Source organism: Kosakonia oryzendophytica (genome assembly GCF_027886705.1).
Taxonomy (GTDB): Bacteria; Pseudomonadota; Gammaproteobacteria; order Enterobacterales; family Enterobacteriaceae; genus Kosakonia; species Kosakonia oryzendophytica.
This window is the reverse complement of the sequence record NZ_CP115659.1, coordinates 57672-173014: the sequence shown is the minus strand read 5'-3', so window position 1 is coordinate 173014 and position 115343 is coordinate 57672. Positions and strand designations below refer to the sequence as shown.

110 protein-coding genes, 1 tRNA gene and 1 pseudogene (2 of these 112 cut by a window edge) are annotated in these 115343 nt (G+C 53.4%); 58 read left to right on the top strand and 54 right to left on the bottom strand.

Annotated elements, in window-relative coordinates; all coding sequences use genetic code 11:
* On the top strand, positions 1 to 717 hold the 3' portion of the coding sequence (avtA, locus tag O9K67_RS00780) for a valine--pyruvate transaminase (RefSeq protein WP_408612841.1). 534 nt of this gene lie to the left of the window's left edge; the window shows 717 of its 1251 coding nt (coding positions 535–1251); its start codon lies off the left edge, out of view; the stop codon is at positions 715 to 717.
* Between the two features lie 54 nt (positions 718 to 771).
* On the opposite strand, the gene O9K67_RS00775 is transcribed toward avtA, so the two are convergent.
* From O9K67_RS00775 to O9K67_RS00755, 5 genes are all read right to left on the bottom strand, one after another.
* Positions 772 to 1257: a 4Fe-4S dicluster domain-containing protein gene (locus O9K67_RS00775; RefSeq protein ID WP_061492538.1), complete on the bottom strand. Its 486-nt coding sequence runs from the start codon at positions 1255 to 1257 to the stop codon at positions 772 to 774.
* Positions 1258 to 1399: 142 nt separating this feature from the next.
* Complete coding sequence (gene exaC, locus O9K67_RS00770) at positions 1400 to 2938, bottom strand: acetaldehyde dehydrogenase ExaC (RefSeq protein WP_061492537.1); 1539 nt, start codon at positions 2936 to 2938, stop codon at positions 1400 to 1402.
* A gap of 86 nt (positions 2939 to 3024) precedes the next feature.
* Positions 3025 to 4875 carry a selenocysteine-specific translation elongation factor gene (gene selB, locus O9K67_RS00765; protein ID WP_061492536.1) on the bottom strand — a complete coding sequence of 617 codons (1851 nt, stop codon included), beginning with the start codon at positions 4873 to 4875 and terminating at the stop codon, positions 3025 to 3027.
* Positions 4872 to 6248 carry an L-seryl-tRNA(Sec) selenium transferase gene (gene selA / locus O9K67_RS00760; protein WP_061492535.1) on the bottom strand — a complete coding sequence of 459 codons (1377 nt, stop codon included), beginning with the start codon at positions 6246 to 6248 and terminating at the stop codon, positions 4872 to 4874. Before selA ends, selB begins: the two co-directional genes overlap by 4 nt.
* Positions 6249 to 6341: 93 nt before the next feature.
* Positions 6342 to 6950, bottom strand: coding sequence for a glutathione S-transferase (locus O9K67_RS00755; RefSeq protein ID WP_061492534.1), 609 nt, complete (start codon positions 6948 to 6950; stop codon positions 6342 to 6344).
* Positions 6951 to 7466: 516 nt separating this feature from the next.
* Here O9K67_RS00755 and O9K67_RS00750 point away from each other — a divergent pair.
* The 8 genes from O9K67_RS00750 (at position 7467) to trmL (ending at position 16469) form a co-directional block, all read left to right on the top strand.
* Positions 7467 to 9377, top strand: coding sequence for a PTS mannitol transporter subunit IICBA (locus O9K67_RS00750; RefSeq protein ID WP_061492533.1), 1911 nt, complete (start codon positions 7467 to 7469; stop codon positions 9375 to 9377).
* Between the two features lie 117 nt (positions 9378 to 9494).
* Positions 9495 to 10643 (top strand): mannitol-1-phosphate 5-dehydrogenase, encoded by a 1149-nt coding sequence (gene mtlD, locus O9K67_RS00745; RefSeq protein ID WP_456298814.1) that lies wholly within the window; start codon positions 9495 to 9497, stop codon positions 10641 to 10643.
* Between the two features lie 8 nt (positions 10644 to 10651).
* Complete coding sequence (gene mtlR, locus O9K67_RS00740; RefSeq protein ID WP_088238270.1) at positions 10652 to 11230, top strand: mannitol operon repressor MtlR; 579 nt, start codon at positions 10652 to 10654, stop codon at positions 11228 to 11230.
* Between the two features lie 56 nt (positions 11231 to 11286).
* Positions 11287 to 11649 carry a YibL family ribosome-associated protein gene (locus tag O9K67_RS00735; protein WP_061492530.1) on the top strand — a complete coding sequence of 121 codons (363 nt, stop codon included), beginning with the start codon at positions 11287 to 11289 and terminating at the stop codon, positions 11647 to 11649.
* A 267-nt stretch (positions 11650 to 11916) separates the two neighbouring features.
* Complete coding sequence (lldP, locus tag O9K67_RS00730; protein ID WP_061492529.1) at positions 11917 to 13572, top strand: L-lactate permease; 1656 nt, start codon at positions 11917 to 11919, stop codon at positions 13570 to 13572.
* On the top strand, positions 13569 to 14345 hold the full coding sequence (gene lldR / locus O9K67_RS00725) for a transcriptional regulator LldR (protein WP_061492528.1): 777 nt from the start codon (positions 13569 to 13571) through the stop codon (positions 14343 to 14345). The genes lldP and lldR overlap by 4 nt, the downstream gene beginning before the upstream one ends.
* Positions 14342 to 15529, top strand: a complete 1188-nt coding sequence (lldD, locus tag O9K67_RS00720) for an FMN-dependent L-lactate dehydrogenase LldD (protein WP_061492527.1) — start codon at positions 14342 to 14344, stop codon at positions 15527 to 15529. Before lldR ends, lldD begins: the two co-directional genes overlap by 4 nt.
* 466 nt (positions 15530 to 15995) lie before the next feature.
* Positions 15996 to 16469 carry a tRNA (uridine(34)/cytosine(34)/5-carboxymethylaminomethyluridine(34)-2'-O)-methyltransferase TrmL gene (gene trmL / locus O9K67_RS00715; protein ID WP_061492525.1) on the top strand — a complete coding sequence of 158 codons (474 nt, stop codon included), beginning with the start codon at positions 15996 to 15998 and terminating at the stop codon, positions 16467 to 16469.
* Between the two features lie 176 nt (positions 16470 to 16645).
* Here trmL and cysE read toward each other — a convergent pair whose 3' ends face one another.
* The 5 genes from cysE to O9K67_RS00690 all read right to left on the bottom strand — a co-directional run bounded on the left by cysE (position 16646) and on the right by O9K67_RS00690 (position 19876).
* Positions 16646 to 17467: a serine O-acetyltransferase gene (gene cysE / locus O9K67_RS00710; RefSeq protein ID WP_061492524.1), complete on the bottom strand. Its 822-nt coding sequence runs from the start codon at positions 17465 to 17467 to the stop codon at positions 16646 to 16648.
* Between the two features lie 153 nt (positions 17468 to 17620).
* Positions 17621 to 18640, bottom strand: coding sequence for an NAD(P)H-dependent glycerol-3-phosphate dehydrogenase (gene gpsA, locus O9K67_RS00705; protein ID WP_061492523.1), 1020 nt, complete (start codon positions 18638 to 18640; stop codon positions 17621 to 17623).
* Complete coding sequence (gene secB, locus O9K67_RS00700) at positions 18640 to 19107, bottom strand: protein-export chaperone SecB (RefSeq protein WP_017458193.1); 468 nt, start codon at positions 19105 to 19107, stop codon at positions 18640 to 18642. The genes gpsA and secB overlap by 1 nt, the downstream gene beginning before the upstream one ends.
* Before the next feature lie 38 nt (positions 19108 to 19145).
* The gene (gene grxC, locus O9K67_RS00695; protein WP_061492522.1) at positions 19146 to 19397 is read right to left on the bottom strand and encodes a glutaredoxin 3; all 252 of its coding nucleotides are present in this window, start codon (positions 19395 to 19397) and stop codon (positions 19146 to 19148) included.
* A gap of 47 nt (positions 19398 to 19444) precedes the next feature.
* Positions 19445 to 19876, bottom strand: a complete 432-nt coding sequence (locus O9K67_RS00690) for a rhodanese-like domain-containing protein (RefSeq protein WP_061492521.1) — start codon at positions 19874 to 19876, stop codon at positions 19445 to 19447.
* A gap of 248 nt (positions 19877 to 20124) precedes the next feature.
* On the opposite strand from O9K67_RS00690, the gene gpmM reads away from it, so the two are divergent.
* From gpmM to O9K67_RS00675, 3 genes are read left to right on the top strand one after another with little or no spacing between them, the layout of a single operon-like run.
* Positions 20125 to 21672: a 2,3-bisphosphoglycerate-independent phosphoglycerate mutase gene (gene gpmM, locus O9K67_RS00685; protein ID WP_061499682.1), complete on the top strand. Its 1548-nt coding sequence runs from the start codon at positions 20125 to 20127 to the stop codon at positions 21670 to 21672.
* Between the two features lie 9 nt (positions 21673 to 21681).
* Positions 21682 to 22947 (top strand): murein hydrolase activator EnvC, encoded by a 1266-nt coding sequence (envC, locus tag O9K67_RS00680; RefSeq protein WP_061492520.1) that lies wholly within the window; start codon positions 21682 to 21684, stop codon positions 22945 to 22947.
* A 3-nt stretch (positions 22948 to 22950) separates the two neighbouring features.
* The gene (locus tag O9K67_RS00675; protein ID WP_061492519.1) at positions 22951 to 23880 is read left to right on the top strand and encodes a divergent polysaccharide deacetylase family protein; all 930 of its coding nucleotides are present in this window, start codon (positions 22951 to 22953) and stop codon (positions 23878 to 23880) included.
* Here O9K67_RS00675 and O9K67_RS00670 read toward each other — a convergent pair.
* The 3 genes from O9K67_RS00670 to kbl all read right to left on the bottom strand — a co-directional run bounded on the left by O9K67_RS00670 (position 23877) and on the right by kbl (position 27059).
* Positions 23877 to 24674, bottom strand: a complete 798-nt coding sequence (locus O9K67_RS00670; protein ID WP_061492518.1) for a glycosyltransferase family 2 protein — start codon at positions 24672 to 24674, stop codon at positions 23877 to 23879. The genes O9K67_RS00675 and O9K67_RS00670 overlap by 4 nt on opposite strands.
* Positions 24675 to 24828: 154 nt before the next feature.
* Positions 24829 to 25854 (bottom strand): L-threonine 3-dehydrogenase, encoded by a 1026-nt coding sequence (gene tdh, locus O9K67_RS00665; RefSeq protein ID WP_061492517.1) that lies wholly within the window; start codon positions 25852 to 25854, stop codon positions 24829 to 24831.
* A gap of 8 nt (positions 25855 to 25862) precedes the next feature.
* Positions 25863 to 27059, bottom strand: coding sequence for a glycine C-acetyltransferase (gene kbl, locus O9K67_RS00660; protein ID WP_061492516.1), 1197 nt, complete (start codon positions 27057 to 27059; stop codon positions 25863 to 25865).
* A 214-nt stretch (positions 27060 to 27273) separates the two neighbouring features.
* Between kbl and rfaD the strand changes: the two genes are divergently transcribed.
* From rfaD to O9K67_RS00635, 5 genes are read left to right on the top strand one after another with little or no spacing between them, the layout of a single operon-like run.
* Complete coding sequence (rfaD, locus tag O9K67_RS00655; protein WP_061492515.1) at positions 27274 to 28206, top strand: ADP-glyceromanno-heptose 6-epimerase; 933 nt, start codon at positions 27274 to 27276, stop codon at positions 28204 to 28206.
* 2 nt (positions 28207 to 28208) lie between these two features.
* Entirely contained in the window at positions 28209 to 29255 is a 1047-nt protein-coding gene (gene rfaF / locus O9K67_RS00650) for an ADP-heptose--LPS heptosyltransferase RfaF (RefSeq protein WP_061492514.1), read from the top strand.
* 3 nt (positions 29256 to 29258) lie between these two features.
* Entirely contained in the window at positions 29259 to 30227 is a 969-nt protein-coding gene (gene rfaC, locus O9K67_RS00645; RefSeq protein ID WP_061492513.1) for a lipopolysaccharide heptosyltransferase RfaC, read from the top strand.
* Positions 30227 to 31132: a hypothetical protein gene (locus O9K67_RS00640; protein WP_061492512.1), complete on the top strand. Its 906-nt coding sequence runs from the start codon at positions 30227 to 30229 to the stop codon at positions 31130 to 31132. The genes rfaC and O9K67_RS00640 overlap by 1 nt, the downstream gene beginning before the upstream one ends.
* Positions 31113 to 32282, top strand: a complete 1170-nt coding sequence (locus O9K67_RS00635; protein ID WP_061492511.1) for an O-antigen ligase family protein — start codon at positions 31113 to 31115, stop codon at positions 32280 to 32282. The genes O9K67_RS00640 and O9K67_RS00635 overlap by 20 nt, the downstream gene beginning before the upstream one ends.
* Before the next feature lie 22 nt (positions 32283 to 32304).
* On the opposite strand, the gene O9K67_RS00630 is transcribed toward O9K67_RS00635, so the two are convergent.
* Positions 32305 to 33369 carry a glycosyltransferase family 9 protein gene (locus O9K67_RS00630; protein WP_061492510.1) on the bottom strand — a complete coding sequence of 355 codons (1065 nt, stop codon included), beginning with the start codon at positions 33367 to 33369 and terminating at the stop codon, positions 32305 to 32307.
* 24 nt (positions 33370 to 33393) lie between these two features.
* Entirely contained in the window at positions 33394 to 34356 is a 963-nt protein-coding gene (locus tag O9K67_RS00625) for a polysaccharide deacetylase family protein (protein WP_061492509.1), read from the bottom strand.
* 111 nt (positions 34357 to 34467) lie between these two features.
* Between O9K67_RS00625 and rfaQ the strand changes: the two genes are divergently transcribed.
* The 7 genes from rfaQ (at position 34468) to coaD (ending at position 41409) form a co-directional block, all read left to right on the top strand.
* Positions 34468 to 35544 carry a putative lipopolysaccharide heptosyltransferase III gene (rfaQ, locus tag O9K67_RS00620; protein ID WP_061492508.1) on the top strand — a complete coding sequence of 359 codons (1077 nt, stop codon included), beginning with the start codon at positions 34468 to 34470 and terminating at the stop codon, positions 35542 to 35544.
* The gene (locus O9K67_RS00615; RefSeq protein WP_061492507.1) at positions 35541 to 36668 is read left to right on the top strand and encodes a glycosyltransferase family 4 protein; all 1128 of its coding nucleotides are present in this window, start codon (positions 35541 to 35543) and stop codon (positions 36666 to 36668) included. The genes rfaQ and O9K67_RS00615 overlap by 4 nt, the downstream gene beginning before the upstream one ends.
* A gap of 2 nt (positions 36669 to 36670) precedes the next feature.
* Positions 36671 to 37765: a glycosyltransferase gene (locus tag O9K67_RS00610; protein WP_061492506.1), complete on the top strand. Its 1095-nt coding sequence runs from the start codon at positions 36671 to 36673 to the stop codon at positions 37763 to 37765.
* Between the two features lie 37 nt (positions 37766 to 37802).
* A complete protein-coding gene (locus O9K67_RS00605) occupies positions 37803 to 38789 on the top strand; it encodes a glycosyltransferase (RefSeq protein ID WP_061492505.1) in 987 nt (328 codons plus the stop codon).
* 92 nt (positions 38790 to 38881) lie between these two features.
* Complete coding sequence (gene waaA / locus O9K67_RS00600; RefSeq protein ID WP_061492504.1) at positions 38882 to 40156, top strand: lipid IV(A) 3-deoxy-D-manno-octulosonic acid transferase; 1275 nt, start codon at positions 38882 to 38884, stop codon at positions 40154 to 40156.
* The gene (locus O9K67_RS00595) at positions 40156 to 40926 is read left to right on the top strand and encodes a glycosyltransferase family 2 protein (RefSeq protein ID WP_061492503.1); all 771 of its coding nucleotides are present in this window, start codon (positions 40156 to 40158) and stop codon (positions 40924 to 40926) included. Before waaA ends, O9K67_RS00595 begins: the two co-directional genes overlap by 1 nt.
* Before the next feature lie 3 nt (positions 40927 to 40929).
* Positions 40930 to 41409, top strand: a complete 480-nt coding sequence (coaD, locus tag O9K67_RS00590; RefSeq protein ID WP_061492502.1) for a pantetheine-phosphate adenylyltransferase — start codon at positions 40930 to 40932, stop codon at positions 41407 to 41409.
* A gap of 75 nt (positions 41410 to 41484) precedes the next feature.
* Here the strand turns inward: coaD and mutM are convergent, their stop codons facing one another.
* The 4 genes from mutM to radC form a co-directional block, all read right to left on the bottom strand.
* Complete coding sequence (gene mutM / locus O9K67_RS00585; protein WP_061492501.1) at positions 41485 to 42294, bottom strand: bifunctional DNA-formamidopyrimidine glycosylase/DNA-(apurinic or apyrimidinic site) lyase; 810 nt, start codon at positions 42292 to 42294, stop codon at positions 41485 to 41487.
* Between the two features lie 75 nt (positions 42295 to 42369).
* Positions 42370 to 42537: a 50S ribosomal protein L33 gene (rpmG, locus tag O9K67_RS00580; RefSeq protein WP_003024094.1), complete on the bottom strand. Its 168-nt coding sequence runs from the start codon at positions 42535 to 42537 to the stop codon at positions 42370 to 42372.
* A gap of 20 nt (positions 42538 to 42557) precedes the next feature.
* On the bottom strand, positions 42558 to 42794 hold the full coding sequence (gene rpmB, locus O9K67_RS00575) for a 50S ribosomal protein L28 (RefSeq protein ID WP_002436699.1): 237 nt from the start codon (positions 42792 to 42794) through the stop codon (positions 42558 to 42560).
* 216 nt (positions 42795 to 43010) lie between these two features.
* Positions 43011 to 43679 carry a RadC family protein gene (radC, locus tag O9K67_RS00570; protein WP_061492500.1) on the bottom strand — a complete coding sequence of 223 codons (669 nt, stop codon included), beginning with the start codon at positions 43677 to 43679 and terminating at the stop codon, positions 43011 to 43013.
* Between the two features lie 174 nt (positions 43680 to 43853).
* Between radC and coaBC the strand changes: the two genes are divergently transcribed.
* From coaBC to O9K67_RS00550, 4 genes are all read left to right on the top strand, one after another.
* Positions 43854 to 45065, top strand: coding sequence for a bifunctional phosphopantothenoylcysteine decarboxylase/phosphopantothenate--cysteine ligase CoaBC (coaBC, locus tag O9K67_RS00565; protein ID WP_148654730.1), 1212 nt, complete (start codon positions 43854 to 43856; stop codon positions 45063 to 45065).
* A complete protein-coding gene (gene dut, locus O9K67_RS00560) occupies positions 45043 to 45501 on the top strand; it encodes a dUTP diphosphatase (RefSeq protein ID WP_061492498.1) in 459 nt (152 codons plus the stop codon). The genes coaBC and dut overlap by 23 nt, the downstream gene beginning before the upstream one ends.
* Before the next feature lie 124 nt (positions 45502 to 45625).
* Positions 45626 to 46222: a nucleoid occlusion factor SlmA gene (gene slmA / locus O9K67_RS00555; protein ID WP_061492497.1), complete on the top strand. Its 597-nt coding sequence runs from the start codon at positions 45626 to 45628 to the stop codon at positions 46220 to 46222.
* A gap of 181 nt (positions 46223 to 46403) precedes the next feature.
* Complete coding sequence (locus O9K67_RS00550; protein ID WP_082794118.1) at positions 46404 to 47420, top strand: SMP-30/gluconolactonase/LRE family protein; 1017 nt, start codon at positions 46404 to 46406, stop codon at positions 47418 to 47420.
* 34 nt (positions 47421 to 47454) lie between these two features.
* On the opposite strand, the gene pyrE is transcribed toward O9K67_RS00550, so the two are convergent.
* Together pyrE and rph are read right to left on the bottom strand one after the other, a co-directional pair.
* Positions 47455 to 48096: an orotate phosphoribosyltransferase gene (gene pyrE / locus O9K67_RS00545; RefSeq protein ID WP_061492496.1), complete on the bottom strand. Its 642-nt coding sequence runs from the start codon at positions 48094 to 48096 to the stop codon at positions 47455 to 47457.
* Between the two features lie 64 nt (positions 48097 to 48160).
* A complete protein-coding gene (gene rph / locus O9K67_RS00540; RefSeq protein ID WP_061492495.1) occupies positions 48161 to 48877 on the bottom strand; it encodes a ribonuclease PH in 717 nt (238 codons plus the stop codon).
* Between the two features lie 122 nt (positions 48878 to 48999).
* Here rph and O9K67_RS00535 point away from each other — a divergent pair, with 122 nt between their 5' ends.
* The 5 genes and pseudogenes from O9K67_RS00535 to O9K67_RS00515 all read left to right on the top strand — a co-directional run bounded on the left by O9K67_RS00535 (position 49000) and on the right by O9K67_RS00515 (position 52785).
* Complete coding sequence (locus tag O9K67_RS00535; protein WP_061492494.1) at positions 49000 to 49863, top strand: YicC/YloC family endoribonuclease; 864 nt, start codon at positions 49000 to 49002, stop codon at positions 49861 to 49863.
* A gap of 219 nt (positions 49864 to 50082) precedes the next feature.
* Positions 50083 to 50247 (top strand): annotated as a pseudogene (locus O9K67_RS00530) (tyrosine-type recombinase/integrase); the annotation flags it as partial.
* Between the two features lie 222 nt (positions 50248 to 50469).
* Complete coding sequence (locus tag O9K67_RS00525) at positions 50470 to 51273, top strand: DUF3289 family protein (RefSeq protein ID WP_071889824.1); 804 nt, start codon at positions 50470 to 50472, stop codon at positions 51271 to 51273.
* A complete protein-coding gene (locus O9K67_RS00520) occupies positions 51266 to 51712 on the top strand; it encodes a DUF943 family protein (RefSeq protein WP_061492493.1) in 447 nt (148 codons plus the stop codon). The genes O9K67_RS00525 and O9K67_RS00520 overlap by 8 nt, the downstream gene beginning before the upstream one ends.
* 455 nt (positions 51713 to 52167) lie before the next feature.
* On the top strand, positions 52168 to 52785 hold the full coding sequence (locus O9K67_RS00515) for a trimeric intracellular cation channel family protein (RefSeq protein WP_061492492.1): 618 nt from the start codon (positions 52168 to 52170) through the stop codon (positions 52783 to 52785).
* Here O9K67_RS00515 and ligB read toward each other — a convergent pair.
* On the bottom strand, positions 52779 to 54458 hold the full coding sequence (gene ligB / locus O9K67_RS00510; protein ID WP_148654729.1) for an NAD-dependent DNA ligase LigB: 1680 nt from the start codon (positions 54456 to 54458) through the stop codon (positions 52779 to 52781). The genes O9K67_RS00515 and ligB overlap by 7 nt on opposite strands.
* A 258-nt stretch (positions 54459 to 54716) precedes the next feature.
* Between ligB and gmk the strand changes: the two genes are divergently transcribed.
* The 7 genes from gmk (at position 54717) to O9K67_RS00475 (ending at position 63965) form a co-directional block, all read left to right on the top strand.
* Entirely contained in the window at positions 54717 to 55340 is a 624-nt protein-coding gene (gene gmk / locus O9K67_RS00505) for a guanylate kinase (RefSeq protein ID WP_061492490.1), read from the top strand.
* 54 nt (positions 55341 to 55394) lie between these two features.
* Entirely contained in the window at positions 55395 to 55670 is a 276-nt protein-coding gene (gene rpoZ / locus O9K67_RS00500) for a DNA-directed RNA polymerase subunit omega (RefSeq protein ID WP_000135058.1), read from the top strand.
* A 22-nt stretch (positions 55671 to 55692) separates the two neighbouring features.
* Positions 55693 to 57816, top strand: a complete 2124-nt coding sequence (gene spoT, locus O9K67_RS00495; protein ID WP_061492489.1) for a bifunctional GTP diphosphokinase/guanosine-3',5'-bis pyrophosphate 3'-pyrophosphohydrolase — start codon at positions 55693 to 55695, stop codon at positions 57814 to 57816.
* A 4-nt stretch (positions 57817 to 57820) separates the two neighbouring features.
* Positions 57821 to 58510, top strand: coding sequence for a tRNA (guanosine(18)-2'-O)-methyltransferase TrmH (trmH, locus tag O9K67_RS00490; protein ID WP_061492488.1), 690 nt, complete (start codon positions 57821 to 57823; stop codon positions 58508 to 58510).
* Positions 58511 to 58514: 4 nt separating this feature from the next.
* Complete coding sequence (gene recG / locus O9K67_RS00485) at positions 58515 to 60596, top strand: ATP-dependent DNA helicase RecG (RefSeq protein ID WP_061492487.1); 2082 nt, start codon at positions 58515 to 58517, stop codon at positions 60594 to 60596.
* 125 nt (positions 60597 to 60721) lie between these two features.
* Positions 60722 to 62107, top strand: a complete 1386-nt coding sequence (locus tag O9K67_RS00480; protein WP_061492486.1) for a nucleobase:cation symporter-2 family protein — start codon at positions 60722 to 60724, stop codon at positions 62105 to 62107.
* 121 nt (positions 62108 to 62228) lie between these two features.
* The gene (locus O9K67_RS00475; RefSeq protein ID WP_061492485.1) at positions 62229 to 63965 is read left to right on the top strand and encodes an AsmA family protein; all 1737 of its coding nucleotides are present in this window, start codon (positions 62229 to 62231) and stop codon (positions 63963 to 63965) included.
* A gap of 483 nt (positions 63966 to 64448) precedes the next feature.
* Here O9K67_RS00475 and yicI read toward each other — a convergent pair whose 3' ends face one another.
* Both yicI and O9K67_RS00465 read right to left on the bottom strand, forming a co-directional pair.
* Positions 64449 to 66767: an alpha-xylosidase gene (yicI, locus tag O9K67_RS00470; protein WP_061492484.1), complete on the bottom strand. Its 2319-nt coding sequence runs from the start codon at positions 66765 to 66767 to the stop codon at positions 64449 to 64451.
* 10 nt (positions 66768 to 66777) lie between these two features.
* Complete coding sequence (locus O9K67_RS00465; protein WP_061492483.1) at positions 66778 to 68169, bottom strand: glycoside-pentoside-hexuronide family transporter; 1392 nt, start codon at positions 68167 to 68169, stop codon at positions 66778 to 66780.
* A gap of 288 nt (positions 68170 to 68457) precedes the next feature.
* Here O9K67_RS00465 and O9K67_RS00460 point away from each other — a divergent pair.
* The 10 genes from O9K67_RS00460 to O9K67_RS00415 all read left to right on the top strand — a co-directional run bounded on the left by O9K67_RS00460 (position 68458) and on the right by O9K67_RS00415 (position 76231).
* A tRNA-Sec gene (locus O9K67_RS00460) sits at positions 68458 to 68552 on the top strand.
* A 254-nt stretch (positions 68553 to 68806) separates the two neighbouring features.
* Entirely contained in the window at positions 68807 to 69349 is a 543-nt protein-coding gene (locus O9K67_RS00455; RefSeq protein WP_061492482.1) for an RNA 2'-phosphotransferase, read from the top strand.
* 803 nt (positions 69350 to 70152) lie between these two features.
* Positions 70153 to 71106 carry a sugar-binding transcriptional regulator gene (locus tag O9K67_RS00450; protein ID WP_061492481.1) on the top strand — a complete coding sequence of 318 codons (954 nt, stop codon included), beginning with the start codon at positions 70153 to 70155 and terminating at the stop codon, positions 71104 to 71106.
* 68 nt (positions 71107 to 71174) lie between these two features.
* Entirely contained in the window at positions 71175 to 71981 is an 807-nt protein-coding gene (locus O9K67_RS00445) for an SDR family oxidoreductase (RefSeq protein WP_061492480.1), read from the top strand.
* A gap of 9 nt (positions 71982 to 71990) precedes the next feature.
* The gene (locus O9K67_RS00440) at positions 71991 to 72398 is read left to right on the top strand and encodes a mannose/fructose/sorbose PTS transporter subunit IIA (protein ID WP_061492479.1); all 408 of its coding nucleotides are present in this window, start codon (positions 71991 to 71993) and stop codon (positions 72396 to 72398) included.
* Positions 72398 to 72892, top strand: coding sequence for a PTS system mannose/fructose/N-acetylgalactosamine-transporter subunit IIB (locus tag O9K67_RS00435; RefSeq protein ID WP_061492478.1), 495 nt, complete (start codon positions 72398 to 72400; stop codon positions 72890 to 72892). The genes O9K67_RS00440 and O9K67_RS00435 overlap by 1 nt, the downstream gene beginning before the upstream one ends.
* 64 nt (positions 72893 to 72956) lie before the next feature.
* On the top strand, positions 72957 to 73757 hold the full coding sequence (locus tag O9K67_RS00430; RefSeq protein WP_061492477.1) for a PTS mannose/fructose/sorbose transporter subunit IIC: 801 nt from the start codon (positions 72957 to 72959) through the stop codon (positions 73755 to 73757).
* Between the two features lie 11 nt (positions 73758 to 73768).
* Complete coding sequence (locus O9K67_RS00425; protein ID WP_061492476.1) at positions 73769 to 74593, top strand: PTS system mannose/fructose/sorbose family transporter subunit IID; 825 nt, start codon at positions 73769 to 73771, stop codon at positions 74591 to 74593.
* Positions 74594 to 74647: 54 nt separating this feature from the next.
* Entirely contained in the window at positions 74648 to 75865 is a 1218-nt protein-coding gene (gene sorE, locus O9K67_RS00420; RefSeq protein WP_061492475.1) for an L-sorbose 1-phosphate reductase, read from the top strand.
* Positions 75866 to 75949: 84 nt separating this feature from the next.
* The gene (locus tag O9K67_RS00415) at positions 75950 to 76231 is read left to right on the top strand and encodes a hypothetical protein (protein ID WP_061492474.1); all 282 of its coding nucleotides are present in this window, start codon (positions 75950 to 75952) and stop codon (positions 76229 to 76231) included.
* A 103-nt stretch (positions 76232 to 76334) separates the two neighbouring features.
* Here the strand turns inward: O9K67_RS00415 and O9K67_RS00410 are convergent, their stop codons facing one another.
* The 17 genes from O9K67_RS00410 to O9K67_RS00330 all read right to left on the bottom strand — a co-directional run bounded on the left by O9K67_RS00410 (position 76335) and on the right by O9K67_RS00330 (position 95893).
* Entirely contained in the window at positions 76335 to 76706 is a 372-nt protein-coding gene (locus O9K67_RS00410; protein ID WP_061492473.1) for a LuxR C-terminal-related transcriptional regulator, read from the bottom strand.
* A gap of 3 nt (positions 76707 to 76709) precedes the next feature.
* Positions 76710 to 76946, bottom strand: a complete 237-nt coding sequence (locus O9K67_RS00405) for a hypothetical protein (RefSeq protein ID WP_061492472.1) — start codon at positions 76944 to 76946, stop codon at positions 76710 to 76712.
* Between the two features lie 149 nt (positions 76947 to 77095).
* Positions 77096 to 79144, bottom strand: a complete 2049-nt coding sequence (locus tag O9K67_RS00400) for an ATP-binding protein (RefSeq protein WP_061492471.1) — start codon at positions 79142 to 79144, stop codon at positions 77096 to 77098.
* On the bottom strand, positions 79141 to 81045 hold the full coding sequence (locus O9K67_RS00395) for a contractile injection system tape measure protein (protein WP_061492470.1): 1905 nt from the start codon (positions 81043 to 81045) through the stop codon (positions 79141 to 79143). The genes O9K67_RS00400 and O9K67_RS00395 overlap by 4 nt, the downstream gene beginning before the upstream one ends.
* A gap of 38 nt (positions 81046 to 81083) precedes the next feature.
* Positions 81084 to 82232 (bottom strand): tail fiber protein, encoded by a 1149-nt coding sequence (locus tag O9K67_RS00390; protein ID WP_061492469.1) that lies wholly within the window; start codon positions 82230 to 82232, stop codon positions 81084 to 81086.
* 22 nt (positions 82233 to 82254) lie between these two features.
* Complete coding sequence (locus O9K67_RS00385; protein ID WP_061492468.1) at positions 82255 to 85179, bottom strand: hypothetical protein; 2925 nt, start codon at positions 85177 to 85179, stop codon at positions 82255 to 82257.
* 12 nt (positions 85180 to 85191) lie between these two features.
* The gene (locus O9K67_RS00380; protein ID WP_061492467.1) at positions 85192 to 87825 is read right to left on the bottom strand and encodes a hypothetical protein; all 2634 of its coding nucleotides are present in this window, start codon (positions 87823 to 87825) and stop codon (positions 85192 to 85194) included.
* Positions 87826 to 87900: 75 nt separating this feature from the next.
* The gene (locus O9K67_RS00375) at positions 87901 to 88317 is read right to left on the bottom strand and encodes a hypothetical protein (RefSeq protein ID WP_061492466.1); all 417 of its coding nucleotides are present in this window, start codon (positions 88315 to 88317) and stop codon (positions 87901 to 87903) included.
* Positions 88314 to 88736, bottom strand: a complete 423-nt coding sequence (locus O9K67_RS00370; RefSeq protein WP_061492465.1) for a GPW/gp25 family protein — start codon at positions 88734 to 88736, stop codon at positions 88314 to 88316. The genes O9K67_RS00375 and O9K67_RS00370 overlap by 4 nt, the downstream gene beginning before the upstream one ends.
* 23 nt (positions 88737 to 88759) lie before the next feature.
* On the bottom strand, positions 88760 to 90379 hold the full coding sequence (locus O9K67_RS00365; RefSeq protein ID WP_061492464.1) for a phage baseplate assembly protein V: 1620 nt from the start codon (positions 90377 to 90379) through the stop codon (positions 88760 to 88762).
* Positions 90372 to 91064: a CIS tube protein gene (locus tag O9K67_RS00360; RefSeq protein ID WP_061492463.1), complete on the bottom strand. Its 693-nt coding sequence runs from the start codon at positions 91062 to 91064 to the stop codon at positions 90372 to 90374. The genes O9K67_RS00365 and O9K67_RS00360 overlap by 8 nt, the downstream gene beginning before the upstream one ends.
* Positions 91061 to 91228 carry a DUF5908 family protein gene (locus O9K67_RS00355; RefSeq protein WP_271044630.1) on the bottom strand — a complete coding sequence of 56 codons (168 nt, stop codon included), beginning with the start codon at positions 91226 to 91228 and terminating at the stop codon, positions 91061 to 91063. The genes O9K67_RS00360 and O9K67_RS00355 overlap by 4 nt, the downstream gene beginning before the upstream one ends.
* The gene (locus O9K67_RS00350) at positions 91225 to 91680 is read right to left on the bottom strand and encodes a phage tail protein (protein WP_061492462.1); all 456 of its coding nucleotides are present in this window, start codon (positions 91678 to 91680) and stop codon (positions 91225 to 91227) included. Before O9K67_RS00350 ends, O9K67_RS00355 begins: the two co-directional genes overlap by 4 nt.
* Entirely contained in the window at positions 91680 to 92888 is a 1209-nt protein-coding gene (locus O9K67_RS00345) for a phage tail sheath C-terminal domain-containing protein (RefSeq protein WP_061492461.1), read from the bottom strand. The genes O9K67_RS00350 and O9K67_RS00345 overlap by 1 nt, the downstream gene beginning before the upstream one ends.
* 45 nt (positions 92889 to 92933) lie before the next feature.
* Entirely contained in the window at positions 92934 to 94334 is a 1401-nt protein-coding gene (locus tag O9K67_RS00340) for a phage tail sheath family protein (RefSeq protein WP_061492460.1), read from the bottom strand.
* A 17-nt stretch (positions 94335 to 94351) separates the two neighbouring features.
* Positions 94352 to 95425, bottom strand: coding sequence for a phage tail sheath family protein (locus tag O9K67_RS00335; RefSeq protein ID WP_061492459.1), 1074 nt, complete (start codon positions 95423 to 95425; stop codon positions 94352 to 94354).
* A gap of 15 nt (positions 95426 to 95440) precedes the next feature.
* A complete protein-coding gene (locus O9K67_RS00330; protein ID WP_061492458.1) occupies positions 95441 to 95893 on the bottom strand; it encodes a phage tail protein in 453 nt (150 codons plus the stop codon).
* A gap of 876 nt (positions 95894 to 96769) precedes the next feature.
* Here O9K67_RS00330 and O9K67_RS00325 point away from each other — a divergent pair.
* Positions 96770 to 97828: an AbrB family transcriptional regulator gene (locus O9K67_RS00325; protein ID WP_061492457.1), complete on the top strand. Its 1059-nt coding sequence runs from the start codon at positions 96770 to 96772 to the stop codon at positions 97826 to 97828.
* A 5-nt stretch (positions 97829 to 97833) separates the two neighbouring features.
* Here the strand turns inward: O9K67_RS00325 and vapC are convergent, their stop codons facing one another.
* The 4 genes from vapC to O9K67_RS00305 form a co-directional block, all read right to left on the bottom strand.
* On the bottom strand, positions 97834 to 98238 hold the full coding sequence (gene vapC / locus O9K67_RS00320) for a type II toxin-antitoxin system tRNA(fMet)-specific endonuclease VapC (RefSeq protein ID WP_061492456.1): 405 nt from the start codon (positions 98236 to 98238) through the stop codon (positions 97834 to 97836).
* On the bottom strand, positions 98238 to 98468 hold the full coding sequence (gene vapB / locus O9K67_RS00315; RefSeq protein WP_061492455.1) for a type II toxin-antitoxin system VapB family antitoxin: 231 nt from the start codon (positions 98466 to 98468) through the stop codon (positions 98238 to 98240). The genes vapC and vapB overlap by 1 nt, the downstream gene beginning before the upstream one ends.
* Before the next feature lie 101 nt (positions 98469 to 98569).
* Positions 98570 to 99451, bottom strand: a complete 882-nt coding sequence (locus O9K67_RS00310; protein WP_061492454.1) for a dihydrodipicolinate synthase family protein — start codon at positions 99449 to 99451, stop codon at positions 98570 to 98572.
* 13 nt (positions 99452 to 99464) lie between these two features.
* Complete coding sequence (locus O9K67_RS00305; protein WP_061492453.1) at positions 99465 to 100157, bottom strand: B3/B4 domain-containing protein; 693 nt, start codon at positions 100155 to 100157, stop codon at positions 99465 to 99467.
* Positions 100158 to 100202: 45 nt separating this feature from the next.
* On the opposite strand from O9K67_RS00305, the gene O9K67_RS00300 reads away from it, so the two are divergent.
* Both O9K67_RS00300 and O9K67_RS00295 read left to right on the top strand, forming a co-directional pair.
* On the top strand, positions 100203 to 100805 hold the full coding sequence (locus O9K67_RS00300) for an XRE family transcriptional regulator (RefSeq protein WP_061492452.1): 603 nt from the start codon (positions 100203 to 100205) through the stop codon (positions 100803 to 100805).
* A 346-nt stretch (positions 100806 to 101151) separates the two neighbouring features.
* Positions 101152 to 101550, top strand: a complete 399-nt coding sequence (locus O9K67_RS00295; RefSeq protein ID WP_061492451.1) for a (R)-mandelonitrile lyase — start codon at positions 101152 to 101154, stop codon at positions 101548 to 101550.
* 27 nt (positions 101551 to 101577) lie between these two features.
* Here the strand turns inward: O9K67_RS00295 and O9K67_RS00290 are convergent, their stop codons facing one another.
* The 8 genes from O9K67_RS00290 to O9K67_RS00255 form a co-directional block, all read right to left on the bottom strand.
* A complete protein-coding gene (locus tag O9K67_RS00290) occupies positions 101578 to 102480 on the bottom strand; it encodes a helix-turn-helix transcriptional regulator (protein WP_061492450.1) in 903 nt (300 codons plus the stop codon).
* 361 nt (positions 102481 to 102841) lie between these two features.
* On the bottom strand, positions 102842 to 104164 hold the full coding sequence (locus tag O9K67_RS00285; protein WP_061492449.1) for a PTS sugar transporter subunit IIC: 1323 nt from the start codon (positions 104162 to 104164) through the stop codon (positions 102842 to 102844).
* A gap of 107 nt (positions 104165 to 104271) precedes the next feature.
* Positions 104272 to 104583: a PTS sugar transporter subunit IIB gene (locus tag O9K67_RS00280; protein ID WP_061492448.1), complete on the bottom strand. Its 312-nt coding sequence runs from the start codon at positions 104581 to 104583 to the stop codon at positions 104272 to 104274.
* A gap of 188 nt (positions 104584 to 104771) precedes the next feature.
* Positions 104772 to 105965 (bottom strand): MFS transporter, encoded by a 1194-nt coding sequence (locus O9K67_RS00275; RefSeq protein WP_061492447.1) that lies wholly within the window; start codon positions 105963 to 105965, stop codon positions 104772 to 104774.
* Positions 105966 to 105977: 12 nt separating this feature from the next.
* Positions 105978 to 106580, bottom strand: coding sequence for a DUF1349 domain-containing protein (locus O9K67_RS00270; protein ID WP_061492446.1), 603 nt, complete (start codon positions 106578 to 106580; stop codon positions 105978 to 105980).
* 28 nt (positions 106581 to 106608) lie between these two features.
* A complete protein-coding gene (locus tag O9K67_RS00265; RefSeq protein WP_061492445.1) occupies positions 106609 to 107274 on the bottom strand; it encodes a dihydrofolate reductase family protein in 666 nt (221 codons plus the stop codon).
* A gap of 38 nt (positions 107275 to 107312) precedes the next feature.
* Positions 107313 to 108332 carry a zinc-dependent alcohol dehydrogenase gene (locus O9K67_RS00260; protein ID WP_061492444.1) on the bottom strand — a complete coding sequence of 340 codons (1020 nt, stop codon included), beginning with the start codon at positions 108330 to 108332 and terminating at the stop codon, positions 107313 to 107315.
* A 511-nt stretch (positions 108333 to 108843) separates the two neighbouring features.
* Positions 108844 to 109779 carry a LysR family transcriptional regulator gene (locus O9K67_RS00255; RefSeq protein ID WP_061499674.1) on the bottom strand — a complete coding sequence of 312 codons (936 nt, stop codon included), beginning with the start codon at positions 109777 to 109779 and terminating at the stop codon, positions 108844 to 108846.
* Between the two features lie 186 nt (positions 109780 to 109965).
* On the opposite strand from O9K67_RS00255, the gene nfsB reads away from it, so the two are divergent.
* From nfsB to O9K67_RS00230, 5 genes are all read left to right on the top strand, one after another.
* The gene (nfsB, locus tag O9K67_RS00250) at positions 109966 to 110619 is read left to right on the top strand and encodes an oxygen-insensitive NAD(P)H nitroreductase (protein WP_061492443.1); all 654 of its coding nucleotides are present in this window, start codon (positions 109966 to 109968) and stop codon (positions 110617 to 110619) included.
* 332 nt (positions 110620 to 110951) lie between these two features.
* Positions 110952 to 112247 (top strand): MFS transporter, encoded by a 1296-nt coding sequence (locus O9K67_RS00245; RefSeq protein WP_061492442.1) that lies wholly within the window; start codon positions 110952 to 110954, stop codon positions 112245 to 112247.
* A 20-nt stretch (positions 112248 to 112267) separates the two neighbouring features.
* Entirely contained in the window at positions 112268 to 113167 is a 900-nt protein-coding gene (gene ttdA / locus O9K67_RS00240) for a L(+)-tartrate dehydratase subunit alpha (RefSeq protein WP_271044629.1), read from the top strand.
* A complete protein-coding gene (gene ttdB, locus O9K67_RS00235) occupies positions 113164 to 113772 on the top strand; it encodes a L(+)-tartrate dehydratase subunit beta (protein WP_061492441.1) in 609 nt (202 codons plus the stop codon). Before ttdA ends, ttdB begins: the two co-directional genes overlap by 4 nt.
* Positions 113773 to 113798: 26 nt before the next feature.
* Positions 113799 to 114656 carry a fumarylacetoacetate hydrolase family protein gene (locus tag O9K67_RS00230; protein ID WP_061492440.1) on the top strand — a complete coding sequence of 286 codons (858 nt, stop codon included), beginning with the start codon at positions 113799 to 113801 and terminating at the stop codon, positions 114654 to 114656.
* A gap of 355 nt (positions 114657 to 115011) precedes the next feature.
* On the opposite strand, the gene O9K67_RS00225 is transcribed toward O9K67_RS00230, so the two are convergent.
* On the bottom strand, positions 115012 to 115343 hold the 3' end of the coding sequence (locus O9K67_RS00225; RefSeq protein WP_061492439.1) for a LysR family transcriptional regulator. The gene runs 583 nt beyond the window's last position; only the last 332 of its 915 coding nucleotides appear in the window; the start codon falls outside the window, past its right edge; it ends in the stop codon at positions 115012 to 115014.

Here is a 115343-nt window from a genome sequence, read left to right as displayed (position 1 = left end):
GAGACAGGCATGATCTGTGTCTCGCGTCCGACCAATCCGACCGGCAACGTCATTACTGATGAAGAGCTGATGAAACTGGATGTGCTGGCTAATCAGCACAACATTCCACTGGTGATCGATAACGCTTACGGCGTGCCTTTTCCGGGGATCATCTTTAGCGAAGCGCGCCCGCTGTGGAACCCGAATATTATCCTGTGCATGAGTCTGTCGAAGCTGGGCCTGCCAGGCAGCCGCTGCGGCATTATTATCGCCAATGACAAAGTGATCTCGGCAATCCGCAACATGAACGGCATCATCAGTCTGGCACCAGGCGGTATCGGTCCGGCAATGATGTGCGAAATGATCAAACGCAAAGACCTGCTGCGCCTGTCCGAAGAGGTGATAAAACCTTTTTACTACCAGCGGGTGCAGGAAACCATCGCCACGCTGCGCCGTTATTTACCTGAAGAGCGCTGCCTGATCCACAAGCCGGAGGGGGCGATATTCCTCTGGCTGTGGTTTAAGGATCTGCCCATCAGCACGGAGCTGCTGTATCAGCGGTTAAAAAAACGCGGTGTCCTGATGGTGCCCGGAGATTATTTCTTCCCGGGGTTGGATAAGCCCTGGCCGCATACTCATCAGTGCATGCGTATGAACTATGTGCCGGAACCCTCGCTGATCGAAGAGGGTGTGAAAGTTCTCGCCGAAGAAGTTGAAAAAGCCTGGCAGGAAAACTGAAGCCGGACAACCGCATAATACGCCCCCTTACCGGGGGCTTTTTTACGCGCGTAATCAGGCAACACACCCGGCTAACTGACCACGCAGGCGATTTTCCCGCAGCGTTGACGGGTTGAGGCAGCTTAGCGCACCGGTCGGGCAGGCTTCCACGCAGGCAGGGCCATTCTCACGGTGCTGGCACAAATCGCACTTCAGCGCCTGCGCCCGGTTATTGAGCACGGTGACCTGCATGGCGCCAAACGGGCAGGCAATCATGCAACTCTTACAGCCGATACAGCGGGACTGTTCCACGCACACCGCCCCCTCAACACGGCTTATCGCCCCGACCGGGCAAACATTGGCGCAAGGCGCATCTTCGCAGTGATGGCAGGTCACTGCCGTAGAGAACGTACCGGTCTTTACCACGCGAATGCGTGCGGAAAACGTGGTGGGTTTGACGACCGAGCAATCCTGGTTGTCCTCGTGCGACACCACACAGGCCACTTCACAGGTGCGGCAGCCAATGCACTTACCCGGATCGGCGATAATAAAACGGTTCATTCTCCACTCCGCCTGACACAAAAAAACAAGGGTGCCAGAAAACGTCATGGCGGCGCTTTGATCGCGGCAGGGAAAGTCGCCAGATTTGTCATCTGCATGAACATGTCTGGCGCTTTGCCTTAACGATGTGTTAACGCGCGGGTCAGAACAGCCCTTGTGGCTTGTCGGAGTAACTCACTAACAGGCATTTGGTTTGCTGGTAGTGCTCCAGCATCATCTTGTGGGTTTCACGCCCAATCCCCGACTGCTTGTAGCCGCCAAACGCTGCATGTGCAGGATAGGCATGATAGCAGTTGGTCCATACGCGTCCGGCCTGGATGCCACGCCCCATTCGGTAGGCCAATGACCCGTTACGGCTCCAGACGCCTGCGCCGAGGCCATAGAGCGTATCGTTGGCCAGTGCCAGGGCTTCATCCTCCGTTTTGAAGGTTGTGACTGCCAGCACCGGGCCGAAAATCTCCTCCTGAAAGACGCACATCGCGTTCTGACCAAACAGGATTGTCGGCTCCAGGTAGTAACCTGTTTGCAGATCCCCCGCCAGCACTTTACGCCGCCCGCCGGTGAGAATGTCCGCTCCCTCCTGCTGGCCTATGGCGATATAATTGAGAATGGTCTCCATCTGCCCTTGTGAAACCTGCGCCCCCATTTGCGTGGTGTTGTCTAACGGGTTACCGCTACGAATGCTTTCAACCCGGCGAATCGCGCGTTCCATAAAGCGCTCGTAGATGGATTCCTGCACCAGCGCCCGACTCGGACAGGTGCACACCTCACCCTGGTTGAAGGCGAACAGGGCAAACCCTTCCAGGGCCTTATCGAAGTAGGCGTCTTCTTCATCCATCACATCGGCGAAGAAAATATTCGGTGATTTTCCACCCAGCTCCAGCGTCACCGGAATAATGTTTTGTGTGGCGTACTGCATAATTTGTCGGCCCACGTCTGTCGAACCGGTAAACGCCACCTTGGCGATGCGTTTTGAAGTGGCGAGATATTCGCCAATCTCGCCTCCTGCGCCGTTTACCACATTGATGACCCCCGGCGGCAGCAGATCGCCGATAATCTCCATCAGCAACAGTACCGAGAGCGGTGTCAGACGCGCGGGTTTCAGCACAATACAGTTTCCAGCCGCCAGCGCAGGGGCCATTTTCCAGCACGCCATCAACAGCGGAAAATTCCACGGAATGATCTGCCCGACTACCCCGAGCGGTTCATGAAAATGGTACGCCACCGTATCGTTATCAAGTTCACTGATCCCGCCTTCCTGCGCACGTATGCAGCCCGCGAAATAACGGAAATGATCGATCGCCAGCGGCACGTCTGCGCCTTGCGTTTCGCGGATCGGTTTACCGTTGTCCCAGGTTTCCGCTGTCGCCAGCAGTTCGAGGTTTTGCTCCATGCGATCGGCGATTTTTAGCAATATTGCCGCCCGTGCCTGGACGGACATTGCTCCCCATGCCGCTCTGGCTTTGTGGGCGGCATCCAGTGCGAGGTCAATATCCTGCGGGCCAGAGCTGGCAACCTCGCACAACGGTTGACCGGTCACTGGCGTAAGATTCGGGTAATACTCGCCCGCCACGGGGGCGACCCAATCGCCACCGATAAAGTTGTCATAGCGGGCTTTTAACGTCAGGGGAAAACCGTATTTCCCGGGCTGGATAGAGGGCGTTGAGAGGGAGGTGGTCATCGGCGTCTCCTTGCGACAGTTATCCTTACAAGGGTAGACGCGACTGGCGAAATATTCGCCAGCCCGCAATAACTTAAAACAAATCTTCAGTCGTTTTCTTTGGTAAACAATGCCTTGTCGCGCAGGATATGATCGTTGCCGCGACGGCGGGTAAAACCGATGCGGTCAAAATACTCGAGGATCTGGATAGCCAGCTTACGCCCGACGTTAAGCCGGTCGCGGAAGTCCGCCGCACTGGTAGTGCCGCGCGCCTGATCCAGCTCGCGGATCATCGTGGCGAACGTCACAATCCGATCGTTGCGGTAATAACGATCTTTCACGATCGCCGTAATCAGCCCCTGCTGCGCGGCTTGCCGCAATACGGTACGCATCACCTGTTCATCGGCCGCGACTTCGCGTGCCACATCCCGCACCCACCAGGGTTCATCGCCAAATAGCGGCGCGGCTTTCTGCCATAATTGCGCCTGTTCATCGGTAAAACCTGCTTTATGGTAAGGCAAATGCAACCAGCCGTGATGACTGTGGATCTCACCGCTTTCGCGCATACGCTCAATCAGAGTTAATACCAGCGCTTCGTCTTCCATTGGCAGTGCCATGCGTCGTAGACGCTCGCGCCCCGGTCCCGGCTCTTCGCGATGCTGCTCGTGATAGGTCGCCAGCGTTTCCAGCAGTTTTCGCTGCCAGCGCGCCGCCACCGGTGCATCGAGCAGATTATCTCCGGCGCGGATAAATCCCGGCTGGTTCAGTAATCTCTCCAGCCCGTCCGGACTGAGCTGGCGTGCCCAGCCAAAGGCCGTAAGTTCGACAGCGCCGCGTGACAGATGCACCGACAACGCCTGTGCATCATCGGTCGCCTGCGCCAACGCGGTGATCCAGTTCAGATAGTCCGTTTTACGTTTTCCCCGGCGCGGCGAATTCAGCGCCACTACCCGCGCTCCCGCCAGCGTGCTGCGCGCGGAGATATCCCGCAGCACCAATCGATCGTTATCCGCCAGCCACAGCGGCGTATCCAACACCAGCTCCGCCAGGTCATTCTCCAGCAGCGACACGCGGCCAGTAACGTGGCTGGCGGCATGATGGATGTGCAGAGATTGCCACTGCGTCAGCGGCGTATGTGTTTGCAGGGCGACAATCAGCCGCTCCGTGGGCTCGGGAGGTTGCTGCGACAGCAGCCAGTTACCACGACTCAGCGCCTCTTTTTCCGCATCGCCAGCAATATTCAGGGCGATACGTTGCCCGGCGTGCGCCCGCTCAACGGGCTGATTTTGCGCATGCAGACCACGCACGCGCATCGGTTTATTCACCCCGGTCAGCCATAGCGTATCGCCGATGCGGACATCGCCGGATAGCGCCGTACCGGTCACCACCAGCCCTGCCCCTTTGACGGTAAACGCGCGATCCAGCGCCAGGCGAAAGCGTTGGTGTTCCGGGTGCGCCCGCTCCGGCAGTTGCAGCAGATGCGCGCGTAATTCATCAATCCCCTGCTGCCTCGTAGCCGCCGTGACGAACAGGGTCGCCTGCGGGTAACCGAAAGCACGTAAGGTGTTTTGCACCTCCTCGCGCACGTCGGCAATACGCGCCTCATCCACACGATCGGCTTTCGTCAGCGCCACCGTCAGTGCCGGGTTACCGGTTAACTGCAAAATCGCCAGATGTTCGCGTGTCTGCGCCATCACCCCATCGTCACAGGCCACCACCAGCAAGGCATGATCGATGCCGCCAACGCCCGCCAGCATATTCGATAAAAATTTTTCATGCCCCGGAACATCGATAAAACCCGGCACCCGCCCATCTGGCTGCGGCCAGTAGGCATAGCCGAGATCGATGGTCATACCGCGTTTTTTTTCCTCCGGCAAACGGTCAGCGTTCACGCCGGTAATGGCTTCAATCAGGGTGGTCTTGCCGTGGTCTACGTGCCCGGCAGTGGCAATAATCATTTCAGCAACATCTCCAGCAAGCGGGATTCATTTTCAAGACAGCGGCAGTCCAGCCACAGGCGGCCATCATAGATACGGCCAATCACCGGCTGCGGCAGTGACCGCCACTGCATCGCCAGCGCTTCCAGTCGACGGCCGCTACCGTCGTGGGGAGTAAACGTCAGCGCCGCACCTGGCAGCCTGTCCACCGGTAACGAACCGCTGCCAATCTGCGACTGACAAGCCTCGACCCGAATAGCAAACTCACGATAGCGCGACGTCAGCGCAGCACACAGACGCTGCGCTTGCTCGCGGATCTCCGGTTCCGGGCGTGTTAAATAGCGCAGGGTCGGGAGGTTTTGCCGGAGCTTCTCCGGGTGCAGATAAAGACGCAGCGTGGCTTCCAGCGCGGCCAGCGTCATTTTATCCGCACGCAGGGCGCGTTTCAGCGGATGTTGCTGCAACTGCGCAATCAGCGCTTTTTTACCAACGATAATCCCGGCTTGCGGGCCGCCCAGCAGTTTATCGCCGGAGAAACTCACCAGACTCACGCCTGCGGCGATCAGCGCTTGCGGCATGGGTTCCTGCGGCAACCCATAAAGACTTAAATCCACCAGCGAACCGCTGCCAAGATCGACAATCACCGGTAACCCGGACGCCTGCGCCAGCGTAACCAGTTCGGCCTCGCTCACCGCTTTGGTAAACCCTTCGACATGGTAATTGCTGGTGTGTACCTTCATCAGCAGTGCAGTATTGTCATTAATGGCCTGCTGATAATCTTTTGCGTGGGTGCGATTGGTCGTGCCGACTTCATGCAATACGCAGCCAGCCTGACGCATCACATCCGGAATGCGAAATGCGCCGCCAATCTCCACCAGTTCGCCGCGCGACACAACCACTTCCCGGCCTGCCGCCGTGGCGGCCAGCATCAGCAGCACTGCCGCCGCATTGTTATTTACAATACAGGCATCTTCCGCACCGGTCAGTTGACACAAAAGATCGGCCAGCGCCCGATCGCGATGACCCCGTCCGGCACCATCGAGATCGTACTCCAGTGTTACCGGTGACCCCATCGCCTGAGCGACCGCATCGATCGCCGCCTGCGGCTGTATCGCTCGGCCTAAATTGGTATGCAGCACCGTCCCGCTGAGATTAAATACCGGGCGCAACGCACTGGTTTCGCTGCATTCCAGTCGCCGTTGTGTTTCCGTCGCCCAATTTTCGCACCAGTCGGGTAGTGTCTGCGCAGTGCGGATCTGCTCACGCGCTTCATCCTGTAATTGGCGCAACGCCTGGGCCACGCGCTGGTGACCAAACGTCGCTAACAGAGAAGTGAACGCCTCGTCACGTAACAGGCGATCGGTAGAAGGGATCTGGCTGTAAAGAGTAGTCATGAAAAGGCCTGGCTGTTGGTTGCCCCTCCCGTCAGGGGCAATTTGACGTGAGGGGATTGTACAGCGACTTTGTTCAGGCGGACATCATGGTTATCACGCCTTTGGCGGCGCAGTGCGGGCGAAGCTCTCACGCAGGAACAAGTTTTCCACCAGTTTGACCAGCAGCGGGCGATTAACACACCAGCCGGGCGCAACGTGGCGGAAGTTGATGTAATCGATGGCGCAGGCTATCGCGATGGTCGCCAGATTGAGGCTATCAACATGCAGTGTTCCGTCACGCAAATAGCTTTCCAGCGCATCCAGCCCGCGGTTCACTTTTTCCCGCTGGCGGAGCAGTTCGGTTTCAGACTGCTGCTCCACCGGGCGCGCCAGCTCACGCACCGACACCAGCGCAGCGTCCATAATGCCGTCTGCCAGTGCTTCAAGCTGGCGAATTTTTAGCGCGGCTTTCGCATCCGCTGGCAACATCGCCGGTGCAATACCTAATAAATCAATGTACTGCGCGATAATCGGCGAGTCATACCACACTTCGCCGTCATCGGTCACCAACGCCGGGACTTTGCCAAGGGGGTTAAATTGCCCCACGCCGTTAACGGCGTTATACGGCTGTTCGTTGATGAATTCGAATGTGATCCCTTTTTCCAACAGGATCACCGAAATTTTGCGTACAAAAGGGCTGGTGTAGCTGCCAATCAGTTTCATTGCCTGGTCCTTTTTTCGCCAACTAAGAAATTAAGTATGCACCAACGGAATCAGACCGTTTCACCAATATGCAAACTTTACCGCCCAGATTAGCACCACAGCCGCAAATGAAAGGGAGTTACAAATCGAACTGGTTGAAAAATACACAATTTGCGATCGATCACACTCAGAAAAGTCCTGGCGAAAATATCTTGTGATCAATATCACAAATAAATAACAAAGTACCCGAGAGAAAATGCGAAGTTAGTCACATTTAATGCCTTGTTTAGCCTGTTTTTTATTCTTTGTTCTTTTTTTACACACGATTTTTGTGACCGTGATCACCATAAAGACCCGATATCCCCCTGTATTAATGTGATTTTGATCACACAAAGAAGCACCATCTGGACAGTACGCCCATTCGGTGCGAGATTTCGCATCACTGATAACCCAGGTCCGGCTACCTCTGCCGCCACATTAACAAACAAACCTCGGGCTTCCGGCCTGTGCGATAGCAAACATAAGAAGGGGTGTTTTATGTCATCCGATATCAAGATCAAGGTGCAGAGCTTTGGTCGCTTCCTTAGCAATATGGTGATGCCTAACATCGGCGCGTTTATCGCGTGGGGTATCATCACCGCATTGTTTATTCCTACAGGGTGGTTACCAAACGAGACGCTGGCGAAACTCGTTGGTCCAATGATTACTTACCTGCTGCCGCTGCTCATCGGTTTCACCGGTGGTCGTCTGGTTGGCGGCGATCGCGGCGGCGTTGTTGGCGCGATCACCACCATGGGCGTGATCGTCGGTGCAGACATGCCGATGTTCCTCGGTGCCATGATTGCCGGCCCGCTGGGCGGTTTCTGCATTAAGAAATTTGACGCCGCTGTAGACGGCAAGATCAAATCCGGTTTTGAAATGCTGGTGAATAACTTCTCCGCTGGCATCATCGGTATGATCCTCGCTATCCTGGCATTCCTCGGCATTGGCCCTGCGGTTGAAGTCCTGTCCAAAGTTCTGTCGGCAGGCGTTAACTTCATGGTTGTGCATGACATGCTGCCGTTGGCGTCTATCTTTGTTGAACCGGCGAAAATCCTGTTCCTCAACAACGCCATCAACCACGGTATCTTCTCACCGCTGGGTATTCAGCAGTCGCATGACATCGGCAAGTCTATCTTCTTCCTGATCGAAGCAAACCCGGGTCCGGGGATGGGCGTTCTGCTGGCGTACATGTTCTTTGGCCGCGGCAGCGCTAAACAGTCTGCTGGCGGTGCGGCTATCATCCACTTCCTGGGTGGTATCCACGAAATTTACTTCCCGTATGTGCTGATGAACCCGCGTCTGCTGTTGGCCGTTATTCTTGGCGGTATGACTGGCGTGTTCACCCTGAGCGTGCTGAACGGCGGTCTGGTGTCTCCGGCTTCTCCGGGTTCCATCCTGGCCGTGCTGGCGATGACGCCAAAAGGTGCGTACTTCGCTAACCTGACAGCCATCTTCGCAGCGCTGATCGTCTCCTTCGTGATCGCCTCCATTCTGCTGAAAACCAGCAAAGTGAAAGAAGAGGACGAAGATATCGAAGCGGCTACCCGTCGTATGCAGGACATGAAAGCACAGTCTAAAGGCGCAACGCCGCTGGCGGCTGGCGACGTGACCAACGACCTGAGCCACGTACGTAAAATCATCGTTGCCTGTGATGCCGGTATGGGCTCCAGCGCCATGGGTGCAGGCGTACTGCGTAAGAAAGTGCAGGATGCAGGCCTCACCAATATTTCGGTGACCAACAGCGCGATTAACAGCCTGCCCTCTGACGTTGATCTGGTGATTACGCACCGCGATCTGACCGAGCGCGCTATGCGCCAGGCACCGCAGGCGCAGCATATCTCCCTGACCAACTTCCTGGACAGCGGCCTGTACACCGGTCTGACTGAACGTCTGGTGGCTGCACAGCGCCACAACGACAACCAGACCAAAGTGAACAGCAGCCTGCAGGACAGCTTCGATGCCTCCAACAGCAATCTGTTCAAGCTGGGTGCGGAGAACATCTTCCTTGGTCGCAAAGCGAGCAACAAAGAAGAAGCCATCCGTTTTGCCGGTGAACAACTGGTAAAAGGCGGCTACGTTCAGCCGGAATATGTAGATGCCATGCTGGAGCGCGAAAAACTGACCCCGACGTATCTGGGTGAATCTATCGCGGTTCCGCACGGCACCGTGGAAGCCAAAGATCGCGTACTGAAAACGGGTGTGGTGTTCTGCCAGTATCCGGAAGGCGTTCGCTTTGGCGAGGGTGAAGAAGACATCGCCCGCCTGGTCATCGGGATTGCTGCGCGCAACAACGAGCACATCCAGGTGATCACCAGCCTGACCAACGCACTGGATGACGAGACGGTCATTGAACGTCTGGCGCATACTACCAGCGTTGAAGAAGTCCTGGCGCTGATCGGTAAATAACAGACCGGCGCTAACCTCTTCCCTCTCCCCTTTGGGGAGAGGGCTAGGGTGAGGAGAAATTTTCGTGGTTCCTCACCCCAGCCCTCTCGGGTAAAAACATTGATGAAGGTTAACACTATGAAAGCATTGCATTTTGGCGCAGGAAATATCGGACGTGGTTTCATCGGCAAATTACTGGCCGACGCGGGGATTGAACTGACATTCGCCGATGTGAATCAGGTGGTTCTCGACGCCCTTAATGCCCGTCATAGCTATCAGGTGCATGTGGTTGGTGAAAATGAGCAGGTGGATACGGTTTCCGGTGTCAACGCCGTCAGCAGTATCGGTGATGAGGTTGTCGAACTGATCGCTTCCGTGGATCTGGTGACCACCGCTGTTGGCCCGGTCGTTCTGGAACGCATTGCGCCGGCTATCGCCAAAGGGCTGGAGAAACGTAAAGCACAGGGCATTACCACACCGCTGAATATCATCGCGTGCGAAAATATGGTGCGCGGCACCACGCAACTGAAAGGCCATGTCATTGCCGCGCTGGCGGATGCAGATAAAGCCTGGGTTGATCAGCACGTCGGCTTCGTCGATTCCGCCGTTGACCGTATCGTTCCGCCTTCTGAATCGGCCACCCATGATCCGCTGGAAGTGACAGTGGAAACATTCAGTGAGTGGATTGTGGATAAAACCCAGTTTAAAGGCGCGCTACCGAACATCCCCGGGATGGAATTAACTGATAACCTGATGGCATTTGTTGAACGTAAGCTCTTCACGCTGAATACCGGGCATGCTATAACCGCGTACCTTGGAAAACAGACCGGCCTTCAAACCATTCGCGACGCTATCCTGGATGCCAACATCCGTGCCGTTGTGAAAGGCGCGATGGAAGAGAGCGGTGCGGTACTGATCAAGCGTTATGGCTTTGATGCCGATAAGCACGCCGCGTACATTCAGAAAATCCTGGGTCGTTTTGAAAACCCCTATCTGAAAGACGATGTTGAGCGCGTAGGACGTCAGCCGCTGCGTAAACTGAGCGCTGGCGATCGTCTGATCAAACCGCTGCTCGGCACGCTGGAGTACAACCTGCCGCATGCGAACCTGGTGAAAGGCATTGCCGCCGCCATGCATTACCGCAGCGAACAGGATCCGCAAGCACAAGAGCTGGCAGCGCTTATCGACGAGAAAGGCCCGCAGGCTGCGCTGGCGCAGATTTCTGGTCTGGACGCCAACAGCCCGGTCGTTAACGAAGCCGTCAACGCCTATAACGCAAAGGCATGATGCCGACTATGGCGCGGGATTCCCCGCGCCTGTTAACGAAATTGTCAGATATGCAGGCAATAATGGAAAAAACGCAGGCCTTCGAAAACCGTGTACTCGAGCGTCTGAATGCTGGCAAAACCGTGCGAAGTTTTTTGATTGCCGCCGTTGAGTTGCTCAATGAGGCGATCAATATTCTGGTGCTGCAGGTATTCCGCAAAGACGACTATGCGGTGAAATATGCAGTTGAGCCGCTACTTGACGGAGATGGACCGCTGGGCAATTTGTCTGTGCGTTTGAAGCTGATTTACGGTCTTGGGGTCATTTCCCGCCCGGAGTATGAAGATGCGGAACTGCTGATGGCGCTACGCGAGGAACTGAACCACGACGGCACGGAATATTCCTTTACCGATGATGAAATCCTCGGGCCTTTTGGCGAGTTGCACTGCGTTGCCGCCCTGCCGCCAACACCGCTGTTCGATACCAGCGATCCTGACCTTTTTGCGATGCAAAAACAGCGCTACCAGCAGGTGGTGCGTTCCACGATGGTGCTGTCCCTCACCGAGTTGATTTCCCGTATCAGCTTAAAAAAGGCATTCCAGAAGTAAACTCCGTTATAAATGCTGTATCCTTATCTTTTTATTCCCCAACAAAACCGGGCACCATGAAAGAAGTCGAAAAAAACGAAATTAAGCGTCTGAGCGACCGCCTCGACGCCATTCGCCACCAGCAAGCCGATCTCTCGTTAGTTGACGCGGCGGACAAATACGCTGAGCTGGAAAAAGAGAAAACTACGCTGGAAGCGGAAATCCTCCGTCTGCGCGAGCAATACACCCAGAAGCTGAGCAAAGAAGCGCAAAAGCTGATGAAAATGCCGTTCAGCCGGGCCATCACCAAAAAAGAGCAGGCGGATCTCGGCAAATTGAAAAAAAGCGTCCGTGGTCTGATAGTCGTACACCCGATGACAGCGCTGGGGCGTGAAATGGGTCTCGACGCCATGACTGGCTTTGCCAAAAGCGCCTTCTGACCTTCCTGTTCACAGCACTTGCTTTCTGTATCGGAGCAAGTGCTGCCAAAATTGGCCCTACCAATCACCCTCTGATTTTCTCTGCTGTTCACAATTCCATAAAATCACGTCACATCCCAATTGCCAGATAGCAACATTTGGATAACCATTCGTTATCACAAACCCTACACACAACCACTGGCAGGACCACTTTTACAAAACATGTGATGCAGAGATAAGCACAGACTTACCGCTCACCTGTTTTACGGTGGTTCTCAGGAGACCTGCATGAATCTCTGGCAACAGAATTACGACCCGGCCGGTAATATCTGGCTATCCAGTCTGATCGCTTCACTGCCGATCCTGTTTTTCTTTTTTGCGCTCATCAAACTCAAATTAAAAGGCTATATCGCTGCGAGCTGGACCGTGGCAATCGCACTGGCAGTCGCGTTGCTGTTCTACGATATGCCGCTGGATCATGCCCTCGCCTCTGTGGTGTATGGTTTCTTCTACGGCCTGTGGCCAATCGCCTGGATCATTATCGCTGCGGTATTTGTCTATAAAATCTCGGTAAAAACCGGGCAGTTCGACATTATCCGTTCGTCGATTCTTTCAATCACCCCGGACCAGCGCCTGCAAATGCTGATTGTCGGCTTCTCGTTCGGTGCGTTTCTCGAAGGGGCGGCCGGGTTCGGCGCACCGGTGGCAATCACGGCTGCACTGCTGGTCGGGCTCGGTTTTAACCCATTGTATGCCGCCGGTTTGTGTTTGATCGTCAATACTGCACCGGTCGCTTTCGGCGCTATGGGCATTCCGATTCTGGTTGCTGGACAAGTCACCGGATTGGACAGTTTTGAAATTGGCCAGATGGTAGGTCGTCAGTTGCCGTTCCTGACCATCATTGTGCTGTTCTGGATCATGGCGATTATGGACGGCTGGCGCGGCGTGAAAGAGACCTGGCCTGCGGTGATCGTGGCCGGTGGTTCGTTTGCCATTGCGCAGTATTTGAGTTCAAACTTTATCGGCCCGGAGCTGCCGGACATTATCTCGTCGCTGGTGTCACTGGTCTGTCTGACGCTGTTCCTCAAGCGCTGGAAACCGGTACGTATTTTCCGTTTTGGCGATATGGGCGCATCGCAGGTCGATCTCAATCTGCAACGCACCCACTACAGCGGCGGACAGATCCTGCGCGCCTGGTCACCGTTCCTGTTTCTGACCGCCACCGTCACGTTGTGGAGCGTCCCACCGTTCAAGGCTATGTTCGCCCCTGGCGGTGCGCTGTATGACTGGGTGTTCACTGTTTCCGTACCGCACCTGGATAAGCTGGTCGCCCGTATGCCGCCGGTGGTGAGCGCAGCCACGCCTTACGCAGCTATCTATAAATTTGACTGGTTCTCAGCGACCGGCACGGCCATTTTGTTTGCCGCTATCCTGTCGATTATCTGGCTGCGCATGAAGCCAAAAGATGCAGTCAGCACCTTTACCAGCACCTTGCGCGATCTGGCATTGCCGATTTACTCCATCGGAATGGTGCTGGCCTTTGCCTTTATTTCCAACTACTCCGGGCTCTCTTCAACGCTGGCATTAGCGCTGGCGCATACCGGCAACGCCTTTACCTTCTTCTCGCCCTTCCTTGGCTGGTTGGGGGTATTTCTTACCGGTTCGGATACCTCGTCGAATGCGCTGTTTGCCGCCTTGCAGGCCACTGCCGCTCAACAGATTGGCGTTTCAGATGTGCTGATGGTGGCAGCGAACACTACCGGCGGCGTTACCGGAAAAATGATTTCACCGCAATCCATCGCCATTGCCTGTGCGGCCGTTGGCCTGGTGGGGAAAGAGTCAGATCTGTTCCGCTTTACCGTTAAACACAGCCTGATTTTCACCTGTATGGTCGGTCTTATTACGACACTTCAGGCCTATGTGCTGACCTGGATGATCCCATGAAAGTGTTACCCAGACGCCTGACAGACGACGTTGTTGACCGTGTGCGGGCGTTGATTGCAGAGCAGCGACTGGAAGCGGGCATGAAATTGCCCGCTGAGCGCCAGCTTGCCGTACAGCTTGGCGTGTCGCGCAACTCATTACGTGAAGCATTGTCGCGACTGGTGAGCGAAGGCGTGTTGCTGAGTCGTCGCGGCGGCGGCACCTTTGTGCGCTGGCAGCACGATGAGTGGTCCGAACAAAACATTGTGCAGCCGTTAAAGACACTGCTGAATGACGATCCGGATTACAGCTTCGATATCCTTGAAGCGCGCCACGCCATCGAAGCGAGCACGGCCTGGCATGCGGCCATGCGCGCAACGGATGCAGACAAAGAGAAAATTGTCCTCTGTTTTGACGCCACACAATCCGATGATCCGGACCTGGCGTCACAAGCGGATGTGCGCTTCCACCTTGCCATCGCGGAAGCGTCGCACAACGTGGTGCTGCTCCAGACGATGCGGGGTTTTTTCGACCTGCTGCAATCCTCCGTGAAGCAGAGCCGCCAGCGTATGTACCTGGTTCCCCCCGTATTTTCACAGCTTACCGAACAGCACCAGGCAGTGATGAACGCCATTCTTGCCGGAGACGCCGAGGGCGCGCGTCAGGCGATGATGGCCCATCTTGGCTTCGTGCACACCACCATTCGCCAATTCGATGAAGATCAGGCCCGACAGGCGCGGATCACCCGTCTGCCGGACGAACAGCATATTCACTCCAGGGAGAAAAAAGCATGATTATTTCCGCAGCCAGCGACTACCGCGCGGCAGCACAGCGCATTCTGCCGCCGTTTCTGTTTCACTATATCGATGGCGGCGCGTATGCCGAATATACCCTGCGCCGCAACGTTGAAGATTTATCCCAGGTCGCGCTGCGCCAGCGGGTGCTGAAAAATATGTCTGACCTCCGTCTCGACACCACGCTGTTTAACGAAAAACTCTCGATGCCTGTGGCGCTGGCACCGGTCGGATTATGCGGCATGTATGCGCGACGTGGCGAAGTACAGGCCGCAGGTGCAGCCGATGCGAAAGGCATTCCTTTTACCCTGTCAACGGTGTCCGTCTGCCCGATTGAAGAAGTTGCGCCTACCCTGAAACGGCCAATGTGGTTCCAGCTTTATGTCCTGCGCGATCGCGGCTTTATGCGTAATGCGCTGGAGCGCGCCAAAGCGGCAGGCTGCTCCACGCTGGTCTTTACCGTCGATATGCCAACACCCGGTGCACGTTACCGTGATGCACACTCCGGCATGAGTGGCCCGAATGCCGCCCTGCGCCGTTACTGGCAGGCCGTAACACACCCGCAATGGGCGTGGGATGTCGGCATGAACGGGCGTCCTCATGATTTGGGCAACATCTCAACGTATCTTGGCAAACCAACAGGCCTGGAAGACTACATTGGCTGGTTGGCGAAAAACTTCGATCCCTCGATTTCATGGAAAGACCTGGAGTGGATCCGCGAATTCTGGGATGGCCCGATGGTGATCAAAGGGATCCTGGATGCAGAAGATGCTCGCGACGCGGTGCGCTTTGGCGCAGATGGTATTGTGGTCTCCAACCACGGCGGCCGACAGCTCGACGGCGTACTCTCATCCGCGCGTGCGTTACCGGCTATCGCCGATGCGGTCAAAGGGGATATTGCTATTCTCGCCGACAGCGGTATCCGCAACGGTCTGGATGTCGTGCGTATGATTGCACTCGGTGCTGACACTGTCTTGCTGGGCCGCGCGTATCTCTACGCACTGGCAACGCACGGACGCCAGGGGGTGGCAAATCTGCTGGATTTAATTGAGAAAGAGATGAAGGTGGCGATGACGTTAACCGGCGCGAGATCGATTAGTGAAATCAGCAAAGATTCGCTGGTGCAGGAGTTGCGTCAGTTGCCCGCCGCATTGGCACCGCTGGCACATGGGGATGCGGCATAACCCTCACCCCGGCCCTCTCCCTGGAAGGGAGAGGGGGAAAACCAGTGCCAGTTGGTCCCCTCTGCCCTTTGGGGAGCGAAAGTGAAAATCCTCACCAACCTGTCCCCTCTGCCCTTTGGGGAGCGAAAGTGAAAAACCGCTCCTGCCTGTCCCCTCTCCCCTTTGGGGAGCAAAAGTGAAAAACCGCTCCAGCCTGTCCCCTCTCCCCTTTGGGGAGCGAAAGTGAAAATTCTCACCAACCTGTCTCCTCTCCCCTCTGGGGAGCGAAAGTGAAAAACCGCTCCAGTCTGTCCCCTCTCCCCTTTGGGGAGCGAAAGTGAAAAACCGCTCCAGCCTGTCCCCTCTCCCTTTTGAGGAGCGAAAGTGAAAAAACGCTCCAGCCTGTCCCCTCTCCCCTCTGGGGAGAGGGTTAGGGTGAGGGGAAAAATCTGCTATTCTGCCCGGCGTTATCATCAGGGGCAGCATTATGTTAAACATTGTTTTATTCGAACCAGAAATCCCGCCTAACACCGGGAACATCATCCGCCTGTGCGCGAATACCGGCTTTAACCTGCATATTATCGAACCGATGGGATTTACCTGGGATGATAAGCGCCTGCGCCGCGCCGGGCTGGATTACCATGAGTTCGCCGCCGTGAAACGCCACCATGATTACGCCGCTTTTGTTGCCGCAGAGCAGCCGCAGCGTTTGTTCGCGCTGACCACCAAAGGTACGCCAGCACACAGCGCAGTGAGTTATCAGGACGGGGATTTTCTGATGTTTGGTCCGGAAACCCGCGGACTGCCGGCAACCATTCTTGATGTGCTGCCTGCTGAGCAGAAAATCCGCATACCGATGATGCCGGACAGCCGCAGTATGAACCTGTCAAACGCCGTATCGGTGGTGGTCTATGAGGCCTGGCGCCAGTTAGGTTACCCTGGCGCGGTACTGCGAAGCTGAGAAGTTAACGTGTCGGGTGGCGGGTATTAATCGGAAACGTGGGTAACACTTTTCTGGCGTTATTAGCGAAGGCAAATTGCACACGGACAGCGCGAAAAAAACCGGAGCGTACACACAGTACGTGAGGATTTTAAGCACTGCCCGGGGTCAGGCTGGCGAGTAAAATAGCCAGAAAATTAAATTCCGTCGCCGTATTCAAACCCGTGGTTAATACCGTTGAAATGCTGATCCATATCCATCGACGGCTTATCACTCTCCGGTTTGCCCACAATGCGCGCCGGAACGCCTGCGGCGGTGGTGTGCGGCGGTACGGGCTGTAACACCACGGAACCTGCGCCGATTTTCGCACCGCGACCGACTTCGATATTGCCCAGGATTTTCGCGCCTGCACCAATCATCACACCTTCGCGGATCTTCGGATGACGGTCTCCCGACGTTTTCCCGGTCCCGCCAAGGGTTACCGATTGCAGAATCGACACATCATCTTCGATAACAGCGGTTTCCCCCACCACAATGCCGGTTGCATGGTCGAGCATAATGCCGCGACCGATTTTCGCCGCCGGGTGAATGTCCACCTGGAAGCTCACCGACACCTGGTTTTGCAGGAAAATCGCCAGTGCACGACGCCCCTGTAACCACAGCCAGTGTCCAATCCGATACGCCTGCAGCGCGTGAAAACCTTTCAAATAAAGTAGCGGCGTGGAGTACTTATCTACCGCCGGATCGCGGGTCCGCACAGCCTGAATATCGCAAGCGGCGGAAGCAATCATTTCTGGATCCGCTGCATAGGCTTCTTCCACCACTTCGCGAATAGCGATAGCTGGCATAATCGGCGAGGCCAGCTTGTTTGCCAGCATATAACTCAGCGCGCTGCCCAGATTTTCATGTTTGAGCAGCGTGGCATGGTAAAAACTGGCCAGCATGGGCTCGCAATCCGCCAGCGCACGGGCTTCGGCTTTGATATTGTTCCAGACCAGATCCAGTTCTTCACACGCCATTGCTTACTCCAGAATATCTGCGTTTCAATACGCAACATCAGCCAGACTGCCTCGGGACAGCAAATCTGAGCAGCCCCGGCGGCTTACGCAAGTAAGCGACTGGGGATGCGCAGGCGCAACCAACAAGGAAGCAGCCTGAAAGATAATGTGTATTTAGTGATTGCTGCGCTCGTCTTTACGCGCACGACCTAATAGCGTCAATGCTGCCTCGCGCGCATTTTTTCCGCAATACAATACCTGATAAATTTCCTCGGTTATTGGCATTTCAACGCCAAACCGGTGCGCCAGCGCGCGCACTTCTTTGGTATTGCGGTAACCTTCGACCACCTGACCAATTTTGTCCTGGGCGCTTTGCACGTCCATTCCCTGGCCAAGCATCATGCCAAAACGGCGGTTACGTGACTGGTTATCGGTGCAGGTCAGCACCAGATCGCCCAAACCAGCCATGCCCATAAAGGTTGCCGGATCGGCACCCAGCGCAGCGCCCAGGCGTGACATTTCCGTCAGGCCGCGGGTAATCAGCGCAGTACGGGCATTCGCACCAAAGCCAATGCCATCAGACATGCCCGCGCCGATCGCAATCACGTTTTTCACTGCACCGCCAAGCTGCACACCAATGAAGTCAGGATTGCTGTAAACGCGAAAACTTTTGCCGCAGTGCAAAAGCTGCTGCAGATCGTCGGCGAACTGCGGGTCGGTCGATGCCAGCGAAATCGCCGTAGGCAAACCTGCCGCCAGCTCTTTCGCAAAGGTCGGGCCGGAGATCACCGCCAGCGGAATATCCGGACCCAAGACTTCGCGTGCGACATCTTCTAACAGACGCCCCGTTTCCGCCTCCAGGCCTTTTGTTGCCCAGACAATGCGCGCGTCCTGGCGCATCAGCGGTTTGATCTGCGCCAGCACCTCGCCAAAGACATGGCTTGGCACCACCACCAGAATATTGCGGCTGGCAGCGAGCGCACGCGTAAGGTCGCTTTCTAATTGCAGGGTGTCAGGGAAAGGCACATCGGGGAGAAACGCCGCATTGCAGCGATCATGCTGCAGGGTCGCGATATGTTTAGGGTCATGGCCCCAGAGCACAACCTGGTGGCCGTTTCTTGCCAGGGTGATGGCAAGAGCGGTGCCGTAAGAGCCGGCACCGATCACAGTCATTGCAGCATTAAGTGCGTTCATCAGGCATCCTGATGTTGTTCAGCACCTTCGCCAGTCTGCTGTTGCAGGTAGTTCATGAACAGCGCATCAAAGTTAACTGGCGCAAGGTTCAGTTGCGGGAAAGTACCGCGGGACACGAGGCTGGTGATGCACTCACGCGCATACGGGAACAGGATGTTCGGGCAGTATGCACCAAGGCAATGCGCCATCTGGGTACCTTCGATACCGTCGATGGAGAAGATACCGCCCTGTTGCACTTCGCACAGGAAGCCAGTCTCTTCGCCCAGGGAAGCGGTTACGGTAACGCGCAGAACCACTTCATAAACGCCTTCCGCCAGTTGAGTAGAGGCGGTGTCGAGGTCCAGTTTCACTTCCGGCTGCCACTCTTTCTGGAAGATGTGCGGCGCGTTCGGCGCTTCGAAAGAGATATCTTTCGTATAAATACGCTGAATCTGGAAAGTCATTTCGGTGTTGTTTTGTTCGGACATGAGTGAATAACCCTTTAGTGTTGTAGTGCTTTAAAGCATTAACGCAACAGCGGATCCAGCCCGCCACGCGCGTCCAGCGCATATAAATCGTCACAGCCGCCAATGTGCTGCGCATCGATAAAAATCTGCGGAACCGTTGTACGGCCACTACGTTGAATCATCTCTTCACGTTTTACCGCGTCGCCGTCAATCGGCAACTCAGCAAAAGTCACGCCTTTGCTGTTCAGAAGCGCTTTCGCACGGTGGCAAAACGGGCAGGTTGCTTTCGTGTAGATCTCAATATTGGCCATAACTCTTCTCCAGATTTGACCCCGCGGGAGATCTCCCGCCGGGCAAATTATTTACCGCGAACTAACGGCAGGTTCTCTCCGATCCAACCGGAGATACCGTCTTTCAGTACGTAGACTTTTTCGAAGCCCGCGTTCGTCAGTGCATTTGCCGGCGCCTGCGCCTGCATGCCAGTGCCATCAACCACGATAACCGGCGCGCTTTTATGTTTCTCAAGCTCACCTACATTATTGGCTTTGATCTCGTTTGGCAGCAAATTCACGGAACCTGCAATGTGACCTTTACGGAAATCATCACGCTGGCGCAGATCCACCACCACGGCATCTTCTTTGTTGATAAGACGCGTGGCTTCGCCGCGAGAAATCACTTTCACTTTAGACGCGATGCCTTTGAAAGTGGTGAACAGCACGGCCCCGAGTAACGCGACCCAGGCGATACACAGTATGGGGTTGCGGCTGATAAATTGCATAATTTCTTGCATCTGGGGTAACGACTCCCGACTGAGTGATAAAAAAACCAGGAAAGGAGTATACCTGCGCAGTGTGGCAAATACAGCCAGCGAGCGCGATGGAATGCATTTTCTGCGGAGTGTTACGAAAAAAATGATTAAAGGCGGTGAAAACAGGCGTCAGCGCAGGCGCTTTTTTTGATCTTCTGAGGCTATTTGATCGATTCAGCTGTAGTAAAATTACGCAAAATTTTTTTGTCTTTGAGCATGAGGTTGTCGCAATGTCGGTTTCTAAAAAACCTATGGTACTGGTGATTCTGGATGGCTACGGCTACCGTGAAGACCAACAGGATAACGCTATTTTCAACGCAAAGACCCCGGTGATGGACCAACTGTGGGCAAACCGTCCTCATACCCTGATTGACGCATCCGGTCTCGAAGTAGGCCTGCCGGATCGCCAGATGGGCAACTCCGAAGTCGGCCACGTTAACCTGGGCGCCGGTCGTATTGTTTACCAGGACCTGACCCGCCTGGACGTGGAAATCAAAGAACGCACGTTCTTCAGCAACCCGGTGCTGTCCGGCGCGGTGGACAAAGCCGTTGCCGCTGGCAAAGCAGTGCACATCATGGGCCTGCTCTCTGCGGGTGGCGTGCACAGCCATGAAGACCATATCATGGCGATGGTGGAACTGGCGGCGGAACGCGGCGCAGAAAAAATCTACCTGCACGCTTTCCTCGACGGACGTGATACCCCGCCGCGCAGCGCTGAATCTTCACTGAAAAAATTCGAAGACAAATTCGCCGCGCTCGGTAAGGGCCGCGTTGCCTCTATTATCGGTCGTTATTTCGCCATGGACCGCGATAACCGCTGGGATCGCGTTGAGCAAGCTTACGACCTGATGACGCAAGCCAACGGCGAGTTCACTTTCGATAGCGCCGTTGCCGGTTTGCAGGCGGCCTATGCGCGCGATGAAAACGACGAATTCGTGAAAGCCACCGTAATCCGCGCAGCAGGTCAACCGGACGCCGCCATGCAAGATGGCGATGCGCTGATTTTCATGAACTTCCGCGCTGACCGTGCGCGCGAAATTACCCGTGCGTTCGTTAATGCGGACTTTGACGGCTTTGCGCGTAAGAAAGTGGTTAAGCTGGGCGATTTCGTCATGCTGACTGAATATGCTGCCGATATCAAAACAGCGGTCGCTTACCCGCCAGCCTCTCTGGCGAATACGTTCGGCGAATGGATGGCGAAGAAAAACAGAACCCAGTTGCGTATTTCCGAAACGGAAAAATACGCGCACGTGACGTTCTTCTTTAACGGTGGCGTAGAAGAGCCGTTCCCGGGCGAAGATCGCATTCTGATCAACTCTCCGAAAGTGGCGACTTACGATCTGCAGCCTGAAATGAGCTCTGCAGAATTGACTGAAAAACTGGTCGCCGCCATCACCAGCGGCAAATACGACACCATTATTTGTAACTACCCGAATGGCGATATGGTCGGTCATACCGGTGTGTTTGAAGCCGCGGTTGCCGCCGTTGAAGCGCTGGATCACTGCGTTGAGCAGGTCGTCAAAGCGGTTGAATCTGTGGGGGGACAGTTACTGATCACCGCAGACCACGGCAATGCTGAACAGATGCGTGACCCCTCAACCGGTCAGGCGCACACCGCGCACACTAACCTGCCAGTGCCGCTGATCTACGTTGGCGACAAAGCCGTGAACGCCATCGCAGGCGGCAAACTCTCTGATATCGCGCCGACCATGCTGACGCTGATGGGAGAGGAAATCCCGCAAGAGATGACTGGTAAGCCGCTGTTCATCGTGGAATAATCCCTCCCCATGAGGGGAAAGGCGATTTTTTCAATTACATGGGGCGGACTCCGTCCCCTGCTCTGCGCCAGCGCACTCTGCGCTGGCGCATTGCTGTGCGCCGTATCCGCCCATGCGGATGACCGCGATCAGCTCAAATCCATTCAGGCCGATATTGCCGAGAAAGAGCGTGCAGTACGCCAGCAACAGCAGCAACGTTCCGGCCTTCTCGCCCAGTTAAAGGCGCAAGAACAGGCGATTTCCGCCGCCGCACGTCAGTTACACGAAACGCAAAGCACCCTCGCCCAGTTGAATAAACAAATTGATGAGATGAATGCGTCAATCGCCAAACTGGAACGCCAGCGCGCGACCCAGGAGCGTAATCTTGCCGCACAGCTCGATGCCGCCTTCCGTCAGGGCGAACACTCCGGCATTCAACTGATCTTAAGCGGTGAAGAGGGCCAGCGCGGTCAGCGTTTGCAGGCCTATTTCGGCTATCTCAACCAGGCGCGACAGGAAACCATCGCCCAGTTGAAGCAAACCCGTGAAGAGGTGGCCGCGCAAAAAGCCGAACTGGAAGAAAAACAGAGCCAGCAACAGACACTGCTGTATGAGCAAAAAGCCCAGCAGGCGAAGCTGGAGCAAGCGCGCAGTGAGCGGCAAAAAACCCTGAATGGCCTTGAATCCTCTATTCAGGAAGGTCAGCAGCAACTGAGCGAAATGCGCGCCAACGAATCACGTTTGCGTGATCGCCTTGCCCGTGCGGAAGCGGCAGCAAAAGCACGCGCGGAGCGCGAAGCCCGCGAAGCGCAGGCCGTACGGGACCGTCAGAAAGACGCCAGCCGCAAAGGCACAACCTACAAACCCACCGAAAGCGAGCGCTCGCTGATGTCCCGCACTGGTGGGCTTGGCTCACCATCTGGCCAGGCCGTCTGGCCTGTTCGCGGCCCATTACTGCATCGCTATGGCGAACAGTTGCAGGGTGAGCTACGTTGGAAAGGGATTGTTATCGGTGCGTCTGAAGGCAGCGAAGTCAAAGCGGTTGCCGATGGCCGCGTTATTCTTGCCGACTGGCTGCAAGGCTATGGTCTGGTGGTGGTGGTTGAGCACGGGAAGGGCGATATGAGCCTGTACGGCTACAACCAGAGTGCACTGGTCAGCGTGGGAACGCAGGTGCGCGCAGGCCAACCGATAGCACTCGTTGGCAGCAGTGGCGGTCAGGGCCGGCCATCACTCTATTTCGAAATTCGCCGTCAGGGTCAGGCGGTCAATCCACAACCGTGGTTGGGAAGATAAGTTTTGCTTCAATTTCGTCGTCTTTTTCTCGCGCTTACCAGCGTGCTGGCATTTTCTTCACCGGTTATGGCCGGAAAACTGGCCATCGTTATTGACGATTTTGGCTATCGCCCGCAGACGGAAAACCAGGTGCTGGCTATGCCGTCCGCCGTCTCTGTCGCGGTTCTACCCAATGCAACGTATGCCCGGGAAATGGCCACTAAAGCCCATAATAGCGGCCATGAAGTGTTGATCCATCTGCCCATGGCACCTCTCAGTAAGCAACCGCTGGAAAAAGACACACTGCGCCCCGACATGAGCAGTGCGGAAATAGAACGCATCATCAGCGATGCGGTCAGCAAAGTCCCTTACGCCGTCGGGTTGAATAACCATATGGGCAGTGCGATGACCTCCAGTCTGTTCGGCATGCAAAAGGTGATGCAGGCGCTGGAGCGTTATAACCTCTATTTTCTTGACAGCATGACTATCGGTAACAGTCAGGCGGTACGCGCAGCGGCCGGTACCGGTGTTAAAGTGATTAAGCGCAAGGTGTTCCTCGACGATACGCAAAACGAGGGCGATATCCGCCGTCAGTTTGAAAGGGCCGTCGAACTGGCGCGCCGCAACGGTTCTGCTATCGCGATTGGGCATCCGCACCCGGCTACCGTTCGCGTATTACAGCAGGTCATTTATAACCTGCCTGCGGATATCACCCTGGTGCGCCCGGGCACCCTGCTGAACGAACCGCAAACAGAGACCTCAACACCCGGCGGCGTGATACCTCAGCCGCCGCGTAACCCCTTCCGTGGTGTGAAACTCTGTAAAGCGAAGCAGAAACCTGCGCCGGTTTACGCCACCCGCTTCTTTAACGTAGTGAGTGAAAGTGTTGGTGAGAATACGCTGGTTCGTTATTTCAGGAACCAGTGGCAAGGCTGGAAGACGCCCCAAGCTTAAACCACCCGTTTGTTATGTTCTTTTGTCCTCGCGGAGGATTTTTCCTCCGCATGGGCATACCAAGCTTTAAAATATTTCATGAAGCTATAGAGCGTGGCATATAACCCAGTCGCGGCACCAACCTTACCCTCGCGCCACGCCCCACTGAACACATACCATTTAAAAAACGCGCCAATAGCACTAATGATCCCACGGGTGATGGATGGTCTGACAGGATTGTATTTCACCAGCCGTGTCGTGTAGCCATTGAGCTTATTAAACATCTCATGCAGGGTATAAAACGTATCGTGACGAACCCGGCCGGGCATTTTCGCGCAGGTGAGCGCGCCGACCACCTGATCATCCACCGGGCGATCGTTAAACCGCGCACACTGGCGGTTAAATAAGCGCACCGGGAAATCGGGTGAAGAGATGGGATACAGGGTACGAACTTCCTGCCCCAACACGTACCAGTAGCGTGGTAAACGCCAGGCATGATCGCGCAACGGCTCATGGCCTGCTTTAAGCTTCAGAATAAAATCTACCACCCGATCATCGAGGATCTCATCGCTGTCCATACATAGCACCCAGTCGTGAGCCGCAAGTTGGATAGCATAATTCATCTGCTGACCATGCATGTCATAGGGACGCTGATGGACGTTAACACCATAATCCCGGCAAATATCGAGCGTCGCGTCCGTACTGCCGGAATCAACCACCACGAAATCATCCGCCACAATAATGAGCGGCGGTAACACTTCCCGTAATAGTCGCGCTGAATTGTATGTCAGCAGACATACCGATACTTTGAACATAAGGAAGACCACACATCAAAGTTAAACCGTTGCTCAACAGGTTAATCGCCTTGATGCAAACGGGTAGGGAAATTGTGCGATTAAACGAAATAAAAATTGGGGAATGTGAGGAGAGTTGTAAAAAAAGGGCGCCTGCCAGCGCCCTTCTGTTTTGTTAGTCCCAGCTCAGGATGACCTTGCCGGAATGCCCTGAGCGCATCGCGTCAAAGCCCTGCTGGAAGTCATCAACGCTGAAACGGTGGGTGATGATCGGTGAGAGATCCAGACCAGACTGGATCAATGCCGCCATCTTATACCAGGTTTCGAACATCTCACGGCCATAAATACCTTTAATAAACAGCCCCTTGAAGATGACTTTATTCCAGTCGATGGACATATCCGACGGGGGAATACCCAACATGGCAATGCGACCACCGTGGTTCATGGTGTCGAGCATCGTACGGAATGCCGGCGGCGCACCGGACATCTCAAGCCCCACATCGAAGCCTTCCGTCATGCCCAGTTCCGCCATCACATCCGCCAGGCTCTCTTTGGCAACGTTTACCGCACGGGTCACACCCATTTTCTTTGCCAGTTCAAGGCGATACTCGTTCACGTCGGTGATCACCACATGGCGCGCCCCTACGTGTTTTGCCACTGCCGCAGCCATAATGCCGATCGGCCCTGCGCCGGAAACCAGGACATCTTCGCCCACCAGATCGAAGGAGAGCGCCGTGTGCACCGCATTGCCGAACGGGTCGAAAATCGACGCCAGATCGTCAGAGATATTGTCCGGGATTTTGAACGCGTTAAACGCCGGGATCACCAGATATTCTGCGAAACACCCCGGACGGTTAACGCCAACGCCGACGGTATTGCGGCACAGGTGCGTACGCCCCGCGCGGCAGTTACGGCAGTGCCCACACGTAATATGGCCTTCTCCGGAAACGCGATCGCCAATGTTGAAACCTTTTACTTCCTGGCCGATGCCGACCACTTCCCCCACGTATTCATGGCCGACAACCATCGGGACCGGAATGGTTTTTTTCGACCAGTCGTCCCAGTTGTAGATATGCACGTCGGTTCCACAAATCGCGGTTTTGCGAATTTTAATCAGCAGATCGTTATGCCCGACTTCCGGTTCCGGTACGTCGGTCATCCAGATGCCTTCTTCCGCTTTCAGTTTGGATAACGCTTTCATCGTGGTCCTCAGGCAATCACGCCCAGTTGTTTACCAATGCGGATAAACGCAGCCACCGCACGCTCAATTTGCTCATGGCTATGCGCCGCAGACATCTGCGTACGGATACGCGCCTGACCTTTCGGCACCACCGGGTAGAAGAAACCCGTGACGTAAATCCCCTCTTTTTGCAGCTCACGGGCAAAGTTCTGCGCCACCACGGCATCGCCCAGCATCACCGGAATAATGGCGTGATCGGCACCCGCCAGTGTAAAACCTGCGGCGGTCATTTTTTCGCGGAACAGACGTGCGTTAGACCACAGGCGATCGCGCAATTCCGCGCCAGAAGCCAGCATCTCCAGCACTTTAATGGACGCAGCGACAATCGCTGGCGCCAACGAGTTGGAGAACAGATAAGGACGCGAACGTTGGCGCAACCACTCCACCACTTCTTTACGCGCCGCGGTATAACCGCCGGATGCGCCACCCAGCGCCTTGCCCAGCGTACCGGTAATAATGTCGACACGACCCATCACGTCGCAATACTCATGCGTACCGCGCCCATTCGCGCCAACAAAGCCCACCGCGTGAGAATCATCCACCATCACCAGCGCATTGTATTTATCCGCCAGATCGCACACGCCTTTCAGGTTGGCAATCACGCCATCCATTGAGAACACGCCATCGGTAGCAATCAGCACATGACGTGCGCCCGCTTCGCGTGCTTCTTTCAGACGCGCTTCCAGCTCTTGCATATCGTTATTGGCATAACGGTAGCGTTTAGCCTTGCACAGACGCACGCCGTCAATGATTGAAGCATGGTTCAGGGCGTCAGAGATAATGGCGTCTTCCGCGCCGAGCAGGGTTTCAAACAACCCGCCATTGGCATCGAAACAGGAGGAGTACAGGATGGCATCTTCCATACCGAGGAACTCGGCCAGCTTCTGCTCCAGCACTTTGTGACTATCCTGAGTGCCGCAAATAAAACGTACCGAGGCCATACCAAAACCGTGGCTGTCCATACCAGCTTTCGCCGCGGCAATCAGATCGGGGTGGTTAGCCAGGCCAAGGTAGTTATTGGCGCAGAAGTTAATGACATGGCTACCATTCGCCACAGTGATGTCGGCCTGCTGTGCCGACGTGATAATGCGTTCTTCTTTAAACAGACCTTCCGCCCGTGCGGTTTCCAGGTCGTTCGTTAACTGCTGATAAAAATCCCCACGCATCGCAATTCTCCAGACAGGGCAAATTTCGGCACATATTACCCAAAGCTATACGGTGATACGAGATGACACATCATCCATTATCGATTTTGTAGCATAAATCACGCATAGCCGCGTAGTTATCCGGTGAATGGCTGAAGGGTCGACAATGTGATGGTATGATAAGTACTATTCGTGTCTGGGATTGTCTCAGCGCTTCATTTTCAAAGGTACAGTTATGATCATCGTTACCGGCGGCGCGGGTTTTATCGGCAGCAATATCGTCAAAGCCCTGAATGATAAAGGCATCACTGATATTCTGGTGGTGGATAACCTGAAAGACGGCACCAAATTCGTCAATCTCGTTGACCTGCACATTGCCGACTACATGGATAAAGAAGACTTTCTGATCCAGATTATGTCTGGCGAAGAGTTTGGCGATATTGAAGCGGTGTTCCACGAAGGTGCATGTTCCTCCACCACGGAGTGGGACGGTAAGTACATGATGGATAACAACTATCAGTACTCCAAAGAACTGCTGCACTACTGCCTGGAGCGCGAAATTCCGTTCCTGTACGCGTCTTCCGCTGCGACTTACGGCGGCCGTACATCTGACTTTATCGAATCCCGTGAATATGAGAAGCCACTCAACGTCTACGGCTATTCAAAACTGCTGTTCGATGAGTACGTGCGCGCCATCCTGCCCGAAGCGAACTCACAAATCGTCGGCTTCCGCTACTTCAACGTCTACGGCCCGCGTGAAGGCCACAAAGGCAGCATGGCGAGTGTCGCGTTCCACCTCAATACCCAACTGAACAATGGTGAAAGCCCGAAACTGTTTGAAGGTAGCGATAACTTTAAACGTGACTTCGTCTACGTGGGCGATGTCGCAGCAGTGAACCTGTGGTTTTTGGAAAATGGCGTTTCCGGCATTTTCAACCTCGGCACCGGGCGTGCGGAGTCCTTCCAGGCTGTTGCCGACGCCACGCTGGCCTTCCACAAAAAAGGCAGCATCGAATACATTCCATTCCCTGACAAACTGAAAGGCCGCTACCAGGCGTTTACTCAGGCTGACCTGAGCAACCTGCGCGCAGCAGGCTACGATAAGCCGTTCAAAACCGTCGCCGAAGGCGTAACCGAATATATGGAATGGCTGAACCGCGACGCGTAAGTATGAAAATTCTGGTGATTGGCCCGTCATGGGTGGGCGACATGATGATGTCGCAGAGTCTCTATCGCACGCTCAAAGCGCGCTTTCCCCAGGCAGTAATTGACGTGATGGCACCCGCGTGGTGCCGTCCGCTTTTATCGCGTATGCCGGAAGTGAATGAAGCAATCCCTATGCCGTTGGGGCATGGCGCGCTGGAAATTGGCGCCCGTCGTAAGCTCGGTCATAGCCTGCGCGAGCGTCGCTACGATCGCGCTTACGTATTGCCGAATTCGTTTAAATCTGCGCTGGTGCCCTTTTTTGCCGCGATCCCGCACCGCACCGGCTGGCGCGGTGAAATGCGTTACGGCCTGCTCAACGATGCCCGCGTACTGGACAAGCAAGCCTGGCCGCTGATGGTGGAACGGTATGTTGCGCTGGCCTACGACAAAGGGGTGATGCGCTCGGCAAAAGATTTGCCGCAACCGCTGCTGTGGCCGCAGTTGCAGGTCAACGACGGTGAGAAGTCGCAAGTCTGTGCGGTCTTCGACATTTCCTCTGAACGCCCAATCATTGGTTTTTGCCCCGGCGCTGAGTTTGGCCCCGCCAAACGCTGGCCGCATTATCACTATGCTGAACTGGCGAAACAGCTGATTGATGAAGGCTATCAGGTCGTCCTGTTCGGTTCGGCAAAAGATCACGAGGCCGGCAATGAGATCCTCGCCACCCTGAGTACGGAACAGCAGGCGTGGTGCCGTAATCTGGCAGGAGAAACCCAGCTGGAACAAGCGGTTGTGCTGATTGCTGCCTGTAAAGCAGTGGTCAGTAACGACTCCGGCCTGATGCATGTCGCCGCCGCGCTCAATCGCCCGCTGGTGGCGCTATACGGCCCAAGCAGTCCGGATTTCACACCGCCGCTGTCGCACAAAGCGCGGGTGATCCGCCTGATTTCTGGCTATCACAAGGTACGTAAAGGCGATACCGCTGAAGGTTATCACCAGAGCCTTATCGATATTACGCCAGAGCGCGTACTGGAAGAGTTAAATAGCCTGTTGCTGGACGCGGAAGGATAACCAATGCGGGTACTGATCGTTAAAACCTCCTCAATGGGAGATGTGCTGCATACTTTGCCCGCGCTGACCGATGCTATGCAGGCGATACCCGGCATTCGTTTTGATTGGGTGGTGGAAGAGGGGTTTGCTCAAATTCCGACCTGGCATACCGCCGTTGAACGGGTGATCCCCGTGGCGATTCGCCGCTGGCGCAAAGCCTGGTTTTCCGCACCGGTCAAATCGGAGCGCAAAGCGTTCCGTGAGGCCGTGCAACAGCAACACTATGATGCGATCATCGATGCCCAGGGGCTGGTAAAAAGCGCCGCACTGGTCACAAGGCTGGCGCGGGGCATCAAACACGGCATGGACTGGCAAACCGCGCGTGAGCCGTTGGCAAGCCTGTTCTACAATCGTCGCCACCATATTGCCAGGCAACAGCACGCGGTGGAGCGCACCCGTGAGCTGTTTGCGAAAAGCCTCGGTTACGCCAAACCGCAGACGCAGGGCGATTACGCGATTGCGCAGCATTTTGCCGTCGGGAACGCCGCACGATCGCCTTACGCTGTCTTTTTACACGCTACAACCCGCGACGATAAACACTGGCCGGAAACCCACTGGCGTACCCTGCTCTCTCTGCTGGCTGACAGCGGATTGCACATCAAATTACCCTGGGGGGCTCCCCATGAGGAAGAAAGGGCCAAACGGCTGGCCGAGGGGTTAGACTTTGTTGAAGTCCTGCCGCGCATGAGCCTTGAAAATGTTGCGAGAGAACTCGCAGGAGCACGGTTTGTGGTATCAGTGGATACAGGGTTAAGCCATCTTACGGCGGCTCTGGGTCGGCCCAACCTGACACTGTACGGCCCTACTGACCCGGGGTTGATTGGCGGTTATGGTAAAAACCAACATACTGTTTTGCCTGACAGCGGGAACGCGATGGAGAACATTCCGCCAGAGAAAGTTTTCGCCTTGATTAAGACACAGGTATCAGATTAATGGGTTCACTCTTTAAACAAATATACCGATACACGCGTCCACGTACCTTCCGGCATAACGAAAGTCTCTGGCCATATACTCAAATTGAAAGAGCGGACACCGGTGAAATCGCACGTTTGCGCTACAAAGGGCGCGAGGTGGCTATTGTGAACCTCAGCGCGCTTAAAGACAGCGCCGAAGGCACAGTGTTGCTCACGGCAACCGGACCTTCAACTCAGTCTATCGATTTCAGCAAACTGCCGCGTACCATCCCTGTTATGGGAGTCAATGGCGCCTGGTTCCTTTCTGGTAAGGTCACATTTTCACTGTATGTGATTGTGGATATGGAGTTTTTTGACCGCCGACAGGATGTCATCCGCTCAGTCATTGCTGATCCCAACATCCTCTTATTCACCACCATGCATGGGATTGCGAAAATACTGGATCGCCATGCAGCAGATTTGCGCTGCCGTTTAGCCTTAATTGAGGATGCCTGCTACAAAATCTATCAGCCGAAGGTGGCCGATGCGTTGAAATGGGAAACGTACAAATCTGTTCCCACCGCATCTTTTTGCGAAACCCGCCAGGATATCTGTTTCAGTACCGATATTCGCCACGGGATATTCGACGCAGGTACGGTAGCGTATTGGGCGTTACAAATTCTCTTCTATCTTGGGTTTAACAGGATTGTTATCACGGGTCTGGATATGAGTAATTTTAACCAGCCGAGATTTTATGAAACATCAGACAGCAAGCTTCCTTCCTATCTCGAGGAAAAGGTTGATAACGTTGTAATGCCATCCTTTGCACATGCGGCAACGGTGATGAAAAAGAACCACATAGAAATTGTAAATCTTTCTCCGGAAAGTGCTATTCCTGACACAATATTCCACAAGGTTGCGTTTGATGAATATTTTGACCTTTAGTGAGACATCGCGCAAAGCATATGCTTTCGTGTTTCCACTGTTTTTATTTTTTAGCGCTATTTTCTGTATGTCCACCAGGACGAATAATCTCTTCCATATCTCTTTCGCGCTGTTTATTTTTTCACTGTTCTACAAAGAGAATTTTCTTCAATTTGTTGAAAAAACGAAAAAAAAGCGACTAACCTTCATTTTGGTCGCATTGATGGGAGTGTATTATGCTGCAACCAATATTTGGGGTAACACGCTTTACAACCTGGGATCAGTGCTGACGCATACTCTCTATATTGTGGTCTACCTACTGCTCCTGACGACGCTGCTGGAAGAACCGAAAACCCGGCATATTGCACTGGCCAGCATTGTTGCCGGTGTTACCGTATTGTCGGTTTATACGCTGGCGACGGATTATTCGTTAGTGGCGAACTTACGCCAGGTTTCGCTTTCCAATCCGGGCCCGCAGAATGTTATTGATTTAGCGGGTTATTGCGGTATTGGGATCTTGCTCTCCTGCATGTTGCTGAAAGAAAAAGGGCAGCAATTTTATTATATCCCTATCATCATCATGCTTATTATGATGATCATCACCCAAAGCCGTGGCCCTATTCTGGCCCTGCTTATTGCGTTTATTTTTACGCTGCACCGAAGTGTATTAACGCGCAGAAATATCACTATCAGTCTTATTATTGCTCTTATTTTATTAGCAATGGCGGTGTTAACACCGGTAGGCGCCATGCTAATGGAACGGTTTGAAGTGTTGGGAACGCAAAGCGGTTTACGTCTGAGTATCTGGCACCATACCCTGGAAGAGCTTTCTGGCCATCCCTGGTTGGGACGCGGCTTCGATTACCAGCTTGATTTCATCAACTACAGTGGTGAGCACATCACAACCACCCACAGTATTTATCTGGGAGCATTGTTAAAAGGCGGTATTGTTGGATTTACGCTGCTTATGGCAGTGATCTGCTCAGGCATGTGGCGGGCACTGAAAAAATTCCGCGAAAATAATCGCTATGATGTCGCCCTGTTTATTTATGCGCTGATTTTTATGTCTTCACAGGGAATGTTCATTATCAACAACCCGCGCGAATCCTGGGTGCTCTTCTGGTTGCCCCTCGGCCTTGTCATCAGCAGAAGTTTGAAAAAACAATCATAAAAAAGGCCCATCAGGGCTTTTTTTATTGCAAGTCAGACAGCCGCTGCTTCACCGCCTTAACTAAATCGTTAACAGGCATCGCAGAGATAAAATCCGTGTCACAGATGATCTGCTGGGCCTTTGCGTAGTTGGGTGCCCAAATTTTATAGCCTGGCAAACCGGTGTCTTTCAGCTTCCGTTTGTTATAAACCGCAATCAGCGGCTTATCCAGAGCGCGGGAAATATGCACAATGGAGGTATCCGGCGTGATCACCAAATCGCTACAGCGAACGATCTCCACAGCGGAGTTAATGGTACTGTTCTCCACCACGATCACATTTTCCAGCGCCAGGCTGGCTATTTTCGCGCTCTGCCCAATCATGATGACGGTTACAGGAAAAGGCAGCGAATGTAGCGCGTCAATGAGTTCCACCACCTGCTCGCGACTGAAATCTTTATCTTCCGATCCGGTGAAGGGATTGATCGCGACGTAGCGGGTATCGTCTGTTTTATCCCCCAACAAACGTCGCAACTTATCGTGTTCCTGTTGATTAAACGGAACATGGTAGTGGTAGTGCGCATCGGCGATACCAAACAGGTTGAGTACGGCTTTGTAACGCTCGGTCACATGTTTGTTTTCGTCGAAAAAAGGGATCGACTGGTCAAACAGCTTATAGCTATCTTTGTTAAAACCAATGACACACGGCACACCGAGATCGGCATGCAGTTTAAAACGCTCATAGGACACCACATCGTCAAAATCGATAACCGCATCAAACTGCACAGATTTCAATTCATCAAGCGCCATGCGCGGGCGATGAAGGTGAATATTCTCCAGGTACTCAGAGCCACTCAGGATCTGTTTGCACAACGGGCCAGTGAGCACCGAAACCCGGTACCCCTTTTCGGCCAGCGCCTTGGCGCATCCGGTGGTGATGACCATATCGCCAATTTTGTCATCCAGCCTCAGGAGCAATACGTTCTTGATGCGATGAGGCTGAAAGGCCTCCCGCGCGGCTTTATGGCGGTAGCGCCGATTGATTAAATGGAGCTTGATAGAGCGAAAAAAAGCGTTCTTCCGGCGCGTCAACTTTTTAATCATGTTCATTGTGCATAACTCATCGATAAACGCTTATTTCTCGGCGACTTTATATTGATAATATTCCGCAAGCGTCATGCCCTGCGTTTTAGGTGCCAGCCAGGCGAAGAACGCGTCCAGATCCTCATATAAACGCTCAATATCGTGCTCGTTTTTAAAAGTGGGACTGCCGCCAGGCATATACTCGGACGAGTGCAGCATATACTCAACATAATCATTACCCTGCGACAGCGTCTGCTCAACCACACGCTTCATGGTGTCGTTATTGCCACCCATAGGGCGCAGCCAGTGTACTGACGGGCTACGCACCTTCCCGCGCAGGCGATCGTAACCCTGCTTGATGCTATTCATCAGCGCCGAATGCTTATGCTGGATGCTCATTGGCACTTCCAGCAGAGAAGAGTTCCCTTCACGGCGGATATCGTTCTCATCCAGAAAATAGGCGCGTTGAGGGAAATCGCGATAATCGGTACCACCCATACCATGTGGCGCGCCTTTCGCCGGTTGCCAGTTCACTTTCGGTGTCACCGAGCAATCCACCTGATAGCCATGCTCCAACAATAAGCGCGCATAACGCTCATCAAATGCCCAACGTCCCGCACGGTGACTGACCATTTTCGTCTGGAAGGTCTCTTCCAGCAGTTGCGTCATATAGCTGACTTTGTCGCGCATTACCGCATCAGAATACTCAATCAGGTAAGGCTTATAACGCCAGTCATCATCGGTTAACGGTGCCGTCGGCGGGCTGTTCCACGCATGAAGATGCATACCGATTTCCGCCGTTCCTCTGGCAATCACATCTTTTGCAAATTCAATGTAGGCAGGGTCAATGGCCATCTCATAGTTGGTGAGATATACGGGTTTGAAACCATATTTTTCACAAAGCTGCTGAAAACGCGGCAAGTACTTCGCATTTTCAGTCGTGATACTGTCGTGCTTCTGCCAGAGGTTATCTCCCTCAGTATCGATGGTGATAAGAAATGCAGGTTTGTGCACAGTGTTTTCCTCAGGACAGGTATGTGGCGCCATGGTAGAGCAATACAATGCTTCTCTCAATCAGTCTGATAACCTAGAATCACAAGCCTGTAATGTGATGAAGAAGACTTTATGACGTCCGACACCCGACTTCCTGAGCCTACTGCGCCCGCGCGAATACTGGTTATAAAACTGCGCCATCATGGCGATATGTTATTAACCACCCCGCTGATTCTGGCTCTCAGGCAACGCTTTCCGACCGCGCAGATCGATGTTCTGCTCTATGAAGAGACACGGGAAATGCTGTCCGCCAATCCGGATATTCACAGTATTTATGGCATCGATCGCAAATGGAAAAAGCAGGGGGTGCTTCATCAACTCAAAATGGAAGCCGGGCTACTTTGCACGCTGCGCAAGCAGAAGTACGACTTAGTGCTAAACCTCGCCGATCAATGGCGCAGCGCCATCTGTACGCGCCTTACCGGCGCCAGAAAGCGCGTTGGTTTTGCGTTCCCTAAACGTCGTCATCCTTTCTGGGCATTCTGTCACACTGATTTGGCCTCCACTCAGGCTCACAACACACAGCACACCGTTGAGCAGAATCTTTCCATCCTGAGCGCCATCGGCGAGGCCGTCCATGACGTCCCGGCGAAAATGAGTTACACCGATCAGGACTGGCAAGTATGCCGGTCGCTTTTGCCGCCAGATTTTCAGGAAAGTTATGTGGTTATCCAACCCACTTCACGCTGGTTCTATAAATGCTGGCGTGAGGGCAATATCAGCGCAGTCATGGATGCGCTCTCCGCTGCGGGTCACAAAATCGTGCTGACGTCCGGCCCCGATGCAAAAGAGAAAAAAATGGTCGAAACCATTATTGCCGGCTGTCCCGATGCACAATTCCACTCTCTGGCCGGGCAACTCACATTACGCCAGCTTGCAGCATTGATCGACCATGCGCGGTTGTTTATCGGTGTGGATTCCGTACCCATGCATATGGCTGCGGCGCTTGGTACGCCGCTTGTGGCGCTGTTCGGCCCTTCGAAACTGGTTTTCTGGCGTCCCTGGCAGGCGAAAGGTGAAGTCATTTGGGCTGGAGATTACGGCCCGCTCCCCGATCCGGACGATATCGACACGCACACCGACGAGCGTTATCTGGACGCGATCCCCGTAGATGCAGTGATTAGCGCAGCGAAAAGGTTACTGGCATGAGTACGTTCCGACTGGCGCTGGTCAGGCAAAAATACCGCCCCGATGGCGGCGCTGAACGCTTTGTATCCCGCGCGCTGGAAGCGCTGGATAACAGCAACCTTGAGCTCAACGTCATTACTCGCGAATGGCAAGGCCCGGTCAAACCGGACTGGCGCATTCACATTTGCGATCCGAAAAAATGGGGACGGATCAGCCGCGAGCGCGGTTTCGCTCTCGCCGCTCGCGATTTATGGCAACGCGAACACTTTGACTTAGTACAGAGTCACGAACGCATTGCCGGCTGTGACTTATACCGGGCAGGAGACGGGGTGCACCGCCGCTGGCTGTTACAACGGTCGCGCATAATCCCTGGCTGGAAAAAGCGCTTTCTGTTTGCCGACCGCTATCACCGCTATGTGATGCAGGCAGAAAAAGAGATGTATCAGCATCCCAGTCTGCGTGCCGTCATCTGCAACGCAGAAATGGTGAAACAAGAGATCATCGAAGATTTCGCCTTCCCGGCGGACAAGATCCATGTGATTTATAATGCTGTCGATCACCGCCATTTCACCCCACCGGATGCCAACACCCTTATACAGCTACGTGAGCAATGGCGAATTCCGGTTGAGGCCACCTGCTTTGTTTATGTCGGTTCCGGGTTTGAGCGAAAAGGGCTGGATGCGGCAATCCGTGCGGTTGCGCCCACAACCTGCCATCTTTTGGTCGTTGGTAAAGATAAAGATCAGAAACGCTATCAGATGCTGGCACAAACGCTGAAGTGCGCCGAGCGCGTGCACTTTTTTGGTATGCAACCGGAGACGCTGCCCTTTTACCAAATGGCCGATGGCTTACTGCTGCCCACGCTGTACGATCCTTTTCCGAATGTGATTCTTGAAGCAATGGCCTGCGGGCTACCGGTGATCACCACATACGGTTGCGGCGGTGCGGAATTTATTGAGCAAGGGCGAAACGGATACGTCTGCGATGCGCTGGATATCCGTCGTTTGCAGGACGCCGTAATGGCCTTACCCACGCGCGCGCTCAACTCAGCCGAAGGCGAAAACGCCCGGTCGCGTATTATGCAGTGCACCAACGAAAACTTATCCGCACAACTGCTTTCCCTCTATCAACACCTGGTGAAATAATCATGCGCATTCTATTTATTATTGATGGACTGCCTGGCGGCGGCGCAGAGAAAGTGGTGCTTACGCTGGCGGAACAGTTATTGCGCGAGGGCGAACATGTTTCGCTCTTTTCGCTACGCGATGTCTGTGAATACCCGCTTCCGGAGGGATTACATTACCAGGTTATTACCGATCATTGTCGTAAACCCTGGCGTAAATTAACGGAATTGAGCCGCCGGGCACGGCAATTGGATAAGACCATTCATCTTGCCGAAAAAACGGGGCATTTTGATCTGGTACTGTCGAATCTACATAAAACCGATCGGATAGTTTCCCGTAGCCAGGCGTTGAAAAATCATAACCTGTGGTTCTGCCTGCATGGCATGTTTTCGACATCCTACCTCGGCCATCGCACCGGTTTTGACCGCTGGCTTAAACAGCAGAAAATTAAACGGGTGTACCAGAACCGTAATATCGTTGCTGTTTCAGAAGCCGTGGGTAAGGATCTGGTCGGGCAGTTTGCGCTGACACCAGCCCAACTGAAAACCATATATAACCCATTCGATATTGCCGCACTACGGGCAGGAGCAGAAGCGCCATGCGAAATGGCGGGCACGGACTATATCATTCACGTTGGGCGTTTCCATCCGGCCAAACGGCACGATCGCCTGATTGAGGCGTATGCACAAAGCGGCATCCAGGCGCCGTTGGTGTTGCTGGGGCAGGGTACTCCGCAGCAAGAGCAGCGGTTACGTCAGTTAGCCGCTGCATCGGGCGTTGGTAACAGGGTAATATTTAAAGGCTTTCAGCCCAACCCGCTTCCCTGGATCAAGCACGCAAAAATGCTGGTGCTCAGCTCAGACAGCGAGGGTTTCGGCAATGTCATTGTAGAAGCATTATTGCTCAACACACCGGTCGTCAGCACTCGCTGCCCGGGCGGCGTGAGCGAGATCCTCACCGGTGCGCTGGCGGCGGGTCTGGCGGAGCTGAACAGCAGAGCGCTGGCTCAAACAATGCAAAGCATTTACCATAACCCGCCTGTAATAGAAGCATCCGCGCTGGAAAAATTCGGCGTAGAAACTATTTGCCAGCAGTATCGTCAGTTGCGCAGCGCCTGACGCACAATGAACACCAGGACACGATAGCGGACCATCTATGAGTCAGTCTCCTTTACTTAGCATCGTCGTTGCCGTTTATAACGGCGAAAAATTCCTCGATCAGTTTTTTGAAAGCATTGAGCAGCAGCAACTAAACAGTTATGAACTCATTCTGGTGAATGACGGCTCCACCGACGGGAGCCTGGCCGTGATTGATAACTGGAAAGAGAGATTGCAAAACGTCCAGCTTATTCAACAGACTAATCAGGGCGTATCCGTGGCGCGCAACAGCGGATTGGCTGTCGCCACCGGTAAATATCTGACGTTTCCGGATATTGACGACAAAATTTACCCCGGCATGTACAACACACTGCTCAATATGGCGGAAACGGGAAACCTGGACGTCGCAACCTGTAATGGCCGCTACGTCTATGAAAAAAGAAAAGATGTGCACCCAATTTTTCCACCGGAGCGACTCGCCTCAACAGGCGTCATTGCGGGCCATATCTGGCTTAAACAGGCGCTTGATTCACGTAAATTCCTGCATGTTACCTGGCTGAATATATATCGTCGTGCGTTTATCCAGCAGCATGCCTTTCATTTCGAACCGGGTCTACGTCACCAGGACATTCCCTGGACCACGGAAGTCCTGCTGGCAGCTGAGCGCGTGCAATACACCAGCGAGCAGTTCTACGATTATTACATTCACTCTGAATCAGTGTCGCACAAACCCGATAATGACGACACGTTAATGCGCTCAGCGCGCCATTATATGAAAATTCTCGAAATGCTTGAGGCAATCAATCAGCGCTATGCGGCTAAAGCAAAACAGATTTCTGCCTGCCGCTGGCAAATCGCTAAAGAAGGTCTTGGCATTATCCATACCTTTGATTGCATGAAAGATGAAGAGAAGAAGCGCATAATTATTAACGAGTTTTTCGATCGCGGTATCTGGCGGCTGATCTGGAAGAATGCCTGTACACTGCGTTTACGCTGGCGCCTGGGCCGACGTTATTTCCGCCTCAAGCCTTATCGCCATGCCTGATAGCTTCTCTTGCAGGCACGCCAAAGGTATAGCTTTAACGTGCCTAAATGCTTAGAATTTGCCCGCCGAATCTCAAAAAAACGGATAGTCGCTTGGAATTGTTGTATACCACCCTGCTCTACGTCATTCAGCCTCTGGTGTGGTTGCGATTATTACTTCGCAGCCGCAAGGCCCCTGCTTACCGTAAACGCTGGGCCGAGCGTTATGGATTCTGTCGTAACAAAGTGAAGCCGGACGGTATTTTGTTGCATTCTGTATCCGTTGGCGAAACGCTGGCGGCGATCCCGCTGGTGCGAGCCTTGCGTCATCGCTATCCTTCACTGCCCATCACTGTCACCACCATGACGCCAACCGGTTCAGAACGCGTGATGTCGGCGTTTGGTAAAGATGTTCATCACGTCTATTTGCCCTATGACCTGCCCTGCGCCATGAACCGTTTCTTTAACACCGTTCGCCCGAAGCTGGTGATCGTGATGGAGACGGAACTGTGGCCGAATATGATTTCCGCGCTCAACACCCGGAAAATCCCGCTGGTGATCGCCAATGCGCGCCTGTCGGAGCGGTCAGCGAAAGGGTATGGGAAACTGGGGAAATTTATGCGCCGCCTGCTGAGCAAAATCACGCTCATTGCCGCGCAAAATCAGGAAGATGGCGATCGTTTTCTGCAACTCGGGCTGAAACGCAATCAACTGACGGTGACCGGCAGTTTGAAATTCGATATTTCGGTAACGCCGGAACTTGCCGCGCGCGCGGTTACCCTGCGTCGCCAGTGGGCGCCGCGCCGTAAAGTGTGGATTGCCACCAGCACACACGATGGCGAAGAGGCCATTATTTTACAGGCACACCGCAAGCTTCTGGAGAGTTTCCCGGATTTGCTGCTGATTCTGGTTCCGCGTCATCCGGAACGTTTCCCGGACGCCCGCAATATGACGCAAAAAGCCGGGTTCAGTTACACCTTGCGCAGTACGGGCGAAATCCCTTCCGGCAGTACCCAAGTGGTGATTGGCGATACCATGGGTGAATTGATGCTGCTGTACGGCATTGCCGACCTGGCCTTTGTTGGCGGCAGTCTGGTGGAGCGCGGTGGCCATAACCCACTGGAGCCCGCAGCGCATGCTATTCCGGTGCTGATGGGGCCGCACACCTTTAATTTCAAAGATATCTGCGCGCGTTTGCAGGAAGCGGAAGGGCTGATTACCGTCACCGATGCGGATTCGCTGGTGAAAGAGGTGTCGACGCTGCTAACTGATGAAGACTATCGTTTATGGTACGGGCGCCATGCAGTGGAAGTGCTGCACCAGAACCAGGGGGCACTGGCGCGCCTGCTGCAACTCCTGCAACCGTATTTGCCTCAGCGGAGCCATTAATGTCCAGACGTTTGTCGGTGGTGATGATCGCCAAAAACGCGGCGGATCTGCTGCCGGATTGCCTGGCGTCCGTCGCCTGGGCAGATGAAATTGTAGTACTGGATTCCGGTAGTGAGGATGACACCATCGGCATTGCCACCCGCGCCGGTGCAAAAGTCTTTAGCAGTGCTGAATGGCCCGGTTATGGCATTCAGCGCCAGCGGGCACAGCGCTATGCCAACGGCGATTATATCCTGATGATCGACACCGATGAGCGCGTCACACCGGAACTGGCGCAGACTCTGCGTGCCGTGCTTGATGCACCGCAACCGGGCGCGGTTTACAGCATCGCCCGTCGAAACTATTTTCTCGGTCGCTTTATGCGCCACAGCGGCTGGTATCCCGATCGCGTAACGCGTTTGTATGAGCGCGAGCGCTACCAGTACAACGATAATCTTGTGCATGAGTCGCTGGAAGCGCCAAAGGCGCAGGTGATTGCGCTGAGTGGGGATTTGCTGCATCTGACCTGCCGGGATTTCTTCAGTTTCCAGCGCAAACAGCTCAATTACGCGGCTGCGTGGGCGCAGGAGCGCCATCAACGCGGAAAAAAAACCTCGCTTCCGGGAATTTTCGCCCATACTTTGGGCGCCTTTTGCAAAACCCTGCTGTTACGCGGTGGCGTGTTTGATGGCAAACAAGGCTGGCTGCTGGCGGTGGTTAACGCGCAGTATACTTTCAATAAATACACCGGGCTGTGGGCACTGAACCACGGTTATTCAGAGAAAGAATAAGCGATGAGCACAAAAGCGATTTATCCCGGCACCTTTGATCCTATTACCAACGGGCATATTGATATTGTTGCCCGCGCCGCCGTGATGTTTGACGAGGTGGTATTAGCGATTGCCGCCAGCCCGAGCAAAAAACCGATGTTTAACCTGGATGAGCGTGTGGCACTGGCGCAGTCAGCCACGGCGCATCTGCCAAATGTTAAGGTTGTCGGATTCAGCGATTTAATGGCGAATTTTGCCCGCACTCAGCAGGCTAATATTTTGATTCGCGGTCTGCGCGCGGTGGCGGATTTTGAATATGAGATGCAGCTTGCGCATATGAATCGCCACCTAATGCCGGAGCTGGAGAGCGTGTTTTTGATGCCGTCGAAAGAGTGGTCATTTATCTCCTCGACACTGGTCAAAGAAGTGGCACGCCACCATGGCGATGTCACGCACTTCCTGCCAACCAATGTGCATCAGGCGCTGCTGGAAAAGCTGAAGTAAGCGGCCTACCTGTCCGGCCTGCGGAAATTGCAGGCCCGGTAAGCGTGCCGTCATCAGGCGCAAAAAATGCCGGATTTATTTCTGGCAACGACGACAGTAAAACGTTGAACGCTGTGCGTGCTTAGTCGCAACGATTGGCGTACCGCATACGCGACAAGGCTCACCTTCCCGCCCGTACACCTGCAATTCTTGCGCAAAATAGCCCGGTTTCCCGTCGCTTTGCAAAAAGTCTTTCAGCGTGGTTCCACCCTGCTCAATGGATCGCAGCAAAACGGCTTTGATCACGCGCACCAGGATTTCACACTCCTGCGCCGAAAGTGATGAAGCAAGGCGATCGGGGTGGATCCCTGCGGCAAACAGCGATTCGCTGGCGTAGATGTTGCCAACACCCACCACCAGCTTGTTATCCATTAGCCAGGGTTTGATAGCGGTTTTTTTCTTCGCACATCTCTGTTGAAGATAGTTGGCGTTAAACGCCTCACTTAACGGCTCCGGCCCGAGATGCGCCAGTACGTTGTGGCCCTCAAGCTCTTTCGTCCACAGCCACGCGCCAAAACGGCGAGGATCGGTGTAACGCAGTACTTTGCCATTACTCATCACCAAATCGACATGGTCGTGTTTTTCTGCCGGTAATTCGTAGGGAAGAATGCGCAGGCTACCGGACATACCAAGATGGATGATGATCCAGCCGTCCGGTAGCTCCAGCAGCACATATTTGGCGCGGCGCTGAACGCTGAGCACACGTTTATCGCTCAGGCTGTGGATCTCTTCAGAAACCGGCCAGCGTAATCGCCCGTTGCGTACCACCGCATGAAGAATGGTTTCACCTACCAAATGCGGTTCTATGCCACGACGGCTGGTTTCGACTTCGGGTAATTCAGGCATCTCGTCTCCGGCTTGCGGGTTATCAGAAATGCAAAAACCCCGACAATGCGGGGTTTTTGTTCAAGAAAACTAAAATTATTTAATTTTAGCTTCTTTGTACAGCACGTGCTGGCGGACAACTGGATCGAATTTTTTCAGTTCCAGTTTTTCCGGCTTAGTACGTTTGTTCTTCGTGGTGGTGTAGAAGTGACCAGTACCAGCGGAAGAAACCAGCTTGATTTTCTCACGAATACCTTTAGCCATGATTTATATCCTCTAAGTACTTAGTACTTTTCGCCACGGGCACGCAGTTCAGACAGAACTGTATCGATGCCTTTCTTATCAATTACACGCATACCTTTAGCAGATACGCGCAGGGTGACAAAACGCTTCTCGCTCTCAACCCAGAAACGGTGAGAGTGCAGGTTCGGCAGGAAACGGCGTTTAGTCGCGTTCAGTGCGTGGGAACGGTTGTTACCGGTCACCGGACGCTTGCCAGTAACTTGGCAGACTCGGGACATGTCTATTCTCCAAAAATCAAATTAGCTCGAGCTTCGTATGGGGTATCGGCGCCTCGTCAGGCTTTACAGCCCGGTCATCGCAGTTCAATGTGAACTCTCGATTGCCAGGCCCAAATGCCAAACCCGAGATTCTCAAAGGTGGCGTAGTATACGCTGAGTCGGCGGTGTGCTCAAGTCCCGAACAGACAAAGATCCCGATGGATCGCGCAAAGTGGTCTAAATCCAGCCACGCTCTGCAAACGAAACGCTCTCTCCACGCCCGATAACAAGGTGATCAAGCACTCGTATGCCCATGAACTGGCAGCATTTTACCACGCGTTCGGTGATCTGCTTATCCGCTTTACTTGGCTCAGCATTACCTGAGGGGTGATTATGCGCGAGGATCACGCCCGCTGCATTCACTTTTAACGCTTCGCGGACAATTTCTCGCGGGTGTACCTCTACGTTATTGATGGTACCGCTGAACAAACGACTGTGCTTCAGTATCCGGTTTTGGTTATCCAGAAAGATCACCATGAAGATCTCGCGCTCTTCGCTCATCAACTGGCTTTGCAGGAACTCCCGCGCCATTTCCGGGCTTAAGAGCGAACTCTCCTCCAACAAACGCGCATTGTAATAGCGCCGGGCCAGCTCGCCGATCCCTCTCAACTGCGCATACTTGGCAAGGCCAATACCTTGTATATCCTTAAAATCCTCAAGGCTGGAGGAGAGCAGCGCATACAGCGAGCCAAAATGCGTTAGCATTTCCCGGGCGATGGTGAGTACGCACTTTTCTGGCGTACCGGTACGTAAAAACAGCGCTAATAACTCAATATCTGTCAGCGACTCAATGCCGTATTTCAGCATTTTTTCCCGCGGTTTCAGGGGGGTAAAAACAATATCCATGTACATTCCTCCATCTCTCGCGCTCATGCTGCCATACTGCATTCCACCACATCGACTGCGGATTGCTTACCCTGCGTAGCGCCTCGCAAAGTGGTTGGCGGGCAAAAGCACGACAACATCAGGATTGTGATAAAATGCCCAGCTTCTGGTGAAATCCAACAGGAAAGAATCATGATGAGTCTGGCGGGTAAAAAAATTGTCCTCGGCGTAAGCGGCGGCATCGCAGCCTATAAAGCGCCTGAGCTGGTGCGCCGTTTGCGCGATCGCGGCGCGGAAGTCCGCGTCGCAATGACCGAGGCCGCCAAAGCCTTTATTACGCCAATGAGCCTGCAGGCCGTGTCCGGGCACCCGGTTTCCGACAGCCTGTTGGATCCTGCGGCAGAAGCGGCAATGGGCCATATTGAACTGGGGAAATGGGCTGATTTGGTGATCCTGGCACCCGCGACCGCCGACTTACTCGCCCGCGTTGCCGCCGGGATGGCCAACGACCTGGTCTCTACTATTTGCCTTGCTACGCCATCGCCCGTCGCGGTGGTGCCAGCCATGAACCAGCAGATGTATCGCGCCGCCGCTACTCAGCATAATTTGCAAGTGCTTGCCTCGCGCGGGCTACTGTTGTGGGGACCAGACAGCGGCAGTCAGGCCTGCGGAGATGTTGGCCCCGGCCGGATGCTGGATCCGCTGACGATTGTCGATCTGGCGGCCGCACATTTCTCGCCTGTCAAAGATCTGCAACATCTGAACATCATGATTACCGCCGGTCCAACGCGTGAACCGCTGGATCCAGTGCGCTATATCACCAATCTCAGCTCCGGGAAGATGGGCTTCGCCATCGCCGCTGCCGCCGCCAGCCGTGGCGCGAAGGTGACGCTGGTTTCCGGCCCGGTTTCATTGCCTACACCGGCTTTCGTACAACGTGTGGATGTCACCACCGCGCTGGAGATGGAAGCCGCTGTGCAAAAAGGCGTGCAACAGCAGCATATTTTTATCGGCTGCGCCGCCGTTGCGGATTATCGTGCCGCGAGCATTGCTGAAGAAAAGATCAAAAAGCAAGGCGATGAAATCACGATAAAAATGATAAAAAACCCGGATATTGTAGCGGGTGTCGCCGCGCTCTCCACCAACCGGCCTTATGTCGTTGGGTTTGCCGCCGAAACAAATAATGTGGAAGAATATGCCCGGCAAAAACGCGCCCGCAAAAACCTCGATTTAATTTGCGCTAACGATGTTTCGCAATCCGATCAAGGCTTTAATAGCGACAGCAACGCATTACACCTTTTCTGGCAGGAGGGCGACAAACGCTTACCGCTGGAACGCAAGGAACTTCTGGGACACCTATTACTGGACGAGATCGTTACCCGTTATGATGAAAAAAATCGACGTTAAGATTCTGGACCCGCGCGTTGGCAACGAATTCCCGCTGCCGACATACGCCACCTCCGGTTCCGCCGGACTTGACCTGCGCGCCTGTCTCGACGCCGCAATTGAGCTGGCTCCGGGCGCGACAACGTTGCTGCCGACTGGTCTGGCAATCCATATTGCCGACCCGGCGCTGGCTGCAGTTATCCTGCCACGTTCAGGACTGGGTCATAAACATGGCGTAGTGCTGGGCAACCTGGTCGGGCTGATCGACTCGGATTATCAGGGCCAGTTGATGGTTTCCGTATGGAACCGCGGACACGACAGCTTTACTATCGTCCCCGGCGAACGTATTGCGCAGATGGTATTTGTACCCGTGGTGCAGGCGGAATTTAACCTGGTGGAAGACTTCGATGCGACCGAGCGCGGCGAAGGCGGCTTCGGCCATTCTGGCCGCCAGTAACGGTCTTTTTTAACGCATCACACTGCGAAATAACGCGATAACATCACCGCAAACGCGCAACGTTTGCGGTCGCTGTGTGGCTGCTCGCCTGACGAGTGCTTATTTTTCAGGGGTATTTTAGAACATGGCAGAAAAACAAACTGCGAAAAGGAATCGTCGCGAAGAAATACTTCAGTCTCTGGCGCTGATGCTGGAATCCAGCGATGGAAGCCAACGCATCACCACAGCGAAACTGGCGGCGTCCGTCGGCGTTTCTGAAGCCGCGCTGTATCGTCATTTTCCCAGTAAAACGCGCATGTTCGATAGTCTGATTGAGTTTATCGAAGATAGCCTGATTACTCGCATCAACCTGATTTTGAAGGATGAGAAAGACACAACGGCGCGCCTGCGTTTGATCGTGCTGCTGATTCTGGGGTTCGGCGAGCGCAATCCAGGTCTGACGCGCATCATGACCGGTCACGCGCTGATGTTTGAACAGGACCGTCTGCAAGGGCGTATCAACCAGCTGTTTGAGCGCATTGAAGCGCAGTTACGCCAGGTTCTGCGCGAGCGCAAAATGCGTGAAGGCGAAGGGTTCACTCACGATGAAACCCTGCTGGCGAGCCAGCTACTGGCCTTTTGCGAAGGCATGCTATCGCGCTATGTGCGTAGCGAATTTAAATACAGTCCGACCGATGACTTTGAGACCCGCTGGCCGTTGTTAGCCGCGCAATTGCAATAATCTCTCCATGCAGCCCCGTGTGGCTGCATTCTCATTTCCCCACTCTCTGTGAAAAAGCCCAACGGAATTCGTTGAGATGCCAGATGTCGCCGCATCTAACATTTCCTAACCTCCCTCTGGCAAGACAATTCCACTTAACGCAAATCATCTTAAAAATACCCTACAAATAAGGAGAGACCGGATGGCAACATCTCGTCGGGAACTGCTAAAACTCAGTGGTATCGCCACCGCGTCGTTACTACTCAGCCACAAAAGCCTCGCAGCCTGGGCCCCCTCCCCCCGCTACCCGGATCCCAGCATCGTCGCGCTGGACGACAGCTTCCGCGACTATATGGTCTCCAGTGCCAAAGTCGAGCAACTCGCTACCGGCTGCCGCTGGGCGGAAGGCCCCGTCTGGTTCGGCGATACCCGTATGTTGCTGTGGAGCGATATTCCTAACAACGCGGTGATGCGCTGGGACGAAGCAACCGGCGAGACCAGCCTCTTTCGCAAGCCCGCAAATAACGCCAACGGACACGCCCGCGACAGGCAAGGCAGGCTAATCAGCTGTGAACATGATACCCGCCGCATCACGCGAACCGAGTACGACGGCACAATCACTGTGCTGGCAGACAATTTTGAAGGAAAACCGCTGAACTCCCCCAACGATATCGCCGTGAAGTCAGATGGTTCCATCTGGTTTACCGATCCGCCATTCGGCATTGCCGGGTTCTATGAAGGGCATAAAGCCGAGTCGCAACTGCCGCAGAATGTTTATCGTCTCGATCCGGAGACACGCAAGCTGGAAGTTGTGCTGGGAGATGTCAAAGGCCCGAACGGGATCTGCTTCTCTGCCGACCAAAAAACGCTGTATGTAGTGGAGAGCCGCGCCACGCCTAATCGTTTAATTCTGGCATGGGATGTGGTGGGTAATCAGCTAAAAAATAAACGGGTGCATATCGACTGCGACAACGGAACAGCGGACGGTATCGCCATTGATGTACATGGCAACTTGTGGTGCGGCTGGGGTATGGGCACGGAAGAGCTGGACGGCGTACGCATCTTCAACCCGCAAGGCAAGGCGATTGGCATGATCCATCTGCCGGAACGCTGCGCAAATCTCTGTTTTGGTGGCGAACAACGTAACCGCCTGTTTATGGCCGCCAGCACCTCGATCTATTCACTGTATGTAAATACGCAAGGCGCGAAGCTGCTGTAACACTGACCCGGCAGGCAACCTGCCGGGCAGAGATTTAAACGCCGTACTGCTCGCGATAAGCGCGAACAGCAGCCAGGTGATCGGCCATTTCCGGCTTCTCTTCCAGATAGGCAATCAACTCTTTCAGCGTGATGATGGCGATCACTTTGCAGCCATAGTCCCGTTCAACTTCCTGGATCGCGGAGATATCCGCGCGGCCACGCTCCTGACGATCCAGCGAAATCAGCACGCCCGCCAGCGTCGCCCCGTTAGCCTGGATAATTTCCATCGACTCACGAATAGCGGTGCCTGCGGTGATCACGTCGTCCACCAGCATGACACGCCCCTGCAACGCGCTGCCAACCAGATTACCGCCTTCGCCGTGATCTTTGGCCTCTTTGCGGTTAAAGCAGTAAGGTACATCGCGCTCATGATGTTCCGCCAGCGCGACAGCGGTAGTGGTGGCGATTGGGATCCCTTTGTAAGCCGGGCCAAACAACAGGTCGAAATCAATGCCGGAATCCACCAGCGCTTCGGCGTAAAAACGCCCTAACAACGCCAGATCGCGCCCGGTATTAAATAGCCCGGCGTTGAAGAAATAGGGGCTTTTACGCCCGGATTTCAGCGTAAATTCGCCAAACTTGAGTACCTGTTTGTTAAGCGCAAATTCAATAAACTGACGCTGGTACGCTTTCATGGATCCGCTCCTCATCTCACTTTTCTACAGACAAAAAAAAGGGCGACATCGTCGCCCTTAGTAACTAGTTTGCCAGCGCCGCTTTCTGCGTCGCGATAATCGATTCGATTCCCCCTCTGGCCAATGCCAGCAGGGTAAGTAACTCTTCGTGGGAGAAGGGCTCGCCTTCTGCCGTACCCTGAACCTCAATCATGCGGCCATCTTCGGTCATCACCACATTCATATCGGTTTCGGCTGCGGAGTCTTCTACGTATTCAAGGTCACACACCGCTTCACCGTTCACGATGCCCACAGAAACTGCGGCAACCATGCCCTTCAGCGGGTTGGTTTTCAGCTTCCCGGCAGCAACCAGTTTGTTCAGCGCATCAGCCAGCGCAACACACGCACCGGTAATTGACGCGGTACGGGTACCACCATCAGCCTGAATAACATCGCAGTCGAGGGTAATAGTGAATTCGCCGAGCGCGTTTAAATCGACCGCAGCGCGCAGCGCGCGGGCAATCAGGCGCTGAATTTCCATCGTGCGGCCGCCCTGTTTACCCTTTGCCGCTTCACGCGCATTACGGGTATGAGTGGAACGCGGCAACATGCCATATTCAGCTGTGATCCAGCCCTGGCCCTGACCTTTCAGAAAACGCGGAACGCCTTCTTCAATAGAGGCGGTGCACAGCACTTTGGTATCACCAAATTCAACCAGCACGGAGCCTTCTGCGTGTTTTGTGTAATTACGGGTCAGGGTAACGGGACGCACCTGAGTGGCGCTACGGCCTGCTGGACGCATGATGATTTCTCCGGCTATTCGAATGTGGCTGCGCATTATACTGGCTTACCGTGGTTATTCCTATCCTGATAAGGCCACGAAAGCTATAATCCCCGCATCTCTCTTTAAAAACGGGAACGTCTATGATCCGCAGTATGACCGCCTACGCCCGGCGTGAAATCAAGGGTGAATGGGGCTCTGCCTCCTGGGAACTGCGCTCGGTTAACCAGCGTTATCTGGAAACTTACTTCCGTCTGCCAGAGCAATTCCGCAGCCTTGAGCCGGTTGTGCGCGAACGTCTCCGTACCCGCCTGACGCGCGGAAAAGTTGAATGCAATCTGCGTTTTGAGCCAGACGCCAGCGCGCAAGGCGAGTTGATCCTTAATGAGAAACTGGCTAAGCAACTGGTTAACGCAGCGAACTGGGTCAAAATGCAGAGCGACGAAGGGGAAATCAATCCGGTTGATATTCTGCGCTGGCCTGGCGTAATGGCGGCTCAGGAACAGGATCTGGACGCTATCGCCGCACAAATTCTCGCTGCGCTGGATAGCGCGCTGGATGATTTCATTGTCGCCCGCGAAACCGAAGGCCAGGCATTGAAGTTGCTGATCGAACAACGCCTTGAAGGTGTGAGCGCCGAAGTCACCAAAGTCCGCGGGCATATGCCGGAAATCCTGCAATGGCAGCGCGAGCGCCTGGTCTCCAAACTGGAAGAAGCGCAGGTGCAGCTTGAGAATAACCGTCTTGAGCAGGAACTGGTGCTGATGGCGCAACGTATCGACGTGGCCGAAGAGCTGGATCGTCTCGACGCTCACGTCAAAGAGACCTACAACATTCTGAAGAAGAAAGAAGCTGTTGGCCGTCGACTCGACTTTATGATGCAGGAGTTCAACCGTGAGTCGAACACCCTGGCGTCCAAGTCTATTAACGCAGACGTCACCAATTCAGCCATCGAGCTGAAAGTGCTGATCGAACAGATGCGCGAGCAGATTCAGAACATCGAGTAAATTCTCTCAAAGTCCATATCAATCCATAAGCCCATGTTAAATGGGCTTTTTGCTCTACTCGTCTCATCTGGCAGTTTATAACCCTATCCTCCACACCGATTCTTCATCAGGATAGGGTAACTCACTGTCAGGACGGTTCAGGCTTTCATCAAAGCAGGAGAACCGGGGAAATTTGGAAATGGGCGTGGCTTGTATCTGAAAGTCCAACCAAAGTGTGAGCCTTACTGGATGCTTCGATACACAATCCACTCTACAAGACGAGATCTGCTTGCTTCACTGTCAGTTCCTCTGCACGTAGCAGGGCGGTGTTTCAACCACAAACTGAAAGGTGTAGAAGGGATCTATAACAGGCATGATTACTTTGATGAAAGAAAGAAGCCTTAAAAAGGGTTGCTACGAGAATGATATTTATTAATGAGCGTTACGATTAATCTCCCTTCTCTTTTAGCAGTTGCTTACTTTGACATGCGTCGCAACATAGATCGCATCCTGATAAAGAATCCAGCCTAAACGCTCAGACAAAAAATGTTAAGAAAAGTACTGATTGCAGTATTAAAATATAACTGTATAGTAGTTGTACATTTGACTGAAAGGGATTTGTTTCAAATGAATGGAATCGATAGTAAATTGATAATCTTCACCACAAAAAAAAGATTTAATGACATAAATGCCGATGATATGCAGAGCGGCGATATTGATGCTGATACACTAAAAAAGCATTATCATCTCGGACAAGTATCAACACTTATAGACTGGACAACTTTTTGTCCTTCCTATAAACATCCCTCACTAAGCTCAATACCTGCCGTAAGTAGAGAAAAAGCCATTGCCATGTTATATGATGAGTTAAGATCTCAATCCCATGTATTTTCTTTCCAGGGTCCATACCAGGGTTTGATCAAAGATCTGTTCAATCATATGCAACGGAATAATGGAAGAGATTACCAACATCCAGCAATGAATAATGCGTACAAAAATCTCATTTTGACTGACAACTCCCCTAATAGTACTTTAGCCATCATTAAAAAAGCTATCGAGCAATTTGATTTTAGAAAATCAAAACTGATAAAAGAGCATTTTTCAAACGATTTATATAATAGTTTTTTACCAAAATACACAAGATGGAAAGATTGGGTCAATGGAATGGGCATAGCCGTTCATGGTATAAACAGTACAGAAATTTCCATTGAAAGTCTCATCCTTCAAGGAAATAGGTATACTGCGGTTGTAAAATACAGAGCACAAGATCATTTTGGGTTAGACAGAGAAGATATATTGAAACCCCAATTCAATTCGATTGCTTTTTTTAGGATATGGTTTGTCCTTCAGCGGGCAAAACATTTAGCTCAAAAACCATTTTTCACAAATTTTGAAGCCACTATAACATTGACAGGAGAAAACAATGTTTAATTATAAAAGGATTGGAGCAATTACAATTATTTTAATCATTGCATACTGCATATGGATTGCCGTCAGACCAACAAAAATAGTCAGGGTGAATAATGGTGTAGTTTTTGTAGAACATTTACCAATGACAACAGAAGGAAAATTAAAATGGTGGATAAAAAATAAGGACTTCCTTCAGAAGGAGTATCACGTTATCAATACACCATATAACTTCACAGTTACCATCATGAGCTTCGATGGTTATGAACAATTACCCAAAGGAACAAGGGATGGTTCTCTCGATGATTATACTTGCTTTGATGATACGAATGGCAAACATGAAAAATGTGTGTATAACAATATAGCAATAGTTGTTCGAGGCAATCTTAATAGTAAACAATTCATAAATATAAACGGTGAAACTTATATCCAGACACAAGATGGTAAAGTAGTTTTAGAATAAAATCTTTAGTCATTATGTTGTTATGCATTTAATTATAAAAAATAATCTGTCGTATAAAATACAGATTATTTAAAATTATATCATCCAGATTGGCTCTAAAAACAATAAACATTTCCGTTTGTAAGATGAGTTGAAATCCAGAGGCTGCGACTCCCCTATTTGCCTTCCCAAATCGACGTGGATATGCTGCTGTAAACGTTACCGCAGGTGATGGCTCCCGAGGAGTAGAACTGACGTTTATTAGCATAATTACTTTTGTCAGGCTAAAAACCACAAACCCGGCCACACCCCCTCTATAGATAAAAGAAATTTATCTTTAAAATCATTTAATTAAATAAATTCCATTTTTACATTCGCATTAGTAAAAGTTATCCAACACGCCATATGTGAGAAAATCTCAATCGTCGTCTTCCATACGAGCCGCTACCCTGCCGCCTCTGAATCACGGAGGCGATATGCTGTTACACACTCTTTATCTTATTGGCATTACCGCCGAAGCCATGACAGGTGCACTGGCGGCAGGCCGCCGCCGGATGGATACCTTTGGCGTTATTATTATTGCCACCGCCACTGCACTTGGCGGCGGCTCGGTCCGCGATATCCTGCTTGGCCATTATCCGCTTGGCTGGGTTAAGCATCCCGAATATGTCATTATTGTCGCCGTTGCCGCAGTTCTGACCACCATTTTTGCTCCGGTAATGCCGCATCTTCGTCGCCTGTTTCTGATCCTTGATGCTCTCGGATTGGTGGTGTTCTCCATCATCGGAGCACAAATCGCACTGGATATGGGCGAAGGTCCGGTGATTGCAACTATTGCGGCCGTGGTTACTGGCGTATTTGGTGGTGTATTACGCGATATGTTCTGTAAACGTATTCCCCTGGTATTTCAAAAAGAACTTTATGCCGGAATCGCCTTTGCCTCAGCCGTGCTCTATCTCGCCCTTGGCCATTATATTTCCAACCATGATACGGTCGTGATCACCACACTCCTGTTCGGCTTCACCGCCCGCCTACTGGCAATCCGCTGGAAATTGGGACTGCCGGTATTCCATTACAAACACAACGCTCACTGAAACGCCTTCACGCCTTGCTTGCCCAGCCATAACGTCAATTGTTCAACCACTGGCGTCCGAACAAAGGTGATAAGCTGCCGGGCTTTTTGTGCACCAATGGCGGGTAACTGCTGCCATGCAAGTTCATCACGTGCGCGTACTTGCCGCCAGTGTGTGTCACTCGTCGCTTTTAACGCCGCCTGCGGCAACGGCGTGCCGAGCGCATTCAGCCAGCGAGTAAACGGCCTGTCGCGCGCTAACGAAAACCGATGCCAGAGTTGCAGGCCTCGCGCAGCAGAGAAACCCGGCGTCGCCTGCAATTGCGCCTTCGTCAGCGCCAGCCAGGAAAATATGTGCTCGAAACGATGTGCCTGATGCAATGCACGCCAGCCTTCTTCTCCCACGCCGTCAATGCCGAGCGCTTTTGGCGACCCAAGCCAAACCAGTCGGGCAATAAATTGCTCGTAGCACTCAGGTGAGGCATAAAAACAGGTAAGTGGCGTAAATCGTGCATCCGGCGGCGTGGGCTTTTCCCGTTCCACTCCACGCCAGACCACGCGATTGATCCGCGGGATACCCTGTCCGGCAAGGCTGACAGAAACCTGATCTCCCGGAGCGATATCCAACACCTGCCATTTTCGGATGGAGCCAATATTCACTCGCCGAACACGTTTATCATCCAGTTGCACCGGCTCAAGCTGCGCCACCACCGAAATCTTACCGGTACGGCCTGTAGTGAACTGGATCGCGTTGACCCCGGTAACCTGCTCAACCGGCTCGTATTTCCAGGCCGCAACCCAGTGCCCGTCTCCGGGCAACCACGTGTTTCCTGTCGGTTCCATCGCCGTACGGACTACGACGCCATCGGTTACAAACGGCAACGGTGATGTGTACCAACTGGCGCGTAAACGCTCCACATCCTGCACATTATCTACCGCCACGCTGTAACGCTGTACCCATTCAAACCCCGCTTTGCTAAGTAACTCAACCTTTCGGGAAAATGTTGCCGGGCCATCCGGCCAGGCCCAAACGAAAAACGCCAGCTCAGACAGAAGAGGCGTGTCGCGGCGGCTCATCATCGCCCCTGCCACCTTTGCCCTGGCGTTGAGCCCTCCCATACGTTTTTGAATGTGATCATCGCGGCGTAGAAACAACTCCCCTTGCAAAATACTATTCGCCAACAAACCGGTTACCGTTTTGGGAATCGACGGAATAGCACGCACTTTTTCTGTCCAGTCCTCTCCTGCCAGGCCATCACCACGGCTGATGGCTTGCACCAGCTTGCCATGCCGGTATACCAGCGTGACCGCCACACCATCCACTTTCGGCTGAACCCAGAGATCCTTCTTTCCTGCCATCCATTGCTGTAGCGCATGTTTATCGGCCAGTTTGCGCACCCCGGTATGCGCCACCGGATGTTTCACATTACCGCCAGGCAATGTCGATACACTGCCTACGGCATGCAGATCAAAGCAACGCTGCCATTGCGTTAAGCGCATGCTGAGCCGGTCATACACATCATCACTCACGCCGCTCTCGCCCTGCGCCCAATAGTCGTTGTTCCACTGAGCAAGTTGTTGTTGCAGTCGGCTGACCTCTTCTTGCGCCCGCACTGGCGACCAGACCGGGCAGGTCGCCTGAGTGAACACACTCCACAGCAACAGACACATTGCGGCTCCGGCTTTTCTCCACATCATGATTTCTCCCTTGTGATAGCGCAGCCGTTATAGCGTTGCCGGGATGGCTCTTTCGAGCAGGAAAAAGGGAGATTGCGAGGACGGTTCAGGGAATTCATCGTGACAATGAAAATTTGCAGACAAATCAGGAAAGCAGTATGGAAAACGTCAAACTCAGCGGGAAAAAGTGTGACAAAAGCTACGTCACATAGCAGCGATGTGTATAATAGGCACGTATGTAAGTTTCCTTTCGCAATTCACATACAAAAGACTCTCATGGCTCAAGGCACGCTCTATATTGTTTCCGCCCCCAGCGGCGCGGGTAAATCAAGCCTCATCCAGGCTTTGTTGAAAACCCAACCGTTATACGACACGCAAGTTTCTGTTTCGCATACGACGCGCGCGCCGCGCCCGGGCGAAGTGCACGGTGAACACTATTTCTTTGTTAATCATGACGAGTTTAAGGCCATGATTAATGACGACGCGTTTCTTGAGCATGCCGAGGTGTTTGGCAATTACTACGGCACCTCCCGCGCGACCATTGAGCAAGTGCTGTCCACCGGCGTGGATGTGTTTCTCGATATCGACTGGCAGGGCGCGCAACAAATTCGCACCCGAATGCCGCAGGCACGTAGCATCTTTATTCTACCGCCGTCGAAAGTGGAGCTGGATCGTCGCCTGCGTGGGCGTGGTCAGGACAGCGAAGAGGTAATCGCGAAACGTATGGCGCTGGCAGTTGCGGAAATGAGTCATTACGCAGAATATGATTACCTTATTGTGAATGATGATTTCGATACCGCCTTGGGCGATTTGAAAACCATTATTCGCGCTGAACGTCTGCGCATGAGCCGCCAGAAGCAGCGACATGACGCTTTAATCAGCAAACTATTGGCAGACTGAGCCTGGTTTAAGTATCATGCCCAGTCATTTCTTCACCTGTGGAGCATTTTAAGTATGGCACGCGTAACTGTTCAGGACGCTGTAGAGAAAATTGGTAACCGTTTTGACCTGGTGCTGGTCGCCGCGCGTCGCGCTCGTCAGATGCAGGTTGGCGGCAAAGATCCGCTGGTACCGGAAGAAAACGATAAAACTACCGTTATCGCGCTGCGCGAAATCGAAGAAGGTCTGATCAACAACCAGATCCTCGACGTACGTGAGCGCCAGGAGCAGCAAGAGCAGGAAGCCGCAGAACTGCAGGCCGTCACCGCCATTGCTGAAGGTCGCCGTTAATTAATCCTGCAGCAGGTCACCCTTGTATCTGTTTGAAAGCCTGAATCAGCTGATTCAAAACTATCTGCCTGAAGACCAAATCAAACGTCTCAGGCAGGCGTATCTCGTTGCACGTGACGCTCACGAGGGCCAGACACGTTCAAGCGGTGAACCTTATATCACGCACCCGGTAGCGGTAGCCTGTATTCTGGCTGAGATGAAACTCGACCACGAAACACTCATGGCCGCGCTACTGCATGATGTGATTGAAGATACCCCAGCCACTTACCAGGATATGGAACAGCTGTTTGGCAAAAGCGTTGCCGAACTGGTGGAAGGGGTATCCAAACTTGATAAGCTCAAGTTTCAGGATAAGAAAGAAGCGCAGGCCGAAAACTTTCGTAAGATGATCATGGCGATGGTGCAGGACATCCGCGTCATTCTGATCAAACTTGCCGACCGCACGCACAACATGCGCACGCTGGGTTCACTTCGCCCGGATAAACGTCGCCGCATTGCCCGTGAAACCCTCGAAATCTACAGTCCGCTGGCACACCGTTTAGGTATTCATCACATTAAGACCGAGCTTGAAGAGCTGGGTTTTGAAGCGTTGTACCCAAACCGTTACCGTGTCATCAAAGAAGTGGTGAAAGCCGCGCGCGGCAACCGCAAAGAGATGATTCAAAAAATCCTCTCAGAAATCGAAGGGCGTTTACAGGAAGCGGGCATTCCCTGCCGCGTGAGCGGGCGTGAAAAACACCTTTACTCCATCTACTGCAAGATGGTGCTGAAAGAGCAGCGTTTTCACTCCATCATGGATATCTACGCGTTTCGCGTCATCGTTCATGATCTGGATACCTGCTATCGCGTACTCGGTCAGATGCACAGCTTGTATAAGCCGCGCCCGGGCCGCGTTAAAGACTACATCGCCATTCCAAAGGCAAACGGCTATCAGTCGCTGCACACCTCGATGATTGGTCCGCACGGCGTACCGGTTGAGGTGCAGATCCGCACGGAAGATATGGATCAGATGGCAGAGATGGGGGTCGCCGCACACTGGGCATATAAAGAGCACGGTGAAAGCAGCACCACGGCGCAAATTCGCGCCCAGCGTTGGATGCAAAGCCTGCTGGAGCTACAGCAGAGCGCCGGTAGCTCGTTTGAATTTATCGAGAGCGTTAAATCTGATCTCTTCCCCGATGAGATTTATGTTTTCACCCCGGAAGGCCGCATCGTTGAACTGCCCGCGGGCGCTACGCCAGTGGACTTTGCCTATGCCGTGCATACCGATATCGGCCATGCCTGCGTGGGTGCGCGTGTCGACCGCCAGCCTTACCCGCTGTCGCAGTCGCTCTCCAGCGGCCAGACGGTAGAAATTATCACCGCACCGGGTGCCCGCCCGAACGCCGCATGGCTGAACTTTGTCGTCAGCTCGAAAGCGCGAGCCAAAATCCGCCAGATGTTGAAAAACCTCAAGCGCGATGATTCCGTCAGTCTCGGTCGTCGTCTGCTCAACCATGCATTAGGCGGAAGCCGCAAACTGGCGGAAATCCCACCGGAGCATATTCAGCGCGAGCTGGACCGCATGAAGCTGGCGGCGCTGGACGATCTGCTGGCGGAAATCGGTCTCGGCAACGCCATGAGCGTCGTGGTGGCGAAAAACCTGCAGCAAGGGGAAGCAGTGCAAGCCGTACAAACCCCTGCCGGTACGGGCAACAATGGCGGCCATCTGCCGATTAAAGGCGCCGATGGTGTGCTGATCACCTTCGCCAAATGCTGTCGCCCGATCCCTGGCGACCCGATTGTCGCTCACGTCAGCCCCGGTAAAGGGCTGGTTATCCACCATGAGTCCTGCCGTAATATTCGGGGTTATCAAAAAGAAGCCGAGAAATTTATGGCCGTGGAGTGGGACAAAGAGACCGCCCAGGAATTTATCACCGAGATCAAGGTGGATATGTTCAACCATCAGGGAGCACTGGCTAACCTGACGGCCGCCATCAATACGGCCTCTTCCAATATTCAGAGCCTGAATACGGAAGAGAAAGATGGTCGTGTATACAGTGCTTTCATCCGTCTCACGGCGCGCGATCGCGTCCACCTGGCGAATATCATGCGTAAGATCCGCGTGATGCCAGACGTGATTAAAGTCACCCGTAACCGAAACTGATTTTATGAATTCTCAGCGTTATGCGCGTATCCGCGAGATGCTTGCCAGGCGTCAGCCTGATCTGACCGTCTGCATGGAGCAGGTTCACAAACCTCATAACGTCTCCGCAATTATCCGCACGGCGGACGCCGTCGGTGTGCATGAAGTTCACGCCGTCTGGCCGGGCAATCGCATGCGCACCATGGCCTCTTCCGCTGCGGGCAGTAATAGCTGGGTAGAAGTGAAAACGCACCGCACCATCAGCGACGCCGTGGGCGAACTGAAAGCACGCGGTATGCAGATCCTCGCCACTCATCTGTCTGACAACGCTGTCGACTTTCGCGAGATCGATTACACCCGCCCGACCTGCATTCTGATGGGGCAGGAAAAAACCGGGATCACCCAGCAAGCGCTGGATCTGGCGGATCGGGACATTATCATCCCGATGATCGGTATGGTGCAGTCGTTGAACGTCTCCGTGGCTTCTGCATTGATTTTGTACGAAGCTCAACGCCAGCGGCAAAACGCGGGCATGTACCAGCGTGAAAACAGTATGCTGCCGGATGCAGAGCAGCAGCGCCTGCTGTTCGAGGGGGGTTACCCGGTGCTGGCGAAAGTCGCAAAACGCAAAGGCCTGCCTTACCCTCACGTCAATACCGAAGGGCAAATCGAAGCCGACCCGACATGGTGGGCCACCATGCAGGCTGCAGGGTAACCGCATGAAAGGCCGCCTGCTCGACGCTATTCCGCTCAACACGCTGGCCGGCGTTGGCGCAGCGCAGAGCAGCAAACTGGCAAAAATCGGCCTGCACACCGTGCAGGATCTCCTGCTTCACCTGCCGTTGCGCTATGAAGATCGCACCCACCTTTACCCCATTGCCGACCTGCTGCCGGGCGTTTACGCCACGGTGGAAGGCGAAGTGTTGAATTGCAACATCACCTTTGGCGGGCGTCGGATGATGACCTGCCAAATCAGCGACGGCTCCGGCATCCTCACCATGCGCTTTTTTAACTTCAACGCGGCGATGAAAAACAGCCTCGCCACCGGCCGTCGTGTGCTGGCCTACGGTGAAGCGAAACGCGGGAAGTACGGCGCCGAGATGATCCATCCGGAGTACCGCATTCAGGGCGATCTCAGCACACCGGATTTACAGGAAACCCTGACACCGGTGTATCCGACCACCGAAGGTGTGAAACAGGCAACCTTGCGCAAATTGACCGATCAGGCGCTGGACCTCCTGGCGACCTGTGCCATCAGCGAACTGCTGCCGCCAGAGCTGGCGCAGGGCATGATGAGCCTGCCGGACGCCCTGCGCACGCTGCACCGCCCGCCGCCAACCCTTCAGCTAAGCGACCTCGAAAGCGGGCAGCACCCGGCGCAAAAACGTTTAATTCTCGAAGAGTTGCTGGCTCACAACCTGAGCATGCTGGCGCTACGAGCCGGAGCACAGCGCTACCATGCGCAACCGCTCATCGCCAACGATGCGCTAAAACAGCGTCTGCTGGCATCATTACCGTTTAAACCCACTGGCGCACAGGATCGCGTCGTGGCGGAAATCGAGCGCGACATGGCGCAGGATATACCTATGATGCGCCTTGTGCAGGGCGATGTCGGCTCCGGTAAAACATTGGTTGCCGCGCTCGCGGCCTTACGCGCCATCGCCAATGGAAAACAAGTGGCGATGATGGCCCCGACCGAACTGCTGGCTGAGCAGCACGCGAATAACTTCCGCAACTGGTTTGCCCCACTCGGCGTGGAAGTGGGCTGGTTGGCGGGCAAACAGAAAGGCAAAGCGCGGCAAGCACAGCAGGAGGCGATTGCCAGCGGTCAGGTGCAGATGATTGTCGGTACCCACGCTATTTTCCAGGAGCAGGTGCAGTTTAACGGCCTTGCGCTGGTGATCATTGATGAACAACACCGCTTTGGCGTTCATCAGCGTCTGGCGCTGTGGGAGAAGGGTCAACAACAGGGTTTTCACCCGCATCAGTTGATCATGACCGCCACGCCCATTCCGCGAACGCTGGCAATGACAGCCTATGCCGATCTGGATACCTCCGTCATCGACGAATTACCGCCGGGGCGTACGCCGGTCACCACCGTCGCCATTCCGGATACCCGCCGTAACGACATTATCGATCGCGTGCGCAACGCCTGCACCGATGAAGGTCGCCAGGCGTACTGGGTCTGTACACTGATTGAAGAGTCTGATCTACTGGAAGCGCAAGCGGCGGAAGCCACCTGGGAAGAACTGAAACTGGCGCTACCGGAGCTGCATGTGGGCCTAGTGCACGGGCGAATGAAGCCCGCCGAAAAACAGGCCGTTATGCAGGCCTTCAAGCAAGGCGAACTGCATTTGCTGGTCGCCACCACGGTGATTGAAGTGGGTGTGGACGTGCCCAACTCCAGCCTGATGATCATTGAAAACCCGGAGCGTCTCGGCCTTGCGCAACTCCACCAGTTGCGTGGCCGCGTCGGGCGTGGTGCGGTGGCCTCGCACTGTGTGCTGCTGTATAAATCCCCGCTGTCCAAAACCGCGCAAAAACGCCTGCAGGTATTACGTGACAGCAACGACGGCTTTGTGATTGCGCAAAAAGATCTGGAAATTCGCGGCCCCGGCGAGCTGCTTGGCACCCGCCAGACCGGCAATGCCGAATTCAAAGTCGCCGATCTGCTGCGTGACCAGGCGATGATCCCTGAAGTGCAACGTACTGCCCGCCATATTCATGAGCGCTACCCGCAGCTGGCGGAAGCCCTGATCGACCGTTGGATGCCGGAAACAGAACGCTACTCCAACGCCTGAGTTTTAGAACCTTATCCCGTAAAAAGAACACCCCTTAGAAAAGTATGTTTTTAGCAAAGCAACCGTTTGCTTTTACCAAACAGTCCGATAAAATCACCGCTTTTCCATCCAGGGGATTGCTTGAGATGTCCGTAAACACCATCGAGTCAGAAAGTGCGCAACCGGTTGCGCAGACTCAACCCAGCGAACTGATCTACCGCCTTGAAGACCGCCCTCCGCTGGCGCAGACGCTGTTTGCCGCGCTGCAGCATTTGCTGGCGATGTTTGTCGGCGTTATCACGCCCGCGCTGCTTATCTGCCAGGCGCTGGGTTTACCGGCTCAGGACACTCAGCACATCATCAGCATGTCGCTGTTCGCCTCTGGCGTGGCTTCCATTATCCAGATCAAAGCCTGGGGGCCGGTGGGTTCTGGCCTGTTGTCGATTCAGGGCACCAGCTTTAACTTTGTGGCGCCGCTGATTATGGGGGGTACCGCACTGAAAACCGGTGGTGCGGATGTGCCGACGATGATGGCTGCACTGTTCGGCACTCTAATGCTGGCAAGCTGCACCGAAATGGTTATCTCCCGAATTCTGCCGCTGGCGCGCCGTATTATCACCCCGCTGGTCTCCGGTGTGGTGGTGATGATTATCGGCCTGTCGCTGATTCAGGTTGGTTTGACCTCCGTGGGCGGCGGTTTTGCCGCAATGGGCAACCACACCTTCGGCGCACCGAAGAACCTGCTGCTGGCCGGCGTGGTGCTGGCAATCATTATTCTGCTAAACCGCCAGCGTAATCCTTACCTGCGTATCGCCTCTCTGGTGATTGCTATGGCGGTCGGTTACGTGCTGGCGATGTTTATGGGTATGCTGCCAGCCTACAATGCCCCGGCGGACGCCTTTATGGTGCCAACACCGCTCTACTACGGCCTGAGCATTGACTGGAATCTGCTGCTGCCGCTGATGTTGGTGTTTATGATCACCTCGCTGGAAACCATCGGCGATATCACCGCCACGTCCGACGTTTCTGAGCAGCCGGTTGCCGGCCCGGTCTATATGAAGCGCCTGAAAGGCGGCGTCCTGGCTAACGGCCTCAACTCCTTCGTCTCGGCGGTGTTTAACACCTTCCCGAACTCCTGTTTCGGTCAGAACAACGGCGTGATCCAGTTGACCGGCGTCGCCAGCCGCTACATCGGCTTCTTTGTCGCGCTGATGCTGATTGTGCTGGGTCTGTTCCCGGCGGTGAGTGCGTTTGTGCAGCAACTGCCTGAGCCGGTCCTCGGTGGCGCAACGCTGGTGATGTTCGGAACCATTGCGGCGTCTGGCGTGCGTATTGTCTCCCGCGAACCGCTGAACCGCCGTGCGATCATGATAATTGCGCTGTCACTGGCAGTCGGCCTTGGCGTCTCCCAACAGCCGCAGATCCTGCAATTTGCGCCGGATTGGCTGAAAAACCTGCTCTCTTCCGGCATCGCCGCAGGGGGTATCACGGCGATTGTATTGAATCTGATTTTTCCGCCAGAGAAAAACTGATGCATGCTGCGGCAACGGGGCCAAACCGTTGCCGCAGTCACTTCCTTTCATCATTCCGCCCTTGAGCATTGCGCATAAATCGTGCATAACTGCCTGACTGACACGTTGGGGATGGAAGATGATGAAATTTCTTGGAAAGCTGCTCCTTGTTGTCGCTATCGTCTTGTTACTGGCGATGCTGGCTGTCTATTTCTTGTTGCAAACCCGCTGGGGCGCAACACAGGTTAGCCAGTGGGTCAGCAACAACAGCGACTATCATCTGACGTTCGATGTGATGGATCATCGCTTCTCTTCCCCGTCCCATGTGCTGCTGAAAAACGTTAACTTTGGTCACAAAGGCAAACCCGCCACGCTGGTCGCTAAAACCGTCGATATCGATCTCAGTAGCCGCCAGCTTACCGATCCGCTGCATGTAGACACCATTCTGTTGCAGGACGGCACGCTTAATCTCTTCCCCGCTGCCGCGCCGTTGCCTTTCCAGGCCGATCGTCTGCAACTGAGCAATATGGCGTTTAACAGCCCGGCCACTGGCTGGGATCTGAGTGCGCAACGGGTCACCGGCGGTGTTGCGCCGTGGCAACCGGTCGCAGGCAATGTGCTCGGCAGCAAAACGCAGATCCAGATGAGCGCCGGATCATTGATGTTAAACGGCGTTCCCGCCAGCAACGTTCTCATTCAGGGCAGTATTGATAAAGATGTGGTCACGCTGACCACCATTGGCGCGGATATGGCGCGCGGTTCGCTGACGGGTGATGCGCAACGCAATGCCGACGGCAGTTGGGTAGTGAATAACCTGCGGCTGAACGATATCCGCCTGCAAAGCGACAAATCCCTGCTCGATTTCTTTAATCCGCTGACCACGCTGCCGTCACTGAAAATTGGCCGCGTTGAGGTGACGGATGCGCGCCTGCAAGGGCCGGAATGGGCGGTTACCGACCTCGATCTGAGCTTGCGCAACCTGACGCTGGAAGGCGGCGACTGGAAAAGCGAAGACGGCAGACTGTCGATGAACGCCACCGAGTTTATTTACGGTTCGCTGCATCTGTTCGATCCGATCCTTAACGCCACTTTCTCGCCGCAGGGCATTGCGCTGCAGCAGTTCACCTCACGCTGGGAAAACGGCATGGTGCGCACCTCCGGTAACTGGTATCGCGCCGGGCACGCACTGGTGCTGGACGACGCCGCCTTTGCCGGGCTGGAATACACCTTGCCGGCAAACTGGAAACAGGTCTGGATGGATGAATTGCCAACATGGCTGAACAGCGTGACGTTGAAGAAATTCAGCGCCAGCCGCAATCTGGTGATTGATATCGACCCGGGCTTCCCGTGGCAACTCACTGCGCTGGATGGCTATGGGGATAACCTGCAACTGGCGCGCGAACGCAAATGGGGAGTCTGGGGTGGCAGCGCAAAACTGAACGCCGCCGCCGCAACGTTTAATCGCGTTGATGTGCGCCGCCCGTCGCTGGCGTTAAACGCGAACAGCAGCACGGTGAATATCAGCGAACTTAGCGCTTTTACCGGCCAGGGCTTACTGGAAGCCACCGCCGTGGTTTCGCAAACGCCGGAACGCAGCGTCAACCTCAGTCTGCGCGGGCGCGGCGTGCCGGTGAATGTGTTGCAGGAGTGGGGCTGGCCAGCGCTGCCGATAAATGGTGATGGTAACCTGCAACTGACCGCCAGCGGCAACGTCAACGCAAATGCGCCGCTGAAACCGACGGTGAATGGCGAGTTGCAGGTGATAAATGTCCAGAAACAGCAGCTAAAACAAAGTATGCATGGCGGTGTCGTTTCCGGTGGTGTGGTTGCCCCTCCAACTGAGTCTGCGCCATCACCCTCACCCCAGCCCTCTCCCTGAAAGGGAGAGGGAGAAAACCCGCACTGACTTTATCCCCCAGGTCCCTTTGGGGAGAGGATCTGAGAGAGGAAAACCGCACCAGTCTTCTCCCCTCCCCCCTTTGAGGAGAGCGTCAGGGGGAGGGGAAAACCGTACCAGTCTTCTCCCCTCACTCCTTTGGGGAGAGGGTCAGGGGGAGGGGGAGGGGAAAACTGCACCGGCCTTATCCCCTCGCCCCTCTGGGGAGAGGGTCAGGGTGAGGGGAAAACCGCACCAGTCTTATCCCCTCACTCCTTTGGGGAGAGGGTCAGGGGGAGGGGGTCAGGGGGAGAGGAAAACCGCACCAGTCTTCTCCCCTCGCCCCTCTGGGGAGAGGGTCAGGGTGAGGGGAAAAACGCACCGGCCTTATCTCTTCGCCCCTTTAGGAAGAGGGTCTGAGAGCGGAAAACCGCACCAGCCTTATCCCCTCGCCCCTCTGGGGAGAGGGTCAGGGTGAGGGGGAACTCACAGCGTAATCCGAATCTCCTCACTCTGCGGCGCTATCACCACACCTTGTTCGCTGCCCGACTGCGTAGCCCCCTGCACCCCGGCAATGTGTGTGATATTGCGCAGGCACAGCGTCCAGTTGCGGGCTTCGCCTTCAGCCTGCACGCTAATCACGCCGTTTTCACGTTTCGCCCGCAGGCGGAAAATCACCGCGCCGCTCGCATCCGGTACTTCGCACAGCGCTTCACGCCCCTCATCCAGCGCAAACAGCTGGAAGGCGGTGTTTTCATGCCAGGCGTAATCCGGGCGCTGATCGTTGCTGCCCAGCGCCAGTAGGGTATTGTCACGCACATAGACCGGCAGGCTCATCACGTCGTGGCGCTGTTGATGCCAGCGACTGCCGTTCAGGACATCGTTATGCCACAGGTGCGTCCAGCGCCCTTCCGGCAGATAAAACTGCACATCTCCCGCTTCGCTGAACACCGGTGCCACCAGCAGCGCCTCGCCCAACATGTACTGGCGGTCGAGGTAATCGCAGGCGGGATCGGTCGGGAACGAAAGCATCATGGCACGCATCATCGGTGTACCGCATTCATGCGCCAGCGCCGCCTGACGGTAAAGGTACGGCATCAGGCGGCATTTCAGTTGCGTAAAGTGGCGCACCACATCGCAGGACTCTTCATCGTAAGCCCACGGCACGCGGTAAGATTTGCTGCCATGCAAGCGACTGTGGCTGGAGAGCAGACCGAACGCGCACCAGCGTTTGTAGACATGCGCAGGTGCGGTATTTTCGAAGCCGCCAATGTCGTGGCTCCAGAAACCAAAACCAGACAGACCAATAGAGAGCCCACCACGCAGGCTTTCCGCCATCGATTCATAGTTGGCGTAACAGTCGCCGCCCCAGTGCACCGGGAACTGCTGCGCGCCAACGGAGGCCGAACGGGCAAACAGTACCAATTCCCGCTCGCCCACCGTCTCTTTCATCGCCTTCCACACCAGTTCGTTGTAAATATAGGCGTAGTGGTTGTGCATCTTCTCTGGGCACGCGCCGTTATGCCACACCACATCGGTCGGGATGCGCTCGCCAAAGTCGGTCTTGAAACAGTCGACCCCCATCGCCATCAGGCCTTTGAGTTTATCGGCGTACCACTGGCAGGCTTCCGGGTTGGTGAAGTCGTAAATGGCCAGCCCCGGTTGCCATTTGTCCCACTGCCATAGCGAACCATCGGCGCGTTTCAGCAAGTAGCCTTTCTCTTTCAGCTCACGGAACACCGGGGACTTCTGGCCGATATAGGGGTTGATCCAGACGCAGATTTTCAGCCCGCGCGCTTTCAGGCGTTTGATCATGCCTTCCGGGTCCGGGAAGGTCACCGGATCCCATTCAAAATCGCACCACTGGAACGCCTTCATCCAGAAGCAGTCGAAATGGAACACATGCAGCGGCAACTGGCGCTCCGCCATGCCATCGATAAAACGATTGACCGTCGCTTCGTCATAATTGGTAGTAAACGAAGTGGTCAGCCACAGGCCGAAAGACCAGGCCGGGGGCAGCGCCGGGCGGCCGGTAAATTGCGTATAGCGGTTCAGCACCGCCTGCGGCGTCGGGCCATCAATGACAAAGTACTCGAGATACTCCCCTTCCACGCTGAACTGCACTTTGGAGACCTTCTCGGAGCCGACTTCAAACTCCACGGCCTGCGGGTGATTCACCAGCACGCCGTAGCCCCGGTTCGTCAGGTAGAACGGGATATTCTTATAGGACTGTTCGGTGCTGGTACCGCCATCGCGGTTCCAGGTTTCCACCGTCTGGCCGTTACGCACCAGCGCGGTAAAACGCTCACCGAGACCATACACCGTCTCGCCAACACCAAGGTCCAGCCGCTCGAACATGTAATTACGCCCGCGGTTGTTATCCTGCACATAGCCGTTGTTCTTCACCTGGCTGCCGGTAATGCGCACGCCGTCACGCAGAAAGTCGAGCGCCCAGTTGTCACCTTTCCCCACCCGCACGCTCAGCGCGCCGCTTTGTAGCTCTGCAAAATCGCCGGTGTTGCGCAGCGCAACATCCACATGCAGCGATGGGTTCAGCGGGAAGTGCGGGCCGTTATCCACCGCGCCCTGAAAGTGCTCAATGCGTACGCCAATAATGCCTTCCTGCGGCGAGAAAAAGCGCAGCGTAAACAGCGGTGTGTCCAGTTGCCATGTGCGTTCGCGCACATCGCGCGGCGCGGCATACACCACCATCTCATTGCCCTGCTGTTCAACGTCGAACACCTGAATGGGCTGGATTAATGTCAGACCCGGCTGGATCAGCCAGTTGCCATCACTGATTTTCATGCATGACTCCTTACAGTAATTCTTCCCGGGGAGAGGCGTTGCCATGGCCTTGTGGATCGCGGCGTTCGCCACGCGCCAGTTGCGCCATAATCGATGTCAGGAATGGCGTTTTGAGGGTGTAGAAGCGTTTGGCAATAAAGGCGCTCAATAAGTAGCAGAGCGCCGGAACCAGCGTGAACAGCGCAATGATGATGCTAATCGTGGCATTGTTCTGGCTCTGCGCTGCCGCGTTGTAACCGCCGCCCGCCAGCGCCCAGCCGATCAATGCGCCGCCCAGCGCCAACCCAAGTTTCAGCACAAACAGCGTGCCCGCAAAACTGATGCCGGTAAGCCGTTTGCCGTTGCACCATTCGCCATAATCCACGGTGTCGGACATCATCACCCATTGGATGGGAGTGACCAGTTGGTGAAGCACGCCGATAACGAAGATGAAGATAAACATGGTGACGCTGGCTTCGATCGGCACGAAGAACATGGCGACGCTGAGCACGGTGAGCGCGGCGTTGGTCCACCAGAAGATGGTGACTTTGCATTTCCAGTCGGTGAGCGGCTTGGCCAGCGCGCTGCCAATCAGGTTGCCGACACAGTAAGTGGTGAGGAAGGCGGTGAAGATGGCGGCATCGCCCATGATCCAGGTGACGTAATACATCATTGCCCCACCGCGCACGCACACGGCCAGGATGTTGAGGATGGTGAGCAAACCGACGATGCGCCACTGGTCGTTTTGCCAGATGTCGCGCAAATCTTCTCGCATGGAGGTGGTGCTCGGCGGTGCCTGGATACGCTCTTTGGTGGTGAAGAAGCAGAATGCCAGCATCATAAAGGCGACCACCGAGAGCACCGCAATACCGCCCTGGAAGCCGAAGACTTTATCTTCCCCGCCAATCAGTTTGACCAATGGCATCATCAGCACGGTGGAGAGCATGCCGCCCGCAGTTGCCAGCACAAAGCGCCAGGATTGCAGCGAAATACGCTGTTGCGGGTCGTTAGTGATGACTCCGCCCAATGCGCAGTACGGAATGTTTACCACGGTGTAAAGCAGGGTGAGTAACGTATAGGTTACAGCGGCATATATCATCTTGCCGCTGACGCTGAGATCCGGTGTGCTGTATGCCAATACGCAGACCACGCCGAACGGCAGTGCGCCGAAGAGGATCCACGGGCGAAACTTACCCCAGCGGCTGCGCGTGCGGTCGGCAATCAACCCCATACAGGGATCGGAAATGGCGTCCAGCGCGCGCGCCAGCAGGAACATGGTGCCAACGAAACCGGCGGGAATACCGAAGATATCGGTATAGAAAAACATCATGTACAGCATCACGTTATCAAAAACGATATGGCTGGCGGCATCGCCCATCCCGTAGCCAATCTTTTCTTTCACAGAAATAATCTGACTGTCCATTTTTGTTTCCTTAACGCCTGAAAAGTAAGCGGAGAGCGGTCTCAGTGGTTGTAAACGATCGTTTTTCAGGCGGGTATTCCGTTTTCTGGTTATCAGATTACGTTTATTCTTTTCTGTGATCGTGGTTACTTTCGCAGCAAGAAAAAGCTAACCATCGGAAAATGTGAGGTTTTATCTGAAACGTGGATTTGAAGCGGCAGCACAACGAGAAAATTTATGGCCAGGGTATGTGGTAAATGCATGAAAGTAGCTATAATGCGCCCCGCCTCCATGTAGCAATGCAGGCGCGGAAGGTCGTCATCTCCGGTGAGGTGGCTGGACTTCAAATCCAGTTGGGGCCGCCAGCGGTCCCGGGCAGGTTCGACTCCTGTGATCTTCCGCCAAAATGTCTGCCATCACGCCTTCTGAATAAATCTAAAAACGCTTTCTTTTCAAATCCTACACTCGTAATAGTCTTATAACCCGATTCAATGTCGGCCATAACCCGCGCACCGCGACGGCAAAAAAGCAAGTGCCGGAATGCTGGTGAAGAAGAATTGAACACCAGAACGGGTGCTGTCGCTGTTGGAAGGGTGAGCCGGAGAAGAGGGATAATTAATTTCTCACCGCAGGATGCGGTTAATGTAAGACAACGACCATGAGCCAAAAACATATCGAAATCAGTAAATTTCTGAGTTACCTGTTACGTCACCATCCGGAAGCAGCAGGCTTATCATTAGATAAAGCGGGCTGGGCACCGATCGCAGAACTGATCCGTTGCGTCAACAATTCGGGTTATGAGCTCAACCATGAACTGCTCCAGACTATCGTTGCCGGGAGCGACAAAAAACGTTTCACGATCTCTGAAGACGGGTTATTGATTCGCGCGGCGCAAGGTCATTCAACACCAGACGTGAAAATTGCTTACCAGGAAAAAACGCCGCCTGATGTTCTGTTTCATGGCACGGCCAGCCGATTTTTATCGTCCATCAGAGAACAGGGCATTATTTCAAAAGACCGTCAGCACGTTCATTTATCTCAGGATGCGGCAACAGCCATACAGGTGGGCCAGCGTCACGGGAAACCCGTTGTCCTCACAATCAATGCCCGCGCCATGTTCGAACAAGGCTTTACGTTCTATCAGGCCGATAATGGCGTCTGGCTGTCGAACACAATTCCGTGGGAATTTATTCAGGAATGAGGAAAGCGGATCGGCACCTCCAACCAGCTTAAGTTTCTTACGACGATTACCCCATGGTTTATTGACTTTTATCCAGGCACTGGCCTGCCCCACACAGCCTATTTTCATAGGCGTACCGATTTAACTTTCTTGCACCAGTCGAGGGTAGTTTGTTGTTTTTCAATGCATCTGCTGCCCCATCATAGAAGGTCTTATCTGGGGATGCCTCAACCCTGTTTGATGTCGACCAAACCCTACACTCCTCCTGAGCTCAAACTATAGGGAAGGTTCATCTACCGGAGTGGAGCAGTTCAATTACCAGCCACGGTAGTCAATGAAACCTGTCGGTACTTCCCCCCATGTTAAATCTGATTAAATACATCCAAATATTACCAATAAAATCAATCAGTTATTAATTGTCGCACTAATGTAATGCCGTGTGCGGAGTGGCATACTGCATCTGTGCTTCAGTGTGAGCACGCAGGCACCAGAGGGCCTAACCCTCTGTTTATTCTGCTATCAGGAGGTGAAAACGTGCAGGCGCTGGCAGCGGTAATAAATGTGATCTGCGGCAGCTTTCAACACAAAAGTGCCTGTGGCTTCGCGATGCCACATTACCGGAGAAAAACGCCAGCAATCAGTGAGTTATTTTGCATTGCACAGATGTGCGAGTATTCGAAAAGTCTAAAAACAAATGTGCAATACAAAACGGGGTTTTTGTCGCCGAAAAGGGCAGTAAATCGTTTTGCCGCAGGCCGCAGACAAGGTTATATCGAAGGACCAAACCTGATTCGTTGTTAGCACAAATGTGCAGGAGGCGAAGGATGCCAAATGAAAACAGTGATGATGTTCGCCTGATCGTAAAAATCGCGCAGCTTTATTACGAACAGGAAATGACGCAGGCGCAAATTGCCCGTGAATTGAGCATTTACCGCACCACCATCAGCCGCCTGCTGAAACGCGGTCGCCAGCAGGGCATCGTCACCATTGCCATTAATTACGACTACAACGAAAACCTGTGGCGTGAGCAACAACTCAAAGAGAAATATGGCCTGAAAGAAGCCGTGGTGGTCGCATGCGACAGCGAACAGGAGGAGGTACAACTCGATCTGATGGGCATCTGCGGCGCGCAGTTACTGGAGCGTTTGCTGGAACCTGGCGACATTGTCGGTTTTTCCTGGGGGCGCGCTGTACGGGCGCTAGTGGAGAGGTTATCCCCGGCCAGCCAGTCACGCCAGCTTATCTGCGTGCCTGTTGTCGGCGGCCCTTCCGGCAAGCTGGAAAGCCGCTATCACGTCAACACGCTGACCTACAGCGCTGCCGCAAGATTGAAAGGGGAATCGCACCTCGCCGACTTTCCGGCGCTGCTGGACAATGCCTTGATCCGTAACGGCATTATGCAATCTCAGCACTTTAGAACCATCTCGGCTTACTGGGACAATCTCGATATTGCGGTGGTGGGCATCGGTTCCCTGGCTATCCGTAACGGCGCGAACTGGCACGCGTTTTACGCCAGCGAAGAGAGCGACGATCTGTACGCCCGCCAGGTAGCTGGTGATATCTGTTCGCGCTTTTATGACATCCACGGTGCGACGGTAGAAACCCGGATGAGTGAAAAAACACTCTCTATTGAAACGCATCAATTGAAGAAGGCGCGTTATGTCATCGGCATTGCAATGGGTGAAGAGAAATATAACGGAATTGTAGGCGCATTGAAGGGAGAACATATTAACTGTTTAGTGACTAACCAAGAAACAGCCGATTTATTACTGAAGTAATTCAGGTTATTACGCTTTTACATAATTCATTTTATGGGGCTACTTTTGGCCAACATCAGGAGAAATATATGCAAAACTGGTTAAATCTGCAGGACAAAATCATTGTTGTTACGGGCGGTGCATCTGGAATCGGGCTCGCTATTGTCGACGAGTTATTAGCGCAAGGCGCGAAAGCACAAATGGTGGACATTCACCCTGGCGACGGAAAATATAATAACCACCCGAATTATCGCTTCTGGCAAACGGATATTTCCAGCGCGCAGGCTGTGAATCTGTCTATTAATGGCATGATTCAACACTTCGGGCATATTGACGGTCTGGTCAATAACGCCGGAATTAACTACCCGCGTCTGCTGGTCGATGAAAAAGCCCCGGATGGCAAGTATGAATTAAACGAAGCCGCCTTTGAAAAAATGGTCAACATCAACCAGAAAGGGGGGTTTTTAATGTCGCAAGCGGTAGCGCGCCAGATGGTGAAACAGCGTGGCGGCGTAATTGTGAATGTCTCCTCGGAAAGCGGGTTAGAAGGCTCAGAAGGCCAGAGTTGTTATGCCGCCACCAAAGCCGCGCTGAACAGCTTTACGCGCTCCTGGGCCAAAGAACTGGGTAAACATGGCATCCGCGTGGTGGGCGTCGCGCCGGGAATCCTCGAAAAGACCGGGCTACGCACGCCGGAGTATGAAGAAGCGCTGGCCTGGACCCGCAATATCACCGTTGAGCAGTTGCGTGAAGGCTACAGCAAAAACGCCATTCCGCTTGGGCGTTCCGGGCGGTTGTGCGAAGTCGCCGATTTTGTCTGCTACCTGCTGTCAGAACGCGCCAGCTACCTTACCGGCGTCACCACCAACATTGCCGGCGGTAAAACGCGCGGCTAGGGAGGCCCGATGGTTAACGCTCTTTTTTGTGCCCACGGCTCGCTGGCCTGCGCCATGCGGGATTCCGTACAGATGGTCTACGGCGATGTCAGCGTCGATGCGCTGGAGTTTGTCCCCGGCGAAAACACCCACGACATCATCGCCAAAATGGCATCGCGCATCAACGCCCACCCGGATGAAGCGTGGCTGATTGCGGTCGATTTGCAGTTTGGCAGCCCGTGGAACGCCGCCGCGACACTGGCCATGAGCAACGCAGGTATCCGCGTTATCAGCGGGCTCTCCTTGCCGATGGCGCTGGAACTGGTTGATAACCAGGACAATATGGACGTGGATGCACTCTGCGAACACCTGACGACCATCGCCCGGCAGGCCTGTGCTGTCTGGCAGGCCCCGCAAACAACCGAGGAGGATTTCTGATGAAGATTACCCTTGCACGCATCGATGACCGTTTGATCCACGGCCAGGTCACTACCGTCTGGTCAAAGGTGGCGAATGCGCAGCGGATCATTATCTGTAATGACGATGTCTTTAACGATGAGGTTCGCCGCACATTATTACGCCAGGCTGCCCCACCGGGAATCAAAGTGAATGTCGTCAATATCGAAAAGGCGGTGGCGGTTTACCACAACCCGCAATATAAAGATGAAACTGTCTTCTATTTATTTACCCGGCCGCAGGATGCACTGGCGATGGTTAAAAAAGGTGTACAGATAGAAACCTTAAATATTGGTGGCATGGCCTGGCAACCGGGTAAGAAACAATTAACCAAAACCGTCTCGTTAGACCAATCCGATATTAATGCATTTCGTGAGCTGGATAAGCTAGGTATTCATCTTGATTTACGCGTCGTGGCTTCCGACCCGTCGATGAATATTCTCGAAAAAATTGAAGAGTTGTCGATAGCTGAATAAATAAAAGCACCCGTTTATTTATGCCTTTACTGGCAGGGATAACGACACCCAAAGGACATCAATTATGGAAATAAGTACCTTACAAATCATAGCGATATTTCTTTTTTCTTGTATTGCAGGCATCGGCAGCGTGCTGGATGAATTCCAGACTCACCGCCCGCTGATTGCCTGTACGGTTATCGGTTTTATCCTGGGCGATCTCAAAACCGGGATTATTCTCGGCGGTACGCTGGAACTGATCGCCCTCGGCTGGATGAACGTGGGCGCAGCACAGTCACCGGATTCAGCGCTCGCCAGTATTATCTCCGCCATTCTGGTGATTGTCGGGCAACAGAGCATCGCCACCGGTATTGCCATCGCCCTGCCGGTGGCCGCCGCAGGCCAGGTGCTGACGGTGTTTGCCCGCACCATCACCGTGGTGTTCCAGCACGCTGCGGATAAAGCCGCAGAAGAGGCGCGCTTTCGCACGATCGATCTGCTCCACATTTCAGCTTTAGGCGTTCAGGCGCTGCGTGTGGCAATCCCGGCATTGATCGTTTCGTTGTTCGTCAGCGCCGACATGGTCAGCACTATGTTGAACGCTATCCCGGAATTCGTCACCCGCGGTCTGCAAATCGCTGGCGGTTTTATCGTGGTAGTCGGTTATGCCATGGTGCTTCGCATGATGGGCGTGAAATACCTGATGCCCTTCTTCTTCCTCGGCTTTATTGCCGGTGGCTATCTCGACTTCAGTCTACTGGCCTTCGGTGGCGTCGGCGTGATCATCGCCCTGCTCTACATCCAGCTTAATCCGCAGTGGCGCGATACCAGGCAGCAAACCTCCGCGGCCCACGCCCCTACCTCTCTTGACCAGCTTGACGATTAAAGGAGCCCATCATGGCAGAGAAAAAACTGACCAAATCCGACCTGTTTAGCATGTTTGTCCGCTCCAATCTGCAACAGGCCTCGTTCAACTTCGAACGCATACACGGGCTGGGCTTTTGTTACGACATGATCCCCGCCATCAAACGGCTGTACCCGTTAAAAGAGGATCAAGTTGCGGCGCTGAAACGGCACCTGGTGTTCTTTAACACCACACCCGCGGTTTGTGGCCCAGTGATTGGCGTGACCGCCGCGATGGAAGAAGCGCGCGCCAACGGTGCGGAAATCGATGATGGCGCCATCAACGGCATCAAAGTGGGGCTAATGGGGCCGCTGGCAGGCGTCGGCGATCCGCTGGTCTGGGGCACGCTGCGACCGATCACCGCCGCGCTCGGCGCGTCTTTGGCCCTGTCGGGCAATCTTCTTGGTCCGCTGTTGTTCTTCATTATTTTCAATGCCATACGCCTGGCGCTGAAGTGGTACGGCCTGCATTACGGTTTTCGTAAGGGAGTACGCATTGTCAGCGATATGGGTGGCAACCTACTGCAAAAACTGACCGAGGGAGCGTCGATTCTCGGCCTGTTTGTGATGGGGGTACTGGTGACCAAATGGACCCACATCAGCGTGCCTTGGGTGGTCTCTCAAACCCCTGGGGCCGATGGCGGCACGGTAACCATGACGGTGCAGGACATTCTTGATCAGCTTTGCCCTGGCTTGCTGGCACTGGGGCTAACGCTACTGATGGTGCATCTGCTGAATAAAAAAGTGAACCCGGTATGGCTGATCTTCGCCCTTTTTGGCCTGGGCATTATCGGTAGTGAACTGGGCTTCCTCTCCTGATCCCTCGCCCCGTCAGCACGGGCGGGGCAACTGTCAACCTGTGAGGTATTGAGTATGCAAACCACCGCTTTACGACTGTATGGAAAACGCGATCTGCGCCTGGAAACCTTTGAACTCCCGGAGATGCAGGATGATGAAATTCTGGCAACGGTTGTCACAGACAGCCTGTGCCTCTCCTCCTGGAAGGAGGCGAATCAGGGGGAAGATCATAAGAAGGTGCCCAATGACGTGGCGATGAACCCGATCATCATCGGTCATGAATTTTGCGGCGATATCATTGCTGTCGGAAAAAAGTGGCAGCACAAGTTTCAGCCCGGCCAGCGCTATGTCATCCAGGCGAATCTGCAACTGCCGGATCGCCCGGACTGCCCCGGTTACTCCTTTCCCTGGGTGGGCGGCGGCGCAACGCATGTGCTGATCCCTAATGAAGTTATGGAACAGGACTGCCTGCTGAGCTATGACGGGGAAACGTACTTTGAGGGGTCACTGGTTGAGCCGCTCTCCTGTGTCATTGGCGCGTTTAACGCCAACTATCATCTCCAGGAGGGAACGTACCGTCATCAGATGGGCATCCGCCCGCAGGGGCGCACGTTAATTCTTGGTGGCACCGGGCCAATGGGGTTACTGGCTATTGATTACGCTCTGCATGGTCCGGTGAATCCGTCATTACTGGTGGTCACCGACATCAATGAAGACAAATTGCAATATGCCCGCCAGCATTACCCTTCTGAAGGGCAAACGCAGACTTACTATCTTCATGTACAGAATGCCAGCCAGGACGCCTTAATGGCGCTGAGCGAGGGGCATGGCTTTGACGATATCTTTGTTTTTGTCGCCGACGACCAACTGGTGACAATGGCTTCCGCACTGCTTGCGCCCGATGGTTGCATGAACTTTTTTGCCGGTCCGCAGGATAAGCAGTTCAGTGCGGCCGTTAACTTTTACGATGTACACTACGCTTTCACGCACTATGTCGGTACGTCCGGCGGCAACACCGACGACATGCGCGCGGCGGTCAAACTGATCGAAGAGAAGCGAGTCCAGCCAGCAAAAGTGGTGACGCATATTCTGGGGCTGGATGCCGCAGCGGAAACCACGCTAAGGCTGCCGGAGGTGGGAGGGGGTAAAAAGCTGGTTTATACCGGGAAAAAAATGCCGTTGACCGCACTAACCGGGTTCGGCGACCCGCAGCTTCAGCAGATTCTGCAACGCCATCAGGGACTCTGGTCCGGCGAAGCCGAGCACTATTTATTATCGACACCCACGACATAAGCACGCATAACACAAAGTCTGTCTGTACAAACCGAACCTGTAAGTCTACCTTACAGGTTTTTAAAGACTGACAGACAACCACACATGAAGCGCGCTTTTTTGATTTTCACCACAGCATTTCTTATTAACACCAGCTATGCCGCAGAAACCCTGCCGAAAGATGTCCAGACTTTTCGCGACCTTGCCGAACAGTGCGAGCATTTTGCCGGAGAGCAAGACGCCGATCTTGATGAGCAACGACAAAAAGAGCTGGACGCCAAACTGGAAGCCACCTGCGGCAAAGCCGCCGGGCAGCTCAAAACATTACGGGAGAAGTACAAGAATGACGCAGCATCAATGAAAGTCATTAATGCCTACGATTTCTGACACGACGTCTTCTCTGTGTGAAAGGGAGTACTTGCTCCCTTTCACAGAAATAACAGGGAATAAAATCAGAACAGCATCGTCAATGCTCTGCAAGTCATTCTGTTTACGCCACCGGCTGGCACACACCGCCCTGGTTTATCGCGCCATATCTGATCATTTTCAACTCGTTCGTCTCTTCATGCGGCACTAACGTGATATCGGGCATGACGATGCCATCGGTACTGCAAAAACAGGCATTCCAGTTTTGATAAATATGAATAAGTTCCGCCATGCTTTTTAAACTTAGCTTGCGCAGAATGGCGTTCTTATAATTACTCACGACTTTACGATCAAGATTAAGCGCCTCCATAATATAGCTATTCGGACGGCCATCCAGAATCATCGTCATGATATTGTACTCCACCACGCTCAGATGCACTTTGCGAATACGCTCCTCCTGCTCTTTACTCTTAAGGAAAGCTATTATTTTACGCACTTCTTAATCCATAAAGCTCATAGGGGAACACTTATCCAGCTTGATAAATTTTGTACAGATAAAGGTATGGAAATTTTTCTGTTCCGCAAGGATAAGAAGTAATGAATGCATACTGAAAAATACTATTTTTCCATCGCCACGATCGAAAACAATAAGGGTATGTGCTGTTGATGGGTTAATGTTTTTAAGTAATTTATCCATTCCGCTTACAAAATAGCTATCCTGAGAGATGATATACATATCTAACCTCCAGACAATATTATTTTACAAATATGAGCAAGCCCTTAACTGGCTAAGACCACGCTGTTGCTTACTGTTTCCAGAACGAAAATAGCAATCACAAAAAAGTAGAAAACCACCTGGTTTATCCGCACTTATTTACCGGTAGATTAAAAACGTAATACCCGGCCAACCTTCGCCAGCTCACGTTTTATCGCGCGCTCAAGATGGTGGAGTTGAACCTGATTATCCCCCTCTTCTGCCGCCAGCCAGCTGGCGAGTAATGCCGCATTGCGAATATTCGCGCCCGTCATTTCTGCACGCTGCGCCAGCAGGCGAAAATTAATCTCCTTCGCAAGAGAGACATTGGCAGGCCAAATGACCCGCCACATACGTTCCCGCAATGCCGCATCCGGGAACGGAAAACGTAAAATAAAGGTCAGGCGGCGGGTAAACGCAGCGTCCAGATGATTACGATTGTTGGTCGCCAGAATAACCAACCCAGGGTAACCTTCCAGCCGTTGCAATAGATAGGCAACTTCAATATTGGCATTGCGATCTTTCGCATCTGTCACTTCACTGCGCTTACCAAACAACGCATCCGCCTCATCAAAAAAGAGCACGCCTGCGTCCTGTTCTGCGATGTCAAAGATACGGGCGAGGTTCTTCTCCGTTTCGCCAATGTACTTATTCACCACCGCCGAGAGATCAATCTTAATTAAATCAACGCCAAGTGCACCGGCCAGCACTTCCGCCACCATGGTTTTGCCGGTTCCCGAATCGCCAAAGAATAATGTACTGATCCCGGTACCGTATGCCACTTTCCGGGCAAATCCTTGTTTCAGCACGTTATCGCGCTGGCGGACAGCCGCCAGTACCTCCTGAAGATGCTGCTGCGTGGCCTCATCGATCACCACATCATCAAATGTTCGTACCGGCGTATAACGCTGCGCCAGCTTGCCGTAGGACTGTTGAGTATGTAATTGAAATGCATGGCGTAAATCGTCTGTCTCTATCACTGCGTCAACGTCATCTTCTTCTGTGCGCAGCCGCTGGTACAGTATCGCTTCCCGGATAAGCTGCGGGATTGACTGGCTGTCCGGGTTAAACCGATTAAGCAGCACAGCGATATCCAGCGCCGGTTCAACACGCACACCGGACAACTGGCGCTCCCACAATCCGAACGTGTCATCCGCCGTAATCGCTGGCATAGCAATCACCACCTGGCTAAACCCCACCAGCCGGGGAAGCGTCACGGAAGCGTGCGTCAGTAACACCACCGGCCCGGCCAGACAGTGCAGTTGATGCGCCAGCCAGTCCCATAGCACCGAAAAGTGCTCAACGATGTTCTCTGGCGCACATATCGCCAGACATCCCTGGTAGAGCCGCGTCTCCCGTATCGCCAGTTGCAACATTTTCTGCACCGCTGCGACGGTCAGAGCGCCAGTCAGATGCGCCAGATCGAGGCAAAGCACCGAACGGCTTCGCTTCTCCATCGCTCTGCCGACAACCGCCAGTTGTTCCTGTAGGCGGCAGCCCCGCAAAATGGTCGCCACCGGCGCGTGTTCGCTTTCAATGCAGCACTGCACCAGTTGTTCGGCTAACTGCGGCATGATCTCCGGTTGTACGGAAACCGGCAGCCAGTGCGCGTAGAGTGCCAGTTCAGAGGGAAGCGTATCGTAGCCGAGCAGCCACCCGTAAAGCGCGCTATCCACCCCCGGCACGGCCGCAGATAAGCTGTCATTCTCTTTGTGCTGGAGCGTTAACAGCCCCGTCCGCAGCAAACGTCCACCCGGCAACAGGCAGGCCTGCACCGTTGCCTGTGCTGTTCCGTCACGACATAAAATCCCCATGATGATGGCGACCGAGGGGCGTGTGCTCCGGTTTGTTGGATGAATGCTGGCGAAGAGCTGACCGTAGTGGATGTCATATTCCGGCAGTAGCGTCAGTAATAAAATATCCCGTTCGAGGGCGCTAAGCTGAAAACGGCTTACCAGCCGTTCAAGCCGACTGCCAGCGGGAAGCTCCACCTCGTCGTTTTGCCATGACGCATCAGCATTGAACGCCACGGGAAGCGGGTCTGAAAAGTGAAAATGGGCGGTTTCTTCGCGCTGCGCCCATGCCGATGCGGCTTTTCCCAGCCGTTGAAGCTGCGCCTGCAAGATGGCGGCATCTTCATTTTCATCCGGTTCCGCAAACGTGCGCAGCGGTAGACTCATGGCAGCATTCCTCCGGGGTCGCCGGGTAACCATTCAAGCAACAGTGGCGCGTCGAACCAGGGGAAAAAAGCCAGGTTCAATGGCCACGACCATTTCGTCAGCAGAATATCGAACACTTCCGGCTGGATATGCAGCACCGCCGGGGTCACGTCGGAAAAGAGTTCGCCCGGTCGCTGCAAAAAGAGCTGGCGGATATCGGTCAGCCCCATTTTTTCAAAGGCAGCGATCTGCGAAAAGACGCTGGCTGCCCACTCAGAGGTGATTTGCTGCTGCTGTGCACTCAACGGCTCCGGCATGGCAGGTGGCTCCTCCAGCGGCAGACCGCACAAAAACTGATTGACTACCACACGCTGCGCCTGCGGCTGTTCCGCTTCCCACACCAGCCAGTCAATGGCGGCAACCGCCTGCCAGCGTGCATCGTCGCTGATAAACTGCTTCTCCGCCACCAGCCCCAGCGCGGTAAACCACTGCGGTAATAGCGGCCAGAGTAACACCACCCCGGCATTGCTGACCGGCAGCCCCACTTCCGGGAATTCATCACCCGCGCGATGGGCAAGCCGCCGCCGGGCGGGTGTAGTGTTACGGCTTTGCTGCGATTGCCGGAGAGCGAATGCGTCTCTGCTTTGCGGCGTTTTCCGGGCGATAAATGTGTCTGTGCGCTGTTGCGCCTGCCTGCCGGTTAACGTTTCTCCGTTCTGTTGCGCCTGGCGGGTTGTGAAAGCCTCTGCACCCGGTTGTCTCTGTTGAGCGGCGAATGTTTCTCCGTCCGGTCGTGTCTGATGGGCTGTGAAAATATCTGCGCCCGATTGTCTCTGCTGAGCGGTTAAGGCTTCTCTGCTTTGCCGTACCTGTCCGTATGCTGAGTGATTACCGTCTGAACTGGTGGCCCTCTCTGCCCAATGGGAACGCACAGCGGCAAGGGTTTCTGGCAGTAAAGAAGCCAGATAATCATCAATTTGCTGTTGCACTGCTTTCCCGGCGTGCAGATGTACCGTTCTTGCCACCCCGGCATCACGCCATAACGGTATCACCCAGCGCCCGGCAATGGCCCGCGCCTGCACGATGGGTATGGGTTCAAGTAACTCAATCAGTTGCAGGAACTGCGCGTGCGGGATTTCCTGCTGCACCAACGCTGCGGCCCAGGCATCACGCTGCGCATGGGTCATGCTGTGCTGGCTTAGCCAGTGGCGGCCTTCGGCAACCGTGAGTAAATAGCTCAACGCCTGATGCGCCAGCCGCAACGGCGTCAGACGCGTTGGTGCGGTAGGGCTGTTATCCCGCCACTCGTCCAGGGAAGTTGCTTTCGGGTGAGCAGATGTTATTGCCGTGTAAGACGGAGACCCCACACTTGCAGCAAAATAGTCGTTAGCGTCCCTTGCGAACGCGTAATAAAGCGCCTCTGCAGGCGTTGCCCGGTAACGGGAATGCCTGCCATAACGCACATCGGCAGATAATGTGCGTTGTGGAAAACGGGGGGCATCCGTCCGGGAAGGCGAATGCCAGAACGCCGTTTTTGCTCCCCCACTTTGCAGGCAGGCGATAGCCTCCGTCACAAGCTGCCCGTCTCGTACCGGAGCATTTCCGGTTATCGCATCGCGCCGCGATAACGGCGCATTACGCGCATGGCTGGCTAACTGTGTAAACAGTTGCACCAGCGCCGCCTGTAAACGTTGATAGAAATAAATAGAGAAGTGCTGGCGCGGAATAACACCCAACTTCACTACCACTTTATCAATGATAATATCGCTGTTTATCGCTACGTTATTTTTCGCCGTTTGCAAAACAGCGCTCAACTGTTCTTTATTAATACTGTGATATTCGATTTTTCTTTGCTGCTTTAACACGGGATCAATAAATAACGTAACCCGCAGTGTAGTAATACACAAATCAGATTTAGTCATGGAGAGTATCCAGAATATCTTCAGCGAAAAATTAACCTTTATAATTTCATAATAAAAGCCAGTGCAAAATATTGCGGCTCGTTATTCTGATAATATACGTTACCATTAAATGAACCGGTGTGATTATGGCCTTTCCCTCCCCCGGTGTTCTCCAACCAGCCAGACCAAAATGCACCTATATATGATAAATTTTCAGCAGGGCCTTGTTCCGCATAGGGAGTAAAGTATCCATTACCATAGTTCCCCGAGGTCTTTTGGATAAGACGGTGTGAGTGGGATGGCATCTCTGCAACGGTCAAAGTATGCTCATCAATCGTGATGGTCCCGGTTGGCGTATAGGAATTCTGTTTAGTACCACCCGTTGATTTAGTAAAAGTTTGCGAACCTTTAATAAACCGATCGCGTAGATCCGGAGTGCCATTACTGCCATCGCAGAATGCCCAGCCGGTTGGTGCGGCAGTGCCACTAAACATTACAATGATTCCTTTTGGCACCACATACGCCATATCGACGCTGACGCCATTGGTATCGACTTTAATCCCCGTCGAGGGTTTCACGCTGAGCCCATTTGTACTTGCTGATAATCCTTGGTTGATATCCACCACCATTTTATTGGTTGAGGTATCTATTCTGATCGGGGAAACGCCCTGCCCATCGCTCACGGACGAAAAATCGAACGGATCCAAATCAGGCTCCAACTTGCCTGCCGAGGTAATGCGCATTCCCAAGCCAGGCTTACCATCCTGTCCAGTAAACTGTCCTACCGCTTTAGCCCCTGCGGTTGCATTAGCGATAATGCCTGCATCCACGCTGACACCATTGTTGTCAACAACAATCCCAGTGGAGGCTTTTACGCTTAAACCATCAGATGTTCCAGTCAACCCGTAAGCCAAATCGACAACCGGTTTATTATTTGAAGAGTCAACTGATAATTGCATGGCGTAACTCATATCGTTATCGCTATTGAAATTAAACGAACTCTTAACATTCAGCTCCAGTTTCCCGGTCGAGCCATATCTCATCCCTACGCCAGCATTATTGACTTGACCAGCTGCCTGGCCAGCGGCAACGGCACCCGCGTTTGCCAGATCAATCAGATCGGCAAAATCACTTTGCAGCGGAATGCTGCCCGCTTTAAAACGCGCCTTCAGGGCATCGGGCGACTGTAATTTTTTGGTATCAGCCATAATCGTCTCCAGTACTCAGTGATTAAGCGGTGGGCAACTCTTGCGGAACATAGAACAACTGTTCCTGCACAATAACGCTGGTATTCCATTGGCTACCATCGGCTCCGATAACGGCGGTCTGCTGTGCGTCGGTGGCGATACGCATTAAGCCAATACCCAGTTCGGTCACCGGCAGATGGCCTAAGGTCAGCATTTGCAGGATGCTCCAGGCATCGTCCCCCAACGGGTTACCGTTGTTCTGCCAGCGGGCATAAGTCTGGGCGAAGTTTTTAAACGCGGAGTCGCTCAGCCAGTGGTTGATTAACGACACATGTGCCGGAAACTGCTCCATTACTACCTGCAGCATCCAGGTGATCAGCTTATCCGGCACAATATTCTGGCTGGCGATGATCGTGCGGTTCAGCACCAGGCTTATTACAAATGAAAAGCGATCGGTGGTAGCGTAAGCCGACTCGCTAAAGTTCCACACATAGCGCCAGGCATCGGCCTCCGCCGGGAAGTCATACTGGCTGTCGGCGGCTTTCTCCACCAGCAGGGTACCCGCCAGCGGGTTTACCTCAAGGATGGTGGCATTGATCAGCCAGTCATCCGCATCGGCAGGTTCAATGGGCGAACTTGATGCCGTAGCCTCGATGGTAGCCCCCGCCATGGTGGTGGATAATGAGGCTGCGTGGATGACAATGTGATCCCCGGCCGAAACCATCGCCGGGAACGGGCTTTGGTCGCTGCTGCTGAGTAATTTTTGTGAACTGTCCGCAGGCTGCAGCGCCGCATCGGCATAGTTCAGGGTGAAGTCCATATCCTGTAGCCAGAGATTACTGCTCTGCCAGCGCAGATTTCCTCCTGACCAGGCCGTTTGTAAACGGCTCAGATCGTTAACCAGTTGCTGACTATTCGTTGCATTGACGGTAAAAGTATCGCCGTTGACACTGGTTACCATTTGCTGGCCTACCACCAGGCGGCTGTCGCCTTCGATGGCAATAATATCGACTAACTGACCGACTTCGATTTTCCCGGCAATGCCCGACTGGGTAATGCTCACCAGCGTGCCACTGATGGTGAAGCTTTGCGGCGTCTGGTCAGTGGAGTAACCGCTAGCGGGCACCAGCGGCAATAACTGGCGATGCTCAATCAGGTAAAACGGCAAATTACTCAGATCGGGGTTGTCCTTAAAACACTCACTGTTCAGCCCGATGATGGCGGTAATCCGTTTTTGCAGCGCCGAGACTTTATTAATCTGGATGTTGATGCGGTCGTAGCCCAGTTGCGGTTGTTGGGCGAGATAGGCGCGCTGGGTCAGCAGAAAATCGGCCAAATCAAGGGTTAGCGGGCGCGCGGCTCGCGATGCGCCAAAGTAACCTAACAAATACTGTAAAAATGCCAGTTCGCGAGAAAAGTTCAGCGGATGGGGCGTCACTTTATCCGCCTGGAAAATAGCCGCATCTTGTTGGAAAAGCTCCTGTAGGGTGTTCGCATAAGTACTGTGCACATCATCATTCACCGTGCCATCGTCATAAGGCCAGCGGGTGCCCCGGATGGCATCGGCGCGATCGTCAAACGCCAGCAGTTGCGGTATCGATGCTATTTCAGCGCACATATTGGCCAGCAGTTGATCGATCGGCAGCAGGAACTGGTGTAACTCGCGGATGTTTTGCGCCACCTGTTGCAACGGTTGCTTCAACTGGTAGCAGCCTGGCAGGCGGTTGCCCACCGGAACATAAGCGTTGAAATCGCGCAGTGTGCCCGCAGGAAGCACTACCGGCGGGGTAGTGATCACTGTCGGGGTGCTGAGATATTGACGGATTGCCGCCGCATCCGGTTTTTCATAAATCCCGCCTTTTATCACCAGCGTCAATGGGCTGTCTGCGCCCGCCAGCAGGGTAAACGGGTCGGCTCCCCAAAGTCTGGGGTAGTAACCCGCATCGATTTGCCATGACCATTTATCCGACGTAACGCCGTGTATCTGTGGCGGAAGCGATGTCAGCGAGACCGCATTCACACTCTCCACCCCCTGAATGGTCAACAGGCGGTTGGCCAGCGAACCCAGACTGACGGTCATTCCATTTGCAGACAGTGGCGTCGGTTGCGCAATCTGCCAGCCATGTTTGAGAAAAGGCCCCTCAAAAATCTCTTCATCCGTATAGCCTTTGTCACGCATCTGCACGGTCGTAAAACGTTCCACGAAAGAAAACAGTTGCGCGCTGGTAGCCTCAAAGATGTGTGCCACCACCGCGGCCACACTCTCCACATCGCTGCTGAGGCTGATTTCCAGATTGAGGTTAAAATCCACCGGCTGAAGCCAGATAACCCGTGCAAAAAATTCCCCCAGGTTACGATGGCTGGCGAGAAAATCCGCCAGATACGTTTGTACCGTTGCATTATCGTCACTGGAGAGCGCCTGCGTATAGCGGGAAGGCACTAGGTAGAGCCAGTTATTGCCGCGAAGGGTTAATTCCTGCCACTCGTCGTCTACCGCATCGGTTGGTTTAGTAAAGGTGTACTTACGGTTAACTTTGTCATACCACCAGTGAAAGGTATTGCTGCTGTCCTCAGGTTCTTTTACCAGCGCGCAATCGTCAAAAATAAACCCCTGCTCGTCACCGTCCAGACCAATGTCACAGCTGTGGATATCAAGGATAGCGCGGCGGTAATCTTCAGCCGTCACCGTGTTGCAGCACAGTACGCCCTGTGGCCCAAATTCTGGCGGAAAGAGGGTGGTTTTTCCCGCAGCAGTGAGCAGATCGTTAAGCGATAACGACAAGCGGTACCCGAGGTCAGAATCATTCCAGGTGGTGGCCTGCAACAGGGTCACGCCGGGATCGTGGTCGGTGGTATCGGTCCAGATATCGCCACACAGGGTGTTGAGGCTTTCCGTTGCCTGTTGCCACAGTGTAGCGAAATCAATATCCGCTTTGACGACCGGGAACAGAGCATTTTCTTTAGACATAAGCGGCTCCCTTTAGGCATCAGATTTTGCTTGCGGCGTTAAGATTAAGACCTCGTTTTCCTGCGCCACGATGGTCTCCTCCAGGGTATTCCCTTCAGCATCGACCAGTTCCAGCAACAGGACGTTTTGCACCAGCGGGTGCTGTTGAATGGTGGCTAACAGCTGGTAGTAATCGATCTGGTTACCCAGCGCCACCGCCTGTTGCAGGTCGGTCCCCCAAGGCATATAGCGTTGTTGCAACCAGTCGGATAACTGCTGGTAGCCATAGGTGGGGTTCACGCCATCCAGGAAAGTCACCTGGTAGCGAGCAGTAATATCGACATAATTCGGGTTGGTTAATTTGGGGTTTGCCCACGGGCAGGTAAACGGTCTAAGCCATGCAGCCATCTCGTCCAGCCGCCCCTGGCTTAATGCCGGGCGCAGCATATCGTCATTATCACTGACGCGACTGCCGGGAATAATGACCAGTTCCTGCACTGTCAACGCGGGAATGGTCAACAGCTTGCTCACATCCAGAAAATGGATGTCGTAGACCTGGGGGTACTGCTCCAGCAGCATATGGCGCATATCCTGCCAGGTAATAGCGCGGTGGCGGGTGGCGATGCGCAGCGCTGTGCGTTCAAAAAGTTCGACCGTGGTTTCCCGCGCCTTGCCGCCTTCCGAAGGGAGTAACTGATTGACAGAACTGATTGGCACAACTGGCGACGCCAACTGAGAAATGGTGCCCGCGGGCAAAGGCTGCGAAAAGTGGCTGCTATCCACCTCACCGCTCAGATTCAGCGTGGCGGTCATCGCATTGGTAAACAGGTTACGCACTTTCGGCACGGTATCGCTGCTTACACTGGTGACGACGCCTTTTAACCAGTAATATTCGTCGGATAATCCGTCACCGCCCACCGCAACGTTGCCGGGCAGGATTGCCTGCCACAGCCCGCTGAATAATAAGCCCTGCGTCGCGTCGTTCAACGTGGCATCCAGCGCCTGCCATGCCCGCTCGCTGGTGTAGCAATACCAGCTCAACGTCAGCGCGGAAAGCGACTGCATAGCCCAGTAGATCGAGACACTGTCTCCGGCAACCACACCACTCATACCGATATAAATGGCCTGTTCGGTGACCTCGCCAGCACGGAGCAACGCAGTGCGACCAAGGATCTGCTCAAGGGTAACCGTTTGGGTGAATTGGGTGTCGATACGACTCACCTGCGGCGTCCAGGGCGCGTTTTTCCCTGTGGGGTCGCTGGCCCACTCCTGATGATGAAAATCGGAGCCACTTAACTCAACCCGAATGCTGTAACCGCCTGCCGATGCATCCAGATCGGCGGGGAGCGTAACGGTTAGCGGTCGCATTTGCGGCGCTCCCTCGCCAGTAAACAACGCCTGCTCCGCAAGCAAAGAGCGGTCACCGGACGGCATGACCAGATAAAGACTCGCCTTAAACACGGTGTTGTCCGCCGGAGGGGTGGTGTAACGGAAATACCAGAGGGCGAAATTTTCTGTGGGCAGGTTCTGCCATTGGGGGGAAATGGTCAGCGTGCCACCGCTTTCAATTAACGCAGATGGCAAAGCGAGTTCAAAGCCATCGCCCAGTAACGGCTGGCTGCCAAACGGGTAACTCACGCTGTCGAGAAAGCCGTGCCCGCTCTGGGGAAGGTAACCGATATCCTGCACCTGACTGATCGTCACCTGATATGACGTGGGCAAAGCAGCAAGTTTCCCGGCCGGATACTGCAACACCAGCGAGGCGCCCTCCCTGGCGGAGGCATCCTGATGCCAGTCTTTAATCAACAGACTGGAAGGCAAGCGATAAAGCACTTCGCTGTCGCTGGCGCGTGTGGCGCGAAAAACGAGCGGCGTCTGTTTTTGCCCGAGCAGGGAGATTGTCGGCGTGATTTCGCTGCTGCTGCGGGTGACGTCGCTGCCCGACAGAACGTTAACACTGATGTCACCGTTGAGACCGACCAGGGTCGAATCGAGCACCAGCTCACGCTGCAAACCCTCGACATGTTGGGTGGTGCTGAACAGTCGAATACCGCCTTCCGGTAATTCGATGTTGTTGTCAGTATCCAGCGCGGTCATCAGCAGCCAATTACCGCTGGCATCCTGCTTCGTCCAGCACAATTTAACCAGCTGTTGGTGGTTTAGCAGTATATCGCTGTCAGTCTGGTAGGTAAGGGTATTCCCGGCGGCATCCTGCCCGGCATCCAATAACGTACCCGCAGGCAGCAGCCAGGATTTGCTGTTGCTTTTAAGATTAAAGCTCACCGCCACCGTATCGGGTTTTATCGCACCATGATCAAACCCTAACAGGTCCTGGTAATAAAGTGTGCGATGGCGGTCAGGTACCGTATTCAGTAAGAGTTTTGGCGTTTCCAGCAAACCCAGCAATAACAATAAAAAAGTGTGCTGTACCGGTAAATTTCTATCTGCTGGCGTCACGCCTGTATAAATATCACTGAGCTGTTGCGGCGTTATGCCGTTAAACCAGAAATCGCCCCAAAGCGAGTTTTCATCGCTGGCGAAGGGAATGGATTCCGTGTATCGCTGCAAAAAATCCAGAATTTGCGCAGGCGTTCTCTCTTCCAGCGGGAAGTTATTTTCCACAACGACGTCGGCCAGTTTCGCTTTAAGTTCATCTAAGTCAGGCATGGCATTATCCGCTCGGCAGTTGATAAAAAAACGGGAGGGTCCAATTGCGAGTGACGTTCAATAAAAAGCGTGGATTTATCCCGTTGTTACAAACATTTGAGAATTGATGAATTTTCCGGTACCTGTTTGCGGCGATGGTCCGGCCTCCGGTCCCTGGGGATTACTGGCTGGCGACTGCGGAGTAAAAAGGGCGGAAAACTGGCTCCCGGTAACGATCAACGGCATCGTCGATTTGGCAAAGTTCGCCAGTTGATCCGCCGCCAGACTGGAAATGGTGATGCTCCCTGTGCCGGGCGTGGGATAGGCCGCACTCATATAGGTAGCTTTAATCGACACTTTTTTTTCGTCGCCTGAGACGCACACTTTTTTATTCATGATTTGTGCGATTCCTGAGGCTTTTATCATGCAGGGTTCGATTGGCGTCACCGTATACATGCCAAAGGTCACGCCGAATTGCAGCATGTCATTATCAACAATCACAAAATTACTCATAGCAACCTCAACGCATAACCTTCATTGACCGCCAGCGTGCCAGACAGCGTTTCCGTAATATCGCTGCCAAGCAATTTCAGCGTAATTTGCACCAGCAACCGGCTGACATCATTGGTCGCTTGTTTTATCAGGATCTCTTTGACTTCCGTGCGTTGCTCATTCACCAGCACGGCATCTTCAATATGGTTTCGGATACTGGCTAACAGTTCATCGGTAATATTCTCAAACAAAAACTCATTAAGCCCACCGCCGTAGGTTTCACGCATAATGCGCTCGCCGGGTTCAGTCATAAATAACACCAGCAGGCTTTGTAATACCGAATCGACGCCTTCCGCCATTTTTACCCCCTCAGCGACGCTGAATTGCGGCGGAAAAGCCCAACTACGTCCTAAAGAGGCGGCGTATTTATCGCTACTCATAGTTCCTCCGCACGCTGAGCGGGTTAATTTTTCATATTAATGCTCGGGCTCACAATTTCGACTTGCCCTTTACCATTAATGGAGAACTTATTATTCGCCTGCCAGGTCACATCGCTGGCATTAATTTGCACTTGCTTATCGACGTCGACCGTTATTTCACTGCCATGAATTTGCATCTGATTATTGGCATCAACAATGACTTTGCTGCCATTATCCGCTGACAACGTTAATGTTTTTGCGTCCAAATCAATAAGCAGCTGTTGGGTAATATCTTGTTTGTTCACTACCACGGCTTTTTGGTTGTTCTTTTTATCCGGCGGGAAAGGGGATTTATTTTTCGGATTATGCATCGACCCAAGAATGACCGGGTAACTGTAGGCCCCCTCAATAAACCCTAACACCACTTCGTCTCCCGGCTCCGGGTAAAAGCAAAAACCACTCGCTTTGCTGGCGTAGGGTTTACCCAGCCTGGCGAACAAATATTCACCGGCGACATTCAGCGCCGGGATCTCCACCGGAATACGCTCAATGTTTTGCGGATCGGGGGTAAAATCCGCAACGATACCAATATGCAATGTCCCGGTGATATCCGCCTCCATCTGACTGATGGGCATGCCGATAAGCAGTTTCGTACGCCAGCCGTGCTCTGTTTCAATCACCTGCTCAACACCGGAAACCAGTACCGTGCCATCCAGCCCTGCGCCAAAATCCGCCAGGGCAATACTGTCTCCGGGCGCAATATCGCGAATACCTGTCATCACCACAAAGCCCTGAGCCTCGCTCATTTGGTGATAGTTCACCCAGGAGCGGGATAATTTGCTCAGATCGTTCTCCGGGAAGTAGCTGAAGGCCAGTTTGTAGTTGTGTTCCGCGCCTTTCGTCGCAGACGCCGCTGCGGCGGAGGGATGCCAGGGATCAAACGCATCATTTTTCACCAGTTGCGGGGAATTCAGCGCCTGCTCGTTCACATCCCAGCCCTGTAAAGCCAGGCTGTCGAGAATAAAACGGTTATCGAAGTTAATATCCACTTCATATAAGGCATATTTTTCGTTTTTATCGTACTGCTTAAACGTATGTTTCGCCGAGGCAGGCATATTCAGCGCACCAACGGTAACAGTATTGCTGGCGGCGTCTGGCAATAACCAGCAGTTGGTGGCTTTTAAGCGTCGACAAATAAACGACCAGTCGCTGATACGGTATTGCACCATCTGTTCATGCACCGCATTCAGTTGCGCATCGGCTTTTACGGTGGCTTTCACTGCGGCTTTATTAAACAGTGTGGTCAAGATCGCCCGGTCCGCCTGCTGGCGGTAGAGGTCGCTACGCGGCGGCCAGGCCAGTTTTTGCAAGGCGTGGCGGGCTTCTATTTTGATCACCCGCTGCGCGCCCTGAAGCTGAACTTTTTTCTGCGTTAGCGCGCCCGAAAATAAGGCAACATTATCCAGCGCGATCGTCACACTCACGCCTGGCGTTAGCCGGGCGACTTCGGCGGCAAGGGCAGTGTCGCTGGTGTTGTTATTGTCCGTGGGTAACATCAGCTCCAGCCGGGCTGAAGGGATCTCATTAAGTTGTTGCAGTACCCGCAACCAGCGAATGCCCAGCGTGCTGGTCTGCCCGCCGATTTTCAGGGTGATGTCATTCATCACTCACCCCCTTTTGCACCAGCAAATCGCCACCCACTGCAAAATCGTCGAGATTATCCATATCGTTTTGCCAGGCGAGCGAAAGATAATCGACATTGGCGGCCAGGGAGGCTGCGGCACTTGCCGCTAACAGTGCCAGCGTGGCCTGATCGGTGATGTTGACCAGAATATTGCTGGGTGAGAGCAGTTGTTTTTCAGCGTTCTGAATCACAATGCTCGAATCCGCCACCAGTTGCAGGTGCGCGGTAGCGCGCAAGGGGGTCGCGTTACGATCAAATAAAGTGTAATGAATCGATAATTCACTGGCGCGCCCGGCAAAATAGCCTTTATTTTCCCAGCGCATGTTTCCCCATGTGATTTGTAAAAAATGGGGCGTATCGGTTGAAGCATCCACCGCGCAAAGAAATTTCAGCATCGCCATCTGGCTTTCAATGGAGGTGCTATTGCCTGGCATGTCGGCATCAAACAAGAGATTCAGCCCCAGCCCGGACGGTTCGGAAACCACATAACGATTGCTCTGTACGGACTGGTTGACCGTCTCTTCTGTGCTATAGCGCGTCTGGTAATCAAGCTGGAGGGTTTCGGGGTTATACATGACCTGCATTTTCCCGGCGGGAATTTTACCTTCACGGTCTTTCCAGGCGGAAATGGTCAGTTTCGCCAGGCTTCGGTCAAGTAGGCTCATAGCAACTCCCGTTCAATCAGGTAAGCCACAATTTCCTGTTTGAGTTTTTCAATCAGATACTCTTCGTGGAGCCGCTCTGCGGTCGTTAATGGCCGTTGCCCGGCGGGTAACGTGTTCTCGGTTACCTGGGCTTCAATAATGAGTTCATTAATTTCAATGGTCATAGTTTGGTCCCCAGCACGCGCATATCCTGATAGCGAAGCTCAAGCGTATTGATCAGTACCGTGTTGCTGGCGGCATCAAGATCGCCCATGCGCCAGCTTACCGGTAGGGCGTTGCTGATGGTCCAAACAGTGACAGGCAACAGCATATTGTGATCCAGCAACATGATGACGACATTCGCCATCAGCGTGCTTTCCCGGCGTAGCACACGATCGAACTGCAACGTCAGCGGCGACAAGCGCATGACGCCGCGTTCAAGGACCAGCGAACCATGCTCGACCTTCTCCGCCAGCCAGATATTTTGGGCGTTCTCGCCCCCTTCACGATGCTGGGTAACAGAAAGCTCACGACCCAGGCCAGAAACGCGCTGAAACGCGATATCCAATGGGCTGGGAATGTAGTTAAAAAGGAAATTCACCAGGAATCGGTGAGACACAGCAGGCAGGTTTTCCATTATGCGCTCTCCTCGAATTGCGTGGTGCTGGCGCGGGCATCGAGGGTGATGGTCAAATCAATGAATTCCGCAGGCGCCAGCAGCGCCAGTTGAATGTTGATAATCATTCGTCCCGCGCTGAGATCGTCCGCCGTCATGGTTTCATCCAGTCCGACGGCAATGCTGAACGCCTCTTCTTCCTGGGTGCCATAAAATGCGCCCGCCAGCCATTGCTGGCGCAGCCATGACCACAGCTGCCCTTTTAATTTCATCCACGTCAATGCGTTATTGGGTTCAAAAACGAATGAACGGGCGATATTTTTCAGGCGATTTTCGATGCTATTCATCAGCAAACGAGTCTGGATATAGCGCCACGGCGAGGTGTCATCATTTAATAATGTCCGGCATCCCCACAGGTAGACACCCTTCCCCGGGAAACTGCAAATAGGGTTGGCGAACACCCCGGTTCGGGTAAATAAATTTTGCGCTAATGCGGTGTCATATGTCGGGCGAATGGTTTTCAGTAAGGCGATGTTGGCTGGCGCTTTCCAGACGCCATAGGTTTTTGCACTGAGCTGAATGGCTGCCGCCACCGCAGGCAAGGGGGAGAGCCGCCGGTAACTGATGGCGCTATCCCTCTCATCTGCATAACTGGTTTCAAGGCGAGGCCACCAGGCGGCGGCGTTGCGGCAGTATTCCGGGGAGAAGGTGTTAAGCGCCAGCGTATTCGCCATATCCGGTGCTTCAGGCAGCTCCAGTAATGCGAAGCGACGTTCATACTGAGCAAGTTCCAGCAACGCCTGCCAGCCCTGATACCAGAGATCCTGCGTGTCAGTGGTCAGGTCGTTAAGCTCACTCAACTCCGGCACCAGCAATAACCCGCTGTGGATGTCATCCATCACCGCCGCTACCAGCTCTGGCGTTTGCAATGCCGCCACCAGCGCATCCAATCTGTCGGCATCGCTGCTCCATTGCGCTGTGTCGCCCAGTGAATAGACATAGCAAATGCGACCATTGTTATCGAAAAAATGGCGCAGCGCCCACGCCAGTGTTCCCGTTTCGCCAAAGCGCGCATTGGCTTCGGCAAGCGACGCAAGCGCCACCGGTACACCACTCTCCTCCACCTGCGTGGTATAGCCAATAAACAGCGGTATTGTTACCGGATCATCGGTTGATTCAGCAGTTAAAAGGGTATCGCCGACCGATACCCTTGGAAGCACCATAGCCATCGGAATAGATCCTTGTGAGCAGGGAAAAGAGCGTCAGCGAAAGGTTTACTGCGCCATATTTTGCGTAAACTGCAGAATAATAAATTCCGCAGGGCGCACGGCGGCCATCCCGATCTGCACAATCATCTTGCCCTGATTGATGTCTTCTTCGGTCATGGTGATCCCTTTACCAATCCGCACAAAGTAAGCTTCTTCTGGGCTGTTTCCGGCCAGGCCGCCTTTTTGCCAGAGGCCATAAAGATAGGTATCAATAGCGGCCCAGACACGGGTCCAGGTTGGCTGACTATTGGGTTCAAACACCACCGGGCGCATGGCTTTTTTGACGTCACGCTCTGCGGTATCAAATAACCGACGAACCGAGATATAACGCCAGTTATCATCGTTCTGTTGCGTTCTGCCGCCCCAGACGACTACGCCGCGATCGCTGAAATAGCGGATGACATTAATACCCGCCTCATTCATTGGCCCTTGCGCATCATCCGACACGCGTACACTGACATCCGAGACACCATTGAGGATCACATTCGCCGGAGCTTTCCATACCCCACGTTCACGGTCAGTTTTGCAGTACACACCCGCCATCGCCCCGGAGGCAGGAACCGTCAACACGGAAACGTTCTGTCCTATCAGTTCCGTGACCTGAGCGGCCAGATCGGGATTGATTTTCTTAAGATCCGCCAATGTAGAGACAACAGTACCTGTGGCATCGGTATAACCCGTGATGGTCACATCATTGCCACTAATTTTCCCCGGTTTTACAGAGAGGGCCGGGTAGTAAACCGCCACATGATCAAACCCTTTCACCGCATCCGGCGCAGCCGCAGAGTCAGCATCAGCGATTAAGAAGTATCCTTTGCTCTGATCCAGCGAGCCTGCAAGCGCTTTGTAAACGGCATCGCGGTAAGCCTCTGTGCCATCGAGCACTACCAGGAGAGTGATGTCATCATAATCACCTATTAGCGTCGGTATGCTTGCCAATAGCGTGGCATCGGTAGTGTCTTCGAGCGCAAAGACATAACAAGGGTTACCGCCATTCTGGAAATAGAGTTGCAACGCCAGAGTAGCGGTCGCTTCGGTCACAACAGGTGCTTTCGGGACGTATTCATACTCAACAGCCGCTGCGGTGGCCGCTGCGCCAGCGTCGAGGGTATCGGTGCCGCCAGTTTCTCCTGTACCACTATCTCCTGTACCGGTTCCTCCTGAAGTGTCCGTTTTTTCCGTAGAGGTAATTTCGACTGAGGCGGAATAACCTGCACTGCTCGCGGTAAACATCTGTACAAAATCGAGCCAACCGCTGATTCTGACAATTTTACCTTTGTATTTATCTTCCAGCGCTGCAAAGGCGCCGATAAATAGCGGTACTGCCGTCGCCCCCTGGCTCACGGATATTGCCGGGGTGGCGTCTTCTTCAATATAAACACCGGGGACAATGGTTTCGATTGACATAATTTTGTTCCTGTAAATTATTGAGCAATATCTTGGGAGAATTGCAGTAGGATAAATTCAGCGGGACGAACGGCTGCCAGACCAAGGTTGATAATAAGCCGACCCTGGTAAATATCCTCCTCCGTCATCGTGATGCCTTTACCCACCTCAACAAACCAGGCTTCTGTCGGGTTATTGCCCACCAAAGCCCCTTGCTGCCACAAGCCATAGAGATAATTATCCAGCGCAGCTTTAACACGCTGCCAGGTTGGATGATTATTGGTTTCGAATACCACCTTATTAAGTGAAAGCCGGACATCCTTTTCAATCATATTAAACAGGCGACGCACGGGAATATATCGCCAGTTATCACTGTCCTCCAGCGTTCTGGCCCCCCATAATACAGTTCCAACACCTGGGTATTCGCGAAACATATTCAGCGCTTTACCTTGGTTAAATCGCCCTTGTAAATCATCACTGATGGGATATTTAAGCGATGCCACCCCGTTAATAATGAGGTTGGCAGGTGCTTTCCAGACACCCAATAAGCTGTCTGCTTGTGCAATCGCCGCAGCAGCCATGGCACTGGGAGGAATATTGCTACCACGCAGCGAAGTTCCCCACGGGTAAAATACCGCAGCATTCGCCAGCGCCGGATAATCCGCCATAATGGTATTGGCAGTATCCGTAGCGCTAATTTTTGCGTTGGCGGAATCGAGCAGTATAAAGACTTGATGACCACGGCGATTTGAAAAATCAGTAATCTGATTAAACAGATCGTTCCCTGTACCCGCAGCGACAACCAAAGTAATATCGTCGTACTGATTTAATATGTCATCCAGATAGCTTTTTTGGAACAGATAGCATTTACCGCCACCGTTCATAAACCACAATTTTATGGCAATAACATAAGCATATTCATTGTCATTCCCTTGCTGGCTTTTAACAAACTCCGCCCAGTTATTGAAAACATAAATATTCTCGATATGAGGCTGGCCGGCAACTTTACGAAATGCAAAGGCAGGTACGGCGGTCGCCGAAGACGACACGACAAAGTTAGCCGTCGTATCTTCACCCAGATACACACCAGGATAAGTAGCGGTGGTCGCCATTGATCAGCTCCTGTATTAGCTGCCTGCTTGCACGGTGACTCTGTCCGCCATCAACGTCAGTTGTTGGACAGCCACTTCATTACTGGTTGCATCGAACGACGGCGAGGAAAGCGCAGTGGGGAAAGCGTTCGACACGCTCCAGCTCAGTAATACTTCTGTACCGGTGTCGTTAGTCAGGCTAATCAGAATGTCTTTCTTTTCGACCCGATTGTATTGAATAGAATTAATCCAATCGTAAAGGGCATTTTGCCCCGGGAATATGCCCTGAGAGAGAGTAATATTAATGGCTTGCCGTTGGCCGGGCATTTTAAACCAATTTCCTGTGCCATCACGGTACTCGATAGTATCGTAATTAATATCCAGGCCCGACGCGCTGGAAAATGGCATCTGTTCATCACCAAGCGTAACGATAAAGCGATAGGTGGGAATGGGATAAAGGCTGGCAATTTCATCAGCTGTAGTAGCCATGGATATATCCTTCTGGAGTTAACACAGCGTTTTGACATGAAGTGCAGACATGGACAATGCAGCTATAAGCATGGACAATACTGCACACTCTTTAGATAAAGTGAATATCGAATCATTCTCACCGGCTTGAATTAGTAGAAATCGTTACCTTTAAATTTAAAAAAGGCACGCTACCGCCCATGCCATACGCCAAAGAGTGATTCGACAGGCACTTTTAAAAACCAAAAAAATTATCAGCATTAAAATAACAACGACAAAATAAGCACAAAGAATGCGCATGCATTGTGTGTTATCGATATAACTGATTGATCTTATTGAGACTAAAAATCGTGAAAGAAAAGGCTAATTACTTTCTCCTTAAACAAAAACAAGCGGCTAAAGAGAAATAATTAATAAAAAATTAGATAGGGTCATTTAAAAAGGCAAGTTTACCTTAAAAGAATTCTGACTTTTCATCTGCGCGCCTGGGAAAAAATACAGCAAAAGAATAAAATCATGCACTTAAAGAAAACTTTCAAATTGCACATTCACATTTTGTCAGGAAATAATTTTTTGGGTGTTTCTGAATATCGTGTCGTTTTAAAAAAATACAGATGTTAAAATATAAAAATAACAACCACCTGCCATTCTTCTTTACAAGATCGTTAACGCAGTAAGGTATGTTTACCCTTACAATAATATTTAGCAACGTTAATCTTTTTATTAGCGCAGGAAAATAATCCTTTTACTCACATGAAAGATTGCAGCTCAGGCAAAGACCTTATACAGTCACAGGTATGTCTTTATTATCATACAATTACTGTTTTTATTTGCCGGGGACACTATGCCTTACATGACTTTTAATGCCGTAGCCGCAGGATGCAGGAGGGGAGGTTAATGACATTATCCTCTCCGCTACTGCGCAACTGGCTGCGGTTGCTTGTCATATCAATACCGTTGGTGGCGCTGATGGAGCTGATCCATCTGCCTGCGGCGCTACTCTTAGGCCCCATGTTCGCTGGCATTTTTCTCGCCATCACCAACCATCCGCTTACCATCAGTAAAAAATGCTTTAGCGCGGCGCAAGCGGTGGTCGGCGCGATGATAGCTCATGCCATCCCACCGTCGGTTTTTGGTCGTATCGCAGCCGACTGGCCGTTGTTTATCAGTTGTATTGTGGCGGTGATTTTCGCCAGTGCAATCCTTGGCTGGATCATGGCGAAACTACAGGTCTTCCCTGGCTCTACCGCCATCTGGGGATCATCGCCGGGTGCAGCGGCAGCAATGACCATTATGGCAGAGAGCTTCGGCGCAGATGTGCGGCTGGTGGCCTTTATGCAGTACCTGCGGGTGATGATTGTGGCGCTGGTGGCAGTGCTGGTTACCCGCATGTGGATGGGAACCGATAACCCGGACCACGCCGTGGCGACGTTTACGTTGTTTGGCCCGCTGCGCGGGTTGGCCTTTGCCGGGACGTTACTGGTGATTGCCACAGGCTACCTGATTGCCCGTAAGGTGAAAATGCCCTCCGGGCCGATGCTGATCACGCTGGTATTAGGAACGATTGTTGAAGATACCGGTTTGCTGCGCCTTGAACTGCCGCCGTGGTTGCTGGCGCTTTCTTACGCCATTATCGGTTGGAGCATCGGCCTGCGCTTTACGCGGGAGATTGTCGGCTATGCCGCCCGCGCATTACCGCGCGTGCTGCTGTCGGTCATGACGCTGGTTGCCGTGTGTTGCGGTTTCGCCTTTTTACTGGTGCGCTTCGCGGGTATCGATCCGCTGACCGCTTACCTGGCCACCAGCCCCGGTGGAGCGGATACAGTGGCGATTATTGCCTCATCAAGCCATGTGGATATTTCGTTTGTGATGGCCATGCAGACCGGGCGCTTTATTCTGGTGTTGATCACCGGGCCTGCGATCTCACGTTTTGTCGCAAAACGGCTGGGGACATAGAAAAGTTAATGCATCGTCCAGTCCTGCAAACGTAGACCTGGAATTCGGACAAACTCGCGGGTGTTGTTGGTCACGAGAATTAATCCCAAGGAACGGGCATGAGCACCAATCATGGCATCATAAGGCCCGATGGGTGCCCCTTCTCTTGCCAGCTCCGCCCTGAGTTGACCAGTATGCACTGACGCATCGATACCATAAGGCAGCACCTCCAGCCTGGCGGTAAACCCTTCAACGACACGCAAGTTTTTTTCAGGCGCGGCCGATTTCTCTGCACCATAAATTAGCTCCATCAATGTGATAGAGCTGATACACATCTGTCCGTCACGCTGATTGAATGCCCGGCGGACAGTTTCGGGTTTATTTTTTATAGTGAAAATACAAATGTTTGTATCAAGCATAAATTTGAGCATCAAAAATCTTCCCTGTCCTGATCCCCTGGTTGCTCACGCGCGGTCATAAAATCAGCAGATGCATTCTCCCCATCAAACCAGCTATCCCAGCTTTCTCCTGATGGAGTGATAATTCGTGTGCGCCCCACAGCAATAATATCAACGTGCCTGACGTCTTCTGGCAGAGCCACGGCTTTTGGCAAACGTACAGCCTGACTGCGATTGCTTTTAAAAAGTGTCGTTTTCTCCATCCGTCTCTCCACTGATGAAATTTCATACTGACAAGCATAAGTGAGTGGCGGGATATGTCAATGGGATATACAAAAACACCGCTTTACGATTAGGGCGAGAATCAGGCCAGCCGCAGCGTCTCAATCACTTCCGCCACCTGCCGTCGGGCGTCGCCCGTCAGCGTGCGCAGAGGCGCGGGCAGGCACGGCGCAGCGACTGCACCGAGCAATTCCGCAGCAGTGGCGATCACCCGCAGGCTACCGCCGTAACGCCGGAACAGATCCCACAGCGGAGCCAGCGCAGCAGAGTGCTCGCGCGCTTGCGCCGTATCCCCGGCAAGCGCGGCGCGAGCGATCGTCAGTGCCGCTTCGGGGAACAGTCCTCCCATGACCGAATACCAGATGCCGCATCCGGCGTTGAGTCCGTCTACCGCAATCGCATCACCGCTGATGCCCAGAGTGACTGTTTCCGGGATCTGCGACCGCAGGCTGGCAATGCGTTCCAACGCAGACACCGGCGGAATTTTGATAGAGCCAATATTGGGCAACTGTGCAATGCGCGCCAGTAAGCCATCGCTAAAAGTAAAGTGCGTAGCGCCGGGGTTGTCGTACACACACAGCGGCACGGAGAGCTCGCGAGTCACCGCTGCATACAAGTCGAACACCTCATCTTCCGTTAGCGTGTGATAAGAAACCGGCGCCAGCAGCAGTGCGCTTACGCCCGCTTTCTGTGCATCCTCCGCCAGCCACAACACATCGCGGGTGCGGAGCGCGCCGATGCCAGCTATCACCGGCACTGCGCCGGAGTGCTCCGTCGCCAGGCGCAACGCGGTGGCCCGTTCGTTGCGGCTGAAATAGGGGTAGCATCCGGTCGATCCCAGCGCGCCAATCGAATCCACACCGGCAGTACGCAGCCGTTCAATCAGCCGCACATAGGCCGCTTCGTCCAGCTTGTCATCCACCAGCGGCGTCAGCGGAAAGGCACTCAATCCTGTGAAATCCATTCTGTTGTCCTCTTCAGATATCAAACCCGAGCAGCGACATTTGGCTACTGCAGCCCGGCATCATACGTTGCAACCCGGCAATCAGTTCGTCGCCCGCTTCACATAACGCCGCCTTCGGCATCTCCGGCAGACTTTCAAGAATAAACCACATCCGATGATCGGTGGCGCTTAAGCGGGTGCGCACGCCCTGACGCCAGTTCCAGCGGCGGCACGTCACGCCCACATCATCACGCCAGATCACCTCGCCCGGTTCGGGAGACTCCTGCGCCAGTTGCCCCTCTTTCATGATGTCGAACAGCTCACTACCGTCTGCAATGGTCAGGTGCGGCGCCCCCACATAGGCGGCAATATTCTCGCCACCCACCGGAATAGCGTAGCGCAGGCTAATGGCGTTATAGAGATCCACCACCGGATCAATTGCTGGTACCACGCCATCCCGCTGGACACGTTTACGCAGCGCCAGCGCCGAGTTGGGCGTACGCTTTGGCTTCGCGCCAAACTGTTTAAACACCGTGTCCCATGCGGCGAGGTGCGCATCTGCCCAGGCCGGGCCACCTGCTGCAACTGAAGCGCACGCACCGAGCAGCGCGTCTTCGCCCACCTGCGGGTTGAGCAGAGTGGTGGCATCCACCATCACGCTGAGCGCACGAAAACCCGGCGCGATGGTTGCCAGGCGAGCATCAATTGACGGCTGAACGGAAAGCATCGGATAATCCTTTTTAATGACCAATTTATTTCATACTATCGACCGATGACCAAAAAAGTCAATAAATCGACCGACTCCGGTGCAGACATTCAGCGCGTCAGTGAAGCGGTAGCAGCGCGTATTAAAGCGTTTCGTAAACAACAAAAACTCTCGCTGGATGAGCTGTCCCGCCGGGCGGGCGTCAGTAAAGGCATGTTGGTGGAAATCGAGAAATGCCTTGCCAACCCCAGTATCGCCCTGTTGTGTAAAATCTCGGCGGCGATGGGCGTCTCGGTGGCCGACATTGTGGATATCGCCAGTAAACCGACCGCACATCTGATCACACCGGAGGAGATACCGGTACTGTGGCGTGGTGAAAAAGGCGGTTCAGCCCGTTTGCTGGCAGGCACCAGTGGCCCGGATATGCTGGAAATGTGGCGCTGGGAAATGTTTCCCGGGGAGCGTTTTACCTCCCCCGGGCATCCGTCCGGCACGGTGGAGCTGTTACATGTGGAAAGCGGCGCTCTCGCTATTCAGGTGGATCAAACTGCGCTGCTTATTGCAGAAGGCTGCTCGGCGGTCGCGCAAACCGATGTGCCGCACCATTATGCCAATGACACCACACAACCGGTCATTTTCACCATGACGGTCAGCGAACGCCATTCATGAACTCTGTTCATAACCCCATTATGATTTAGTGGGGTTATCATTTTCGCCCGCCTGCTTAAGATAGCGTTCCGCCTTTGTCGGCGCCCTTCCATCGCTACTCTTATCAGGATTTTATGGCAGCGGCATTATCTCTTCATGGGTGCCGGCAGGCTTTCGCGACGGTGCGCCGTGGATCACGCGGTGATGGTGCTGCGTCGCTATTGATGAGTTGCACTCATACAGCCATGCCGATTTTCGCCAATAGTCGCCACGGCTTGCGGGTTTTATGATCGTCTCATTACTTTCCCATCAGACGCATAATCCACACGCTACGCTATACAGACGTGCCCATACACAGGAGAACAACATGAAAATCATCCGTAATGCCTCCGTTCCTTCGGCGCAGGGTCCACAAGAGTATTTCACCGGTCGCGTACGCATCGACGCCCCCTTTAAAGCCGAGGCCCCTGCCCGCGTGGGCGGCGCAACGGTAACATTTGAGCCCGGCGCTCGCACCGCATGGCATACCCATCCACTGGGCCAGACGCTGATCGTGATTCAGGGTAAAGGCTGGATCCAGTGCGAAGGCGAAGCCGTGCAGGAGATGAATCAGGGCGATATTGTCTGGATCCCGGAAGAGGTGAAACACTGGCATGGCGCGACGGCCGAAAGCGCAATGACGCATATCGCCATTGCCGAATCGTTAAACGGCAGCCCGGTCACTTGGCTGGAGCAGGTGACCGATGAGCAGTATCGAGGGCAATAAAGGCCGCCTGGCTGTTTCCGGCGCAGACTACCTCTGCGCCATCAGCATCACACCGTGGGTATAACGGGTATGCAAATCCTGCTCAAATTGCTCACGTAGCGACTGCGGCGACAGGATGCCGATGTCCGGTAGCCAGTAACGCAACCAGCGAAAGAGCGTATGGGGATCGCTGATGGCGGTTGAAAGCGTCAGGCTACCATCGTCATGCTGTTCCAGAATGCGCTGCGAAGGAAAGAGGGAACGGCGGGTAACGTATTCCGCTACCTGAGCAGAAACCCGCAATCGCGTCTCCACCCTTGAACCGAAACGGATCCCCACGCCGCTATCCAGTTCGGCCAGCACATCCGCATGCGGTGTAAAATGCCGCACCGTTTCTTTAAGGCCTTCAATTTTCGCCAGTTCAAACGCCTTCAGACGCCCTTGTTCAACGGCGGCCAGATACCACAAGCCGTACTGGTTGATCAGCCGGTAAGGTTGTGCCTGGCGGGCTTTGTCCCGATAGTGATAGTCCACTTCACAATGTACGGTAATCGCCCGATTGAGTAGGTTGATGCGATCTTCAATCAGTCGGTTTTCCCGGCTACTGGCGGCATGAAAGGCAATGTTGTCACGATTTTTCATGCTGTTACGTAGCGACTGGCCGTCATTACGAGGGAAAAGATGTGCCACACCGGCAAAATCGGCGAACTCCGCCAGGTGACCGGTATGCAGAGAAGGCAGAAGATGTGAGCTGAGCTTGTAGCGCCCGGGAGCAACCTGATCGAGGATATGCCCCAGTCTGGCAAGATCCCGATAAGCAGTGCGCTCCGTGATGCCGAACTTATCGCAAAGCCACGCTTTATCAATAGTTCGCCCCTGGTAAAGCGCACCGAAAATTTCACAGAGCCGCTCAATGAGCGGGTCATGTTTTCTGTCGTGACTTTCTTTCATGTTCCCCTGGTTCCGGAGTCAAAAGTCTCAGAAGACGTTAAACGAATACGGCCTGACCATGGCGGCATAGCCCTGTTTTATAGGTAAAAAAGTGTTTGTTCTTAGGGGTTAACGGCAGAAAGCTAAAAAACTAAAATGAAATTTCCGCAGACAGCAGCAGATTCATACAACCCCTTTATTTCACTGAGGAGAAGATAACCTATTGTCCTGACAGGGAATGTCAGTGAAGCCTGTTGCGCGTGTGGAGTTCGATGGTTCGCGGCAGGTCGATAACCCTGCCGTGTTACTACAGATGGAAATCTACGGTGCACTGCCGCATGCAGCGTATGGCATGCGGCAGGCTTCAGAGAGGGAAAAAGCGCTACCGATCTGCTGCTACGATATTTACCTTATTGGCGGCTATCACAAACGGCAGATAAATCAGTGTAGAAACCGCCAGACACAGCAGACCGACAAACAGCGCCAGCCAGTTTCCTCCGGTTCCCAGGAACGCAATGAGTGGGCCGGGCGTTGTCCACGGCACGGCATACGCGATAGGCGGAATCAGCTCCATGGTGATAAAGACATAGCCAATCAGCGAGTTAACAAACGGAGTCAGCACAAACGGAATCACCAGAATCGGATTCAGAACAATAGGCAGCCCGAAAATAACCGGTTCGTTGATATTGAATAGGCCCGGAACAAAGGCCATTTTCGCCATTTCACGGTAATCTTTACGCCGCGAAGCGATAAAGATCGCCAGCAAGAGCCCCAATGTCATTCCCGAGCCACCGTAGTTAGCGAAAGCATCGTTAATACCGCCCCAGGTAATCGGGTAGGGCGCACCCCAAGTGGTACCATGCGACGCGGTATACGACAGGTTTTCCAGGTTAGCTTCTGTGAAAATGGCCTCACGAATCGCCGCCACAGTATTCGGCCCGTGGATGCCCAGCACCCACAAAAAGTTTGCGACCAGGCCGAGGATCAACACAGCGAAAATATTCGTGCCCATATCTTTTAACGGCGATTGGATCAGGGTGTAGACCAGATCATTCAAGCCATCCGGCGAGATTTTCGCCAGCAGATAGTTGATAACGGAAAACAGGATCATCACAAAGAAGATAGGCAACAGCACCTTAAAAGAGCGGGAGACCGCGGGCGGCACTGCAGCAGGCATCGTAATGGTTACTTTAGGGTTGCGCGCCAGACGGCAGAACACTTCGCTGGCGATCAATGCAACAATAATAGCGACAAATAACCCCTGCGGCCCAAGGTATTGGGTGGTGAGATACGCCTGCCCGTCAATGACGGTGTAAGGCGTGTAAACAACAAAAAACGCACCAATCGACGTTAATCCGCACAGGAGATCGTCTTGTTGATAGTTAATGGCAATATTGCGCGCCACCAGAAAGGTAATTAAAACCGCCATAATATTGACCGAGCCATTCATGACGGGTGTGAATATTGCCTGCGCCGCGGCCAGATTGGGGAAAAGCGCATCCAGATGCAAAATACTGGCGATAAAACCATCAGGTGAGAGAATCGCAAAATTAATAAGAATAATCAGCGAACTGGCCATCACAATCGGGAAGGACAATATAAATGCATCCCGCACTGCCGAAATATGGATCTGTGAGTTTAATTTAACCGCAATAGGAACGAGAATTTTCTCCATACCTCGTTCAAAAGACTCCATGAAACTCATGATGATTCCTTTTAATCTTGTTACCGTTTTAATTAATAATGCACACAGGGATTCAGTGTGCGGAAAAAATTCCACACACAAAGAAGGAATAATTATCCGAAAAGGAATTATTCAGCCAGACAAACCAGCGCACTGTCTAAAACGGCTTTGCCATCCATCTGCCCGTAAGCTTTCATATCAATCACGGCGACAGGGACCCGACCCTGTACAACCTCCTCTAATTCTTTTTTCTGGAAACGCACCTGGGGTCCCAACAATACAATATCCACCTCATTTTTCTTCAACGTCTCTTTGGCTTCCGATATGGCTAATGCATTAATGGTTACCTTAATATTTACCGTATCCGCATACTCTTTCATGCGTTTCACCAACATACTTGTCGACATCCCTGCGGCGCATACCAATAATATGTTTTTCATATGAATCGTCCCTTACTATATTGATAAACATTCACTTATCGTTATTTTACCAGGTGTTTATAGCTTTATCTCTCAGCGCGATCACAATAAGCACTGCAACGAAATGTAAAACCATACAATAATAACGCGATAATGTAAGTTGAACCTGTAATTAATACTCTTCAGTAAGAAAAAAGGAAGGCGTGTAATTATTCCACCTGCACGCCGTTATTTTTTCCGGATAGTCGATGCATCCATATAAGCACAATGATCATACCGCCAGGATAGAGTGCAACAGTCAATAAGCCTATATGTAACGATGAATACTCCATGATCAGCCCAACCAGCCACGGCACAAGACTACAGCCCGCATTACCAAAAGCCGTCAGTACACCGAACATGGTCGCACCGCCTCGCGGATAGGCATCCGCAGACATCGCCAGCATAGTTGGCCAAAGACAGCTTCCTGAAAATCCAGCCAGAATACAGGCAGCAATGGCAATCGTTGGGCTGGGAGGAAAACCGATCACAACAAACAGCGCCACGGTCACAGCGCAGCAGCCCAACATTAACACCTCGGGAGAGATACGCTGCTGCACCATAGCCGCCGCCATTCTCCCCAGCGCCATCGCCACAGAAAAGCCAGCCAGTGCAAACCCGCCGATCTCCTTCGACAATCCCAATCCCCGCTCAGCGTAAGTCGGCAACCATTGCGACAGCCCCGTTTCTGTGGCGCCGCCTAAAAAGATAGCGATCAGGCAAGCGACGAAATAAGGACGTTTTATCAAGCTCGTCAGCGCTTCTCTTGGTGCCGATTCCTGCACCAGGGGAGGGAAAGTAAGCCGCAGGAACAACAGTGCTGTCCCCAATGGTGCAATCATGACCCCCAACGCAACCATGCGCCATGAAATCCCCCATTTCAGCGCAAAGCTGGCGATCAGTACTGCACCTACCGCACCAAGACAAAAATAGGAGTGTAGCCAGTTCATAGCCGCACTGCGTCTGGCAGGCTGTAACGCCACGACAATCGGGCTGAGCAGCATATCCAGCATGCCTGCTCCCCACCCCATCAGCGCGACAGCGAACAACAGGAAAGTGTAGGTGGGTGCCATCGCCACAAAGCCTAACCCAAGCGCCATGACCAGCAGTCCAAATAAAATAAACCGCTGAGCATTGCCCCGATCAGCCAGCGGCCCGGTCACCAGGATAGCGGTGATAAAACTGAGAAACATGACTGCCGGAATACGCCCCAATTGCTCACCGGTCAGCCCGGAATCACTGTCAAAGGCGTCGCTGAATGTGGTCAGATAGACGGGCAAGAAGTTGAGTGCAATGGCCAGGCATATCATGGCGGCATAGCAGGCGCAGAGAGACAGACGCTGCTGATGAGGTGAAATCGTCATTGGGTATCCCTGTCAGAAACGGTCAGCATTATGCGCCTGCCACTGACATTCCATGAGTTCAATCTCAGAGAAGCGGGCAGCAAAAGAAGAGTCTCCGGGGCTACTGGCAAAAAAACCAAACTGCACACGCGCCTCAGCGTGAGATAAATGGAACATGCGCATCATGTGAAAGTCTCTGCCATTCAGTGAGTTTTCCAGTAGAAAATCACTCTCCCTGCGGCTCAACCGGTAATACATGGTCTGCCGATGCCGATCAAAGTTAGACATCGACCAATCCGAAAATCCGTGATTAGTCACCACCGAAAACAACTGCTGGTAACCATTTTTTTGATATTCAATACCACTTTTCATCCAGTGGTCTTCATCCTGGTAAATGAACAGACCGCACTGATCAAAATAGATAGAAGAATTAAACGACACCCTGGCTTTCAGAGTCCAGAATCGCTCCTCGCGGCTAATAACTGCAGCAGGGGCATTATCATACTCAAGCCCATAATACGTCCCGCGCCAAAAATCAGTATCGGGAGAGGTGTAAAGAATAATATCATCCTCATCAAGGACAAGGTATTCATTGACATTAAGCCAGATTAGCTCAGAAGCTTTGAATTTTTCCATTTTATTTTTCAGCCATCCATGAGTGATATTAATATGTCTGGGCAGACATACGTTTAAAATGTAGAAGATTATAATTAGACCGGGCATCAAAATGGTGCAGTGAAAATGCTTTGGTATGATTTATGTCCTTATATCCTTCGCCATCTGCAAGAGTAGTCGTTGTTGCGCCACCAATAATAATTGGCAACTGCATTAAAATAATATCATCCACCACATCAAGATCAAACATCTGCCAGTTTAAATAACCACCACCTTCCACCATAATATGTTCTATTCCACGTTGTTGAAGGAGCGAAAAAAGAAAATTAAAATCTACCCGATCGACTCCCGCAAAAAGGACCTCTTTACCATGTTCGCGTATTCGTTGAATCATCGCGTGACCACGAGCCCGTTCTGTTGTAACAATGAGAGATTCCTCCGGCGAGCACAACACTCTGGCCGAATCGGGAAAATCCAGCGATGAGGTAGGAATAATGCGTAATGGATTATTGCCGCCATAACGATTGGTTAATTGCGGATCATCCGTCACAATGGTATTTCGCCCTACCATAATGGCATCGACCTTCCCGCGGAATTGATGAATAAATTGTATATCTTCATCGTTAAGCAGCTGGAATAATCCTTTACTGGATCCACCATGGCCGAGAGTTAATTTACCATCAATAGAAATCTGACTAAAAATAGTAATTTTCATAATATCTCAACTTATCTTAGTTTAAATAAAAAGAATTCTTACAGATATTTCGCATTCGGTGTAAAGACACATTTTATAATATTGGAGAAAGGATCGTTGAGCAGATGGTCGAAGGCCTCTGCACATTCGTCAAGGGTATAACGATGCGTTACCAGTTCGCCCAGCGCGGGAATCATACTGGCCATCTGTAATGCACGCGGGAAATGTTGATTATATTCCCCCGCGCCAATCAAACGGATGGCATTAACCAGAACGTATTTTACCGGCAATGTATAAGTGTAATTTCCGTCAAACCCGAAAAGAACAACTCTGCCACCCCGACGAACCGTGCTCATAGCAACATCGAGTTGATTCCCTACCGTGTCGATAACAGCATCTACCGGGGTTTGCTGTAGCCTGGATCTGAGTTCATCCGCATGCAGGACATCCAGCCCAAGCGATCGCCCGAATTGAATACGGTTTGGGTTCAGATCCGTCGCCAGTGTCTTTACACCCATCGCCCGGAGCAGTAACTGAGCCACCAGACTCATCGGCCCCGATCCCAGCACTAACACCCGCTCTCCCGCCTGAATCTCAGCATGGTCAATATTGTTTAAAATACAGGCGACAGGTTCAATGAGTACCGCGGTTTCCCAGCTCATCGCATCCGGTAGCGGATAAACAAATGGCATCCGGGTAATAAATCGTTCCACAAACATGCCGTGTTTATTCACACCGACAATATCCAATCCTCCATTGTGGCCACCAGTGCAGAGATGTGTGCGCCCAGCGCGACAGGCTGCGCAGCGCCCACAATATTCATTCGGATCGATAACGACTCGCATACCGGGTTGCAGGCCCGTCACCGCATTGCCGACATTAACAACCACACCAACAGCTTCATGCCCGCGAATAATACCCGGCAAACCTTCCTCTCGCCCTGCTAACACTGCCAAATCAGTTCCGCAAATACCAGAAAGTACAATATCAATCTCAACACCATCTTCCGGTAATAGGGGGGAATACTGATAGGTTATGAGCCCTAACGTTTTTTTATCAATTAAAGAAATGGCTTTCATAAATACAATCCATTTATAAAGAATATTCCATATATAAAACCCGCTTCGCCAATAGATATAGCGACTACTTCTGTATTCATTTGAGAGCAAAATCACAATATTTTGTTATAAAAATATCCTTAACTAATATTCACAATCTTAAAAAAACCTAATGCTTGAATTTATATGAAAGTGAAAACAAGTCTATCTTCTTGTTTTCACTATAATCACATAAATACAAAACAGAATTACAGCAATGAAAAAATGACAACCATAAATAAGAACATGACACATCATAAAATAATAAATTAGAGAGCAACGGGTTAGGCTAATATTCTAGAGAGGGAATAAATCGGCGGGAATAAAACACAATTCACAGAGGGGTACAACCGTCAGCAGAAAAAAATAGGACACCCGTTGGGGGTATTATCAGCGATGAATATGCATGGCTTCTCTTTCACAATGGGCTTAATGCCCTCAGCCGTGTTCCTTTATGATGCGCTCACGGGGTTAGTAACCCGTGACGACGCACTCAATATGTTGTCTTAAACGCAGGGTGACTGTGCATCAGCGCGGTGATCGGCTGAAGGTGCTCGCGTAATGCGTTGTGCAGGTGGCGGATAGCCGGAGAAAACTGTTTACGGTGCGGGCAGATAAGGTTTAACGGTGCAGCCTCCCCCGGATGCTGCGGCAAAAGCACCTCCAGGCGGCCCGCCAGTACGTCATCGCTGAGATCGATCCACGATTTGTAAACAATCCCCAGCCCATCAATGGCCCAGCGCCGGGCAACGTCAGCGTCATCGCATAACATGCGGCTTTTAACGATAAGCTGGCGGCGCATGCCATTTTCCGGGAAGCTCCACTTGTCATACACCTGGCTATTCATCGTGAACAACAGGCATGGGTGATTAACCACTTCGTCCAGCGTTTGCGGGCGGCCGTTGCGCGCCAGATAGGCCGGTGAGGCCGCCAGAACGCGGCGGTTATCTGCCGCCAGCGGCAACGCCACATAGCTGCTGTTATCCAGCACGCCGTAACGAATAGCAATATCGACCGGGTCACGGAATACATCACTAATGTGATCGGACAGCGAAAGACGCAAGGACACTTTTGGGTGCTGCTGGCAAAAACGGGTGATCAGCGGTAACAGTACATTGCGGCCAATGTCCGATGGCATCGCTACGCGCAGCTCGCCCTTGATCTCGTTATCGCCGCTGTGCAGGCTTTCCGCGCCGGCGTGCACCACTTCCAGCATCTCCTGGGCGTAGGGAAGATACTTTTCGCCTTCCGCCGTCAGCCGTAAGCTGCGTGTGGATCGCACAAACAAGCGCTTATCCAAATCCCGCTCCAGCCGGTGCACAGCCGCGCTCACCTGGCCCGGCAGCAAACCGGCTTCCCGTGCGGCATTTGAAAAACTTCCCAGTGCTGCTGAGCGAACAAACAGCGTGACATCTTCCAGCCGAATCATGATCTCTCCGGTGATAAAGGGGCGTACCCCGTCTGTTGTGCCAGAAAATAGCGCGCAGGCAAACTTCATTTTCACTCCAGGAGTGAAAGTGTTGTCCCTTTATAGCGATTTATCTCGTTATCTTTTGCGTTTATTCTCCAACAATCCCCCCAATCTACTTGTTATTTTTGCGCCAGGAGAAACAGGATGACCCTTGATGATGCTGTGATTGCCCGCCATACGGTGAAAGCGTTTGAACCCGGTAAAACGCTGCCGCAGGAAAAAATTGACACCTTACTTAACGTGCTGCGAAACAGCCCCTCGTCTGTGAATTCACAGCCGTGGCACTTTGTGGTCGCCTCCACGCCGGAAGGCCGCGAAGCGATAGCGAAATCCACCAGCGGTGCGTATGCCTATAACGAACCGAAAGTGCTGAATGCCTCTCATGTCATCGCCCTGTGCATGCGCAGCGATCTCGATGACCAGCATCTGCAAAACGTGCTGGCGCAGGAGCAAAAAGATGGCCGCTTTGTCGCTGAAGGCGCACAGGCCGGTCAGGACAAGAGCCGCCGCTCTTATGTGGATATGCACCGCTATGAGCAGCGCGATATTCCGCAATGGATGGAGAAACAGGTTTACCTGGCGCTGGGCGGCCTGCTGCTGAGCGCCGCGATGCTCGACATTGACGCCACGCCGATGGAAGGGTTTGATCAGCGCGCGCTGGACCTTGCACTGGGTCTGCGTGAGAAAGGGCTGACCAGCGTGGTGCTGGTCTCACTGGGCTTTCGCAGCGAAAAAGACTTTAACGCTGCACTGCCAAAATCCCGCTTACCGCGTGACGAGATTTTTACCTTTATCTAAGCCCGCCAGCCCGGTTCGCCGGGCTTTTTTATTCGCCTGGATTTTGAACCCTATCACATATCCCGTTTTTCCCTCGTCGGAGCGATTGTTTCATTAATGTAAAATCACTTCTGACATTCTGTTAATAATCGCACTGTTTTTAAGGTTTTATTGATCGCGAGCGGGATTTCCGTCGCAGTTTTTGTTTCACCATCAATTATTTGCATTTTTTATATAATCATCGCCGGATGATCCCCCGTTTTATTCCTCTCATAGTTGTTTCGTCAGCAGGTCGCATTTTTATTCCGTAACGTTGCCTGTCATTATTATTTTAACTGCTGGAAAACAATGTTATGAACTCTACAACTGAACAGGTTACGCTCAGGAAAATATCCTGGCGTATCGTACCCTTTGTGATGTTTGCTTATTTTATTGCATTCTTTGACCGCATAAATATAGGTTTCGCCGCGCTCACTATGAACCAGGACTTAGGATTTTCCTCCACGGTATTTGGTATTGGCGCGGGCATGTTTTTTATTGGCTATTTCTTAACAGATATTCCCTCAAACGTTATTTTGCAGAAAGTCGGGCCGCGTATCTGGCTGGCCCGTATTATGGTGAGCTGGGGTATTATTGCCGCCTGCATGATGTTTGTTGAAACCTCGACCGGTTTTTATGTTCTGCGCTTTTTATTAGGCGTCGCTGAGGCCGGGTTCTTCTCCGGTATTATTCTCTACTTAAGCACCTGGTTCCCGATTAAACGCCGTGCGCAGGTGATCGCGTTCTTTATGGCGGCCGCGCCGATTTCGTCGATGATTGGCTCGCCGCTGGCAGGCACCATTTTAAGCATGCACGGTGCGTTTGGCCTGAAAGGCTGGCAACTGATGTTTATGCTGGATTCCGCTGCCGCCATCCTGCTGGGTATTTTCACCTTCTTCTACCTCAACGATCGTCCGGAGAAAAACCGCTGGTTGAGCAAAGATGAAACCCAGTGGCTGATTAACACCCTGGCGGAAGAGAACCAGAACAAAGGCAGTCAGGCGAAAACCAGTATCTGGAAAGGGCTGACCGATATCCGCGTGCTGACGCTGGCGGTGGTCTATTTCGGTACGTCGGCGGGCCTCTATTCGCTGAATATCTGGTCGCCGCAGTTTATTAAATCCTTCGGCCTGACCACGTTCCAGATTGGCTTTATTAATGCCATCCCGGCGGCACTGTCGATTGTGGCGATGATCCTGTGGGCAAAACACTCCGACAAAACCAAAGAGCGTACCTGGCACGTAGTCAGCGCCTGCCTGTTCGCCTGCCTCGGTTTTATCCTCGCCGGGTTGGTGCACAGCCTGCCGCTGGCGATCTTCGCGCTGGTGATGGCCAACGTCGGTATCTCGTCCTGTAAGCCACCGCTGTGGAGCATCCCGTCGCTGTTCCTCAATGGACCGGCTGCGGCAGCAGGCCTCGCTGCCATCAACTCAATTGGCAACCTGGGTGGGTTCGCTGGCCCGGCGGTGATCGGCTGGCTGAAAGAGACCACCGGTGACTTCTCTCTCGCCCTCTGGTGCGTGGCAGGCATGCTGGTGGTTTCCGCCGTCCTGACCCTCTCTATCGAAATTAGCCGTAAACGTAAGGCAATGAAGAGCTCATTAGCCTGAAATAAGAAATGGAGCATATTGTGAGCACATCTGAAGCAATTTCGTTATTAACTGACGTGATGACCCGCTTTACCGGGTATGTCGGGAAACGTCTGCCAACAGACGTTATGAAAAAACTCGAAGCACTGCGTGCGGAAGAGGACGCACCGCTGGCCGTGGCGGTGTACGACTCCATGTTTGAGAACCAGAAACGGGCCGACGAGCTGGATCGCCCGTGCTGCCAGGACACCGGGGTGATCCAGTACTTCATCACCTGCGGGGCGAAATTCCCCTACTTAAGCGGGCTGGAGTCGATTCTGAAAACCGCCACGCTGGAAGCCACCAAAAAAGCGCCGCTGCGCCACAACGCAGTAGAAACCTTCATTGAGAAAAACACCGGCACCAATACCGGCTCGCGCATACCGTGGCTGGACTGGGAAATCATCCCGGATGACGACAGCTGCACCATTGAAGTGTACATGGCTGGCGGCGGTTGCTCGCTGCCGGGCGCGGCTAAAGTATTGATGCCAGGCCAGGGCTATGAAGGCGTCAACCAGTTCGTGTTTGACGTGATCACCTCCTACGGCGTGAATGCCTGCCCGCCGCTGCTGGTTGGCGTTGGCGTGTCGACGTCGGTAGAAACAGCTGCGCGTCTTTCCAAGAAAGCGATTCTGCGCCCGGTGGACTCCTGCCACCCGAACCCGGACGCCGCCAAAATGGAAGCACTGCTGGAAGAGGGTCTGAACAAAGTCGGACTGGGGCCACAGGGCCTGGGCGGCAAAGCGTCGGTGATGGGCGTCAACATTGAGTCCTCCGCCCGCCACCCGTCGACCATTGGCGTGGCGGTTTCCACCGGTTGCTGGGCGCACCGCCGCGGCGCGATCCGTTTTAACGCCGATCTCTCTTACGAAATTCTTTCCCACCAGGGGGCTGTATTATGAAAAAAGTGCTCACCACACCCATTAAAGACGAAGACTTACTCTCCCTGAAACCTGGCGACATTGTCTACCTGACCGGCACACTGGTGACCTGCCGCGACGTGGCGCACCGCCGCCTGATTGAGTTAAAGCGCGAACTGCCGGTCGACCTGAAAGGTCTGGCGATTTTCCACGCCGGTCCAATCGTGGTGGAGAAAGGCGAAAATGAATTCGAGATGATCTCGATTGGGCCGACCACCAGCATGCGTATGGAAAAGTTCGAGAAAGAGTTTATCGAGCAGACGGGTGTGAAGCTGATCGTCGGTAAAGGCGGGATGGGGTCGAACACCGAAGAGGGTTGCCGCACGCACAAAGCGGTGCACGCGGTGTTCCCTGGCGGTTGCGCGGTGCTGGCGGCCACCTGCGTAGAGAAAATCGAAGATGCCCAGTGGCGCGATTTAGGGATGCCGGAGACCTTGTGGGTCAACCGGGTAAAAGAGTTCGGCCCGTTAATTATCTCGATCGACTGCGAAGGCAATAACCTGTTCGAAGAGAACAAGAAAGTCTACAACGCCCGAAAACTGCCGATTATTGAAGAGATTAATCAGCAGGTTAAGTTTATTAAATAACCCGCCGTTCAGGCACAGGTATTATCATGAAGTTACTGAGTTTTGTTAACCCAACATCCGGTGAAAAAACATGGGGTTGCATTGACGGCACGCAGGTTTTTGATTTGGGGAAACGCTTATCGGCGTATTTCCCGGACCTGAAATCCGCCATCGCGGGCAATGCGCTGGCGGAACTGACGCCGATGATCCCGGCGCAGGCGGATTTTCACGCCGATGAGATCCGTTTTCTGCCGGTCATTGAAAACCCCAGTAAAATTTTCTGCGTGGGCATGAACTACATGGAAAAGCGGATCGAGTTCGAACAAACCATCGATGCGCCGACCCTGTTTGTTCGCTTCGCGGATACGCTCTCCGCACACGGCGATGTGGTGTGCAAACCCGACAGCAGCAATGAGTTTGATTACGAAGGCGAGCTGGCGGTGGTGATCGGCAAAGATACGGACAATGTCAGCCGCGACAACGCGTTAGAGCATATCGCCGGTTACAGCTGTTTTATGGATGGCTCAGTACGTGATATGCAGTATACCTGGTTCACGTCGGGCAAGAACTGGCGCAAAACCGGCGCGTTCGGCCCGTGGATGGTGACCCGCGATGAGATCCGCGACCCGCAGGATTTGGCGATCAGCACATGGCTGAACGGCAATCGCGTGCAGAACGATTCGACCCACAATATGATCAACTCCGTCGCCATGCTGGTGGAATATATCTCCCGCTTTAGCCCGCTGCAGGCAGGCGACGTGATCATTACCGGTTCGCCGGGGGGCGTGGGCAAAAAACGGACGCCGCCGCTGTTTATGAAGGAAGGGGATGTGATCGAGGTGGAAATCGGCAACATTGGCCGCCTGGTCAATCGCGTTACCGCGCTGTCGAATGCAATGGCATAGTGCTGTGGTTTTCCCCTCACCCTGACCCTCTCCCCACAGGGGAGAGGGAACTTAACGCACCTGGTGCCCGGCGAAACGCGCTGTCGAACGCGGTGGCGTAGTGCTGTGGTTTTCCCCTCACCCTGACCCTCTCCCCACAGGGGAGAGGGAACTTAACGCACCTGGCACCCGGCGAAACGCGCTGTCGAATGCAATGGCGTAGTGCTGTGGTTTTCCCTCCAGGCCCTCTCTCCACAGGGGAGAGGGAACTTAACGAACCTGGCCGTCCGGCGAAACGCGCTGTCGAACGCGGTGGCGGGGTGCGATGGTTTCCCCTCCATGCCCTCTCCCCACGGGGGAGAGGGGATTTACCAGGTTAATAGAGATCCGAAATCACCGGTAATTCATGCATTACCACTTGCATCATATTATCCCGCGCTTCATCCCGTGCCCCTGCCACCCATACGGCGGCCATCGGCAATTTACTGCGAATCGAGTCATAACCTTCGCCAATCGGAATGAATTTAATATTCAGCGCCGCCATGCGCATAACCCAACGAGGCATAATCGCCGCGCCCAGTTCTGCCGCCACCATATTAATAATGGTCTGTTTTTCATCGGCAATTTGAATCAGCGTCGGTTTAAAACCGGCATGTTCAAACAGGCTTAAGGTTAAATCGTAGCTGTGCGGGCGTACGCGTTTTTCCG

Excerpts from the sequence above, each read along its gene's own strand:
- O9K67_RS00330 (WP_061492458.1), bottom strand. The coding sequence starts at position 95,893 with ATGGCTACTACAGCTGATGAAATTGCCAGCCTTTATCCCATTCCCACC.
- O9K67_RS00375 (WP_061492466.1), bottom strand. The coding sequence starts at position 88,317 with ATGAGTAATTTTGTGATTGTTGATAATGACATGCTGCAATTCGGCGTG.
- tdh (WP_061492517.1), bottom strand. The coding sequence starts at position 25,854 with ATGAAAGCGTTATCCAAACTGAAAGCGGAAGAAGGCATCTGGATGACC.
- O9K67_RS00430 (WP_061492477.1), top strand. The coding sequence starts at position 72,957 with ATGGAAATAAGTACCTTACAAATCATAGCGATATTTCTTTTTTCTTGT.
- rpmB (WP_002436699.1), bottom strand. The coding sequence starts at position 42,794 with ATGTCCCGAGTCTGCCAAGTTACTGGCAAGCGTCCGGTGACCGGTAAC.
- O9K67_RS00635 (WP_061492511.1), top strand. The coding sequence starts at position 31,113 with ATGAATATTTTGACCTTTAGTGAGACATCGCGCAAAGCATATGCTTTC.
- O9K67_RS00515 (WP_061492492.1), top strand. The coding sequence starts at position 52,168 with ATGCTGTTACACACTCTTTATCTTATTGGCATTACCGCCGAAGCCATG.
- O9K67_RS00325 (WP_061492457.1), top strand. The coding sequence starts at position 96,770 with ATGACATTATCCTCTCCGCTACTGCGCAACTGGCTGCGGTTGCTTGTC.
- O9K67_RS00345 (WP_061492461.1), bottom strand. The coding sequence starts at position 92,888 with ATGGCTATGGTGCTTCCAAGGGTATCGGTCGGCGATACCCTTTTAACT.
- O9K67_RS00385 (WP_061492468.1), bottom strand. The coding sequence starts at position 85,179 with ATGTCTAAAGAAAATGCTCTGTTCCCGGTCGTCAAAGCGGATATTGAT.
- O9K67_RS00285 (WP_061492449.1), bottom strand. The coding sequence starts at position 104,164 with ATGAGTTTCATGGAGTCTTTTGAACGAGGTATGGAGAAAATTCTCGTT.
- pyrE (WP_061492496.1), bottom strand. The coding sequence starts at position 48,096 with ATGAAAGCGTACCAGCGTCAGTTTATTGAATTTGCGCTTAACAAACAG.
- rfaD (WP_061492515.1), top strand. The coding sequence starts at position 27,274 with ATGATCATCGTTACCGGCGGCGCGGGTTTTATCGGCAGCAATATCGTC.
- O9K67_RS00370 (WP_061492465.1), bottom strand. The coding sequence starts at position 88,736 with ATGAGTAGCGATAAATACGCCGCCTCTTTAGGACGTAGTTGGGCTTTT.
- O9K67_RS00350 (WP_061492462.1), bottom strand. The coding sequence starts at position 91,680 with ATGGAAAACCTGCCTGCTGTGTCTCACCGATTCCTGGTGAATTTCCTT.
- lldD (WP_061492527.1), top strand. The coding sequence starts at position 14,342 with ATGATTATTTCCGCAGCCAGCGACTACCGCGCGGCAGCACAGCGCATT.
- rfaC (WP_061492513.1), top strand. The coding sequence starts at position 29,259 with ATGCGGGTACTGATCGTTAAAACCTCCTCAATGGGAGATGTGCTGCAT.
- mtlR (WP_088238270.1), top strand. The coding sequence starts at position 10,652 with ATGGCGCGGGATTCCCCGCGCCTGTTAACGAAATTGTCAGATATGCAG.
- trmH (WP_061492488.1), top strand. The coding sequence starts at position 57,821 with ATGAATTCTCAGCGTTATGCGCGTATCCGCGAGATGCTTGCCAGGCGT.
- exaC (WP_061492537.1), bottom strand. The coding sequence starts at position 2,938 with ATGACCACCTCCCTCTCAACGCCCTCTATCCAGCCCGGGAAATACGGT.
- rfaQ (WP_061492508.1), top strand. The coding sequence starts at position 34,468 with ATGACGTCCGACACCCGACTTCCTGAGCCTACTGCGCCCGCGCGAATA.
- O9K67_RS00415 (WP_061492474.1), top strand. The coding sequence starts at position 75,950 with ATGAAGCGCGCTTTTTTGATTTTCACCACAGCATTTCTTATTAACACC.
- O9K67_RS00610 (WP_061492506.1), top strand. The coding sequence starts at position 36,671 with ATGCGCATTCTATTTATTATTGATGGACTGCCTGGCGGCGGCGCAGAG.
- O9K67_RS00355 (WP_271044630.1), bottom strand. The coding sequence starts at position 91,228 with ATGACCATTGAAATTAATGAACTCATTATTGAAGCCCAGGTAACCGAG.
- O9K67_RS00445 (WP_061492480.1), top strand. The coding sequence starts at position 71,175 with ATGCAAAACTGGTTAAATCTGCAGGACAAAATCATTGTTGTTACGGGC.
- O9K67_RS00335 (WP_061492459.1), bottom strand. The coding sequence starts at position 95,425 with ATGGCGACCACCGCTACTTATCCTGGTGTGTATCTGGGTGAAGATACG.
- O9K67_RS00525 (WP_071889824.1), top strand. The coding sequence starts at position 50,470 with ATGAATGGAATCGATAGTAAATTGATAATCTTCACCACAAAAAAAAGA.
- O9K67_RS00255 (WP_061499674.1), bottom strand. The coding sequence starts at position 109,779 with ATGATTCGGCTGGAAGATGTCACGCTGTTTGTTCGCTCAGCAGCACTG.
- O9K67_RS00310 (WP_061492454.1), bottom strand. The coding sequence starts at position 99,451 with ATGGATTTCACAGGATTGAGTGCCTTTCCGCTGACGCCGCTGGTGGAT.
- O9K67_RS00465 (WP_061492483.1), bottom strand. The coding sequence starts at position 68,169 with ATGGACAGTCAGATTATTTCTGTGAAAGAAAAGATTGGCTACGGGATG.
- kbl (WP_061492516.1), bottom strand. The coding sequence starts at position 27,059 with ATGCGTGGGGATTTTTATCAGCAGTTAACGAACGACCTGGAAACCGCA.
- gmk (WP_061492490.1), top strand. The coding sequence starts at position 54,717 with ATGGCTCAAGGCACGCTCTATATTGTTTCCGCCCCCAGCGGCGCGGGT.
- recG (WP_061492487.1), top strand. The coding sequence starts at position 58,515 with ATGAAAGGCCGCCTGCTCGACGCTATTCCGCTCAACACGCTGGCCGGC.
- O9K67_RS00390 (WP_061492469.1), bottom strand. The coding sequence starts at position 82,232 with ATGGCTGATACCAAAAAATTACAGTCGCCCGATGCCCTGAAGGCGCGT.
- O9K67_RS00435 (WP_061492478.1), top strand. The coding sequence starts at position 72,398 with ATGAAGATTACCCTTGCACGCATCGATGACCGTTTGATCCACGGCCAG.
- O9K67_RS00340 (WP_061492460.1), bottom strand. The coding sequence starts at position 94,334 with ATGTCAATCGAAACCATTGTCCCCGGTGTTTATATTGAAGAAGACGCC.
- coaD (WP_061492502.1), top strand. The coding sequence starts at position 40,930 with ATGAGCACAAAAGCGATTTATCCCGGCACCTTTGATCCTATTACCAAC.
- O9K67_RS00550 (WP_082794118.1), top strand. The coding sequence starts at position 46,404 with ATGGCAACATCTCGTCGGGAACTGCTAAAACTCAGTGGTATCGCCACC.
- O9K67_RS00595 (WP_061492503.1), top strand. The coding sequence starts at position 40,156 with ATGTCCAGACGTTTGTCGGTGGTGATGATCGCCAAAAACGCGGCGGAT.
- selA (WP_061492535.1), bottom strand. The coding sequence starts at position 6,248 with ATGACTACTCTTTACAGCCAGATCCCTTCTACCGATCGCCTGTTACGT.
- lldP (WP_061492529.1), top strand. The coding sequence starts at position 11,917 with ATGAATCTCTGGCAACAGAATTACGACCCGGCCGGTAATATCTGGCTA.
- O9K67_RS00425 (WP_061492476.1), top strand. The coding sequence starts at position 73,769 with ATGGCAGAGAAAAAACTGACCAAATCCGACCTGTTTAGCATGTTTGTC.
- yicI (WP_061492484.1), bottom strand. The coding sequence starts at position 66,767 with ATGAAAATCAGTGATGGCAACTGGCTGATCCAGCCGGGTCTGACATTA.
- trmL (WP_061492525.1), top strand. The coding sequence starts at position 15,996 with ATGTTAAACATTGTTTTATTCGAACCAGAAATCCCGCCTAACACCGGG.
- O9K67_RS00750 (WP_061492533.1), top strand. The coding sequence starts at position 7,467 with ATGTCATCCGATATCAAGATCAAGGTGCAGAGCTTTGGTCGCTTCCTT.
- secB (WP_017458193.1), bottom strand. The coding sequence starts at position 19,107 with ATGTCCGAACAAAACAACACCGAAATGACTTTCCAGATTCAGCGTATT.
- radC (WP_061492500.1), bottom strand. The coding sequence starts at position 43,679 with ATGGATATTGTTTTTACCCCCCTGAAACCGCGGGAAAAAATGCTGAAA.
- O9K67_RS00260 (WP_061492444.1), bottom strand. The coding sequence starts at position 108,332 with ATGAAAGCCATTTCTTTAATTGATAAAAAAACGTTAGGGCTCATAACC.
- O9K67_RS00275 (WP_061492447.1), bottom strand. The coding sequence starts at position 105,965 with ATGACGATTTCACCTCATCAGCAGCGTCTGTCTCTCTGCGCCTGCTAT.
- O9K67_RS00295 (WP_061492451.1), top strand. The coding sequence starts at position 101,152 with ATGAAAATCATCCGTAATGCCTCCGTTCCTTCGGCGCAGGGTCCACAA.
- O9K67_RS00270 (WP_061492446.1), bottom strand. The coding sequence starts at position 106,580 with ATGGAAAAATTCAAAGCTTCTGAGCTAATCTGGCTTAATGTCAATGAA.
- O9K67_RS00755 (WP_061492534.1), bottom strand. The coding sequence starts at position 6,950 with ATGAAACTGATTGGCAGCTACACCAGCCCTTTTGTACGCAAAATTTCG.
- O9K67_RS00305 (WP_061492453.1), bottom strand. The coding sequence starts at position 100,157 with ATGCTTTCCGTTCAGCCGTCAATTGATGCTCGCCTGGCAACCATCGCG.
- O9K67_RS00605 (WP_061492505.1), top strand. The coding sequence starts at position 37,803 with ATGAGTCAGTCTCCTTTACTTAGCATCGTCGTTGCCGTTTATAACGGC.
- O9K67_RS00360 (WP_061492463.1), bottom strand. The coding sequence starts at position 91,064 with ATGAGCCTACTTGACCGAAGCCTGGCGAAACTGACCATTTCCGCCTGG.
- O9K67_RS00365 (WP_061492464.1), bottom strand. The coding sequence starts at position 90,379 with ATGAATGACATCACCCTGAAAATCGGCGGGCAGACCAGCACGCTGGGC.
- O9K67_RS00640 (WP_061492512.1), top strand. The coding sequence starts at position 30,227 with ATGGGTTCACTCTTTAAACAAATATACCGATACACGCGTCCACGTACC.
- grxC (WP_061492522.1), bottom strand. The coding sequence starts at position 19,397 with ATGGCCAATATTGAGATCTACACGAAAGCAACCTGCCCGTTTTGCCAC.
- rph (WP_061492495.1), bottom strand. The coding sequence starts at position 48,877 with ATGCGTCCAGCAGGCCGTAGCGCCACTCAGGTGCGTCCCGTTACCCTG.
- O9K67_RS00475 (WP_061492485.1), top strand. The coding sequence starts at position 62,229 with ATGAAATTTCTTGGAAAGCTGCTCCTTGTTGTCGCTATCGTCTTGTTA.
- O9K67_RS00520 (WP_061492493.1), top strand. The coding sequence starts at position 51,266 with ATGTTTAATTATAAAAGGATTGGAGCAATTACAATTATTTTAATCATT.
- envC (WP_061492520.1), top strand. The coding sequence starts at position 21,682 with ATGAGGGGAAAGGCGATTTTTTCAATTACATGGGGCGGACTCCGTCCC.
- O9K67_RS00405 (WP_061492472.1), bottom strand. The coding sequence starts at position 76,946 with ATGTATATCATCTCTCAGGATAGCTATTTTGTAAGCGGAATGGATAAA.
- ttdB (WP_061492441.1), top strand. The coding sequence starts at position 113,164 with ATGAAAAAAGTGCTCACCACACCCATTAAAGACGAAGACTTACTCTCC.
- O9K67_RS00245 (WP_061492442.1), top strand. The coding sequence starts at position 110,952 with ATGAACTCTACAACTGAACAGGTTACGCTCAGGAAAATATCCTGGCGT.
- O9K67_RS00670 (WP_061492518.1), bottom strand. The coding sequence starts at position 24,674 with ATGTTCAAAGTATCGGTATGTCTGCTGACATACAATTCAGCGCGACTA.
- O9K67_RS00735 (WP_061492530.1), top strand. The coding sequence starts at position 11,287 with ATGAAAGAAGTCGAAAAAAACGAAATTAAGCGTCTGAGCGACCGCCTC.
- selB (WP_061492536.1), bottom strand. The coding sequence starts at position 4,875 with ATGATTATTGCCACTGCCGGGCACGTAGACCACGGCAAGACCACCCTG.
- gpmM (WP_061499682.1), top strand. The coding sequence starts at position 20,125 with ATGTCGGTTTCTAAAAAACCTATGGTACTGGTGATTCTGGATGGCTAC.
- rpmG (WP_003024094.1), bottom strand. The coding sequence starts at position 42,537 with ATGGCTAAAGGTATTCGTGAGAAAATCAAGCTGGTTTCTTCCGCTGGT.
- O9K67_RS00280 (WP_061492448.1), bottom strand. The coding sequence starts at position 104,583 with ATGAAAAACATATTATTGGTATGCGCCGCAGGGATGTCGACAAGTATG.
- O9K67_RS00400 (WP_061492471.1), bottom strand. The coding sequence starts at position 79,144 with ATGAGTCTACCGCTGCGCACGTTTGCGGAACCGGATGAAAATGAAGAT.
- O9K67_RS00480 (WP_061492486.1), top strand. The coding sequence starts at position 60,722 with ATGTCCGTAAACACCATCGAGTCAGAAAGTGCGCAACCGGTTGCGCAG.
- O9K67_RS00265 (WP_061492445.1), bottom strand. The coding sequence starts at position 107,274 with ATGAAAATTACTATTTTTAGTCAGATTTCTATTGATGGTAAATTAACT.
- O9K67_RS00455 (WP_061492482.1), top strand. The coding sequence starts at position 68,807 with ATGAGCCAAAAACATATCGAAATCAGTAAATTTCTGAGTTACCTGTTA.
- coaBC (WP_148654730.1), top strand. The coding sequence starts at position 43,854 with ATGAGTCTGGCGGGTAAAAAAATTGTCCTCGGCGTAAGCGGCGGCATC.
- O9K67_RS00395 (WP_061492470.1), bottom strand. The coding sequence starts at position 81,045 with ATGACTAAATCTGATTTGTGTATTACTACACTGCGGGTTACGTTATTT.
- slmA (WP_061492497.1), top strand. The coding sequence starts at position 45,626 with ATGGCAGAAAAACAAACTGCGAAAAGGAATCGTCGCGAAGAAATACTT.
- rfaF (WP_061492514.1), top strand. The coding sequence starts at position 28,209 with ATGAAAATTCTGGTGATTGGCCCGTCATGGGTGGGCGACATGATGATG.
- sorE (WP_061492475.1), top strand. The coding sequence starts at position 74,648 with ATGCAAACCACCGCTTTACGACTGTATGGAAAACGCGATCTGCGCCTG.
- O9K67_RS00450 (WP_061492481.1), top strand. The coding sequence starts at position 70,153 with ATGCCAAATGAAAACAGTGATGATGTTCGCCTGATCGTAAAAATCGCG.
- O9K67_RS00380 (WP_061492467.1), bottom strand. The coding sequence starts at position 87,825 with ATGCCTGACTTAGATGAACTTAAAGCGAAACTGGCCGACGTCGTTGTG.
- O9K67_RS00775 (WP_061492538.1), bottom strand. The coding sequence starts at position 1,257 with ATGAACCGTTTTATTATCGCCGATCCGGGTAAGTGCATTGGCTGCCGC.
- gpsA (WP_061492523.1), bottom strand. The coding sequence starts at position 18,640 with ATGAACGCACTTAATGCTGCAATGACTGTGATCGGTGCCGGCTCTTAC.
- mtlD (WP_456298814.1), top strand. The coding sequence starts at position 9,495 with ATGAAAGCATTGCATTTTGGCGCAGGAAATATCGGACGTGGTTTCATC.
- O9K67_RS00535 (WP_061492494.1), top strand. The coding sequence starts at position 49,000 with ATGATCCGCAGTATGACCGCCTACGCCCGGCGTGAAATCAAGGGTGAA.
- O9K67_RS00630 (WP_061492510.1), bottom strand. The coding sequence starts at position 33,369 with ATGAACATGATTAAAAAGTTGACGCGCCGGAAGAACGCTTTTTTTCGC.
- mutM (WP_061492501.1), bottom strand. The coding sequence starts at position 42,294 with ATGCCTGAATTACCCGAAGTCGAAACCAGCCGTCGTGGCATAGAACCG.
- O9K67_RS00300 (WP_061492452.1), top strand. The coding sequence starts at position 100,203 with ATGACCAAAAAAGTCAATAAATCGACCGACTCCGGTGCAGACATTCAG.
- lldR (WP_061492528.1), top strand. The coding sequence starts at position 13,569 with ATGAAAGTGTTACCCAGACGCCTGACAGACGACGTTGTTGACCGTGTG.
- O9K67_RS00290 (WP_061492450.1), bottom strand. The coding sequence starts at position 102,480 with ATGAAAGAAAGTCACGACAGAAAACATGACCCGCTCATTGAGCGGCTC.
- vapC (WP_061492456.1), bottom strand. The coding sequence starts at position 98,238 with ATGCTCAAATTTATGCTTGATACAAACATTTGTATTTTCACTATAAAA.
- O9K67_RS00440 (WP_061492479.1), top strand. The coding sequence starts at position 71,991 with ATGGTTAACGCTCTTTTTTGTGCCCACGGCTCGCTGGCCTGCGCCATG.
- O9K67_RS00230 (WP_061492440.1), top strand. The coding sequence starts at position 113,799 with ATGAAGTTACTGAGTTTTGTTAACCCAACATCCGGTGAAAAAACATGG.
- ligB (WP_148654729.1), bottom strand. The coding sequence starts at position 54,458 with ATGTGGAGAAAAGCCGGAGCCGCAATGTGTCTGTTGCTGTGGAGTGTG.
- vapB (WP_061492455.1), bottom strand. The coding sequence starts at position 98,468 with ATGGAGAAAACGACACTTTTTAAAAGCAATCGCAGTCAGGCTGTACGT.
- cysE (WP_061492524.1), bottom strand. The coding sequence starts at position 17,467 with ATGGCGTGTGAAGAACTGGATCTGGTCTGGAACAATATCAAAGCCGAA.
- nfsB (WP_061492443.1), top strand. The coding sequence starts at position 109,966 with ATGACCCTTGATGATGCTGTGATTGCCCGCCATACGGTGAAAGCGTTT.
- rpoZ (WP_000135058.1), top strand. The coding sequence starts at position 55,395 with ATGGCACGCGTAACTGTTCAGGACGCTGTAGAGAAAATTGGTAACCGT.
- dut (WP_061492498.1), top strand. The coding sequence starts at position 45,043 with ATGATGAAAAAAATCGACGTTAAGATTCTGGACCCGCGCGTTGGCAAC.
- O9K67_RS00690 (WP_061492521.1), bottom strand. The coding sequence starts at position 19,876 with ATGCAAGAAATTATGCAATTTATCAGCCGCAACCCCATACTGTGTATC.
- O9K67_RS00615 (WP_061492507.1), top strand. The coding sequence starts at position 35,541 with ATGAGTACGTTCCGACTGGCGCTGGTCAGGCAAAAATACCGCCCCGAT.